This is a genomic window from Buttiauxella gaviniae ATCC 51604, from assembly GCF_001654835.1.
Taxonomy (GTDB): Bacteria; Pseudomonadota; Gammaproteobacteria; order Enterobacterales; family Enterobacteriaceae; genus Buttiauxella; species Buttiauxella gaviniae.
This window is the reverse complement of the sequence record NZ_LXEP01000032.1, coordinates 1-115,343: the sequence shown is the minus strand read 5'-3', so window position 1 is coordinate 115,343 and position 115,343 is coordinate 1. Positions and strand designations below refer to the sequence as shown.

General features: G+C 49.7%; 119 protein-coding genes, 2 tRNA genes and 1 pseudogene (1 of these 122 running past the window's edge). 55 read left to right on the top strand and 67 right to left on the bottom strand.

All coding sequences use genetic code 11. From position 1 onward, the window contains the following. A protein-coding gene (rluC, locus tag M977_RS18675) for a 23S rRNA pseudouridine(955/2504/2580) synthase RluC (protein ID WP_166671951.1) crosses the window boundary here: on the bottom strand, positions 1–110 show its start. It extends 844 nt beyond the left edge of the window; only the first 110 of its 954 coding nucleotides appear in the window; the start codon lies at positions 108–110; its stop codon lies beyond the left edge, outside the window. 573 nt (positions 111–683) lie between these two features. Between rluC and rne the strand changes: the two genes are divergently transcribed. Next, on the top strand, positions 684–3,968 hold the full coding sequence (gene rne, locus M977_RS18670; RefSeq protein WP_064517899.1) for a ribonuclease E: 3,285 nt from the start codon (positions 684–686) through the stop codon (positions 3,966–3,968). Positions 3,969–4,206: 238 nt separating this feature from the next. Here the strand turns inward: rne and flgL are convergent, their stop codons facing one another. The 11 genes from flgL to flgB all read right to left on the bottom strand — a co-directional run bounded on the left by flgL (position 4,207) and on the right by flgB (position 14,284). Beyond that, positions 4,207–5,169, bottom strand: coding sequence for a flagellar hook-associated protein FlgL (gene flgL / locus M977_RS18665; RefSeq protein WP_064517897.1), 963 nt, complete (start codon positions 5,167–5,169; stop codon positions 4,207–4,209). Between the two features lie 16 nt (positions 5,170–5,185). Further along, entirely contained in the window at positions 5,186–6,865 is a 1,680-nt protein-coding gene (gene flgK / locus M977_RS18660; RefSeq protein WP_064517895.1) for a flagellar hook-associated protein FlgK, read from the bottom strand. Positions 6,866–7,137: 272 nt separating this feature from the next. Continuing rightward, a complete protein-coding gene (gene flgJ, locus M977_RS18655; RefSeq protein WP_064517893.1) occupies positions 7,138–8,079 on the bottom strand; it encodes a flagellar assembly peptidoglycan hydrolase FlgJ in 942 nt (313 codons plus the stop codon). After that, on the bottom strand, positions 8,079–9,173 hold the full coding sequence (locus M977_RS18650; protein ID WP_064517891.1) for a flagellar basal body P-ring protein FlgI: 1,095 nt from the start codon (positions 9,171–9,173) through the stop codon (positions 8,079–8,081). Before M977_RS18650 ends, flgJ begins: the two co-directional genes overlap by 1 nt. A 12-nt stretch (positions 9,174–9,185) precedes the next feature. Beyond that, complete coding sequence (gene flgH / locus M977_RS18645; protein ID WP_134184169.1) at positions 9,186–9,881, bottom strand: flagellar basal body L-ring protein FlgH; 696 nt, start codon at positions 9,879–9,881, stop codon at positions 9,186–9,188. 64 nt (positions 9,882–9,945) lie between these two features. Continuing rightward, positions 9,946–10,728, bottom strand: a complete 783-nt coding sequence (flgG, locus tag M977_RS18640) for a flagellar basal-body rod protein FlgG (protein WP_064517889.1) — start codon at positions 10,726–10,728, stop codon at positions 9,946–9,948. 31 nt (positions 10,729–10,759) lie between these two features. Beyond that, positions 10,760–11,515, bottom strand: a complete 756-nt coding sequence (locus tag M977_RS18635; RefSeq protein ID WP_064517887.1) for a flagellar basal body rod protein FlgF — start codon at positions 11,513–11,515, stop codon at positions 10,760–10,762. Between the two features lie 19 nt (positions 11,516–11,534). Next, the gene (flgE, locus tag M977_RS18630; protein WP_064517885.1) at positions 11,535–12,743 is read right to left on the bottom strand and encodes a flagellar hook protein FlgE; all 1,209 of its coding nucleotides are present in this window, start codon (positions 12,741–12,743) and stop codon (positions 11,535–11,537) included. 27 nt (positions 12,744–12,770) lie between these two features. Next, positions 12,771–13,448: a flagellar hook assembly protein FlgD gene (gene flgD / locus M977_RS18625; protein WP_064517883.1), complete on the bottom strand. Its 678-nt coding sequence runs from the start codon at positions 13,446–13,448 to the stop codon at positions 12,771–12,773. 11 nt (positions 13,449–13,459) lie between these two features. Continuing rightward, positions 13,460–13,864, bottom strand: coding sequence for a flagellar basal body rod protein FlgC (gene flgC, locus M977_RS18620; RefSeq protein ID WP_034456187.1), 405 nt, complete (start codon positions 13,862–13,864; stop codon positions 13,460–13,462). 3 nt (positions 13,865–13,867) lie between these two features. Continuing rightward, positions 13,868–14,284 carry a flagellar basal body rod protein FlgB gene (gene flgB / locus M977_RS18615; protein ID WP_064517881.1) on the bottom strand — a complete coding sequence of 139 codons (417 nt, stop codon included), beginning with the start codon at positions 14,282–14,284 and terminating at the stop codon, positions 13,868–13,870. A 152-nt stretch (positions 14,285–14,436) separates the two neighbouring features. Between flgB and flgA the strand changes: the two genes are divergently transcribed. From flgA to flgN, 3 genes are all read left to right on the top strand, one after another. Then, positions 14,437–15,096: a flagellar basal body P-ring formation chaperone FlgA gene (gene flgA, locus M977_RS18610; RefSeq protein ID WP_064517880.1), complete on the top strand. Its 660-nt coding sequence runs from the start codon at positions 14,437–14,439 to the stop codon at positions 15,094–15,096. A gap of 119 nt (positions 15,097–15,215) precedes the next feature. After that, positions 15,216–15,536 carry a flagellar biosynthesis anti-sigma factor FlgM gene (gene flgM / locus M977_RS18605; protein WP_064517878.1) on the top strand — a complete coding sequence of 107 codons (321 nt, stop codon included), beginning with the start codon at positions 15,216–15,218 and terminating at the stop codon, positions 15,534–15,536. Positions 15,537–15,638: 102 nt separating this feature from the next. Further along, positions 15,639–16,061: a flagella biosynthesis chaperone FlgN gene (gene flgN / locus M977_RS18600; protein WP_064517876.1), complete on the top strand. Its 423-nt coding sequence runs from the start codon at positions 15,639–15,641 to the stop codon at positions 16,059–16,061. 47 nt (positions 16,062–16,108) lie between these two features. Here flgN and M977_RS18595 read toward each other — a convergent pair whose 3' ends face one another. The 5 genes from M977_RS18595 to rimJ all read right to left on the bottom strand — a co-directional run bounded on the left by M977_RS18595 (position 16,109) and on the right by rimJ (position 20,537). Then, the gene (locus M977_RS18595; RefSeq protein WP_064517874.1) at positions 16,109–16,594 is read right to left on the bottom strand and encodes a cold shock domain-containing protein; all 486 of its coding nucleotides are present in this window, start codon (positions 16,592–16,594) and stop codon (positions 16,109–16,111) included. A gap of 112 nt (positions 16,595–16,706) precedes the next feature. After that, on the bottom strand, positions 16,707–18,242 hold the full coding sequence (gene murJ / locus M977_RS18590; RefSeq protein ID WP_064517872.1) for a murein biosynthesis integral membrane protein MurJ: 1,536 nt from the start codon (positions 18,240–18,242) through the stop codon (positions 16,707–16,709). Positions 18,243–18,359: 117 nt separating this feature from the next. Beyond that, a complete protein-coding gene (locus tag M977_RS18585) occupies positions 18,360–19,283 on the bottom strand; it encodes a Gfo/Idh/MocA family protein (protein WP_064517870.1) in 924 nt (307 codons plus the stop codon). Positions 19,284–19,286: 3 nt separating this feature from the next. Next, positions 19,287–19,943: a YceH family protein gene (locus M977_RS18580; RefSeq protein ID WP_064517868.1), complete on the bottom strand. Its 657-nt coding sequence runs from the start codon at positions 19,941–19,943 to the stop codon at positions 19,287–19,289. Between the two features lie 9 nt (positions 19,944–19,952). Further along, positions 19,953–20,537 carry a ribosomal protein S5-alanine N-acetyltransferase gene (rimJ, locus tag M977_RS18575; RefSeq protein WP_034456200.1) on the bottom strand — a complete coding sequence of 195 codons (585 nt, stop codon included), beginning with the start codon at positions 20,535–20,537 and terminating at the stop codon, positions 19,953–19,955. A gap of 241 nt (positions 20,538–20,778) precedes the next feature. Between rimJ and mdtH the strand changes: the two genes are divergently transcribed. From mdtH to bssS, 6 genes are all read left to right on the top strand, one after another. Then, positions 20,779–21,987, top strand: coding sequence for a multidrug efflux MFS transporter MdtH (gene mdtH, locus M977_RS18570; protein ID WP_064517866.1), 1,209 nt, complete (start codon positions 20,779–20,781; stop codon positions 21,985–21,987). Positions 21,988–22,062: 75 nt separating this feature from the next. Continuing rightward, positions 22,063–22,710 carry a glutaredoxin 2 gene (gene grxB, locus M977_RS18565; protein WP_064517864.1) on the top strand — a complete coding sequence of 216 codons (648 nt, stop codon included), beginning with the start codon at positions 22,063–22,065 and terminating at the stop codon, positions 22,708–22,710. 170 nt (positions 22,711–22,880) lie between these two features. Continuing rightward, on the top strand, positions 22,881–23,441 hold the full coding sequence (locus M977_RS18560; protein ID WP_064517861.1) for a lipoprotein: 561 nt from the start codon (positions 22,881–22,883) through the stop codon (positions 23,439–23,441). Between the two features lie 133 nt (positions 23,442–23,574). Next, on the top strand, positions 23,575–24,621 hold the full coding sequence (gene pyrC / locus M977_RS18555; protein WP_064517860.1) for a dihydroorotase: 1,047 nt from the start codon (positions 23,575–23,577) through the stop codon (positions 24,619–24,621). A gap of 199 nt (positions 24,622–24,820) precedes the next feature. Beyond that, complete coding sequence (gene dinI / locus M977_RS18550) at positions 24,821–25,066, top strand: DNA damage-inducible protein I (RefSeq protein ID WP_064517858.1); 246 nt, start codon at positions 24,821–24,823, stop codon at positions 25,064–25,066. A 353-nt stretch (positions 25,067–25,419) separates the two neighbouring features. After that, entirely contained in the window at positions 25,420–25,674 is a 255-nt protein-coding gene (gene bssS, locus M977_RS18545; RefSeq protein ID WP_034456211.1) for a biofilm formation regulator BssS, read from the top strand. A 116-nt stretch (positions 25,675–25,790) separates the two neighbouring features. On the opposite strand, the gene M977_RS18540 is transcribed toward bssS, so the two are convergent. Together M977_RS18540 and M977_RS18535 are read right to left on the bottom strand one after the other, a co-directional pair. Beyond that, the gene (locus M977_RS18540) at positions 25,791–26,828 is read right to left on the bottom strand and encodes a phage integrase (protein ID WP_064517856.1); all 1,038 of its coding nucleotides are present in this window, start codon (positions 26,826–26,828) and stop codon (positions 25,791–25,793) included. 111 nt (positions 26,829–26,939) lie between these two features. Next, a complete protein-coding gene (locus M977_RS18535; RefSeq protein WP_064517855.1) occupies positions 26,940–27,239 on the bottom strand; it encodes a helix-turn-helix domain-containing protein in 300 nt (99 codons plus the stop codon). Between the two features lie 132 nt (positions 27,240–27,371). Between M977_RS18535 and M977_RS18530 the strand changes: the two genes are divergently transcribed. From M977_RS18530 to M977_RS18490, 9 genes are all read left to right on the top strand, one after another. After that, on the top strand, positions 27,372–27,641 hold the full coding sequence (locus tag M977_RS18530; protein ID WP_064517853.1) for a Cox family DNA-binding protein: 270 nt from the start codon (positions 27,372–27,374) through the stop codon (positions 27,639–27,641). A 53-nt stretch (positions 27,642–27,694) separates the two neighbouring features. Further along, a complete protein-coding gene (locus M977_RS18525) occupies positions 27,695–28,456 on the top strand; it encodes a hypothetical protein (protein ID WP_064517851.1) in 762 nt (253 codons plus the stop codon). A gap of 25 nt (positions 28,457–28,481) precedes the next feature. Continuing rightward, complete coding sequence (locus M977_RS18520; protein WP_064517850.1) at positions 28,482–28,754, top strand: hypothetical protein; 273 nt, start codon at positions 28,482–28,484, stop codon at positions 28,752–28,754. 184 nt (positions 28,755–28,938) lie between these two features. Beyond that, entirely contained in the window at positions 28,939–29,466 is a 528-nt protein-coding gene (locus M977_RS18515) for a host cell division inhibitor Icd-like protein (RefSeq protein WP_083962961.1), read from the top strand. Beyond that, the gene (locus M977_RS18510; protein WP_064517848.1) at positions 29,459–29,638 is read left to right on the top strand and encodes a hypothetical protein; all 180 of its coding nucleotides are present in this window, start codon (positions 29,459–29,461) and stop codon (positions 29,636–29,638) included. The genes M977_RS18515 and M977_RS18510 overlap by 8 nt, the downstream gene beginning before the upstream one ends. Continuing rightward, positions 29,635–29,901, top strand: a complete 267-nt coding sequence (locus M977_RS18505) for a derepression protein (protein WP_064517846.1) — start codon at positions 29,635–29,637, stop codon at positions 29,899–29,901. The genes M977_RS18510 and M977_RS18505 overlap by 4 nt, the downstream gene beginning before the upstream one ends. Positions 29,902–29,969: 68 nt before the next feature. Further along, complete coding sequence (locus M977_RS18500) at positions 29,970–30,170, top strand: hypothetical protein (protein WP_064517841.1); 201 nt, start codon at positions 29,970–29,972, stop codon at positions 30,168–30,170. Between the two features lie 200 nt (positions 30,171–30,370). Further along, on the top strand, positions 30,371–32,599 hold the full coding sequence (locus M977_RS18495) for a DUF5906 domain-containing protein (RefSeq protein WP_245163517.1): 2,229 nt from the start codon (positions 30,371–30,373) through the stop codon (positions 32,597–32,599). A 469-nt stretch (positions 32,600–33,068) separates the two neighbouring features. Next, entirely contained in the window at positions 33,069–33,521 is a 453-nt protein-coding gene (locus M977_RS18490) for a hypothetical protein (protein WP_157092090.1), read from the top strand. A gap of 730 nt (positions 33,522–34,251) precedes the next feature. Here M977_RS18490 and M977_RS18485 read toward each other — a convergent pair. Next, the gene (locus tag M977_RS18485) at positions 34,252–34,683 is read right to left on the bottom strand and encodes a hypothetical protein (RefSeq protein WP_064517836.1); all 432 of its coding nucleotides are present in this window, start codon (positions 34,681–34,683) and stop codon (positions 34,252–34,254) included. 114 nt (positions 34,684–34,797) lie between these two features. Between M977_RS18485 and M977_RS18480 the strand changes: the two genes are divergently transcribed. From M977_RS18480 to solA, 3 genes are all read left to right on the top strand, one after another. Beyond that, positions 34,798–35,058, top strand: a complete 261-nt coding sequence (locus M977_RS18480) for an ogr/Delta-like zinc finger family protein (RefSeq protein WP_064517834.1) — start codon at positions 34,798–34,800, stop codon at positions 35,056–35,058. 2 nt (positions 35,059–35,060) lie between these two features. Further along, the gene (locus tag M977_RS18475; RefSeq protein WP_064517829.1) at positions 35,061–35,312 is read left to right on the top strand and encodes a hypothetical protein; all 252 of its coding nucleotides are present in this window, start codon (positions 35,061–35,063) and stop codon (positions 35,310–35,312) included. Between the two features lie 180 nt (positions 35,313–35,492). After that, positions 35,493–36,611, top strand: a complete 1,119-nt coding sequence (gene solA / locus M977_RS18470) for an N-methyl-L-tryptophan oxidase (protein WP_064517827.1) — start codon at positions 35,493–35,495, stop codon at positions 36,609–36,611. Between the two features lie 91 nt (positions 36,612–36,702). Here solA and trhO read toward each other — a convergent pair whose 3' ends face one another. Next, complete coding sequence (gene trhO, locus M977_RS18465) at positions 36,703–37,752, bottom strand: oxygen-dependent tRNA uridine(34) hydroxylase TrhO (protein ID WP_064517986.1); 1,050 nt, start codon at positions 37,750–37,752, stop codon at positions 36,703–36,705. Positions 37,753–37,985: 233 nt separating this feature from the next. On the opposite strand from trhO, the gene M977_RS18460 reads away from it, so the two are divergent. The 3 genes and pseudogenes from M977_RS18460 to M977_RS18450 all read left to right on the top strand — a co-directional run bounded on the left by M977_RS18460 (position 37,986) and on the right by M977_RS18450 (position 40,787). Beyond that, positions 37,986–38,906 carry a Kdo(2)-lipid IV(A) acyltransferase gene (locus M977_RS18460; RefSeq protein ID WP_064517826.1) on the top strand — a complete coding sequence of 307 codons (921 nt, stop codon included), beginning with the start codon at positions 37,986–37,988 and terminating at the stop codon, positions 38,904–38,906. Between the two features lie 151 nt (positions 38,907–39,057). Next, positions 39,058–40,288 (top strand): annotated as a pseudogene (mdtG, locus tag M977_RS18455) (multidrug efflux MFS transporter MdtG). A gap of 124 nt (positions 40,289–40,412) precedes the next feature. Continuing rightward, a complete protein-coding gene (locus M977_RS18450) occupies positions 40,413–40,787 on the top strand; it encodes a MysB family protein (protein WP_064517824.1) in 375 nt (124 codons plus the stop codon). 5 nt (positions 40,788–40,792) lie between these two features. Here M977_RS18450 and M977_RS18445 read toward each other — a convergent pair whose 3' ends face one another. From M977_RS18445 to mdoG, 3 genes are all read right to left on the bottom strand, one after another. Continuing rightward, positions 40,793–41,011: a YceK/YidQ family lipoprotein gene (locus M977_RS18445; protein ID WP_279586333.1), complete on the bottom strand. Its 219-nt coding sequence runs from the start codon at positions 41,009–41,011 to the stop codon at positions 40,793–40,795. A gap of 111 nt (positions 41,012–41,122) precedes the next feature. Then, a complete protein-coding gene (gene mdoH, locus M977_RS18440) occupies positions 41,123–43,654 on the bottom strand; it encodes a glucans biosynthesis glucosyltransferase MdoH (protein ID WP_064517822.1) in 2,532 nt (843 codons plus the stop codon). Next, a complete protein-coding gene (mdoG, locus tag M977_RS18435; RefSeq protein WP_134184171.1) occupies positions 43,647–45,182 on the bottom strand; it encodes a glucans biosynthesis protein MdoG in 1,536 nt (511 codons plus the stop codon). Before mdoG ends, mdoH begins: the two co-directional genes overlap by 8 nt. Before the next feature lie 294 nt (positions 45,183–45,476). Here mdoG and mdoC point away from each other — a divergent pair, with 294 nt between their 5' ends. Next, complete coding sequence (gene mdoC, locus M977_RS18430) at positions 45,477–46,628, top strand: glucans biosynthesis protein MdoC (RefSeq protein WP_064517820.1); 1,152 nt, start codon at positions 45,477–45,479, stop codon at positions 46,626–46,628. Positions 46,629–46,727: 99 nt separating this feature from the next. On the opposite strand, the gene M977_RS18425 is transcribed toward mdoC, so the two are convergent. Beyond that, positions 46,728–48,215 (bottom strand): phospholipase D family protein, encoded by a 1,488-nt coding sequence (locus tag M977_RS18425; RefSeq protein ID WP_134184173.1) that lies wholly within the window; start codon positions 48,213–48,215, stop codon positions 46,728–46,730. After that, positions 48,166–48,690 (bottom strand): O-acetyl-ADP-ribose deacetylase, encoded by a 525-nt coding sequence (gene ymdB / locus M977_RS18420; protein WP_064517819.1) that lies wholly within the window; start codon positions 48,688–48,690, stop codon positions 48,166–48,168. Before ymdB ends, M977_RS18425 begins: the two co-directional genes overlap by 50 nt. Positions 48,691–48,941: 251 nt before the next feature. On the opposite strand from ymdB, the gene adiC reads away from it, so the two are divergent. Together adiC and M977_RS18410 are read left to right on the top strand one after the other, a co-directional pair. Continuing rightward, a complete protein-coding gene (gene adiC / locus M977_RS18415; protein ID WP_064517817.1) occupies positions 48,942–50,273 on the top strand; it encodes an arginine/agmatine antiporter in 1,332 nt (443 codons plus the stop codon). Between the two features lie 12 nt (positions 50,274–50,285). After that, complete coding sequence (locus M977_RS18410; RefSeq protein ID WP_064517815.1) at positions 50,286–52,589, top strand: Orn/Lys/Arg family decarboxylase; 2,304 nt, start codon at positions 50,286–50,288, stop codon at positions 52,587–52,589. Here the strand turns inward: M977_RS18410 and M977_RS18405 are convergent. The 21 genes from M977_RS18405 to csgB all read right to left on the bottom strand — a co-directional run bounded on the left by M977_RS18405 (position 52,579) and on the right by csgB (position 68,558). Beyond that, positions 52,579–53,193, bottom strand: a complete 615-nt coding sequence (locus M977_RS18405) for a 4'-phosphopantetheinyl transferase superfamily protein (protein WP_064517813.1) — start codon at positions 53,191–53,193, stop codon at positions 52,579–52,581. The two genes, M977_RS18410 and M977_RS18405, sit on opposite strands and share 11 nt — an antisense overlap. Continuing rightward, positions 53,187–54,413 (bottom strand): beta-ketoacyl-ACP synthase, encoded by a 1,227-nt coding sequence (locus tag M977_RS18400; protein ID WP_064517810.1) that lies wholly within the window; start codon positions 54,411–54,413, stop codon positions 53,187–53,189. Before M977_RS18400 ends, M977_RS18405 begins: the two co-directional genes overlap by 7 nt. Continuing rightward, positions 54,410–55,141, bottom strand: coding sequence for a 3-ketoacyl-ACP reductase FabG2 (locus tag M977_RS18395; RefSeq protein WP_064517808.1), 732 nt, complete (start codon positions 55,139–55,141; stop codon positions 54,410–54,412). The genes M977_RS18400 and M977_RS18395 overlap by 4 nt, the downstream gene beginning before the upstream one ends. A 12-nt stretch (positions 55,142–55,153) precedes the next feature. Further along, a complete protein-coding gene (locus M977_RS18390; protein ID WP_064517806.1) occupies positions 55,154–55,612 on the bottom strand; it encodes a hotdog family protein in 459 nt (152 codons plus the stop codon). Continuing rightward, a complete protein-coding gene (locus tag M977_RS18385; RefSeq protein ID WP_064517804.1) occupies positions 55,605–56,777 on the bottom strand; it encodes a beta-ketoacyl-[acyl-carrier-protein] synthase family protein in 1,173 nt (390 codons plus the stop codon). The genes M977_RS18390 and M977_RS18385 overlap by 8 nt, the downstream gene beginning before the upstream one ends. Positions 56,778–56,779: 2 nt before the next feature. Next, entirely contained in the window at positions 56,780–57,355 is a 576-nt protein-coding gene (locus tag M977_RS18380) for a DUF3261 domain-containing protein (RefSeq protein ID WP_064517802.1), read from the bottom strand. Beyond that, complete coding sequence (locus M977_RS18375) at positions 57,355–59,673, bottom strand: MMPL family transporter (RefSeq protein WP_064517801.1); 2,319 nt, start codon at positions 59,671–59,673, stop codon at positions 57,355–57,357. The genes M977_RS18380 and M977_RS18375 overlap by 1 nt, the downstream gene beginning before the upstream one ends. Further along, positions 59,645–60,250 carry an outer membrane lipoprotein carrier protein LolA gene (locus tag M977_RS18370; protein ID WP_064517799.1) on the bottom strand — a complete coding sequence of 202 codons (606 nt, stop codon included), beginning with the start codon at positions 60,248–60,250 and terminating at the stop codon, positions 59,645–59,647. The genes M977_RS18375 and M977_RS18370 overlap by 29 nt, the downstream gene beginning before the upstream one ends. Then, entirely contained in the window at positions 60,243–60,668 is a 426-nt protein-coding gene (locus M977_RS18365; RefSeq protein ID WP_064517797.1) for an acyl-CoA thioesterase, read from the bottom strand. The genes M977_RS18370 and M977_RS18365 overlap by 8 nt, the downstream gene beginning before the upstream one ends. Then, positions 60,662–62,356: a glycosyltransferase family 2 protein gene (locus M977_RS18360; RefSeq protein WP_064517795.1), complete on the bottom strand. Its 1,695-nt coding sequence runs from the start codon at positions 62,354–62,356 to the stop codon at positions 60,662–60,664. The genes M977_RS18365 and M977_RS18360 overlap by 7 nt, the downstream gene beginning before the upstream one ends. Next, on the bottom strand, positions 62,347–62,697 hold the full coding sequence (locus M977_RS18355) for an ApeI family dehydratase (protein WP_064517793.1): 351 nt from the start codon (positions 62,695–62,697) through the stop codon (positions 62,347–62,349). Before M977_RS18355 ends, M977_RS18360 begins: the two co-directional genes overlap by 10 nt. Further along, positions 62,684–64,000 carry an AMP-binding protein gene (locus M977_RS18350; RefSeq protein WP_064517791.1) on the bottom strand — a complete coding sequence of 439 codons (1,317 nt, stop codon included), beginning with the start codon at positions 63,998–64,000 and terminating at the stop codon, positions 62,684–62,686. Before M977_RS18350 ends, M977_RS18355 begins: the two co-directional genes overlap by 14 nt. Then, positions 63,993–64,562: a COG4648 family protein gene (locus tag M977_RS18345; protein ID WP_064517790.1), complete on the bottom strand. Its 570-nt coding sequence runs from the start codon at positions 64,560–64,562 to the stop codon at positions 63,993–63,995. Before M977_RS18345 ends, M977_RS18350 begins: the two co-directional genes overlap by 8 nt. 3 nt (positions 64,563–64,565) lie before the next feature. Then, complete coding sequence (locus M977_RS18340; protein ID WP_064517788.1) at positions 64,566–64,814, bottom strand: acyl carrier protein; 249 nt, start codon at positions 64,812–64,814, stop codon at positions 64,566–64,568. A gap of 19 nt (positions 64,815–64,833) precedes the next feature. Continuing rightward, on the bottom strand, positions 64,834–65,106 hold the full coding sequence (locus M977_RS18335) for a phosphopantetheine-binding protein (RefSeq protein WP_064517787.1): 273 nt from the start codon (positions 65,104–65,106) through the stop codon (positions 64,834–64,836). Between the two features lie 38 nt (positions 65,107–65,144). Then, complete coding sequence (locus M977_RS18330) at positions 65,145–65,915, bottom strand: lysophospholipid acyltransferase family protein (RefSeq protein WP_064517785.1); 771 nt, start codon at positions 65,913–65,915, stop codon at positions 65,145–65,147. Beyond that, entirely contained in the window at positions 65,915–66,637 is a 723-nt protein-coding gene (locus M977_RS18325) for a beta-ketoacyl synthase chain length factor (protein ID WP_064517784.1), read from the bottom strand. The genes M977_RS18330 and M977_RS18325 overlap by 1 nt, the downstream gene beginning before the upstream one ends. A gap of 216 nt (positions 66,638–66,853) precedes the next feature. Continuing rightward, positions 66,854–67,165, bottom strand: coding sequence for a hypothetical protein (locus tag M977_RS18320; RefSeq protein WP_064517782.1), 312 nt, complete (start codon positions 67,163–67,165; stop codon positions 66,854–66,856). 112 nt (positions 67,166–67,277) lie between these two features. Then, positions 67,278–67,607, bottom strand: a complete 330-nt coding sequence (gene csgC, locus M977_RS18315; protein WP_064517780.1) for a curli assembly chaperone CsgC — start codon at positions 67,605–67,607, stop codon at positions 67,278–67,280. Positions 67,608–67,670: 63 nt separating this feature from the next. Next, positions 67,671–68,054 (bottom strand): hypothetical protein, encoded by a 384-nt coding sequence (locus tag M977_RS18310; RefSeq protein ID WP_064517778.1) that lies wholly within the window; start codon positions 68,052–68,054, stop codon positions 67,671–67,673. A gap of 48 nt (positions 68,055–68,102) precedes the next feature. Beyond that, positions 68,103–68,558 carry a curli minor subunit CsgB gene (csgB, locus tag M977_RS18305; protein WP_064517776.1) on the bottom strand — a complete coding sequence of 152 codons (456 nt, stop codon included), beginning with the start codon at positions 68,556–68,558 and terminating at the stop codon, positions 68,103–68,105. A gap of 780 nt (positions 68,559–69,338) precedes the next feature. On the opposite strand from csgB, the gene csgD reads away from it, so the two are divergent. Genes csgD through csgG form a run of 4 tightly spaced genes read left to right on the top strand, consistent with a single transcriptional unit; the run spans position 69,339 to position 71,695 of the window. After that, positions 69,339–70,004, top strand: a complete 666-nt coding sequence (csgD, locus tag M977_RS18295) for a biofilm master transcriptional regulator CsgD (RefSeq protein ID WP_064517772.1) — start codon at positions 69,339–69,341, stop codon at positions 70,002–70,004. A 4-nt stretch (positions 70,005–70,008) separates the two neighbouring features. After that, entirely contained in the window at positions 70,009–70,398 is a 390-nt protein-coding gene (gene csgE / locus M977_RS18290; protein ID WP_064517770.1) for a curli production assembly/transport protein CsgE, read from the top strand. A gap of 9 nt (positions 70,399–70,407) precedes the next feature. After that, on the top strand, positions 70,408–70,821 hold the full coding sequence (gene csgF / locus M977_RS18285) for a curli production assembly/transport protein CsgF (protein ID WP_064517768.1): 414 nt from the start codon (positions 70,408–70,410) through the stop codon (positions 70,819–70,821). Between the two features lie 40 nt (positions 70,822–70,861). Beyond that, positions 70,862–71,695, top strand: a complete 834-nt coding sequence (gene csgG, locus M977_RS18280; RefSeq protein ID WP_064517767.1) for a curli production assembly/transport protein CsgG — start codon at positions 70,862–70,864, stop codon at positions 71,693–71,695. 45 nt (positions 71,696–71,740) lie between these two features. Here csgG and M977_RS18275 read toward each other — a convergent pair whose 3' ends face one another. The 4 genes from M977_RS18275 to ghrA all read right to left on the bottom strand — a co-directional run bounded on the left by M977_RS18275 (position 71,741) and on the right by ghrA (position 74,674). After that, positions 71,741–72,220: a DUF1097 domain-containing protein gene (locus M977_RS18275; protein WP_064517764.1), complete on the bottom strand. Its 480-nt coding sequence runs from the start codon at positions 72,218–72,220 to the stop codon at positions 71,741–71,743. A gap of 102 nt (positions 72,221–72,322) precedes the next feature. Next, the gene (locus M977_RS18270; RefSeq protein ID WP_064517763.1) at positions 72,323–72,877 is read right to left on the bottom strand and encodes a TorD/DmsD family molecular chaperone; all 555 of its coding nucleotides are present in this window, start codon (positions 72,875–72,877) and stop codon (positions 72,323–72,325) included. 36 nt (positions 72,878–72,913) lie between these two features. Then, the gene (locus tag M977_RS18265) at positions 72,914–73,651 is read right to left on the bottom strand and encodes a phosphatase (RefSeq protein WP_064517761.1); all 738 of its coding nucleotides are present in this window, start codon (positions 73,649–73,651) and stop codon (positions 72,914–72,916) included. An 81-nt stretch (positions 73,652–73,732) separates the two neighbouring features. Beyond that, positions 73,733–74,674 (bottom strand): glyoxylate/hydroxypyruvate reductase GhrA, encoded by a 942-nt coding sequence (ghrA, locus tag M977_RS18260; protein ID WP_064517759.1) that lies wholly within the window; start codon positions 74,672–74,674, stop codon positions 73,733–73,735. Between the two features lie 206 nt (positions 74,675–74,880). Here ghrA and M977_RS18255 point away from each other — a divergent pair. After that, positions 74,881–74,968: transfer RNA gene (locus tag M977_RS18255), tRNA-Ser, on the top strand. A gap of 215 nt (positions 74,969–75,183) precedes the next feature. Continuing rightward, positions 75,184–75,271: transfer RNA gene (locus M977_RS18250), tRNA-Ser, on the top strand. Between the two features lie 364 nt (positions 75,272–75,635). Here the strand turns inward: M977_RS18250 and chbG are convergent. The 11 genes from chbG to putP all read right to left on the bottom strand — a co-directional run bounded on the left by chbG (position 75,636) and on the right by putP (position 87,714). After that, on the bottom strand, positions 75,636–76,397 hold the full coding sequence (chbG, locus tag M977_RS18245) for a chitin disaccharide deacetylase (protein ID WP_064517757.1): 762 nt from the start codon (positions 76,395–76,397) through the stop codon (positions 75,636–75,638). Between the two features lie 45 nt (positions 76,398–76,442). After that, on the bottom strand, positions 76,443–77,786 hold the full coding sequence (locus tag M977_RS18240) for a 6-phospho-beta-glucosidase (RefSeq protein WP_064517755.1): 1,344 nt from the start codon (positions 77,784–77,786) through the stop codon (positions 76,443–76,445). 140 nt (positions 77,787–77,926) lie between these two features. Next, on the bottom strand, positions 77,927–78,763 hold the full coding sequence (chbR, locus tag M977_RS18235; RefSeq protein WP_064517754.1) for a transcriptional regulator ChbR: 837 nt from the start codon (positions 78,761–78,763) through the stop codon (positions 77,927–77,929). Between the two features lie 12 nt (positions 78,764–78,775). Further along, positions 78,776–79,123 carry a PTS N,N'-diacetylchitobiose transporter subunit IIA gene (gene chbA / locus M977_RS18230; protein ID WP_064517752.1) on the bottom strand — a complete coding sequence of 116 codons (348 nt, stop codon included), beginning with the start codon at positions 79,121–79,123 and terminating at the stop codon, positions 78,776–78,778. A gap of 134 nt (positions 79,124–79,257) precedes the next feature. Beyond that, positions 79,258–80,616, bottom strand: coding sequence for a PTS N,N'-diacetylchitobiose transporter subunit IIC (chbC, locus tag M977_RS18225; protein ID WP_064517750.1), 1,359 nt, complete (start codon positions 80,614–80,616; stop codon positions 79,258–79,260). 86 nt (positions 80,617–80,702) lie between these two features. Next, positions 80,703–81,023, bottom strand: coding sequence for a PTS sugar transporter subunit IIB (locus tag M977_RS18220; protein ID WP_064517748.1), 321 nt, complete (start codon positions 81,021–81,023; stop codon positions 80,703–80,705). Between the two features lie 262 nt (positions 81,024–81,285). Further along, on the bottom strand, positions 81,286–82,074 hold the full coding sequence (gene phoH / locus M977_RS18215; RefSeq protein ID WP_208326128.1) for a phosphate starvation-inducible protein PhoH: 789 nt from the start codon (positions 82,072–82,074) through the stop codon (positions 81,286–81,288). Between the two features lie 656 nt (positions 82,075–82,730). Then, entirely contained in the window at positions 82,731–84,014 is a 1,284-nt protein-coding gene (gene efeB / locus M977_RS18210) for an iron uptake transporter deferrochelatase/peroxidase subunit (RefSeq protein ID WP_064517744.1), read from the bottom strand. 5 nt (positions 84,015–84,019) lie between these two features. Further along, positions 84,020–85,144: an iron uptake system protein EfeO gene (gene efeO / locus M977_RS18205; RefSeq protein WP_064517741.1), complete on the bottom strand. Its 1,125-nt coding sequence runs from the start codon at positions 85,142–85,144 to the stop codon at positions 84,020–84,022. Between the two features lie 62 nt (positions 85,145–85,206). Further along, on the bottom strand, positions 85,207–86,040 hold the full coding sequence (efeU, locus tag M977_RS18200; protein WP_064517740.1) for an iron uptake transporter permease EfeU: 834 nt from the start codon (positions 86,038–86,040) through the stop codon (positions 85,207–85,209). 165 nt (positions 86,041–86,205) lie between these two features. Further along, positions 86,206–87,714, bottom strand: a complete 1,509-nt coding sequence (putP, locus tag M977_RS18195) for a sodium/proline symporter PutP (RefSeq protein WP_064517738.1) — start codon at positions 87,712–87,714, stop codon at positions 86,206–86,208. Positions 87,715–88,192: 478 nt separating this feature from the next. Between putP and putA the strand changes: the two genes are divergently transcribed. Together putA and M977_RS18185 are read left to right on the top strand one after the other, a co-directional pair. Continuing rightward, positions 88,193–92,152 (top strand): trifunctional transcriptional regulator/proline dehydrogenase/L-glutamate gamma-semialdehyde dehydrogenase, encoded by a 3,960-nt coding sequence (gene putA / locus M977_RS18190; RefSeq protein ID WP_245163516.1) that lies wholly within the window; start codon positions 88,193–88,195, stop codon positions 92,150–92,152. Between the two features lie 102 nt (positions 92,153–92,254). Further along, a complete protein-coding gene (locus M977_RS18185) occupies positions 92,255–92,653 on the top strand; it encodes a lysozyme inhibitor LprI family protein (RefSeq protein ID WP_064517734.1) in 399 nt (132 codons plus the stop codon). Here M977_RS18185 and rutR read toward each other — a convergent pair. Continuing rightward, positions 92,650–93,294 carry an HTH-type transcriptional regulator RutR gene (rutR, locus tag M977_RS18180; protein ID WP_064517733.1) on the bottom strand — a complete coding sequence of 215 codons (645 nt, stop codon included), beginning with the start codon at positions 93,292–93,294 and terminating at the stop codon, positions 92,650–92,652. The genes M977_RS18185 and rutR overlap by 4 nt on opposite strands. A 375-nt stretch (positions 93,295–93,669) precedes the next feature. On the opposite strand from rutR, the gene rutA reads away from it, so the two are divergent. Genes rutA through rutG form a run of 7 tightly spaced genes read left to right on the top strand, consistent with a single transcriptional unit; the run spans position 93,670 to position 99,093 of the window. Further along, positions 93,670–94,761, top strand: coding sequence for a pyrimidine utilization protein A (rutA, locus tag M977_RS18175; RefSeq protein ID WP_064517731.1), 1,092 nt, complete (start codon positions 93,670–93,672; stop codon positions 94,759–94,761). Then, positions 94,761–95,459: a pyrimidine utilization protein B gene (gene rutB / locus M977_RS18170; RefSeq protein WP_064517729.1), complete on the top strand. Its 699-nt coding sequence runs from the start codon at positions 94,761–94,763 to the stop codon at positions 95,457–95,459. Before rutA ends, rutB begins: the two co-directional genes overlap by 1 nt. Positions 95,460–95,472: 13 nt before the next feature. Continuing rightward, the gene (rutC, locus tag M977_RS18165; RefSeq protein ID WP_064517727.1) at positions 95,473–95,859 is read left to right on the top strand and encodes a pyrimidine utilization protein C; all 387 of its coding nucleotides are present in this window, start codon (positions 95,473–95,475) and stop codon (positions 95,857–95,859) included. A gap of 3 nt (positions 95,860–95,862) precedes the next feature. Beyond that, positions 95,863–96,663 carry a pyrimidine utilization protein D gene (gene rutD / locus M977_RS18160; protein WP_064517725.1) on the top strand — a complete coding sequence of 267 codons (801 nt, stop codon included), beginning with the start codon at positions 95,863–95,865 and terminating at the stop codon, positions 96,661–96,663. After that, positions 96,660–97,250, top strand: a complete 591-nt coding sequence (locus M977_RS18155) for a malonic semialdehyde reductase (protein WP_064517723.1) — start codon at positions 96,660–96,662, stop codon at positions 97,248–97,250. The genes rutD and M977_RS18155 overlap by 4 nt, the downstream gene beginning before the upstream one ends. 10 nt (positions 97,251–97,260) lie before the next feature. Beyond that, positions 97,261–97,749, top strand: coding sequence for an NADH-dependent FMN reductase RutF (gene rutF / locus M977_RS18150; protein ID WP_064517722.1), 489 nt, complete (start codon positions 97,261–97,263; stop codon positions 97,747–97,749). Positions 97,750–97,776: 27 nt separating this feature from the next. Continuing rightward, a complete protein-coding gene (gene rutG, locus M977_RS18145; protein ID WP_064517720.1) occupies positions 97,777–99,093 on the top strand; it encodes a pyrimidine utilization transport protein G in 1,317 nt (438 codons plus the stop codon). Between the two features lie 57 nt (positions 99,094–99,150). On the opposite strand, the gene M977_RS18140 is transcribed toward rutG, so the two are convergent. Then, the gene (locus M977_RS18140) at positions 99,151–100,059 is read right to left on the bottom strand and encodes a DMT family transporter (RefSeq protein WP_064517718.1); all 909 of its coding nucleotides are present in this window, start codon (positions 100,057–100,059) and stop codon (positions 99,151–99,153) included. Between the two features lie 122 nt (positions 100,060–100,181). Further along, positions 100,182–100,358 carry a con-10 family general stress protein gene (locus M977_RS18135; RefSeq protein WP_034456279.1) on the bottom strand — a complete coding sequence of 59 codons (177 nt, stop codon included), beginning with the start codon at positions 100,356–100,358 and terminating at the stop codon, positions 100,182–100,184. A 372-nt stretch (positions 100,359–100,730) separates the two neighbouring features. Here M977_RS18135 and wrbA point away from each other — a divergent pair, with 372 nt between their 5' ends. Together wrbA and M977_RS18125 are read left to right on the top strand one after the other, a co-directional pair. Beyond that, on the top strand, positions 100,731–101,327 hold the full coding sequence (gene wrbA, locus M977_RS18130) for an NAD(P)H:quinone oxidoreductase (protein WP_064517716.1): 597 nt from the start codon (positions 100,731–100,733) through the stop codon (positions 101,325–101,327). A gap of 18 nt (positions 101,328–101,345) precedes the next feature. Further along, positions 101,346–101,573, top strand: a complete 228-nt coding sequence (locus tag M977_RS18125; RefSeq protein ID WP_064517714.1) for a YccJ family protein — start codon at positions 101,346–101,348, stop codon at positions 101,571–101,573. Between the two features lie 45 nt (positions 101,574–101,618). Here M977_RS18125 and agp read toward each other — a convergent pair whose 3' ends face one another. Continuing rightward, the gene (agp, locus tag M977_RS18120) at positions 101,619–102,860 is read right to left on the bottom strand and encodes a bifunctional glucose-1-phosphatase/inositol phosphatase (protein ID WP_064517712.1); all 1,242 of its coding nucleotides are present in this window, start codon (positions 102,858–102,860) and stop codon (positions 101,619–101,621) included. 171 nt (positions 102,861–103,031) lie between these two features. On the opposite strand from agp, the gene M977_RS18115 reads away from it, so the two are divergent. The 10 genes from M977_RS18115 to M977_RS18075 all read left to right on the top strand — a co-directional run bounded on the left by M977_RS18115 (position 103,032) and on the right by M977_RS18075 (position 114,675). Then, positions 103,032–103,481 (top strand): winged helix-turn-helix transcriptional regulator, encoded by a 450-nt coding sequence (locus M977_RS18115; RefSeq protein WP_064517710.1) that lies wholly within the window; start codon positions 103,032–103,034, stop codon positions 103,479–103,481. Between the two features lie 210 nt (positions 103,482–103,691). Continuing rightward, a complete protein-coding gene (locus M977_RS18110) occupies positions 103,692–104,486 on the top strand; it encodes an SDR family NAD(P)-dependent oxidoreductase (RefSeq protein ID WP_064517708.1) in 795 nt (264 codons plus the stop codon). 126 nt (positions 104,487–104,612) lie between these two features. Continuing rightward, complete coding sequence (locus M977_RS25295) at positions 104,613–104,756, top strand: hypothetical protein (RefSeq protein WP_157092089.1); 144 nt, start codon at positions 104,613–104,615, stop codon at positions 104,754–104,756. 461 nt (positions 104,757–105,217) lie between these two features. Continuing rightward, entirely contained in the window at positions 105,218–106,168 is a 951-nt protein-coding gene (locus M977_RS18105; RefSeq protein ID WP_064517706.1) for a hypothetical protein, read from the top strand. A gap of 259 nt (positions 106,169–106,427) precedes the next feature. Continuing rightward, positions 106,428–108,059 (top strand): ATP-binding protein, encoded by a 1,632-nt coding sequence (locus M977_RS18100; protein ID WP_064517704.1) that lies wholly within the window; start codon positions 106,428–106,430, stop codon positions 108,057–108,059. Positions 108,060–108,072: 13 nt separating this feature from the next. After that, positions 108,073–108,768, top strand: coding sequence for a response regulator (locus M977_RS18095; RefSeq protein WP_064517978.1), 696 nt, complete (start codon positions 108,073–108,075; stop codon positions 108,766–108,768). 232 nt (positions 108,769–109,000) lie between these two features. Beyond that, complete coding sequence (locus M977_RS18090) at positions 109,001–110,089, top strand: ABC transporter substrate-binding protein (RefSeq protein ID WP_064517702.1); 1,089 nt, start codon at positions 109,001–109,003, stop codon at positions 110,087–110,089. A gap of 152 nt (positions 110,090–110,241) precedes the next feature. Beyond that, entirely contained in the window at positions 110,242–112,011 is a 1,770-nt protein-coding gene (locus M977_RS18085; protein WP_064517701.1) for an ABC transporter permease, read from the top strand. Beyond that, entirely contained in the window at positions 112,004–113,074 is a 1,071-nt protein-coding gene (locus M977_RS18080) for an ABC transporter ATP-binding protein (RefSeq protein ID WP_064517699.1), read from the top strand. Before M977_RS18085 ends, M977_RS18080 begins: the two co-directional genes overlap by 8 nt. A gap of 371 nt (positions 113,075–113,445) precedes the next feature. Further along, positions 113,446–114,675 carry an HD-GYP domain-containing protein gene (locus M977_RS18075; protein WP_064517698.1) on the top strand — a complete coding sequence of 410 codons (1,230 nt, stop codon included), beginning with the start codon at positions 113,446–113,448 and terminating at the stop codon, positions 114,673–114,675. 112 nt (positions 114,676–114,787) lie between these two features. Here the strand turns inward: M977_RS18075 and M977_RS18070 are convergent, their stop codons facing one another. After that, positions 114,788–115,096 (bottom strand): transporter substrate-binding domain-containing protein, encoded by a 309-nt coding sequence (locus M977_RS18070; RefSeq protein WP_064517696.1) that lies wholly within the window; start codon positions 115,094–115,096, stop codon positions 114,788–114,790. Between the last annotated feature and the right edge of the window lie 247 nt (positions 115,097–115,343).

Genomic DNA, 115,343 nt, shown 5'->3' with positions numbered 1-115,343 from the left:
ATACTTTTCGGTACGCCTTTTAAGCGCGCGAGCAAAAAGTTATCGATACGCTGCCCGGCTTCGTCGGACGAAATGGCAACGATTTGTACTGAAGGAGTCTGAGTTTTCATGGTCGGCGATTCTAAATAGCGTGCGCGCATAGCGCCACTCATTTTTATGTGCTTAACTGAGAAATTGCCTGGTTTTAAGTCGCCTGACTCTCCTTTTTCAAATTTCTGCGACGCACAGCGAAAAAGTGAGTTAAAAAACTGTAAGAAACGAGGCATCAAAGGCAAAAGTCATCTTGCTATAATAAGGTTAGCAATGGAATAATGTTGCGGTTTTCCGTGTTGATACTTGTTAGAACAAGGAATTTTGCGGAATTACCAGTTTTGCCTGAATGTTCATCCACGCAGCAATGGCGTAAGACGTATTGTACTTTCAGGCAGTTAGCGGGCTGCGGGTTGCAGCCTGACCGGTAAAATGGAATCAACTCTTAAGATATTTTCTAAGGTTATTCCCACGATAATTGCGCTGTATTTCCGTATGAAATACAGGCTACCGACACTTTGCGCCTCTCAGCAAGCGACAACCGTGAGGTTGGCGACTTAATGCGTTTAGTCACGAGGCCATCGGTTCACTCCCGGTCAGCGTCACCATGCCCGTAGCTCTGTCACCAATGTAAGAATAATGAGTAAGTTACGATGAAAAGAATGCTAATAAACGCGACTCAGCAAGAAGAGTTGCGTGTCGCCCTTGTAGATGGGCAGCGCCTGTACGATCTGGATATTGAAAGTCCTGGACACGAACAGAAAAAAGCCAACATCTATAAAGGCAAAATCACCCGTATTGAACCTAGTCTGGAAGCGGCATTTGTAGATTACGGCGCGGAACGTCATGGTTTCCTTCCCCTTAAAGAAATTGCCCGCGAATATTTCCCGTCGAATTATTCATCACATGGTCGTCCAAACATTAAAGATGTTTTGCGCGAAGGCCAGGAAGTGATTGTCCAGATTGATAAAGAAGAACGTGGTAATAAAGGCGCAGCCTTAACCACCTTTATTAGCCTGGCAGGTAGTTATTTGGTACTGATGCCTAACAACCCGCGCGCTGGTGGTATTTCACGCCGCATTGAAGGTGACGATCGTACCGAACTGAAAGAAGCACTGTCTTCTCTTGAACTGCCAGATGGCATGGGTCTGATTGTACGTACTGCTGGCGTGGGTAAATCCGCCGAAGCACTGCAGTGGGACTTAAGTTTCCGTCTGAAGCATTGGGAAGCCATTCAGAAAGCGGCAGAAAATCGCCCGGCTCCATTCCTTATCCATCAGGAAAGCAACGTTATCGTCCGTGCTTTCCGTGATTATCTGCGTCAGGATATCGGTGAAATTCTTATCGATAACCCGAAAGTGCTCGAACTGGCTCGCCAGCATATCGGTGCTTTGGGTCGTCCTGATTTCAGCAGCAAAATTAAGCTCTACACCGGTGAAATCCCGCTGTTTAGCCACTATCAAATTGAATCGCAGATTGAATCCGCTTTCCAGCGTGAAGTTCGCCTGCCTTCCGGCGGTTCGATTGTTATCGACTCCACCGAAGCATTAACCGCAATCGACATTAACTCCGCGCGCGCAACTCGTGGTGGTGATATCGAAGAAACGGCATTCAATACCAACCTTGAAGCAGCTGATGAAATCGCACGCCAACTGCGCTTGCGTGACCTCGGTGGCCTGATTGTTATCGACTTCATCGACATGACGCCTGTGCGCCACCAGCGTGCGGTAGAAAACCGTCTGCGCGAAGCGGTACGCCAGGACCGTGCTCGTATCCAGATTAGCCATATTTCACGCTTTGGCCTGCTGGAAATGTCCCGTCAGCGCCTCTCCCCTTCTCTGGGCGAGTCCAGCCACCATGTCTGCCCGCGTTGTAGCGGAACAGGTACGGTACGTGACAACGAATCCATGGCACTCTCCATTCTGCGTCTGATTGAAGAAGAAGCGCTGAAAGAGAATACCCAGGAAGTTCACGCGATTGTTCCTGTACCAATTGCCTCTTACTTGCTGAACGAAAAACGTGATGCGGTAAGCGCGATTGAAACCCGTCAGGGTGGTGTGAAAGCTATCATCGTTCCTAACGATCAGATGGAAACTCCACACTATTCCGTATTGCGCGTACGTAAAGGCGAAGAAAGCAAAACTCTGAGCTACATGCTGCCGAAGCGGTATGAAGAAGAGATGGCTGTGACGTCTGAAGAAGAGTACGCAGAGCGTAAACGCCCTGAGCAACCTGCGCTGGCAACCTTCGTGATGCCTGACGAGCCGCCAGCTCCGCCTGAGTCAGCTCCTGCAGCAACCGCGGTGCAAACTCCAGTTACTAAACCAGTAGATGCGAAAGTAGCAACAACTGAGCAGCCTGGCTTGCTTAGCCGCTTCTTCGGTGCGTTGAAAAACCTGTTCGCAGGTGAACCTACGACTGAAAGCAAAGAAGTTCAGGAAGCAAAACCTGCTGAGAGTGAAGGCCAACGTCAAAATCAGGATCGCCGTAATAACCGTCGCCAGAATAACCGTCGTGACCGTAACGATCGTGGCGATCGCAATAACCGCGATCGTGATAATCGTGGTGAAGGGCGTGGCGAAAACCGCAGCGAAAATCGTGACAACCGTGAGCCGCGTGAAAACCGCGACCGCGACGATAACCGCCGTAACCGCCGTCAGGGTCAGCAGCAAAATACTGAAGTGCGTGAAAACCGCCCGAACGTTGTTGTTGAAGAAGCTGAGAAGCCTAAAGTACGTGACGAGCAGCAGCCACGTCGTGAGCGCAACCGTCGTCGTAGCGATGACAAGCGTCAGGCACAACAAGAAGTTAAAGTTCTGCAACGTGATGAAGTGGTTGAAGTTGAAGCTGAGACCGAGCAGGAAGAACGCGTCCAGGTTATGCCTCGTCGTAAACAGCGTCAGCTGAGCCAGAAAGTTCGCTTTGAATCAGCTCAAGATTCTGCTGTTGAAGTTGTGGCAACGCCTGAAATCGCTGAAACAGTTGCAGCACCAGCTACCCACACTGAACTGGCAACTATTCCGTTACCAGCCGTTATCGAGAAGCCAGTTGTTGAGCAAGAAGACAACAACGATTCACGTAACGACTCTAATGGTATGCCGCGCCGTTCTCGCCGCTCTCCACGTCATTTACGTGTTAGTGGTCAGCGTCGTCGTCGCTATCGTGATGAGCGTTACCCTGCACAGTCGCCAATGCCGTTGACCGTAGCATGTGCATCTCCTGAACTGGCCTCTGGTAAAGCCTGGATTAGTTATCCGGTTGCCCGTTCGCAAGAAGAGTCGCAGTACGACCACGTTGAGCAAACTCCTGCGTTTGTTCCTCATGAGCAAGAGCCTGTAGCTGTGTATACCGAGCAACGTGTTGTTCAGGAAGTATTGGCAGCGCAACCAGTTGTTGAGACTGCACATGTTGAAACGACACACCCGGAAGTGATTGCTACGCCAGTCAGCGAGCAGCCACATCTGATTGCTTCTGAAGATGACGTTGTCGCTGAACAAGTGATTGACGAAGTTGCACCTGCACAAGATGAAGTAGTAAATGTAGAAACTCATCCGCAGCAGGTCGCTGAAGTTGCACAGGAAGCGCCGGTTGTTGTTGCAGAAACTGTGCCAATGGCTCCGGTTGAAGAAACAAAACCAGTCGAAGTGGTTGAAGTGCAAACTCCGGTTACTCAAGAAGCAGCTGTTCCAGAAACTGCCGCTGAAATTGTACCAGAAGTAAAAGCAGCGCCTGTACAAGTAGCCGTAGTCGCTCACGTCGTTAAGCATGCGACTGCACCGATGACTCGTGCTCCAGCACCGGAATATGCTCCAGAATCACCACGTCAAAGTGATTGGGTACGCCCAACTTATGACTTTAGTGGTCGCGGTTCTGCCGGTGGTAGCAGTGCAACTCACCAGGCAGCAGCACCAGCAACACGCCCGCAAAGCACTGACTAATCGCTAAGCGTTGCTAAAAAGCCGACCAGTTTCCTGGTCGGCTTTTTTATTTATGCGTGTGCTGTCATGTGGCAACCCTAATCCTACCTACAAAAACAATTTGTCTATTCATAGGGAAATTGCCAGCGATAACGTCCCCCTTACCCTCTATTTTCAGGCAAAAAAAAGCCCACTCTGGGGTGCAGAAGTGGGCATATAAAGCGTGCCCAGTTTCATGGCACACCCAAAATGGTAAAACTTATTTGTTTAGCTGGAACAAGGACATCCCCTGCATATCGCTGAACGCTTTATATGAAGCCTGAAGGGCTGCCTGTTGCATCACATAGGAAGAGATTGCTGAGTTCCAGTCAACATCCACCAAATCACTCATTTGCTGAGCCTGACCCAACGCGCGATCGCTACCTAACTCATCAAGCTTATCCAACTCGTTCAGTTGCGTACCGAGTTCAGCACGCACAGTCAGCACGTTATTGAGGGAGTTTCTCAACCCGCGGTTGGTTTTATCAATAGCCGCGCCCAAGTCAGCCCTCTGAGTGTCATCCAGGCCTTCTGTCGGTGTTCTCAGCGTCGCAATAGCTGAGTCAAGCATATTGAAAAGACTCTTCTCAGACGTACCGGTACCCGGTTCAGGCACCGCATTACTGGTCAGTGACTCGAAAATCTGTGAGCCCAAATGCCCTACGGTCATGGTACGCGATGCGTCTACAGACTGAGTTACCGATGTACTACCACCGGTATAAGTGATGCTGTTGGCCCCACCGCTAAACGGTGCCGAATCCGTTTTGTAACCTGCAAAAATATAGCGCCCGTTGCCATCCGTACTGTTGGCAAGGTTCAATATCTGATTGCGAATACCTTCCAGATCGGTCGCCAGTGATGCACGGTCGTCATCGCTTAACGTACCGTTACCGGCGTTAACGATTCTTTCTTGTGCTGACTGGATGGCTGTTGTCACCTGCCCTAACACGTTTTCTTCCAGCGAAATCTTTTGAGTCGCAAAGGTACGCGCCAACGCATACTGGCTGTTTTGTGCCTGAGCCTGAGACAACACTACAGCCTGCGATGCAGCAATCGGATCGTCAGAAGGTTTAGTAACACGCTTACCGGTCGACATCTGCTCGCCATAACGCAACCATTCACTTTGCGAGTTGGTTATGCCGCGCATGTTCTGTTGGTACATCATTGCGGTACTGATACGCATACGCCAGATTCCTTAATTAACGAATGGACAGTAACGCATCAAACAGAGTTGATGCCGTCTGTAGTACCTGGGCATTAGCCAGGTAATATTGTTGGAAACGCTGCAAGTTACCGTACTCTTCGTCGAGATTGACTCCCGAGATAGACTGCTGTTGGTTACTCAACTGCGTAACCACGTTATTTTGCGTTGTGCTGGTGACTTTCAGGGTGCTGGTCTTGTTACCAACATCGCTCACAAGGCTTGCATATGCATCGTTAAACGATTTGTTGCCGTTAACGAGTTTGCCGCTTTGCAAGTCTAGCATTGCCTGGGCATTACGGTTGTCGCTTGCGCCACCGCTGGTATTGCCAGTGCCACCATTAGGGTCACCCGCCAGGGCCAGCTTACTTTCGTCGGTAATCAGCACGCCCATGTTCACAACAGCGTCAGAAACAGGTTTAACTATGAAGCTGTCATTTTTGCTCGGCGCCGTACCGCTAATATCAAGTTTCAGGCCATCGAAGCTCATGCTTTTACCATCAGTGGAGAGCGTGGCTTTGAATTGCTTATTATCCGCCAGGCGTGTGACTTGCCAATCCTTACCGTCATAGGTCACTTTATAGTCGCTTGCCTGCACTTCCGAACTGTTCGTCATGCTTACTTTAAGCGAGGTATCTTTAGCGACATTGTTGGCGTTCCCCCAGGCTGTCGGCCCGCCGATTGAAAAGAAATCACCGCCAGCCTCCGGCGGGTCACCAGCATCAACCCCTTTGCCATGTTGCTGATTTATCGAATCGGCAAATGTCAGAGCCAACTGCCCCAAGCGGTTGCGAGCGCTATCCAGATCCTGAGAACGGAAGGTCAACATGCCGCCCAGCGTGCCGCTGCTCAGCTGGTTTTCCGGAATTTCCTTAGTGCCTGAAACAGGGTCAACATACGCAACTGTGGTACGTGAAGGGTCAGCGCTGGAAGCCACTGCCGCCAGTTTATTGGCTTTATCACCCTGTACCAGGGACAAACCATTCGCGATGGAGACGTTATATGTACCACCATCCTGAACACTGACTTCAACACCGACAATCTGGTTTAACTCGCTAACCAACTGGTCGCGTTGATCGAGCAGATCGTTCGGTGCTGCACCTGCCCCCACACCCGTCAGGCGCGAAATCTGGTTATTCAGATTGGCGATCTGGCTGGCGTAATTGTTGATTTGCTCCACGCTACTCTGGATTGCGGTATTCACCTGCTTATCCTGGTCGCGTAGATACTGATCGGTCACCTTAAACTGGTTAACCAAGCCGTTGGCATTTCCAAGCAATGCCTGGCGTGCCGCCGGATCTTCGGAGTTACTAACCAGAGTCTGCAAGCCGCTAAAGAAGCTCTGCATGGTTGTAGCGAGGGTATTTGTAGTGCCAGACAGAATATTGTCAATTTTAGACATCTGCTGGTACTGAGTATTCAGACCACTGCTTTGCGTTTGTGCCGCACGCAGTTGGTTAGTGATGAACGCATCATATTCACGTTGCACACCGCTGACCTGTACGCCATTACCAATCCAGCCACCTGCACCAAACGTACTTTGCGACTGCGACAACACGGTAGTCTGGCGGGTATAGCCTGTGACGTTATAGTTAGAAATGTTGTTACTGACAGTATTCAGTGCCGCCTGGGCAGCACCCAGGCCACTCATGGCACTGTTAATCAGGCTACTGGACATGAAATTTCCTTAGCGCGTTAATCACGATTCCTGTTGGTAAGTATCGGCAGCGTCTGGCAACACTTGAGGTGTTAGCTCTAAATAATTCGAGTTTCAGGAAGGCGGCAAGGGAGCAACAAATTTGTCTGGAACAAATTTGAACGCTGCTTGCAGCGTCCCCAAAGGGGTAAGGCCCATGGATGGGCCGCATAATCCCCAGGAGCTTACATAAAGTAAGTGACTGGGGTTTGTGAGTGCAGCCAACGCACCTGCGGCTCGAAGTATGATGAGCTTCAGAATAAATTGGATAAGTCATTGCTATAAGCTTTCGCCACTTTCTCACCCATCGCCTTCATCTGCTGAATCATACCCGTCAGCTTGCGGGCATAGTTCGGATCGGTTGCGTAACCGGCATTTTGCAATGCCTGTGCACCCTGTTCTGCGGTATTGGCATTAGTGACTGCAGCGTATCGCGGGTTACGCGTCAGCAAGCCTACGTAATCAGAAAGTGCTTCGAGGTAAGAGCTATACACGCGGAACTTAGCTTTTACCTTTTTGGCTTCACCATTTTCATACTCCGTAGTGGTGATTTCCGTCGTCGGGCCTTTCCAACTTCCTGACGCCTTCACGCCAAACAAGTTAAAACTTGGTTCACCTTTTTCAGTGAGGATTTGCCGCTGGCCCCATCCTGACTCCAGCGCAGCTTGCGCCAGAATCAAGTGATGAGGAATACCGCTCTGTTCACTGGCAAGCCTTGCTGGTAACGAAAGCTGAGCCAGGAAGTCTTTGCTATCCCCGGTTAGCGGCTCTTCGTTAGAAGGCGCTTTCGGTATGGCCTGGCGCACCATTTGCGTTAACGCCTGGTTCTGGAAACTGGTCACAGTTTGCAGATCAAACTTCATCGGCACTTTGCCAGCATCTTCCGATGGGTCAGCATTGCCGCCCATTTGCTCCACCATCATATCGGCCAGACCAAGCCCTTTGGAGCTTAGCTGCTGCGCAATTTGCTGGTCATAGATGCTGGTGTACATGCGTGTCTGCTCGCTGCTAAACAAGCCATCTTTTGGCAGCGCCTCACGCATGCTTTTCAGCATCATTTGCACGAACATCCCCTCCACCTGGCGGGCAACCGATTTCATGTTGCCCTTTGGATCTTGCCCGGTTTTCGCTTTTAGCTCGTTAAGAGAGTTAGCATCCCATGCAGCATTCGCCAGTGACTGGGTATCGTTAAGCATCAGATGATTTCCACTTTGGCACGCAGGCACCCTGCGGTTTGCATCGATTGCAGAATCGACATCAACTCCATTGGTGAAGCGCCCAGCGTATTCAGTGCACGAACCACATTATTTAGATTGGCGCTGGCGTTAACCCGTTGCAGCGCACCGCCGTTCTGACGCAAATCGATTTGGGTTTGCGGCGTGACCACTGTTTGACCGCCACCAAAAGGTGTATCCGGCTGGCTTACCTGCGCTGAGCGGTTAACCGTCACAGACAAGTTACCCTGCGCCACTGCACAAGTGTCCAGTGTCACTTCCTGGTTCATTACCACCGAGCCGGTACGTGAGTTGATAATCACTTTCGCGTCCTGCGCAGGCATGTTGACTTCAAGGTTCTGAATATCAGCCAACAAACGAACTTGCGAACTGTTACCGCTTGGTACACGGATCTGAATAGTGCGCGCATCTAAAGCTGAAGCACTGCCAAAACCACGTGAGCGGTTGATGGTGTCCGTTATCTGCTGCGCAAGAGTGAAATCATCGTTGTTGAGTTGCAGGCTAATCATATTCCCGGTGCCAAAAGTGCCCGGTAATTCACGTTCGATAACCGCACCGTTAGTAATACGACCGCCGTTAAGCTGGTTAACCTGAACGCTGCTACCGCCCGCCGAAGCCCCGGCGCCGCCAACCAGAATGTTACCCTGCGCGAGCGCATAAACTTGGTTATCAACACCTTTCATCGGCGTCATCAGCAAAGTGCCGCCACGCAGGCTTTTAGCGTTACCCATGGATGAAACCACTACATCAATATTCTGCCCGGAGCGTGCGAATGCCGGGTATTTTGCCGTCACCATGACCGCAGCGACGTTTTTAAGCTGCATGTTGGTCCCTGCAGGAACGGTGATCCCCAACTGCGAAAGCATGTTGTTGAGTGTCTGGGTAGTGAAAGGTGTTTGTGTGGTTTGGTCGCCTGTGCCATCGAGCCCGACCACCAGACCGTAACCAATCAGGGAGTTTTCACGCACGCCCTGAACCGTTGTCAGGTCGCGGATACGGTCAGCTTGCGCAAAGGTTGCCACCAGCATCAGTAATCCGAATAAATATTTGGTCATGAGTTTCCTCGCTTACATCGGCGATAAATTAAGGAAGAAGCGTTGTAACCAACCCATATTTTGCGCTTCGTTGATATAGCCATTACCGACATATTCGATGCGTGCATCCGCCACTTGCGTAGACGGCACGGTATTGGAGCCGCTAATAGTGCGAGGATTCACCACGCCGGAGAAACGAATAAATTCGGTGCCCTGGTTAATGGCTATCTGTTTTTCACCCACGACGTGCAGGTTGCCGTTTGCCAGCACCTGATCCACCGTCACGGTTAAGGTTCCGCTAAAGGTATTACTGGCGTTTGCCCCACCCTTACCGTTGAAACTGTTGCCGCCAGAGGCATCCACTGACGCGCGGTCGTTGCCGAATAGCCCCTCGAGATAACGAGGCGTTACGTCAAAGCCAAAGTTTGTTTTGCCATCACGGCTGGCATTAGCCGACGAGCTTTTACTGGCACTGACATTTTCCTGGAGCTGAATAGTCAAGGTATCGCCGACATTCCTTGGACGGCGGTCTTCGAACAAAGGCTGATACCCATAGTTCACCGGTTGCGCCGTCTGGAAAATTGAACCATTGACGATAGGCGCAGGGCCTGGCACTGGCTGGGCCGTTGTCGCCCCTTCCACCAGCGGTTTAGTTGGTATCAGCGCGCAGCCCGTTGAGGCGAGCACCAGACACATCACGATAGGACGGAGAACTATTGGGTTTTGCATTGCTTTCATCTTCAGGTCATTCAGATAAAGACAGCCGGTGCGAAACTGCACACCGGCAAACGCCTTACAGTTGCGTCAGTTTTTGCAGCATCTGATCGGTGGTAGAAACGGCTTTACTGTTGATTTCATAAGCGCGCTGAACCTGGATCATATTCACCAGTTCTTCAGCCACGTTCACGTTAGAGGTCTCAACGTACCCCTGGTACAAAAGCCCCGCGCCGTTAAGCCCTGGGGTGCTTTCGTTTGGCGTACCGGAGGACTGGGTTTCGGCATACAAGTTCTCGCCCAGGCTTTCCAGACCCGTGTCATTCATAAAAGTGGTCAAGTTAAGCTGGCCTACCTGCACGGGTTGCGCCTGACCCTGCTGAGTCACACTCACGATGCCGTCACGTCCAACAGTAATCGTCAGGGCGTTAGCAGGAATGGTGATAGCAGGCTGAACCTGGAAACCACCCGCCGTCACCAATTGGCCGTTTTGATCAACCTGGAATGAACCATCGCGCGTGTAGGCACTGGTACCATCCGGCAGTTGCACCTGGAAGAAACCCTGACCTTTGATAGCCACATCTTTACTATTGTTAGTCTGAGAAAGGTTACCCTGGCTATGCAGACGCTCAGTGGCGACCGGACGCACACCCGTACCAATCTGCAAACCTGACGGCAACGTGGTTTGCTCAGAAGATTGCGCACCAGGCTGGCGAATAGTCTGGTAAAGAAGATCTTCAAACACAGCACGCTGACGCTTAAAACCGTTGGTGGAGACGTTTGCCAGGTTGTTGGCAATCACATCCATGTTGGTTTGCTGGGCATCAAGACCGGTTTTGGCGATCCATAAAGAACTGATCATTTTGAATTCCTGTTAGTTTCGCGGCTGATTATCAAGTCATCGACAGCAATTGGTTGGCCCGTTGCTCGTTTTCATCCACGCTCGAAATAATCTTCATCTGCATTTCAAAACGACGGGCGTTGGAAATCATGTCAGCCATGGCTTCTACGGGTTTCACGTTGCTGCCTTCCAGCACGCCTGGCATCAAAGAGATGCTGGCGTCAGCTTGCAAGGTCGCGCCACGCGTAGCCTGTGCGGCTGGGCTCAAACGGAAAAATCCATCGTCACCACGTACCACTTCCAGGCCTGTCGCTTTCACCAGTTTCAGGCGGCCAATCGGTGCCACGGTATTAGGCTGGTCGCCCGCGTTAAGTGCAGAAATGGTGCCATCAGCCGCGATAGTTAGCTGTGCGCCTTGAGGCACGGCAATCGGGCCACCCTCACCCATCACCGGTTGCCCCCCGATGGTCAGTTGCCCGGCAGGACTCACCTGCATATTGCCGTTACGGGTATAAGCTTCTGTACCATCAGCACTTTGTACCGCCAGCCAGCCATCTTGTTGCAGGGCAACATCCAGCGGGCGTTGGGTGTAATCAAGCTGACCTTGAGACATATCAGCGCCAGGCGTTGACGCGGTCACCAGCGTACGCGTTGGCAAAGAAAGCCCTTCCACCGGAACTGCGCGCAAAGCCGTTAGCTGTGCACGAAAGCCGGGGGTTGAAGCATTCGCCAGGTTGCTGGCCGTCACCGCTTGTTGATTCAGCGTCTGACTGGCCGCGCCCATGGCGGTATAAATTGCGTGATCCATTAAGCTTTCCCGTCAGTGCTTAGCGCAGGTTAACCAGGGTGTTAAGTATCTGGTCCTGGGTTTTGATGGTCTGCGCGTTAGACTGGTAGTTGCGCTGTGCAACAATCATATTGACCAGTTCTTTACTCAGATCGACGTTTGAGGCTTCCAGCGCACCGTTAGTCAGCGTACCGAAGTTACCTGAGCCTGCCGTACCCAACAGCGCAACACCTGAAGCATTAGTCGCCGCCCAGACGTTGTTACCCTCAGAGGACAGGCCTTCCGGGTTCGCAAAGTTGGACAACACAATCTGCCCGAGCAATTGGTTTTGTTCGTTGGAGTAGTTACCGACTACGGTGCCATCTTCATTGATCTGATAGCTCACCAAATCGCCTGGCTTATAGCCATTCTGATTCGCGGCAACGATATTGTTGGAGCCGGTGTTTTGCTGCATGGAGTTGAGGAAGCTGAGATTGAATGTCGCAGGCGTTGCACCATTAATAGCCTCAGTCTTAAAATCGCTAGCGGTACCGTTGGTTAAGACACCACTACTACTGAACTCCAGAGATGTCCCTTTTTGAATCGGACTCCCCGCAACGCTGCTGTCCTGGGTATAAACATCCCAGGTATTTGCCGTAGAAGACTTCACAAAGAAGACGTTCATATCATGGGAGTTACCCTGGCTGTCATAGACAGTGATAGAGCCTTTTTTGTTGTAACTCTCTGAATCTGCTGGATCAAAAGTTGTTTTGGCAGGCACCTTATCGGTAGAGTTCAGGTTAATCTGCATTGAGGCCGTGGTGGTGATTTTCGCCGCCATCAAAGTATTAGGAATTGAAAGCCCTACCGGGTTTGCCCCTTCCTGAATCGTTGGCGGTGTGCCGGTTGCCGGATAACCCGTCAGTTGCATACCCTGCATGTTCACCAGATTGCGGTTTTGATCCAGTTTGAACTGGCCGTTACGGCTGTAATAGACCGAACCGTTAGTGTCCACCATACGGAAGAAACCATTCTGGCTAATCGCCACATCCAGGCCACGCCCGGTGTTGGTCGTAGTACCGTCGCCGAAGTCCTGCGTGATACCTGCGACTTTAACGCCCAGACCCACTTTAGAACCTGCAAACATGTCAGCGAAAGATACGCTGCCGGACTTAAAGCCATAGGTGGCTGAGTTGGCAATGTTGTTACCAATCACGTCCAGGTTGGTGGCGGCGGCATTCAGGCCGCTGACCGCTTGAGAAAAGGCCATGTCTTACTCCTGCAAAGGGTTATAGGCTTAAATAATCTGCCTGATGTCGTCGAGAGTGGAGGTGCCGTAAGTACCGAGGTCGAGCAAGGTCTTGCCATTACTGAGTGTCACACCGTTGACCATCGCAAAATTGAGCGGCTGAGCAACCAGTTGTGTCCCACCATTTGTGGCATTGATAGCGACGTTATAAGCACCGTCTGGCGCCGTCGAACCGTCCGTCATCGTGCCATCCCAGGTAAAGGTATGAACGCCTGCGCTTAGGCCACCAATATCGAGCGTGCGTACCACTTTGCCGGTGTTATCCGTGATCGTAGCGGTAACTTTATCGGCGGCTTGTTGCAGCTCCACACCAAACGGCGTGGTCGCCTCTTTGCCTGCCAGAATTTTAGAACCAGGGATCATCACGCCATGACCAATCAGGGCGCTTGCCTGAACTGACTGGTTATTGTTTAACTGGCCTGACACTGAACCGAGCGTGGTGTTGAGTTTTTCAATACCGCTCACGGTGCTGATTTGCGCAAGTTGCGTAGTCAGTTCGTTATTTTGCAGAGGGTTGGTCGGGTCCTGGTTTTTGAGCTGCGCAACCAGTAGCGTCAGGAAACTACTCTGAAGATCGGCAGCATTATTCCCGGTAATGCTGCTATTACCCGATAAAGTATTAACACCACTGGTCGTGGTGTCGTTCATATTAACGGCTATGCCCATCAGTCACTCCTTTACTGACCAAGAGTCAGGGTTTTCAACATCATGCTTTTCACAGTGTTGAGTACTTCCACATTTGCCTGGTAGCTACGGGAGGCAGACATGCTGTTGACCATCTCACCTACCACATCAACGTTTGGCATCCGCACGTAACCTTTAGCGTCAGCGAGCGGATTACCTGGCTGAAATACCAGCTTGTCTGGTGCCTGGCTCTCTTCAACGCCAGTCACTTTCACACCACCGGTTTCAGCACCAGGAGCTGCATCCACCTGGAAAATAACTTGCTTGGCACGGTACGGTTGACCATCGGGACCTGTGACGCTATCGGCGTTAGCCAGGTTACTCGCCGCCACGTTCATACGCTTGGACTGCGCGGCCATCGCTGAACCGGCAATATCAAAAATATTCAGTAAAGCCATCTATTAGCCACCCTGTTGCAGCACAGACATCATGCCCTTGATTTGGCCGCCGAGAACCGTCAGGTCTGACTGGTATTTCAGGCTGTTATCGGCAAATTGTGTACGTTCGCGGTCCATGTCGACGGTGTTGCCATCCATGGATGGCTGGTCAGGAATGCGGTAGAGGAGATCAAGCTGTGGGACAGTTTGAGTTTGTGCCGGAATATGGCGCGAAGAGGTAAGAGCAAGCGATACGCCGCTACCTTCAACACGTCCTCTGTCCATCACTTTTTTCATTTCACTGGCAAAATCTATATCGCGAGCCTGATAACCTGGGGTATCGGCATTAGCGATATTCCCTGCCAGAATTTCCTGACGCTGGGCGCGCAAATTTATCGCTTCTTGCTGAAATCGCAGCGCGGCATCCAGTTTGTCTAGCATGTTCCCTCCGCATAATTAGGATTTGTCCGACAGCTTAAAGCCCCTTACGCGTGCGTTATCGTTGGAATAGACACAAAATGCGTCGCTATTTGTCGCCTTGATCAATTCCGTGTGCGGTTAAAATCACTGCAACCTGAACAAGGAGAGACGTTATGAACGGTCTGAAAACCTGGAGCACGATTGCGCTTTTACTGGCATGCCCACCGGCATTCGCCAGTATTCTGGATGCACCTTTGAACCAGTTTTTTCAGCAGCGTCTGGCGGGCATAAGCGATGAAGTAACGGTAAAAGTGAAAACACCCGATGCACAATTACCCTCCTGCCCGCTTCCCGATTTTTCAATGCCCGGTAATGGTCGCCTGTGGGGAACCGTGAGCGTGTTAGCTCGATGTGGTGATGCCAAACGTTTTATTCAGGCAGAAGTGCAGGCTATTGGAAATTACGTCGTTGCAGCCCAGGCGCTACCACGTGGCAGTGTCATTAATGAAAGCCAGGTACAACTTAAACGCGGGAGACTGGATCAACTTCCTCCGCGTGCCATGTTGGATATTCGCCAGGCAAACGATGCTGTAACACTGCGCGACATCGCACCCAATCAGCCAATTATGCTGTCGATGGTGCGCCAGTCATGGCGAGTGAAAGCCGGGCAACGAGTCCAGGTTGTTGCTGCAGGTGAAGGTTTTAGTGTGAATAGCGAAGGCAAAGCACTCAACAATGCGGCTGTCGCGCAGAATGCGCGTGTACGAATGGATTCTGGTCAGATTGTAAGCGGGACAGTAGATGTTGATGGGAATATTCTGATTAACTTGTAATATTCAACTGGCGATTAAGAAGGGTATAAAGGTTCTGCGGCGACTGCCGATAGTGTGTTAACAGATGATAGATATTGGCAGGCTCAAATGCTGCGAGCCACCTCGATGAGGATAGAATAATGAGCATTGATCGCACGTCTCCTTTGAAACCGGTAAGTACCGTACAACCACGTGAAACATCAGAAGCTCCGATTCAAAAGAGCCGTCTGGAAAAAAGTACCACGCCAACCAGCACCAACGTGACACTCAGTGACGCGCAGGCTAAGTTAATACAGCCAGGCAGCGGTGATATTAATATGGAACGCGTTGAAGCACTCAAAACTGCGATCCGTAACGGCGAGCTTAAAATGGATACCGGCAAAATCGCCGATGCATTAATCCAGGAAGCTCTCAGCGATACCCAAAATAATTTAAGTGGCGGGAAGGCGACCAGGCCGTAAGTCCCCAGGAGCATAGATAACTATGTGACTGGGGCGCACGGGTGCAGTCAACGCACCAGCAGCTTGAAGTATGACGGGTATATATCCAGAGTAAATAATTGCATGAATCGTCTGTTAGAAGTAATGGATCAAATGACTGTGGTGCTCAACTCTCTGAAAGAGGTGATGGACGCCGAGCAGCAACAACTATCCGCAGGCCATGTGAATGGCAGTGCGTTGCAGCGCATTACTGAAGATAAAAGCTCGCTACTTGCGACGTTAGATTATCTCGAACAGCTTCGCCGTGACGCACAGAAAGCCGAAAATACCAGCAGCACGGATATTACCCAGCGTTGGCAGACGATTACGCAGAAAACGCAGCACTTACGTGATATCAACCAGCATAACGGTTGGCTATTAGAGGATCAGTTAGCGCGTAATGAACAAGCGCTGGCGGTACTCAAACCGCATCAGGAACCTAATCTTTATGGGGCTGATGGGCAGGCGACCACGGTCAGTCGTGGTGGGAAGAAAATAACGATTTAGTGCCAGAAAGAATAAGAGCGGTTTCAAAGCACCGCCCAAGTAACGCGTTAAAGACCCTTCAGAATCTTCATTGTCGCTTCTACATCAATTTCATCTTCAGAAAAGATTAACGTTGTGCCCTGGAAAGTGGTCACTGCCAGCTTTTTCAAGGTACGCATCTGCCCCTGTTTCGGGTCAACCTTCGGACGAATGCTATTCATCAATGCGCCCACAGACAGCACCGCATTCTCTTTATCAATCTTGGTTTCGGCAGGCACTTCTTCGCTGTAAACCAGGAAGGATTTAATCGAGGTGATTTTCATGCGCTCGCCTGCGATATAAATGTACTTGCTGTCTGGTTCAACCTTCACAGAAAATGCCGACAGGCCTTTGTTGTTCGTCGTTGGCTCGAAAGTGACTGAAGCATCTTTCTTAATCAGTTCAGGGTTGGCGACCTTAATCACATGAAAATAACGATTGTCACCGTTTTCATCTTTGATAAAACCGAAACCTTTATCTTCAAACCAGGTTGTGATTGTCCCGTGCATCGCTATTACCGCCTAATTAATCGTTCAATAAGTCAAATTTTGCAGCGCGCAGTTTAATGCAGAATGCGCGTGCCGACTATGCCTTTGGCACGTGTCAGCACGATAAATTGCCATCACGCTACATTGTGCGTCGGGCAAAATCCTTCACTCTGAATCCCAACACCGTAAGCGTTGCGAAATAAGCTGCGATACCGGCCACGACAACGGCCATTAAGCGCAGTATACGATACGGCATGGTGCCCAGATCCCAGGCCGGCATAATGTGCATCATGCCAACCAATACCGCTGACATCACAATGACACCAGCAAACAGGCGCCAGAGGAATGCGCTCCAGCCCGGCTGAGGTTGGAAAATATCCTGTTTACGCAGTTGCCAGTATAGCAGGCTGGCATTCAGACATGCCCCCAGACCAATCGACAGCGACAGCCCGGCGTGCTTGAGCGGGCCAATAAACGCAAGGTTCATTACCTGGGTCAAAATCAGCGTCACGATGGCGATTTTAACCGGGGTTTTGATGTCCTGGCGCGAATAAAAACCGGGTGCCAACACCTTCACTACGATCAGCCCCATCAAACCGACGGAATAAGCCACCAGCGCACGTTGCGTCATAGAGGCATCAAAAGCGGTGAACTTGCCGTACTGGAACAGTGAAACAGTGAGCGGCTTAGCCAGAATCCCCAATGCAACCGCACTTGGCAGCGCCAGCAAGAAACACAGACGTAAACCCCAGTCCATCAGGCGTGAATATTCATCGTGATTACCGCTGGCAAAACTCTTCGCCAGTGAAGGCAGCAAAATGGTACCCAGTGCCACACCCAGCACCCCAGATGGGAACTCCATCAGACGGTCAGCGTAGTACATCCAGGAAACTGAACCGGAAGCGAGGAATGAAGCAAAAATGGTGTTGATGATTAATGAGATCTGACTGACGGATACACCAAGAATCGCAGGCCCCATCTGTTTGATCACACGCATCGCACCTGCATCTTTCAGGTTCACGCGCGGTAAAACCAGCATGCCAATCTTTTTCAGATGCGGTAATTGATACGCCAACTGCAACACACCGCCAACGGTTACCGCCCAGGCCAACGCCAGAATCGGCGGGTTAAAGTGCGGTGCAGCAAAGAGTGCAAAGCCAATCATGCTGAGGTTTAAGAATGTCGGAGCAAACGCCGGAACAGAGAAGCGGTTCCAGGTATTCAGTATCGCCCCACACAGCGAGGCCAGAGAGATCAGGAAAATATACGGGAAAGTAATTCGTAGCAGGCTGGAGGTGAGCGCGAATTTATCGGCCGTATCCGCAAAGCCAGGTGCTGTGACCAGAATAACCCACGGTGCCGCAATCATCCCGATAACAGTAACAACCGCCAGTGCAAGCGTCAGCAGCCCGGAAACATACGAGACAAATACGCGAGTCGCATCTTCACCCTGCTTACTTTTGTATTCAGCAAGAATCGGGACAAACGCTTGCGAAAATGCACCTTCGGCGAAAATACGGCGCAAAAGGTTCGGTAATTTGAATGCCACAAAAAAGGCATCCGTCGCCATCCCTGCCCCAAAAACCCTTGCCACAATGGCATCACGTGCAAATCCGAGCACGCGAGAAAACATCGTCATCGAGCTGACGGCGGCCAGCGATTTTAATAGATTCATTTATTATATGGTTCCACAAACATCAACGCCTGCAAGGCAGGCGTTGTTAAGGGCATTTCGATCAGGCGCTTAGTCTACCGATACCCAGCCGAATTACTACTATCAGATGTTACCGCATTATTCGCTCATCGCATCGCGCCACAGTTTCTCTACTACCCGCTGGGCCATTAACGCCTGCTCACCGGAAGTTTCAGGAACTGTCTGATTTGCCACACAATCAAGGAAATGACGCGCACATCCAGCGAAACCGCGTTGTTCGAGTGTAGTTTGCCAGCCCGGGATTGGACGGTTCACCACGCCATTGCCGCACTCTTCACGCCATTCGCGCATATCTGTAACGTCGTACAAACCACCCTCTGTGACCGCCTGAACCCACTCATGTTGGCTACCCGCCCGGCGATGCATACTGGTGGTGATTTGAAGGTTGCCTCGGGCAAAGTGATGCTCAGCAAAAAGCATCTGCCCCTGGTCGTTGGTCACGAGAGTCCCACTTTGCAATTGCGCTTCACCGCCAGACAGCCACAGTGCGGTATCAACCACATGCAGATAATCATCAAGCAAGGTAAAACGCAGGTCATTTGGACCAACGCTGTCTGCTCGATGTTTATCCATCCGTACTGATAAACCATTCGCCAGTGTCGCTTTCAGACCCTGGTACAACGGTGAAAAACGGCGGTTAAAACCAACCATCAGCGTACGCTTTTGACGTTGCGCCATTTCCACTAAACGTTCAGCATCGGCAAGGTTTTCAGCCAGCGGCTTATCCACACAAACATGGACACCTGCCTGCAATAACTCGCTCACTACCGCATAATGACTGCTGGTCGCACTGTGAACGAACACGGCGTCACACTGTGCCGCCAGTTCAGCAATAGAAGGAATATAGGGGATACGCCAGGTGTCGCAGACTTTCTGAGCTTTCGCCTGTGTTGGGGAAAATGCGCCCTGAAGTGTCCAGTCGCTGGAGGCTCCCAGAACGGGTAACCATGCTTTTTGGGCAATACCCCCTAAACCGACAACGCCTACGCGAAGTTTAGTCATTAATTAATCTCCGAGATGAGCGAGCAGTGAATCCAGGCGTTGCTTAAGATCAGCAACTTCATTTTCGAGCTGTTCGACACGCGCTGTTAAATCACCAGCAGGGGCAATGCTGCTTTCCGGTGCTGATGATACAACCTGCGCCGCATCAACCTCACCGCTGAAAAGATGCATATAGCGGCTTTCGCGTTTGCCTGGTTCACGCGGTAAGCGCACCACAAAAGGACCGTCTTCACGATTGGCGAGATGTTCAAGAGTCGCTTCAACCTGCGCCATATCGCTGAACTCAAACATTCTTCCGGAGCGGGTACGCAATTCGCCTGGCGTTTGGGCGCCACGTAGCAGTAAGGCGGTGACCACCGCGACTTCTGCCGCAGAAAGTTTAAGGTCACCAAACTCAGAATTGCAGAAACGTTGCTCGTATTTAGTAACCCGATTGCCAAACCCACTGACGGTGCGCAAAAAGTGGCGTTTGACCAGAATATCCAACATTTCCTGAACATCATGCTCTTTCAGATCCATCACCGGTTCGCGGTTGGTCTTCTGGTTACATGCCGTGACCACACCGTTGACCGACATCGGATACTGTTCGGGAGTGGTCACCTGCTTTTCCATCAGGCTACCCACAACTCGTGCTTCAACCGCAGTTAACTGATATTTCATTTATTGTCCTTAACGGCCAGGGGTCCATTCTTTGGTGGTCAGTGCGGTCAAAACATGATCCCGCCACACGCCATCAATCAGTAGATACTCTTTGGCATAGCCTTCTTTTTCAAAACCAAGGCGAGCGAGAAGGTCACCGCTGCGCTGGTTATGCGGCATGTAGTTCGCCATGATGCGATGGATATGCTGGCTACGCTGCATGTAGCGAATAGCCGTGGTCAGTGCTTCAAACATCATTCCCTGCCCCTGCCATTTCTCACCAAGTGAGTAGCCGAGATAGCAGGCATGAAATGAGCCCCGCACTACGTTTGAGAAGTTGGCAACGCCAAGGATCTCTTTCTCTTCCGGGTCGAGCAGCGCAAAGTAATAAGCACTACCGGTTTTATGCATTTCGCTAATCATGCCAAGCCGCGCCTGCCAGCCGGAAGGATAGCAATGGCTGTCATCACGAATGGGTTCCCAGGGTTTCAGGAACTGACGGTTTTCGGCGTAATAATCTGCCAGACGCCAGGCATCTCGCTCGTACACCAGACGCACCACCATGCGGTCCGTTGTTAAGCGTACTTTCGGCACGTTACTGCGGTAGCCAAACATGTTCACCCTACTCCTCACATCCCACGTATTTTTGAGCCAACGTAATTACTATACCTGCCCCTTGCGATGGAAGGAAAACAACAACATGCAGATTTCTCATTCGGCCATACTTTTTTCGATTAACGAGTTAAATCAAAGCGCCGGATTGATAAAAAAATATTGTCGCCGTACGCCCTGTCAAAAACCCTGAGAGCAGTGGAGAATAGAGGTTTGTCACACTTTTAAGTTCCCTGGAGGGGAGATGTCACGGGTCGCGCAGGCCAGGAGCCAGGGTAAATACTTCTTATTGCTCGATAATATGTTAGTTGTATTAGGCTTCTTCGTGGTTTTCCCTCTTATTTCCATTCGCTTTGTAGACCAAATGGGTTGGGCGGCATTAATGGTCGGCATTGCGCTGGGCCTACGTCAGCTTACTCAGCAAGGGCTAGGTATTTTCGGTGGCGCCATCGCCGACCGGCTAGGTGCCAAACCGATGATTGTCACCGGAATGCTGTTGCGCGCCGTCGGTTTTGCGCTGATGGGCATCGCTCATGAACCCTGGGTTTTGTGGTTATCATGTTTTATTTCTGCTATCGGGGGCACACTATTCGACCCACCTCGCGCAGCCCTTGTCGTCAAACTGGTGCGTCCACATCAACGCGGCCGTTTCTTCTCGATATTAATGATGCAAGACAGCGCTGGTGCCGTCATTGGGGCGCTGCTCGGCAGTTGGTTGCTACAATACGATTTTCGTCTGGTGTGCGGTGCGGGCGCGGTGATGTTTGTGATTTGCGCCATCGTCAATGCCTGGCTGCTTCCTGCGTATAAACTCTCTACCATTCGCACGCCAATGCTCGAAGGCATGGGACGCGTGCTGCGCGACAAACGTTTCATCACTTATGTGTTAACGCTGGCCGGATATTACATGCTGGCGGTGCAGGTGATGTTAATGCTGCCGATTATGGTGAACGAAATTGCCGGTACGCCTGCCGCAGTAAAGTGGATGTATGCCATTGAAGCGGCACTATCCTTAACGCTGCTCTACCCTATTGCACGCTGGAGCGAAAAACGTTTCCGTCTCGAGCAGCGGCTGATGGCAGGTTTGTTCCTTATGTCCCTGGCCATGTTGCCGATTGGCCTTGCCAATAACCTTCAGCAACTGTTCACGCTAATTTGCGTGTTTTATATCGGTTCAATCATTGCCGAACCTGCCCGCGAAACGCTGGGGGCATCACTTGCTGATTCCCGTGCGCGTGGAAGTTATATGGGCTTTAGCCGACTGGGTCTGGCGATTGGCGGCGCATTTGGTTACGCCGGTGGGGGTTGGTTATTCGATGCTGGGAAAAGTATCAACCAACCGGAACTTCCGTGGGTGATGTTAGGGATTATAGGCTTCATCACGCTCATCGCCTTGTGGTGGCAATTTAGCCCGAAACCGATAGACCCCTCTATGCTTGAACCCGGCAACTAGTTTGCAGCCCCTGGTATTCTCCTCCATACTCAAAAATTGACGGATTTTTCCTGACGATTGATATGGAGGAGTAACGTGAAGCTTTATATTTACGATCACTGCCCTTTCTGCCTTAAAGCACGAATGATTTTTGGCTTAAAGAATATCCCCGTTGAGCTGGTCGTCTTGCTAAACGACGATGAAGCAACCCCGACGAAAATGATTGGCAAGAAAATGGCGCCAATCCTGCAAAAAGATGACAGTCGCTACCTGCCTGAAAGCATGGATATCGTGCACTACGTCGACAAAATTGATGGTGAACCACTTTTGACCGGCGCTGCTAATTCAGCTATCAGCGACTGGTTACGCCACGTCAATAGCTATGTCCAACACCTGTTATTGCCGCGTATTGCGAAAGCGCCTTTTGATGAGTTTGCCACACCTGCAGCCCGGGCTTACTTCGCACAGAAGAAAGAGGCAATGATCGGTTCTTTTACTGACCATCTGACGCATTCATCGGGTCTGACCAAAAAAATCAGCGATGATTTACGTAAGCTCGATAAACTTATCGTGCAGCCCAATGCCGTCAACGGTGAGTTGTCTGATGACGATATCCACCTCTTCCCACTGCTGCGTAACCTGACGCTGGTTGCCGGAATTGAGTGGCCGAGTCGTGTCGCGGCATACCGGGATAATATGGCCAAACAGACGCAAATTAACCTGCTGTCATCCCACGCCATTTAAAGATTGTTAATGGTTCTACGGCGGGTAAGTTAACCCGCCTTTATCTCATGGTTCAAAAACTTATTCTGTCGAATAAAAAATTAAGCCTTTTCCTGTAGCACGCCCGGTACTAGTACATCATGATGCTTTATGTCAGGATCTGTGACCGATGCAGCATGTTAAGGATATCCATGAAAAAAATAGTATTAGCCGCAGCCTTGATGCTCAGCGGATTAGTGGTGGGTTGTAACCAGCTAACGCAATACACCGTCAGCGAACAGGAAATCAACCAGGCGCTGCACAAACGGAATAATTTCTCTAAAGATATTGGCCTGCCAGGCGTTGCCGATGCCCATATTGTCTTAACTAATTTAGCCAGTGCGATTGGCCGCGAAGAACCGAACAAAATCACCCTGACTGGCGATGCCAAACTGGATATGACATCTTTGTTCGGCAATCAAAAAGCTAATATCAAACTTAAACTCAAAGCCTTGCCGACCTTTAATAAAGAGCAAGGTGCTATCTATTTGCAAGAAATGGAAGTGGTAGAGGCAACCGTCGAGCCTGAGAAAATGCAGACGATTGTCCAGACCCTGATTCCATATCTCAATCAGTCGCTACGCAATTACTTCAACCAACAGCCCGCTTACGTGTTGAGTGAAGATAATAGTGCAGGCGAAAAACTGGCGAAGAAATATGCCAAAGGGATTGAGATCAAACCAGGCGAAATCATTATCCCGTTCACCGAGTAAGCTCTGAAACACTGGGGAGGCACATCCTCCCCAAGAAAATCTCAACGAAAATGGTGCAAAGCTAAACGTTTGCGCTTATCCTTTGTGCCCGGCATAAATCATCGTTATTTCCTTCCTACGCCGGAGCACTTTCATGACCGTATTACCTCAGGTATTAAAAATTCGCCGCCCAGATGACTGGCATGTTCACCTTCGTGATGGTGAGATGCTTAAAACGGTTGTGCCTTATACCAGCGAAATTTATGGTCGCGCGATTGTGATGCCAAACCTGGCGCCGCCAGTGACAACGGTTGAAGCTGCCATCGCTTATCGCCAGCGTATTCTCGACGCCGTACCGCAAGGGCATAGTTTTGAGCCTTTAATGACCTGCTACCTGACTGATTCTCTGGACCCGAACGAAGTTGAACGCGGGTTTAATGAAGGTGTGTTTACTGCGGCAAAACTCTACCCGGCAAATGCGACAACTAACTCAAGCCATGGCGTGACCAGCACCGCCGCAATCCTACCTGTGCTTGAGCGTATGCAAAAAATCGGTATGCCGCTGCTGATTCACGGTGAAGTAACTCACGCTGACATTGATATTTTTGACCGTGAAGCACGCTTTATCGAAACTGTCATGGAACCGCTGCGTAAGCAACTGCCGGAACTGAAAGTGGTGTTTGAACACATCACCACCAAAGATGCCGCACAGTATGTGAAGGAAGGCAATTCCCTGTTAGGTGCAACTATTACCCCGCAACACCTGATGTTTAACCGCAACCACATGCTGGTTGGCGGCGTGCGCCCTCACCTGTACTGCCTGCCTATTTTAAAACGCAGTGTGCATCAGGAAGCGTTACGCGAACTGGTTGCAAGCGGATGCGACCGTGTGTTCCTGGGGACTGACTCCGCACCACACGCACGCCATCGCAAAGAAGCAAGCTGTGGTTGTGCTGGCTGCTTTAACGCCCCTTCTGCTTTGGGTGCTTACGCGACGGTATTTGAAGAGATGAATGCAATGCAGCACTTCGAAGCGTTCACATCCCTCAATGGCCCGCGTTTCTACGGTTTACCTGTTAACCAAGAGACTATCGAACTGGTTCGCACTCCGGTTGAAATGCCAGAAACCATCGAAACATCCGATGACAGCATCGTGCCATTCCTGGCCGGTGAGAAAGTAGCCTGGTCAGTTAAAGCATAATTTTTACCGCCCCCTGTTGCATCACTGGCGATATGACTGTATAAATATCCAGTATATTATTAACCCTAAATAATTCCAGTTGCATCGCGGCGGCAAGAGAACGAATCCCGATGAGCTTACATAGGTAAGTGATTCGGGTGAGTGAACGCAGCCAACAAAGGGGCAACTTGAAGTATGACGGGTTCTACAGGGGGCTGTTATGCGTATTGAAGTCACTATTGCCAAAACTACATCTCTGCCACCAGGCGCTATTGATGCGCTTGCCAATGAACTTTCACGCCGTATTACTCAACACTATCCTGAAAACGTTAACCACGTTCAGGTGCGTTATGCCGCTGCAAATAACCTGTCAGTTTTAGGGGCTACCAAAGAAGACCGCGATCGCATTAGCGAAATATTGCAAGAGACCTGGGAAAGCGCTGACGACTGGTTTGCTGCGGATTAAAAAACATAATGGGAATGGGCTGGCTTTAGATCATTTTGCCGCTCATTTCAGGTAAAAATTCCCTCGTTGTTATCTTTATACCGGGTGTCGCCATCCGGTTTTTTTTAATTGTATGAAATTCGCTCATTTAAATAATTTCCCTTCTTGTACATTACCCAGAATCATCTGATTCAATAAAGAATATCATGGCGGTTTATTGTGCAATTAAGCGCTTTATTGTAAAAAAAGTGTTGCAGGGTATTTATTTCTCCGTCGAAATAGCTTAATCATTGATATACTTAACTGGCTTCACATTAAACAAGCATTAAACCTCACGAACCGTTGTCTCAAACACACGTATAAAAGGGGTTATGATGGAAAAAAATAGTGATGTTATCCAGACCCATCCCCTTATCGGATGGGACATCAGCACCGTTGATAGCTACGATGCCCTGATGCTTCGCCTGCACTACCTGACCTCGAATACGCAAAAGCACGACGAAACTGAAATCGGTCAAACTTTATGGCTGACCACGGATGTTGCCCGGCAATTTATTTCTATTTTAGAAGCCGGGATTGCTAAGATTGAATCTAGTGATTACCAGGTAAACGATTATCGTAAGCATTGATTGTCGATGCTACTCAAATAACGCAAGGCACCTAAAGGTGCCTTGTCAAAGGTATAAAATACAGTGTTCATGCGGGTTCACTGCATGAGCACTGGCTCTTAAAGCATCTAAAAGCCTTAATCAGACGCTGGAGTGTGGACATTATGTGGACACTCCCCTTTTTCTGGTGGTGAGAGCTTCCCACGAAGTGGGTTGAACGCTATAGCATCCTGCAAATACTCCGGCGCAAAATGTGCGTAAGCCATCGTCTGCTCAATCCTTGCATGCCCCAGTATGCGTTGCAGAGTAATAATGTTTCCTCCGTTAATCATAAAGTGTGTGGCGAAAGTATGCCGCAGAACGTGACTTGCCTGACCACGCGGTAAATCTGGTTTGGCTGTTTTGAGTATTGACCGAAACAGGTTGTAATTTGCGGAGGGGAACAACAGGCCAGAGGGCAAATCCCCATGCACAATACTCGTAACAGCATCCGCCGAAACAGGAACCACACGCGCCTGACCCGTTTTTGTTTTCAGGAAATGCACTCGGTTATGGATAATATGCTCACGTCTCAGGCTTCGGGCTTCCCCCCACCTTGCCCCGGTACTCAGGCAAAGGGTAGCAAGGCGGTAATTATCGCCTTCCAGCATCCCCAGTAGTCGGGTTATTTCACCCGTACTGAGAAAGCTCATTCCGGTATTTTCAGTTTTCAGTCGCTTATATCCCCTGAATGGATTTTCATCGCTGAATATTCCGGACTCTTTGAGACAGGTAAACATTCCACAAAGCGTATATAACTCCCGATTAACAGTGCTTGCCTTAATACCACTGGCAATCCGCTCTACACGGTATCTGGTGATGACTTCACTGTTAATCTGGAAAGCGCATAAATCCCCCATAAGCAGAATGAACCTGTTTATTTTGCCCTGATAACTCAGGCCATGTTCTGTCACCCGGCCACGTATGCGCCACCATTCATCACGCAGAGTGGACATTGACCGATTATCAACAGGCCGGGGTAGCCATTCTTTTTCGTGCTGACTTGTCAGAATGTATTTTTCATAGGCCAGCGCTTCACTTCTTTTAATAAATTTCCTGCGAACACGTTTTCCCTTGCGTCCGGCAGGTCTTACGTCCACTTCATAACGACCATCATCAAGCTTCTTAACAGACAAGTTGAAGCCCTCCGAAATCGTTTAGATTTTGTTTACATTTGGTAAAGAACTGCTCTCGTGTGTCACATTTTGTTACATGGCATGACGAGCACCCGCAACAGTGGTTAATTGTTAGCCAGTCTTTTGGTCGTAATGCTGCGACGTTGTTTCGCCAGGCCCAGAGTGTGCGAGAGCCGGTGCAATTTGTCCGGATTCAGGTGCAGTTGTTTCGGTCATAAACCACAGCGTGTACTTGGTGAAGCGCGGGTGTTGTAGCAGCTTCATTAACACCCCTCCCTGCGGCTCTGTTCGCCCTGATTCGTAATAACTCAGGGTTGAATAAGGTATCCCCACAAGATCAGAAAGTTGCCTGCGATTCATTCGTTCTGATTCGCGCATGAGTTTCAGTTTTTCGGAAATGTCGATTGACACAGTATCAATACCTCGATAATCATATGCTGTTTTCGATAATTAATGCGCTAAATACTAATCATTGCCAGCCTTTAACAACCTCTGATGGCAACTACAAGCATTTATCAGCATCCCAACAAATGAGGGTAACAGATGGATAACACACTTGTCAGCGTCAGTGACGTACTTCCGTACAAGGAATTCGCCAGGGTTATCGGTAAAAGTCAAAAAGCAGTAAAAAGCATGATCGAGAAAGGCAAGCTTCCGGTCATCGAAATGACTGATCCGGCGTCGGTGACAGGCAGAGCCGGGGAATACTGGGTTTATCTTCCCGCATGGAACGCAGGCATGAAAATGGCCTATGACAGCAGACCGAAAGAAATTCGTGACGGCTGGTTACAGTGGCTGGGGATGGCCGGATAACTATCCCGGTATTGAATAAAACGAAAATCAGGTCTGTTAAATAAGGAATAAAAATGAATTTCGAATCAAAGCAGTTATTTTCACGATTTATTGATGTAAGAGCACAGGATGTACCCGCTTATATTCAGAAACTGGATGTAGCTGAAAAGAATGCGCACCAGAAAGCCAGTGAAGCAACAATACAATATGAACCTTGCTTCAATAAATTTAAAGAGCTGCATTCCAGCCTCGTGCAAATTAATAATCTGATTAAAGATGAAGAAGAAAGCATTAATCAACTGGAAATGCTGGCCGTAAACTCACATGCTGATGTCAGCGCCATTATCGAAGCGATGGACAGAAAAGAGAAGCACGAAAGCAAACTTAAAACACTGAGCATTGCCCGTGATAATCTTGAAGATGAAATTGTGATATTTAAAGCCGCTTCTTATCGCACTTACTCAGAATATGTAAATGCCATTCGTCATTACAAAACGGCCAGAACTGAAAATACCACAGGTAAATTTATTTTTGCCATTCGTGAAGTGATTGACCGTTCAATTATTGAATGTGAGAACTCACAAGATGGCATTACAGAGGTTGTCCATCTCTCTGCGTTTGACTATATCAAAAACATAACACCATCAAATGGCATATATAACCCGATTGCGATGAATCTGGCGGCATGCTACGGCTATAAAAATCAGACAGAAAAAACCTTGAATTATGAATTTAATGATTACCTCGGGAAATATTACACTGATTTCCCAGGCTCTGAATATGAAAGCAGCATTTTAATCAGTGCCGAAAGAGTCATTAATAAACGCAAAGGCTAAACCACAGTAAACAAGGATGTAAAGAATGAAAAAAATCACTCTCACCATTGACGGTAAAACCGTTGAAGTGACGGAGAAAAATATTTTTAACGTGATGGATATGATTATGGTCGCAGGTCAGGCCATGAGTGAAAACAAAAATTTCAGCCAGGCAAGAGGCGGGGTGGCTATGACGTTCTCAGCTTCAAGTGCCGGGAATAATACCCCACTTGCGAACACGCTTAACAGACTGGATGAGCTTGAAGAAAGAATTGAGCGGTACAGCCAGGGTGGGAACAGCAAAGAAATCTGGATCTAAACGGGGCTGAAACGAAAAAACCCGGAGCAAATGCTCCGGGTTCTGGGTCGCGCCCTTTCTTCTTATCCCTGGATGTTGTCACAGCCCTGTCGCGTTCCATCCACTGAAGAAAGCCTTGTCATACGCGCTTCGCTCTCTGCTAACAGGACGAAACATGCACCATAACCCAACAATAGGCAAGCAAATGAATTTTGATAACTTTCGCTTGAACAGCTTAGCAAAGCAGGGGTATAGTTTATGGGTTGTCACCACAGTGACAACCGGGCGTTGCAACCCGGAACAGTACAAGGCGACAGTAGACGCCGATTGCGTCTTTTTTATTGTCGTTAAGTCAGTACCCCCATATTCAGCGGCCTATGCCCGCACAGAATCAATGGTGGCGCTGGCAGGGCAGCTTTCGGGCTGGCCGGTCTCCTTGTACGCCGGTATTGCAACCCCTGTCAGTGTCACCACCAATCACGAGCGTTGCAACTCTGGTGGTGACTCCTTTGTTAAGTACAAGGAGATCATCATCATGATGACTACCCCGGTTTCCTCGCATCTGCAATATACCTGGCTGTTTCTGGCCGTTCGTCGTTCTGATTTGTCTGACCTCCCACACCGTGAAGAAGTCATCGCCAGTGACTACCCTACAGCCCGTCGCCTGATTGCCCGTGATCATATCGCCGCTTTTGCGGGTCGCCTGCCTGTTCAGGAGGTGCACCATGCGTAAAACCTTCCAGACCTCCGGCTTTGCCGTTAACAAACGTGGAAACACGGTTGGGATTCATTACACGCTCACCGCCAGATGCCGTGACTCAGCGCGAGCGGAAGCCATCCGACAGGCAATTGAAAATGGATACCAGCATGCCCGTATTACTCTCATCCGGGAGATACGCGCATGAAAAATAAAAGCAGCCGTGTCACACAGCTACACGCCACAAATAAAAAGAACTCATTAAGCCCAAAATGCATCAGCAAACTTAACCGTGTGATGGGTGTTTCGGAATTTATGCATTCTGACTTGCATGGCGCTTCGGAAGTGAAATTACATTCGACACTGGTAGCCGATATTTTCAGTTACATCAGTGAAGACATGATTTTTATTTGTGAAGAAATGGACGAACGGGGATTACTTGAGCGCCCTGCGGATTCACAGGACAGTTAAATAACATTACAGAAAGCCAGTTTCGCTTGTCTGCGGGCTGGCTCTATTCACATAAAGAGGGATGAAATATGTTCAATGATGAACAGTTAAGAGATTTTAAAATTGTGATGGAATCCGTAAGTCGCAAAGGAAATCCAGTGTGTTCCGTTTATTACATTGCAGCGCGTCATATTCTGACGGCGCGGGATATCGCGTTAAAAACGGCGGCAAAACGGGGTTTCAGAAAGATAAGAGTTTCACTGGTGACAGACCTTTCAGAGCGTGATTAAAAAAATGCCCCGTCGCACACGGGGCAAGATATACACGGAGTTGAACTGTCTGGAATGGTTTTTGTGGCGCTAAATCAGCGAATGCATATAACACGATTAAAACGCTAAATAGCGAGAGCATTATGACACAGAGAATTTCGGAAGTATCTACCCTATCACGGGGTCGGTGGCCGTTTTTATTATCTTCTTTGGGTATTCATGTGCCTGAAAATAAACAACACGGTGCCTGTCCGGCATGTGGTGGCACTGACCGTTTCCGTTTCGATAATAAAGATGAACGGGGAACGTGGTTCTGTAACCAGTGTGGACACGGTGACGGGCTGGACCTGGTGAAACAGGTGCTGAAAGTCGATATTGGTGTAGCCGCGTCGCGTGTGGGTGACGTGCTGAACGGTGCTGCTTTTACGCAGGCTGTCAGCCCGTTGCCTGCCAGAAAAGAAGCCTCAGACAGTGCAGGCAGTGAAAATGTGGCCGCGCGGGTGTCCGGTGTGCTGAAAAGCACCCTTCCGGGGTCGTCACCTTATCTGGCGCGTAAAGGTCTGGGTCATGTCGTGATTCCGGTTCTGCCTGATGGTCGCTTGTGTCTCGCCCTGACGGATATCAGAGGCGCGGTGTGCGGCGCTCAGTTCATTGCCCCGGATGGCAGTAAAAAAATCATGGCCGGAAGCACGAAAAAGGGCGCTGTCTGGACGCCTGCCCCCCTGCCGGAGAAGCCTGCCTGTATTCTGATTGGTACAGGCGTTGCGACTACATTAAGCGCCGGAATGCTGCATGAGGGCGTCATAATTGCCGCGCTCGATGACGGTAATCTCAGAGCCGTTGCGCTGGCCGTTCGTGAACGCTGGCCACTGGCCAGAATTATTATCGTTGCCGATAATGACTGGCATTTTCCCGGCGAACTGGACGAACGGGGAAAGCCCAAAATCAACAGCGGGAAGCTGAACGGGGAAAAGGCCGCGCTGGCCGTTAACGGCTGGATTGCACTGCCTCCGGGTGAAATGAAGATGGACTGGGACGATTATCGCCAGCATCACGGTATCGAGGCCGCTAAAATGGCGTTTACCGTCAGCCTGCGTGAAATGAACGCCACGAAACTGCATGAGGCGCGGCGCTCGCTGGGTGACAGTGTGGTGTTATCTGATGAGGAGGTGACAGAGCTGGAGCGCCTGAATCAGAAATACACACACGTGACTATCGGCGGCAAACATCGGGTGGTCAGTATGAAGCCCTGCATGGTCAACGGAAAAACGCACGTTTTTGAAGAGCTGTCACAGTTTCGCAATTATTTTCTGCATGAAAAGCAGATAGCGAAGCGTAGCCAGGGCGCGGCATGGCTGCAATGGCCGGGTAAAGCCTACAAACCGGACGGTGTGGGATTCTATCCACGCCCGGAGAAGTGCCCGCCGCAGGTCTACAACCTGTTTACGGGCTGGGGCGTCACGCCCCGTGAGGGCGATGTGTCACCCTATCTGGAGCATCTGGAAAAAGTTATTTGCGCAGGCAATCACCAGGCATTTTTATATCTGGTGGGCTGGCTGGCGCATCTTGTACAGCGCCCCGATGAAAAACCGTCTGTGGCTATCGTGCTGAAAGCCATTCCCGGAACGGGGAAAGGCACCACGGTTAAACCCATTCTGCAAATGATGGGGCAGTACGGCGTACAGGTGAACGGAGCCGGACAGATTGCCGGGAAATTTAACGCCACAATGGCTAACAAGCTGATGGTGTTTGCTGATGAAGTGACCGTGAACAGCAGCCGCGAAGCCGACAGGCTGAAAGGGATCATCAGTGAGGATACGATTAACCTTGAGCGTAAGGGCATAGACCCGGAGCCAATGCCGAACTTTTCCCGGCTAATATTCGCCAGTAACAGCGAGCAGGTGTTACGCGCCAGTATCCGGGAGCGCCGTTATCTGGTGCTGGAGCCGACACCGGAACATGCGCAGGAGAAGAATTATTTTGACCGCCTGCATAACTGGATCAACAACGATGGCGCATCGCACCTGATGGCGTACCTGCTGAATACTGACCTTTCCACATTTGACCCGCGCCGCGCCCCGGTCACTGCCGGGCTGGTCCGGGAAATTCTCAGCAACCTGCCACCTGCTGAAAACTATGTGTACCGTGAACTGTGCAGCCCGTCCCCGTTCCGTGGGCTGGCGAGGCTGTCAGCCAGTGAGGAAGTTACCCGTTTTATGGCGCAGTTTCAGGAGGAAGGATTTGCCATGAATGCGCCAGCGGCTCGCAGGATGATGGGACGCATTTTTGCCGCCATTGGGCTTGAGCGAGTGGGACGCGCAGACCGGGGCGGGATTTTCTACGAGCTTCCGGCGAAGGAAGATTTTGAGGGCTGGGACGCAATACGCAGTAGCTTTGCGGGTATGCTGAACAGCGCCCCTGAACAGGTATTTGGTGAGTCTTTCTGGTAAACCTTTCCGCATTGCTACACATCACACGCCCCGCATCTGACGGGGCTTTTTTTTGCCAACATATCCCCGCCAGAAAAGAAGCCCTGAACGGCGAGATTCTTCAATTCGTCACGCTACACCCACAAAACAATATAACCACTTATTTTTAACAAGTCCTTTTGGTTAGAGTTTTTTCAACAGAGCCTGACTTATATCTGTACCAACTGTACCACCTCATACAAATCACATGAATTACATAGAGTTATACTGGTACAGTTATTTATTTTATCTATACCATAACTAAACCAACTATACCAAAGCGACGATAATGGGACAGTTTGGGGTAAATGGTACAGATATGAAAAAAGGTATCTGTACCAGCTACAGGCCGCGCCATATCTGGCTTTATGGCTGTCTGGTACAGATGGGACAGTAAAAACCGGGTTTTATCGCCAGAGAATTTTACGCACAGTTTTTAATGGTTGCGATTGTGTTAGAAATGAACACAAAATTAACAACCGTCCCGAACACTTCTTTTCTGGCAGGCGTTCTTTTTCTGTTATCAAAATCCACGATAGTTATCGACATCTCGATAATCAACGATATGATAATCGCACTGTCGAAAAGGGTTAATGGGGGAATAAATATGCGGGTCAAGTGTCCTGATTGTGGAGTTAGAGCGCCAGTATTTGCTATAGAACATAAAGATAATAAAGATGTTGATCTTTCATGCCGATGTATAAATACGGAATGCTTATCGCAGTTCGTCATGACAGTGGCTTTTATGCATCATACAAATAAGCATAAAAAAGTGAATGCTAGAAAAAAATCCCCCAGGTCTGTTATCAGTATTGTCAATAATCTTAATACCGACCAGCAGCGTGATTTGGTTGGAATACTTACCGAAATGATAAAAAAAGATGAATCAGGCGTTCATCAGTAAATAAAAAGGCATTCAACCTTATTGCCAGAAACCAGAAATAATAGCCAGAAAGTCATGCTGGCTTTTATTCTGACACTGTTGTAGTCATCACTTACCGCGAATCATTGCCAGACCCGCCAAAAGTCACGAAATTCATGGTGCCGGGCATGGCCTGACTGGTGCGTTTTGTATGCGGCCAGACTTATGGCGGTTATACAAAACATACCCTGTCCCCCAGTTTGCTGTGCAAACGATTTCAGTTACCCCATAAACCACCAGGCCGCGCCCGGCAAGGCTTTCGCCTGTTACGTGGTATTTTTGCGGCGCATTCCGTGGGACATAAATTCTCACGTAAAACGGCGCTAAGCCGCATCACATCTGGGTTTCTGTGTTTTCTTCTCCGGCGCTAACAGGCTTCACAACTGAAATCTACTGAAATTCATTTCATTTTGTGCAATTGGCATTTCACGCGAAATCACCAGTGCTGGCGCGGTCTGCGGGTATCAATTGCATAAATCCACAACTGAAAAAACTTTATGACGCAAAGAGCGCAGGCGGGTGCGGTGTAGCGCGGTTTCCGTGACGTCTTTCGTTTCGTCACGATGCGTGGGCGACGCTGTGCGCGTTCGTCTGTATGAGATAAACCAAGAGTGGTCGGAAAGAAATGAATGGATTACAGCGCGTTCTGTGGCGTCAGACGGCCACAAAAAAGCCCGCACAAAGGCGGGCAGAATCTGACAGGCTGTTTTAGTTAACGTGTAATCTCATTCATCACAGCGGTTTTAATTGCGATTACCGTTATGCTATAGCGATTACTACCTTCATCAGCTAATACAACCGTTTCTTGATCACCATTGATAATCACTTCAATGTCTCCGCCCTTTATTTCCCGTAAAGCAATCTGAATAGAAATATTTGAATCTTCGGGATTTAATGGATCAAGTAAAGTTGAAAGAATAAAACACAATGCGTTGTGTTCATTCATCTCAATATTTTCCACTGGCGTCTTGATGAAAGATGTGTAAGTTAAATACCCCACACTAATATACTCTTCATTTACATCAAGCGACTGGCGATAGTTACATATAAGCTCACAAGCAGCTTTGCGCAGCCGCGCCTGAATTTCATTTCTCTTATTATATTGCTTCTCGTAAAGCTCCTGTAAGTCCTGAATTGTAATCATCACCACATCTCCATTAATTAAAATAACACTCATTGATTGCATTATAAACAACATAACGATATTATCAATACCTCGATAATACTTTGTTTATTTTGATAATTAGTGGTGACAACAATGAAGCAAAGCACAATTATTAAATGCCCTGATTGTGGTGAGAGAGCATTTATTAAAACAACAATAAATGTCAGTGATGGCTTTTCTAATTTGTATTGCATTTGCAGTAATGTTGAATGCAATGCGTCACTGGTATTTTCACTTTATCTTTCATATCACATTACACCGCCACGCTCTGCAATGAGTGATGACGCAAGAAAATCACTGGCCGTCCTGCCTCGCAGTGAACGCCGTCAAATTGCTTACATGCTGGAGAAATAACGATGCTGTTACTTATTGCGGGTCATGTAAATCTCAGAGAACGGATAACACTTTTCGGTACTCTGTTTCGTGCAGCTTTGACTGTCCTGATGACAGACCGCTATGTGATGCAGGTGAAATACAAAAATGACAATGAGCGTGACATGATGCGGCGTAATGTAAGGGTACTAACCGAAATTATAAGCGATGGAATTACGTCTCCCGGGTTCAGGATTTTAATGAAAAAAAAGCCCCGCGATGCAGGGCTTTCATAGTGTGATGTGGTCGCGATGTGGACGCGAAGAAAATAAATCCCTTATTTTCCAGTGTGTTACCATTCAAATTCAAGCACCTAAAGGTGCCTTTTTTATTATTCAGGTTTCGCTCAATTGCCAGTCGGCCGAGAATTAATTAACCTGCTATATACTTTTTGCCAGAGAGAAGAGAAAAGCATCATGCATTATGACCTTATCATCGTCGGTAGTGGTTCCGTTGGCGCAGCCGCCGGATGCTATGCCACTCACTCCGGCTTAAACGTGCTTATGGTCGACAGCAACCACCCTCCCCACCAGCAAGGTAGCCATCATGGTGATACTCGCCTGATGCGCCATGCCTATGGCGAAGGGGAAAAATATGTCCCACTGGTGTTACGCGCCCAGACATTATGGGATGCGTTGCAGGAAATTAGTGGTGAGAAAGTCTTTCATCGCACAGGTGTGATTAACCTCGGCCCTGCGGATTCAGCATTTATCTCAACGGTGCAAAGCAGTGCGCAAAGCTGGTCACTACCGCTTGAAACACTGACGGCTGAACAAGTGATGACACGCTGGCCACAAATTACCGTTCCAGAGAACTATCTTGGCTTATTTGAGCCAGATTCTGGTGTGCTGCGCAGCGAGTTGGCGGTGGAAACTTATATCCGTCTGGCAAACCAGGGTGGGTGCGCGCAGTTATTTAATTGCCCGGTGACGGACATCCGCCATACCGCAGACGGTGTGGTAGTCGATACCCCAGAAGGCGAGTTTACCGCCGATAAACTTTTGGTGAGCGCAGGAACCTGGGTCACTAAATTATTACCCGAACTGCCGGTTACGCCTGTGCGCAAAATCTTTAGCTGGCATCAGGCTGACGGACGTTACAGCGAAAAGAACAATTTCCCTGCATTCACGGCCGAGTTACCCGATGGTACCCAGTACTATGGTTTCCCTGCCGGAGAAGATAACGAGCTGAAACTCGGGAAACATAATGGCGGACAAGTCATCAGTGAACCGCAGCATCGCAAACCATTTGGCGCTATCGCAACCGATGGCAGTGAAGTATTCAGTTTCTTACGCCAGGTCATGCCGGGCGTGGGTGTCTGCATGCACGGCGCAGCCTGCACTTACGATATGTCGCCAGATGAAGATTTTATTATTGATACCCTACCAGGCCATGACAATACACTGGTGATCACCGGGCTGAGTGGGCATGGGTTTAAATTTGCATCGGTATTGGGGGAGATTGCCTGCAAGTTCGCTCTGGGCAAAGAACCTGGCTTCGACCTGACACCATTCTCGCTTTCGCGCTTTAAATAAAACCACGTAACGTCGGATGTCGCTTATGCTAATCCGACCTACGAAGCGCTTTTGGCAGGTGGATTCACGTAAGCAACATCCACCAGAAAAGTTACTCGGGATCAGGGATCCCCAACGTGGTATTGAGCGCACCACGCGATTTATTGAAGATCTTATTACCGTTTTCACGACCAGCGCGGCGACGGCGCTGCTCTTCTGGTGACAGCACTAGCTCCTCGCAGCAAATGTCGCTGCAACAGCCTGCAAACTTCTCTGCACAGGATGGACACTGAATAAATAGCAGATGACAGCCATCATTTTTGCAGTTGGTGTGGCTATCACAAGAAACCCCACACTGATGGCAATGGGCAATCACATCATCGGAAATACGCTCGCCCATACGCTCATCGAAGACAAAGTTTTTGCCGACAAAACGCACCGGGATACCTTGCTCACGCGCGCGGCGCGCATATTCGATAATCCCACCTTCGATGTGATAAACATTTTTGAAGCCGTTATGCAGCATCCAGGCGCTGGCTTTTTCACAACGAATCCCGCCGGTGCAATACATGACGATTTTTTTGTCTTTGTCGTCTTGTAACATATCGACCGCTTTCGGTAACTGTTCACGAAACGTGTCCGCAGGAATTTCCATCGCATCCTGGAAGTGGCCGACTTCATATTCGTAATGGTTACGCATGTCGATAAACACGGCATCCGGGTCATCGAGCATGGCGTTGACATCTGCCGCTTTAAGGTAAGAACCGACATTGCTGGCATCAAACGACGGGTCATCAATCCCATCGGCAACAATACGGTCACGCACTTTCATGCGCAGCACCCAAAACGACTTGCCGTCATCTTCAAGTGCGATATTCAGACGCACGCCATTGAGCGCCGGATGGAAGGCATAAAGCGCTTCACGGAATACCTCAACACGGCTTTGCGGTACGCTGATTTGCGCGTTAATCCCTTCATGGGCGAGATAGACACGGCCAAAAACATTTAGCGCGGTAAAAGCCTGATACAGAGCATCACGCGTGGTTTTAGGATCTTCGATATGGAAATATTTATAGAATGAGATTGTGGTGCGTGGCTCGGTTTCAGCCAACATACGCACGCGCAGTTCATCATTCGATATACGGTTGTGTAACACTGGCATGGTGTTCGCTCGGCTATCGTTGATAAGAAAAAAACTGGGCAGCATCATAAAGCAATTATCGTTAATTTACATCCACGCATTTTGCGCTACATTTTCTTCATCTAGCCGCACCGCAATCAACAATTGATTGATTATCAGTCACTCCGCACCCGTTGATTTTGGCTGACTCTCAAAAAGTGTCACAATAGTCTTACTCAAGAAGATCCGGCATTTGCCGTCACAATAGGTTTTACATGACGAACTTACCGCAATTCTCGCGCGCATTGCTTCATCCCCGATATTGGGGAATTTGGTTTGGGATTGGCTTACTCTACTTAATTACTCTCCTCCCTTACCCTGTGATTTATCGACTTGGCCGTGGCCTTGGCCAACTCGCCAGACGCTTTATGAAACGTCGCGTCAGAATTACACGCCGCAATCTTGAGCTCGCCTTCCCGAACAAAACCGTCGAGGAGCGAGAACACTATCTGGAAAAAAACTTTGAGTCCGTAGGCCTTGGCTTGATGGAGACTGGTATCGCCTGGTTCTGGCCAACATGGCGTATCCAGCGCTGGTGCGACGTTAGCGGCGTCGACCAGATTCATGCGGTACAAGAAGCCAACCGCGGCGTACTCCTGATTGGTATTCACTTCCTGACGCTTGAATTAGGCGCGCGCATGTTCGGCATGAATACGCCGGGCATTGGCGTTTACCGCCCGAATGACAATCCCCTGCTGGACTGGCTGCAAACCTGGGGCCGCATGCGTTCAAACAAAAGTATGATCGACCGTAAAGATCTCAAAGGCATGATCCGGGCGCTAAAACAGGGCGAGATTATCTGGTACGCACCTGACCATGACTACGGCCCACGCGGTAGCGTTTTTGTACCATTCTTTGGCGTTGATCAAGCGGCTACAACCAGCGGTACCTATACTCTGGCTCGTATGTCGGGTGCAGCAATTGTCCCGATGGTGCCGCGCCGCAAACCTGACGGAAAAGGCTACGAGCTGATTATTCTGCCTGCGGAGTTTTCACCACCGCTGGAAACCCCGGAAGGCACAGCGCTGTGGATGAACAAAATCATCGAAGAATGCATCATGATGGCGCCTGAGCAATATATGTGGCTACACCGCCGTTTTAAAACGCGCCCCGAAGGCGTTCCTTCACGCTACTAGCTATCCTTCATTAAAGTCATAAGGCGGCTTCTGGTCGCCTTTATTCGTTCTAAAATTGTGTTTCAGAAACGTTGCCACTCCAACGCCAACAGGCGCATAATTAGCAAGGTAATAATTCCCCGCATATCTTTTCTGCCCAATTTGGAGCGTTATGACTCTCCCCGAGAGCACCACCATCAACTGGAAACGAAATCTTACCGTCGCATGGCTTGGATGTTTTCTGACTGGTGTTGCATTTAGTCTGGTAATGCCATTCCTACCCTTGTATGTCGAACACCTTGGCGTAACAGGCCACAGCGCATTAAACATGTGGTCCGGTATCGTTTTCAGCATCACCTTTTTGTTTTCAGCGATTGCATCACCTTTCTGGGGCGGGCTTGCCGACCGTAAAGGCCGCAAAATCATGCTGCTGCGTTCAGCGTTGGGTATGTCCATCGTGATGGTGCTGATGGGCTTTGCGAGCAATATCTGGCAGTTTCTGGCGCTTCGCGCACTGCTAGGCTTGTTGGGCGGGTTTGTGCCTAACGCCAATGCGCTGATTGCCACACAGGTCCCACGCCATAAAAGTGGCTGGGCTCTGGGCACATTATCAACGGGAGGCGTGAGTGGTGCGCTTCTCGGGCCGATGATCGGTGGTTTTCTGGCGGATACTTACGGCTTACGACCGGTATTTTTCATTACCGCAGCCGTGTTGTTTACCTGCTTTGTCTTTACGCTCTTCTGTATTCGCGAACAATTCACCCCCGTGAACAAAAAAGACATGCTGCACGCGCGCCAGGTATTCACTTCACTTAAAAACCCAAAACTGGTGCTGAGCCTGTTTGTCACCACCATGATTATTCAGGTCGCGACCGGTTCGATTGCCCCGATTCTAACGCTCTACGTGCGCGAGCTGGCGGGTAATGTCAGCAACCTGGCGTTTATCAGCGGTATGATAGCATCTGTTCCTGGTGTAGCGGCGTTGATAAGTGCACCGCGCTTAGGGAAACTGGGGGATAGAATCGGGCCGGAGCGGATTTTAATCTGCGCACTGGTTATCTCAGTGCTTCTGCTCATTCCAATGTCGATGGTACAAACGCCATGGCAATTGGGCGTGTTGCGTTTCCTGCTCGGTGCCGCCGACGGCGCGCTATTGCCTGCGGTACAAACTCTGCTTATCTATAACTCCAGCAACCAGATTGCCGGGCGTATCTTTAGTTACAATCAATCTTTCCGTGATATTGGCAACGTTACCGGCCCGTTAGTTGGGGGCGGCAGTCTCAGCCAGTTACGGCTTCCGCACGGTGTTTTTAGTCACCGCAGGTGTCGTACTCTTCAACGCGCTTTACTCATGGATTACCCTACGCCGCCCAACCGCTCGTACCCGTATTTTGGAAGAGTGACCCTCTAATCCTCGAAGTACGACGAGGATTAAATCTCATACTTGCAACTTTGCAAACAGCGTCAACAATTAACTTGAAATTGCGCTGTAGCGCGCTCCCTGACCTGTAACAAAAGGAGATGAATATGAGTCTGTACGCGACGCTGGAAGAGGCCATTGATGCCGCACGCGAGCTTTTCCTTGTAGATAATCCGGAACTTGAAGAAGAGAGTGCCAGTGTTCAGCAATTGAACATCCAAAAGTACATTCTTCAGGATGGCGACATTATGTGGCAAGCTGAGTTCTTCGCAGATGACAGCGAAGATGGCGATTGTTTACCGATGCTCAGTGGTGAGGCAGCCCAAAGTGTGTTCGACGGTGACTACGATGAAATCGAGTTACGCCAGGAGTGGATTGAGGAAAACACGCTGCATGAGTGGGACGAAGGTGAATTTCAACTTGAGCCGCCGCTGGATACCGAGGAAGGGCAAACTGCGGCTGATGAATGGGATGAACGATAAAACGTTTATTCGTATGGCCCATGGCTGGCATCAATGGGCAACAACAGTGTATCGAAGACCAGCGAAAATGGTAAGTCGAGCACTGTAATATAGCGCCATGCACTGTCACGCACGTCCCACTGCACTCCGGGGTAATACTGATTACCATGTCCCTGCCCCGGAACTGCACGGCTGATAATACTGCCACAACCACTCAGCAAACACGCCATCATTACGACCACAATCGCTCTAAACAAATCTTCTCTCCTGATTTTTCCGGCTGAGTATAACTGCCCATCGCTTGAGCGCAAAAAAATGCCGACCCGAAGGTCGGCATTGATAACGCGTATTACCCGTTATTTAGTCGGCAATGCCTCAGGATTCAGACTAACCGTTTTGTAGTTATCAACCCATGAGGAATAACGCTGCGGGTTAGACCACACACGGTAATGCAGACGAGACATTGTTACCGGGTCGCTTAACAGCACCAAGCGACGGTCGCGGTTAAGTTTCTCAGGCGTTTCGTTAAGAGCTTGCTCAACGTGACGATCACGGGCGATTTCCAGCACCTGGCTGGCACGGTGACGCGCCGTTGCCATTGCGGTTGCCAGGGCATTAAACGACGGGTTAAACACCGCGTGCATAAAGCCATCATCCAGCGTACGGCTACGGTTCAGCTTCAGGTAGTTGTCGGTATCCACCAGCACCTGTGGAGGAGAATACTCTTCCGGGATCAGGAACAACTTCCAGCGTTTGGTACGCAAACCGATGGTCGCACGGCTCGAAATCACCGATACAAACGGCGACAGAATCAGTGAGAACACGATTGGTGCAAGCCAGAACAGGAAACGTAAATCCAGCCACGCCATGCCCACTGCCCACACCAGACCCAGCAGCAGCTGAGAACCGTGGCGCATAAACGCTTCGCCCCAAGGGGTTGAATCGTCATCACGCTGTGGAGAGTTCCATACCACTTCCCAACCGAGGAACGCGCTCACCACAAACACGGTGTGGAACAGCATACGCACCGGTGCCAGCAGCACGGAGAACAGCACTTCAAGCAACAAAGAAGCCGTTACGCGGAAGAAGCCACCGAACTCTTTCGAGCCTTTGCACCAAATCAGAATGATGCTCAGAAGCTTCGGCAGGAACAGCAACACCATGGTGGACGCGAACAACGCAATCGCAAGCTCCGGACGCCACTGCGGCCACACCGGGAACAACTGGCGCGGTTGCAGGAAGTATTGCGGTTCTGTCAGCGCATGCACCACCTGCAAGGCAGTTGATAATGCGAGGAACATAAACCACAACGGCGCAGACAGGTAAGACATAACGCCCGTCAGGAACACCGCACGGTGTACCGGGTGCATACCTTTTACCAGGAACAGACGGAAGTTCATCAAGTTACCGTGGCACCAACGGCGGTCACGCTTGAGTTCATCCAGTAAGTTCGGCGGCAGCTCTTCATAAGAACCCGGCAGATCATAGGCAATCCACACCCCCCAACCCGCACGACGCATCAGCGCTGCTTCTACGAAGTCATGAGAGAGGATGGAACCGGCGAATGAACCTTCACCTGGCAGCGGTGCTAACGCACAGTGCTCAATGAATGGCTTAACGCGGATAATCGCATTGTGGCCCCAGTAGTGGGATTCACCCAATTGCCAGAAGTGCAGACCCGCTGTAAACAGCGGCCCGTATACACGTGTCGCAAACTGCTGGCAACGCGCATACAGAGTGTCCATGCCTGACGCTTTTGGTGAAGACTGAATGATGCCCGCATTCGGGTTAGCATTCATCAGACGCACAAGGTTAGTCAGACAGTCACCGCTCATTACTGAGTCGGCATCCAGAACCACCATGTAGCTGTACTGATTACCCCAACGACGACAGAAGTCATCGATGTTGCCACTTTTACGCTTCACACGACGACGACGACGACGGTAGAAAATCTGCCCTTCGCCCTGCACTTCGTTGATGAGTTCCATCCACGCTTTCTGCTCGGCAACACAGATATCCGGGTTGTAGCTGTCGCTTAAGATGTAAACGTCGAAGTGCTGCTGTTGGCCGGTTGCTTTTACCGATTCCCACGTCGCGCGCAGGCCCGCAAATACGCGGTCTACGTCTTCGTTACAGATTGGCATAATCAACGCGGTGCGATGCGCCGGGTCGATTGGTTCATCACCCACTGTTGAGGCAGAGATACTGTATTTATCTTTGCCCATCAGTAGCTGGAGGAAGCCCATCAGCGCAGTCCAGAAACCGGCTGAAACCCAACAGAACAGAATCGCAAAAAGGATCAAAATGCCGGTTTGCAGCACATACGGCAAAAGCTGCATAAAGGACACCCAAAGATCCTGGCCGATCATGTCGGATGGATTGATCAGCGCCCAGCCCTGGTAAGGCAGAATTGTCTTCATATACCAGGTTGCAACCACCGTCTGAGAAATGGTCAGCAGCAGCAGAATGTAACGGCGGATTGTTCCGACGGTACGCCATTTCTGCTCAGCTTCAGCCTCTTCTTTCGACATGTAGCGAGGATTTACTTCCCGCCCGCGTAAACGATCCCAGAAACGACCAATCGGGTTGGTGCGCCACGGATCGGGGAACATAGAAGAACGCGTAGCTTTAGGCATTGCCTGCAGCTGGGTGCGCCCCTCTTCGTCCTCAATCAGTTGATCACCGCCCAACGATCCAGGCCAGCTTGCTTCAAGCCGGGCCTTTACCGAGGCTAAAGGGGAATCATCGGCTCTGTCATAGTGGTGCCCTTGCGCATCAAGCGCTTCATGCACCGCTTGCAGATCTGATGCAGGAAGAGCCGCCTTCTGCTCAGCAGAAAGCGGGAGTGCATCAATATAATCAGACGCGGTATCAGTAAACTTATTCATTGGCAGGTAGCTGGTAGCTCCAGGTTTCACTCAACGTTTGATCACCATTGACCAGCGCTGCACGCATTTCAGTCGGTTTCTTCTCATCTTTGACTTTCACACGTACAGTCAAACGCCAGCCTTTAGTGACCGGGTTGTAACGTACCTGGCTGTCAACGATTTCACCGTTGTCACCAATGCTGGTTTGCGCGGTAACCGGCGTATCTTGCGGCAGTTTTTTCATGTCCGCGCCGACGTAATCCACGACAAACGCAATAGTGCCGTCTGGCTGGCGAATCAGATTCGACTGCTTCACATCACCGGTTGAGCGGCGAGTCTGCGCAACGTATGCGTTATCAGGCGCATGCATTTTGTCTTCATCACGGCTGAAGGTAATAGTGTATTTGAAGTTCATCTCTTTGCCTGGTTCCGGGAGCTGATCCGGAGTCCAGTAAGCAACGATGTTGTCGTTAGTTTCGTCATTGGTTGGAATTTCAACCAGTTCAACGCGACCTTTACCCCAATCACCTTGCGGCGCAACCCATGCACTTGGTCGCTGATCGTAACGATCGTCAATATCTTCAAAACGAGAGAACTGACGGCCACGTTGCAGCAAACCAAAGCCAACTGGATTCTCGGTTGCAAACGAGCTCACCGCCAGATGTTTCGGGTTATTCAGCGGACGCCAAATCCATTCACCGTTACCGGCATGGATAGACAGACCGTTGGAGTCATGCAATTCCGGACGGAAGTTGGTGCTTGGTGACGGCTGATTTGGCCCAAACAGGAACATACTGGTCAGTGGTGCCACGCCCAGTTTGCCAACTTTATCGCGCAGATAAACTTTTGACTGTACGTTCACCACTGTGTCGCGCCCTGGGGTAATCACAAAGCGATACGCACCGGTTGCACGTGGGGAATCGAGCAACGCGTAGAGGGTCAGCGTTTTGTCGCCAGCTTTCGGGCGTTCAATCCAATACTCACGGAAACGTGGGAACTCTTCGCCAGATGGCAAAGCAGTGTCAATAGCCAAACCACGAGCAGACAGGCCATAAACCTGACCTGAGCCAATCACACGGAAGTAACTCGCCCCGAGCATGCTGACAATTTCGTCGTTCTTATCTTTGCTGTTGATCGGATAGAGCACTTTGAACCCGGCAAAGCCGAGATCTTTCACGGTGTCTTTATCGTGTTTCACATCACCGAAATTAAAGTAATCCGGGTTGTACTTGATCTTATGAACCGCAGTTGCCGTCACTTCATTGATAGCAACAGGGGTGTCGAAGTACATACCCTGATGATAAAACTCAAGCTTAAATGGGGTCTTTAACTTGCTCCAGTAGGCTTTGTCGTGATTGAACTGGATCTGCTGATAATCCGCATATTTCATGTCGCGGAAGAGCGAAGGCAGATTGCTTTTCGGTGCTTCGTAGCTTTTGCCCGCTAATGTTTTCGCTTGTTTTGCGACATCATCGATATTGAAGGCCCAAACTGAGGTGGTATAAAGTGACAGCATTACTGCAGCACCGAGCCCACACACTTTCATCATTTTTAGTTTATGTTTCATATTAACCAGCACATCCCCCTTTGTGTGCTTAAATCAATCCAATCCATTTTAATGGAAACTTCTGCTTTCCGACAACCAAATACCCGCATTGTTCAGCGCGCCGGCTCAGCCTTTAAGCAAAAAAAGACAACTGCTTACGCTTTCAGCATCCATCCTGGAGACAGGATGTCATGGTTAGTGTAGGGTTGCCACGGAATTGATACCGTTCGGGACTTTAAGCCTATTGGGATATGTTCTTAAGGATAAGGCGATTCGTCCGATAATGTTTGGAGTATTATGAGTAAAGCACCACAACAACGCGAGTTTTTCCTGGATTCTATCCGGGCCTGGTTAATGCTCTTAGGCATCCCGTTCCATATCTCGCTCATCTATTCAAGCCATCACTGGCACGTCAATAGCACCGAAGCATCGTGGGGTTTAACCCTGTTTAATGATTTTATTCACGCATTTCGTATGCAGGTGTTTTTTGTCATTTCGGGATATTTCTCTTACATGCTTTTTTTGCGCTACCCGCTTAAACGCTGGTGGAAAGTGCGTGTAGAGCGGGTCGGCATCCCGATGCTCACCGCGATACCATTGCTCACACTGCCGCAATTTTTAATGCTGCAACACGTTAATGACAAAGCAAAAAATTGGCCCGGCCTGACTCCCTATGAAAAATACAACACCCTGGTTTGGGAGCTGGTTTCTCATTTGTGGTTCTTGTTAGTGATGGTGGTACTTACAACCGTATGTTTATTTTTGTTTCAACAGATGAAAGCACGCATTGCTGAAAAATCAGAAAATATTCCATCTTCTATTACTTTAGGAAAGCTCTCAGTCGCCTTCCTGGGGTTCGGTATTCTATACGGCGTTATTCGCCGGACTATTTTTATTATTTACTCACCGATATTAAGTGATGGATTATTTAACTTCGTAGTGATGCAAACGCTGTTTTATCTACCATTCTTCATGCTTGGGGCTCTGGTGTTTGTACGCCCACAGTTAAAAGCGCTATTTACCACACCGTCGCCATGGTGTGCGGTAGGAGCGGCACTGGCATTTTTCGCCTATCTGCTTAACCAACGTTACGGTAGCGGTGACGCCTGGATGTATGAAACTGAGAGCGTGATTACCATGGTGCTGGGTTTGTGGATGGTCAACGTAGTGTTCTCCCTTGGCCATAAGCTATTGAATTTCCATTCAAAGCGTGTCACCTATTTCGTGAATGCCTCACTGTTTATTTACCTGGTGCACCATCCGTTGACGCTGTTCTTTGGCGCGTACATCACACCGCATATTGCTTCAAATGCGCTGGGCTTTATCACCGGGTTAATTTTCGTGATTGGTGTCGCGGTGATTCTGTATGAAATCCACCTGCGCATTGCGTTGCTGCGCTTCCTGTTCTCCGGCAAGCCGCAGAATGTGGCGGTTAAGGTGACGAGTTAGCGCTGAGGGTTCACTTCAAAATGGTGGATGTCGCTACGCTAATCCACCCTACAAAACCGAAACTGTAGGTCGGATTAGCGTAGCGACATCCGACACTTCTCATAAAAGCCATTCAATCGGTAGTCGATAAACCAACCTCACCAACACCCGCTGCCAAAAGCGGGTGTGCGGTTCTTTCTTCCAGACAATCTCTTTGCCTTCACTGTGCTCCACCCAATTCACTCGCCCCCACTTATCCAGACGCAGCGCCCAGGCATTCTCTTTCTGACTTTGGGTGAAACGCTGGTGAATATCCTGTGCCAGCGCCTCACTTTCAATCACAAAACCCATCTCGGTATTGAGCATTGCGGAACGTGGGTCAAAATTAAAGGAGCCGATAAACACTTTTTGTTTATCCACACTAAACGTTTTGGCATGCAGGCTGGAACCTGAATTCCCTGTTAAGCCACGGTCATGTGGTCTGCGCAGGACATCTTGTTCGGGCTTTAACTCATAAAGCTCGACCCCGTGGCGCATCAGTTTTTTGCGCCAACGCGCATAACCAGCATGAACTACCGCCACATCATTGGCGGCCAGTGAGTTAGTCAGGATTGCTATTTTTACCCCTTTACGCACAAGCCCCAAGATTTGCGCAATGCCAGCGCGAGTGGGCACAAAATAGGCTGAAATAATGTCTATCTCACGCTCAGGCATACCAATCACATTCATCAGGCGTTGCGGCAGTAACGTGTGGTTGCGGGCTCTGCCCTGCCCCTTACGCGGGTCATCGCTGAGTAAGCGTGTTTTCGCCCAATACATTTCCAGCGTGCGGGCGACCAGATTGGTGGCAAACTGGCTGGTTGTCAGTCGATCAAGATAACGACGCGCCGTCGGGTCATCACGCCAGTCGTCAGGAAGTTGTACCCGCTGCTGTAAGGCATCGTTATCAACATCGAGCACCTTTTCCAATGTTGAGACACACTGGCTGTTCCAGTAGCGCTCAAAATCCTGGCTGACATCCTCGACAACCGGACCCACGGCCAGCACATCTAAGTCTGAAAACAGCGGTTGTTTGCCCACACCAAAGTACGCATCCCCCACATTTCGCCCGCCAATAATCGTGGTTTCACCATCAACAGTGAATGATTTGTTGTGCATACGACGGTTAAGCCTGGCAAAGTCGGTCAAATAGCCAATGGCGCGAAACAGGCGAAATGAAAAGGGATTAAAAAGACGAACTTCTATCTGAGGATGGGCGTTCAGAAGCGCTAACGTATCATCAAGGCCGTTGGTGTTGTTATCGTCAAGCAACAGTCTAACTTTCACTCCGCGATCTGCCGCCGCCAATAATGCACTAAACATCAGCCGCCCGGACATATCGTCCTGCCAGATGTAGTACTGCACATCGAGGGTTTTCTCCGCCATCCCGCACAGCAGATAGCGCGCGGCAAACGCATCAAGGCTATCCGCAAGCGGATGAATCCCGCTAAGGCCTGGATGCCCAGCTGTAGCCGGGGCAATCGCTCGACCCAGACGAGTGGTGTGAGGATTATTCACTTTAGAGTTGGGCAAGTAGTTGCTCGTAAATATGGGTGTTTTCATCGTCAAAGCAGACAAAAACTACCTGTTCGGGTAACGGGCGCAGGCCGATATAACGGTAGACGGTATCAACGGCTATTTTCGCTGCCAGCTCTTTAGGATAACCATACGCACCGGTGCTAATCGCCGGGAACGCAATAGTGCGATAGCTATTAGCTGCCGCTAAGTCGAGGCTATTGCGGTAGGTCTGTTCAAGTAATTCAGCTTCATGTTTTTCACCGCCCTGCCATACCGGGCCAACTGCATGAATCACGGCCTTAACCGGAATATTTCCCGCCTCGGTAATGACAGCATGTCCTGGCGCGCAGTCACCCTGCTGGCGACGAATAACTTCACAAGCTGCCAACAAAGAAGGCCCTGCGGCATGATGAATAGCCCCATCAACACCACCGCCTCCCATCAAGGATGGGTTTGCGGCATTTACTATCACGTCAACTTCAACGCAGGTGATATCACCTTGTATCACCGACATTCTTTCACTCATTGGGAATTCTCCAGTTAGTCTTTGATAGTAGTCTAAACTTACCGAACAGCAGACGTATATCACTTCCTGAGGATTTCACGACATCACCTAACCTCTGATTTTTTCTCGTTATCTACTAAAAAGATCCATTAGACCTGACACACTTTTTATCTGCAGCCGCATCTGTAGAAGGCGTTTTCGCTGCGAAAAATGGGATCTGAAATGTGCGTTTTATGCATTTCAGTAGTTACTTTCGTTTCAGGAGAGGTTCTATGGCTAGTGAAGCGCAAAAAGTCGGGTTGGTCCCGGTGATGTTAATGGTGGCAGGCAATATCATGGGTTCCGGGGTTTTCCTGCTTCCGGCAAACCTTGCAGCAACAGGCGGGATTGCCATTTTTGGCTGGATGGTGACAATTATCGGCGCACTGTCTTTGTCGATGGTGTACGCCAAAATGTCATCACTTGATGACAGCCCCGGTGGTTCTTACGCTTATGCCCGCCGCGCATTTGGCCCCTTCCTCGGCTATCAAACCAATCTGCTTTACTGGCTTGCTTGTTGGATAGGTAACGTCGCGATGGTGGTGATTGGCGTCGGTTATCTCAGCTATTTCTTCCCGATGCTCAACCAGCCCTGGCCGCTTACCGTGACCTGTATTGCCATTTTGTGGCTGTTTGTCGGACTCAATATTGTTGGCCCGAAAATGATCACCCGCGTGCAGGCAGTCGCCACTATTCTGGCACTGATCCCGATCGTTGCCGTCGCTGTGCTCGGCTGGTTCTGGTTTAAAAGCGACACCTATATGGAAGCCTGGAATGTCAGCGGCAAAGGCACTTTTGGCGCGATTCAGAGTACTTTAAGCGTTACGCTGTGGTCATTTATCGGTGTTGAGAGCGCCTCAGTTGCCGCAGCGGTAGTGAAAAATCCCAAACGCAACGTACCCATAGCCACCATTGGTGGGGTATTGATAGCCGCTGTTTGTTACGTGCTTTCCAGTACTGCCATTATGGGCATGATCCCTAACGCCGAGCTGAGACTTTCTGCGTCGCCATTTGGCGATGCCGCACGCATGGCGATGGGACCAACTGCCGGGGCTATTGTTTCGTTCTGTGCCGCAGCGGGTTGTTTAGGCAGCCTCGGCGGCTGGACGCTACTCGCCGGGCAAACGGCCAAAGCCGCCGCCGACGATGGTCTGTTCCCACCTATTTTTGCCAAAGTGAATAAAGATCAGACTCCGGTCGCAGGTTTGCTGATTGTTGGCGTGCTGATGACCATCTTCCAACTTGCCAGTATTTCACCTGATGCCACATCGCAATTTGCCGTCGTTTCGTCAGTTTCAGTGATATTCACTCTGGTGCCTTACATCTACACCTGCGCGGCTTTAATGCTGGTCGGTCAGGGGCATTTGGGCAACCAACGTTTGCCGTTCCTGTTCATCACGCTGATTGCTTTCATTTACTGTATTTGGGCCGTCGTTGGCACTGGTGCGACCGAAGTGATGTGGTCGTTTGTCGCCATCATGGTGATTACTGCGATGTACACCGTTAACTACAACCGTCGTCATAAAAACCCCTACCCGCTGGATAAACCTGTGGTTAACGACTAACTGGAGAGCGCTATGCTTGATTTAGGCACGCATCAAAAACGTAAAATTCTGGTGGTCGATAGCAGTATTCAGGACGTTAACACCGCCAACGGGCGCGCAGTGGCAGAGCTAATTGAGGCTCTGGAAGAGAACAACTTTGCCGTGATTTCAGCGGCAACATTTGAAGATGGTATCGCAACGGTCACCTCCGATGCCTCACTGTGCTGCATCTTTGTGGACTGGACTTCAGGCGGCAATGACGACGAATCCCACAGCCAGGCATTCTCGTTGTTGCAAACTATTCGCCGCCGCAATAAGAGTGTGCCGGTGCTGTTAATGGCCGAGCACTCTTGCGTCGATACATTAACGCTCGATTCCATGCGGCTGGTGAATGAATTCGTCTGGATGCACGAAGATACTGCCGAATTTATTGCCGCCCGTGCACGTTCGTTGATCCAGCGTTATTACGAGCAACTGCTCCCACCTTTCACCCGCGCACTGTTTAATTACACATTGGAAAACCCGGAATACTCGTGGGCGGCGCCGGGGCATCAGGGTGGCGTTGCTTTTACTAAATCGGCGGTTGGACGAGAGTTTCTCGATTTCTTCGGTGAGAACTTGTTCCGCACAGATACCGGTATTGAACGCGCAGCCATGGGTTCGTTGCTTGACCACAGCGGACCAATTAAAGCCTCAGAAACTTACGCAGCCGAGGTGTTTGGTGCACATCAAAGCTATTCGGTGTTGAATGGCACCTCCGGTTCTAACCGCGCCATTATGCAGGCCGTAGTTGGCGAACTGGAGATTGCGCTATGCGATCGCAACTGCCATAAGTCCATCGAGCAAGGGTTAGTGATGACGGGAGCGCTGCCGGTCTATTTCGTGCCGACGCGTAACCGTTTTGGCATTATCGGGCCGATTCCTAAGCGCCAGTTCACGCCAGAAAGCATTCGTGCAACCATTGATGCCAACCCACTCAAGCATGAAGTAGTGAGCGATAAACCCGTTTACGCCGTGGTGACTAATTGTACTTATGACGGTATGTGTTATCACGCCGAAGCGGCGCAGGAGTTGCTGGCGCAAAGCGTTGACCAGATTCACTTCGACGAAGCATGGTATGCCTATGCCCGCTTCAATCCGATGTACAAAGGTCGCTTTGCCATGCGTGGAGATCCGAAAGATTTTGACCGCAATGGGCCAACGGTTTTTGCTACTCACTCAACACACAAACTATTGGCAGCACTGTCGCAAGCCTCATACATCCATATTCGCAACGGCAAAAAGCCCGTCGAGCATTCGCGGTTTAACGAGTCATATATGCTGCAAGCCACTACTTCCCCGCTGTATGCGATTATCGCCTCCAACGAAATTGGTGCTGCGATGATGGATGGCGGCCAGGGTGAAGCGCTGACCCAGGAAGTGATCGTTGAAGCTGTGGATTTCCGTCTTGCGCTGGCGAAAGTGCATGCTGCGTTTGCCAAAAAAGGCGAGTGGTTTTTCACCCCGTGGAATGCACCAACCATTACCGATGCGTCCGGTGCTGAAGTACCGTTTGTTCAAGCCTCACGTGAGCAACTCACCACCGATCCCGCCTGTTGGACACTGAAGCCTGGCGATAAATGGCACGGCTTTGAGCAACTGGAAGATGAATGGTGTTTACTTGATCCGATCAAAGCCGGGATCCTTGCTCCCGGGATGGGAGATGATGGCAACTTACTTGAGTCAGGTATTCCTGCCGCGATGGTGACCGCCTACCTTGGCGAGCGTGGGATCGTCCCCTCGCGTACCACCGATTTTATGGTGCTGTGCCTGTTCTCAATCGGCGTAACAAAAGGCAAATGGGGCACGCTGATTAACGTGTTGCTGGAGTTTAAAGATGACTACGACAACAACACGCAACTCAAACGCTGCTTGCCCGACCTTATCAGTGCCGACGCCGCGCGCTATGCGGGTATGGGGCTAAAAGATCTGTGCGATGAGATGTTTAACTACATGAAAACCAGCCAGATGGACAAACTGCAGGCAGAGGCATTTGGCAATATTCCCGTTCCGGCAAAACGCCCGCGCATTGCCTTCCAACAACATATGGCAGGCAAAGCAGACCATTTACCTATCGACCAATTACCGAACCGTATTTCTGCCGTCGGGGTGATTCCTTACCCTCCGGGCATTCCGATTGTGATGCCTGGTGAAAGCTTCGGCGCAGCGGACGGTCCGTGGCTGAAATACATTCGCAGTATTGCCCAGTGGGGAGAGAAATTCCCAGGTTTTGAGAAAGAACTAGAGGGCGCAGAATTGATTGATGGGGTTTATCACATCTGGGCGCTTAGACAATAATCATTACGGGTGCAAAACTATCGGGAAACGGCTGCTCGCCGCAACACGCGATCAGCCGGTTTTCGACGCAAGCATGATGAAGATATCGGTCTGGCGGGCAAAGTGACTCCAGCGGTAAATTGAGCTGATTCATTTGCCAGACCGTTCCTCCACGCTGCTTGAGCACCGCCTCGTGCGCCGTCCACAAGCGCCAGAACGACACCATTTTTTCATCTTCAGGCAACGATTCTAGCCAATCACAAAGTGGCGCACCAAAACTATGCCGGGCAATCGCCATGAAACGCGCACGCGGGCGAATGAACTCAATATCGCAACCCACATCTCCTTCACCCACCAGCACCGCAACAGATGAACCCGTGTTACTGATATTAAAAGCAGGCAGTGCCGGATGAAACGGTTTGCCGTGAGCGCCCCGATCTAATTTCGGTAACGGGCCGTCATTGAGCAGCATCGCCAGCAAAATTCTGGCAGCCAGCCATTCTGCGCGGCGCAACCCCACGGGTGCCTCTTCCAGCAATTCAGGTGACATCCAGCGTGTAGCGAGTACATCACCCGCTAAACACGCCGCATCGGCAAATGCCAGGTGATAGCCGTTGACTACCAACGGCGCATCACCAGTGACGTGTTAATTCCACCAAAGGCGAAATTATTGCTCTGCACAAACTCAGTGTCGATTTTGCGCGCTCCACCCATGATGTAATCGAGCTCGCCGCACGCCTCATCAGGTTCAGTCAAGTTGAGTGTTTCGGCAAACCAACCTTCACGCATCATCTCGATACTCATCCACGCTTCCAGCGCACCACATGCACCGAGCGTATGGCCCAAATAACTTTTCAGTGAAGATATAGGCGTATTGGCACCAAAAATTGCCGCCGTAGCGTGACTTTCCGCAATGTCACCACGATCGGTTGCGGTGCCATGGGCGTTAATGTATCCAATGTCGCGAGCCTCAAGCCCAGCGGAAACCAAGCCGCGCTCGATACAGATTTGCATGGTTTCTTTCTGCGGCTGCGTGATATGTGCTGCATCACAATTGGTATGAAAGCCGACAATTTCAGCATAGATTGTCGCGCCACGTGCCAGGGCATGATCGAGATCTTCAAGGATCAATGTCCCCGCACCTTCACCAATTACTAGCCCATCTCGTTGTTTATCAAACGGGGACGGTGTGCTCTTTGGCCGATCGTTACGCTGGCTGGTGGCAAAAAGCGTATCAAATACCGCCGCTTCCGAAGGACATAACTCTTCTGCTCCCCCCGCAACCATCACTGTCTGGTAACCATGGCGAATCGCTTCCCAGGCATAACCAATCGCCTGACTACCTGACGTGCAAGCACTGGAGGTTGGGATCACCCGTCCACGCAAGCCAAAAAACAATCCGGTATTGACCGCCGCGGTATGTGGCATCATCTGCACATAAGTGGTGCCGGTAATATTACGGGTGTGTTTTTCAGTGAGCATGGTAGCGAACTCGCTCACCGGCCCGGTGCTTCCGGTCGAAGAACCGTAGGCAATACCAGTTTCGCCACTGGTAAGAATAGGGTCGTCGAGCAAACCCGCCTGAATTAGCGCAAGTTCCGTGGCCCTGGTCGCCAGCAGCGAAACGCGCCCCATCGCCCGTATACGCTTTCGCGTGTAGTGCTCCGGTAAAGTAAAATTATCGACCGGCGCACCGAGCATGGTGTTCAGCCCATCGTAAACCTGCCACTCTGGCATATGACGGACCGCGTTTTTACCAGACTTCAAGCCCGCTGCTACATCCTGCCAGTTAGTGCCAAATGCCGTCACGCCACCCATTCCGGTTACTACTACACGCTTAATCACAGCATACCTCCATTGATGGAGATAACCTGGCGCGTAACGTAGCCCGCAATAGGTGACATCAGGTAACGCGCAAGCCCCGCCACTTCTTCGGGTTGGCCCATACGTTGCAATGGAATCATACGCATTGCTTCAGTAAGCGCCGCCTCTTCCATCTCAATCATGCCGGTATCAATCAAACCCGGAGCAATACAGTTTACGGTGATTTTGCGCTTTGCCAGTTCTATCGCCAGCGCTTTAGTTGCGCCGATAATGCCCGCTTTTGCCGCGCTATAGTTCACCTGACCACGGTTGCCCATCAGGCCAGAAACCGAAGAAAGTGTAATAATGCGCCCACCTTTGCGCAGGCCAATCATCGGCATGACGCACGGCTGTATCACATTGTAAAAGCTGTCGAGATTGGTACGAATAACACCATCCCAATCATCATCACTGAGTGCAGGAAATGCGCCATCGCGAGTCATACCCGCATTATTGACCACCCCCCAATATGCACCGTGGGTTTCGATATCAGCCTCAAGGACACTGCGGCATTGGCTACGGTCTGAGCTATCAAACTGCATCACGCGCCCTTTTCCGCCCTGAGCCGTAATTTGCTCAAGCGTATCCAGTGCGCCCGCTTCGTCACGATGGTAATGCACCACCACCGCAAATCCATCGGCGGCAAGCCCCAGAGCAATCGCCTTGCCAATCCCCTTGCTAGCGCCGGTTACTAATACCGTCTGTGTCATCTTGCTATCCCATCAAAATAATTGTTTTAATTCATTATTATCAGGCTGATATGTATTAACTCGCCCGCTCGCCAGTACGTTGCCGTCCGCGAGAATTTGTCCTTCAAAACTACCAATCTTCTCATCACGCATCAGCAGCGTGACGTGGCATTCCAGTAGCGTACCTTGTGGGAAAATGCCTGCCGGGCAGCGTATTCCCCGCCCACCCAGCAGCATTCCAACCAGGCTTTCTTCTTCACCGTTTTTTTTCGCATGCCAGCCTGACCACACGCCGACCGTCTGGGCAATCAATTCAATAGCAAACCAGCCCGGTAAATTGCCTTCGGCATCTAGAAAAGGTGCAAGCACACCAGGGTTTCTCACCGTGACCCGACAATGCGCACTTTCTTGTTCCACCGCCACTACCGATTCAAGCAAGCACATGGGTGCTTCGTGCGGCAGGTAGTGTTGTGGGGCAAGAAAATCAGTCATGAGAAACTCCAAAAATCAGGCAAGCATTATTGCCGCCAAAAGCAAATGAGTTCGATAGCATTATCGGTTTGAGGAATGGTTTTGGCGCGGTGAGTAGACCACAGGCCGCAAGGCTCATGTCTTGATGCGCGTCAGTGAAATCTTGTGCAGGCAGCAGTAAGTCGCGTGCTAGCAGCATATAACAGAGCACCGCTTCACAAGCACCCGCAGCGCCTAGCGTATGCCCGGTAAGGTGCTTAGTGGAACTGGCAGGCACGCTTTCGCCAAAAAGTTGATTTACCACTTTCGCCTCGATTTCGTCATTCAGACGCGTGGCAGTACCGTGCATATTAATATAGCCAATATCATGCGCGCCGATTCTGGCCTCACGCAGCGCCATTTCAATTGCGCGAATAGCCCCAAGACCTTCCGGATGTGGGGCTGACATATGCCAGGCATCAGACGACTCACCCACTCCCAGTAAACAGACTTTACCCGGCTCTTTGGTCAGTAATATCAATGCACCGGCTTCACCAATGGTAATGCCGTTGCGCTCGGCGCTAAACGGCTTGCAGCGCACGTTACTTAATGACTCCAGGCTATTGAAACCGTTGATAGGCATGCGGCTGAGGGTATCTGCGCCACCCACAATCGCAGCATCCACCATTCCCGACTCAATTAGCCTTTTACCGGTAATCATTGCTCGCGCGCTGGAAGAACAGGCGGTTGAAATCGTCAACGCCGGACCAAACAGTTGCAAATAGTCGCTCAGAAAACGTGAGGGATCGCCAAGCTCTTGCTGGCCGTAATAATAAGAAGCGGGTGGAGAACCTTCGTGGCTGCCGCTGACCATACGGTCACCTTCATCAAGCCCTGAAGTACTGGTCCCCAACACGACTGCCACGCGCTCGTTTCCGTATCGTGCAATGGCGTCATCCACCTGCGGGCGAATTTGCGCCAGAGCAGCCAATAACAGACGGTTATTTCGGCTGTTGTACTGCGCCATTTCTGGCGCTATTTCTGGTAATTCTCCACAAACACGCCCGACCCAACATTCGCCCTGCTGCAACCAGTCATCGGTATCTGGCCCCATACCAGGTGCCGTGTTGGCCTGCAAATTTGCTGCGATTTCGTCAAGGTTGTTACCTAACGCGTTGACCATTCCGGCAGCAGATAGAGTAATCATAATTAGCTGTCCAGATGATGAATGCTGATGACATAACCGAAACGATGGTGGTGCACACTCACCGGCTGACGACTGCCGTTACGCATCAGATAATGGATTGTCTCAATCAACTCCCCCTGGTCATCTCGCAGTTCGCGGCGGGAATCGATATCCTTTAATGTCCAGCCTTTAGGTAACTGCGGCTGCCAGGCGCTTATCGGCCAGTAGCTCAACATAATATCGGCAAGAACCTGACTTGCTGGAGGCAATTCTGGCAGCGTCAATGACTGCTCGGTTTTCACGCCCTGACTGTCATAAGTCAGCCGGAATAAACGAATCCCTAACGGCGACAAACCAGCCAGCATGATTTTCTGCTGGTCGGCATTGAGCAACACCATCAATGATTGGGTTTTGCCTTTGACTTGCGCAGTCAGTAATTGTTGTTGGGTAATTGACGGCGAAATCCCAGGCGGGGGCAACGTCACTAAAGTGCCGGCTTTTAACCAGGCCTGCGGCCTTGAGCTATCTGGTTTTGTTGTGCTGCACGCACTCAATAATAAGGAGCCAAGCAACAATGCCAGTGTAGGTAGTATTTTCATTATTCTCTCTTTCCCTGAGTAGGTAGGGCTAAGGGGGCTGTCAGGAATGCACAGAAGATGCCGCAACTGAGCACAATGCCAAAGCTTGCGATGGCTTGTGTCTGGCTAAAGACCAACATGCCTAATGTGAAGAGTGTGGTCAGCAATGCCACACTTATTGCCAGAAGCGACGTCAACGGGGTGCCGCGTGGGTTACTAAAGAACAGCGTGTAATTGATGCCAATCCCGAGGACTAACACCAGCGCCAATAGTGAGAACAGGTTTAATGTATGTCCACTGAAGGCAAGTGCTGCAAGCCCACAACCCAGCGATAACAGCGAAGGTACAACACTTAATAACCCGCGTTTTACACCGAGTCGCAGCACATAGCTGATGGCAATCGCCACGACTGCCGCAGCCAGTAAAATAGTCAACAAACTACGGAAGTGGCTGAATAATTCATTAAACATCACTTTTCTGTCGACCCAACTTACGCCAGGCAACTTTGCTGCAATGTTGGCAAGTAATTCACTATTGTGAACGCCATTTACCGGCACTAGCGCGCCGCTTTTACCGTCAGGCAGCGATACCCACAACAAGCGCCAGCCGCTACTAATCACGCTTTTTTGCCAAAGATCCGGAGTCACTGCCATCTGCTGTAAATTAGGTGCAGTCACCGGAATGCCGCTTTCGGCAAGACGTTTTTGCAATATAGGGGCGGCTTCGCGCAGCAGAAGCAAATCCGCCTGTTGCTGCTCAAGAGAGGCTAAAGGAATCAGGCGATAGCTCTCGATAGCTTTTTGCTTTTTAGCCTCTGCAAGTTCAGGAGCCAGTTTTTCCAGGCGTTGCAGCGTTTGCTCGGCGGTATCGCCATAAACCACGAACCATTTCTGGTCCATACCCTGCCCGGTTAAAGCGGTAATGGCCTGCTCTTCACGTACCAGATCCTGCGGCAATGCCTGGAAACTGGCGATATCGTCATTGATTTTTAAGGAGGCAATTCCTGTGAGGCTAACCACCAACAAGGCGAGCGGCACGCCAACGCGCACTGCTTTTTTGTTCTGCCATGCATCAAGCCAGGCAGTAAGTAACCGGCTACAAGGCACAGCCTTAACCGGCAAGCCGCGCACCGCAAACGGGTACCAGCACACGACCGTCAGGCAGGAGGCAATTAAACCACTGGCGGCAAAGACGGCGAGTTGGCGAATGCCGGGGAACGGCGCGAGGATCATAATCAGGTAAGCAATAGCGGTTGTCGCCAGCGCCAGCAGTAAAGCAGGAAGCACTTTGCGTAAACTCGTGATGGGCGAGTTTTCTCGGCCATGCACCATGCGTTCAGTGAGATAATAGAGCGTGTAATCGGCCGAAACACCAACGATGCTCATGCTCATAACAAGCGTCATCAGGTGCAGTTCACCAAAGCAAAGTAGTGTGATAGCGGTGCCAGCCAGTGCTCCGATAGCAACCGATGTGGCACACAACAGTAGAGGCCGTACCGAGCGAAACACCGCAAGCACCAGTAGCAACACGCCAATCACCGTTGCCAGGCCAAGCGTTGAAACATCATGCTTTGCCTGCTGACTTGCGTAATCACTGTAGAAAAGTGTGCCACGCGACATCACTTCAGCCTGCGGGAAGTGCTGTTTCAGGTTTTGCTTCAAGGCTTGCAGTTGCTCAACCGCTTCGCGCCCCTGCTGCATATCAAACGATGAACCTTTTAGTTCACCGTGTAGCAAATACCAGTAACGCCCTTGTTTATCACGTGCCACCAGCCAGCCGTTCATCAATCGCATCTGACTGGCCGTTTGTTGCAGCGCCAGTTGTGACCCACGCACCAGCATCAACGGATCGTTTGTCAGCTCTTTACCACTGACGCCAGAAAACGCCGAGTAAAGTTGCGACAACACCCACTGAGCCTGGGCTTCGCCACCATTTTGTAAACGATCGCGAGTTTGGCTATCAACCAGGCCGTTGCGATGCTCGAAGTAGAATTTCCCCCACTCCTGCTGACCCTTTGCATCCATCGGCCCCTGCACACCCGCAAGGAATGGCTGCTGTTGCAGTTGCGTTTGCCACCATTGCGCGGCAGCTGGATCGGGTTGATTGCCGGGGCTGACCATCCACATCATTTGTCTATCGAGACGTTGCAAAAAACCGTTCTCGATTTGTGGCGGAACTTTACCGAGGCTGCTGGCAGGCAGCAGCGACAGCACACTGCTGTCGAGCCGAGCCTTTGGCAACAACATTGCGAGCAACACCACCAGCACAGTGACTATCGCAAGCCAACCCCATGCCAGACGACGATGCATATTAGAAAGCGAAGCGCTGCTGCTCTTCATGAGTCAATTTTCGTGGATTTAGTCGGTGGTCGCTAAAGGTGATTTCCGTAAAGTCGCCCTGCAAATCATTCAGCGCAATGCGATTAAGGTATTTATCGCCTTCCAGGGTAATCGTACTAAACAGCTTATCGAGCGGCGTCGTAGTCGGCGTTAAGACCAGTTGCCATTTGCCATTGCCCTGGTCGGTAAAAGCGCTGGAGAAGTTTTCATCAAGCACTTTACGGTCGGCCTGGAATAGAGCGCGTAGCAAATGATTGAACTGGAACATTTGCGGGTTGCTGTCTGCGGTAATGATTTGCGGGGCCTGACTGCCCATGACCTGCACCATGTGGCTATCATCAAGGACCAGCGTCATCGGGAATGGATGTTGTTGCTGCCACCACAAACCTTTGCTTTTAGCGATCAACACTTCACCGCTGGAATGCAGCGGTTGCGCCATCCCACTAATTTGACGGTCTTGCTGGAATTTAGCCCGCACCACCGGCTGCGATGCAAAGCTACGTTGCACGTCATCGAGGGTAATTGCGTTCGCCATAAAGCTGATACACAGCAAGGCCATTAAAATAATCTTATTCATGACTCAAGCCCATGCGTTCAAAAAGTATCTGAGGGGAGACGAAACAAAGTTCTCCGCTTGTTGCCTCAACGGCAACCTGGATGGTGTAACCCGAAGTAGCGCGTTTGCCAGTTTGGGCATCAACAATTTCATAGCCGATTTTTAGGCGGTTTTCATACTCGAGTACCGTTGCGCGCACCAGAATCTGTTGTTCAAATTTCACCGTATCACGGTATTTAACTCGAGTGTCGACAACCGGCCAGACAAAGCCAGACTCACTCATGGCACGATAGCCATAATCAAATTGGTTGAGCAATGCTTCGCGCGCCACCTCAAAGTAGCGGAAATAGTTGCCATGCCACACAACTCCCATCGCATCGACATCATGGAATGGGACTTTGATGCTGACCTCCACAGTAAAACGTGGGTCATTTAACATCCGGACTCCTTTTCTGGAGGTAATTGCCAGAAATCATAAAAATTAAACCAATCGAGCGGCGAACGCAGTGCATAACACTCCAGACGGCGCGCGTAATTATCAATATGTTCTTGTAGTGCTTGTTGCCGAGTTGCACGTGGCAACACCAAAGGATCGGCAAAGTTCTCAGCATGAATGCGCAGTTTGCCCTGTTCACGCAAAACCATCATCAAAATGACCGGGCATCGTAATGCGGCGGCAAGAATAAACGGCCCTTGCGGGAAAGGGGCCAGGTTGCCCATAAACTGGCTCCAGCATACGCGCCGTTCGCCGCCACGTTGCGTATTAACAGCAACCCGATCACCGACGATCGCCACCCACTCTCCGGCATCGAGTTTTTCTTGTAGAAGCATGGCAGTTTCCGGGCCAATATGGCTAACCGGCAGCAGATTCACACCGGCCTGTGGAGCAATTTCTTCAATAATCTGACGAAAGCGTTGAGCGTTATCGGTGAAGACGAGCGCATTAATCACAAGCCCGGCCTCAACCTGAGCCAGTGCGCGGCTGGCTTCGATATCACCCAGATGTGCGGCGAGGATTAACTTCCCCTGCCCGGCCCGCGGTTGTAAAACTTCACGGCTGCCGGGGGCAAACTCGATATCACGCCCCCAGAGAATATCGCCGCGCCAGGCAGCAATTTTGTTTAGCATTGCATCGCCAAAGCGTAAGAAGTGGCGATAGCTGTTTAACCCGGCTGGCAGTGTAACGCCCAGGCATTGTGCCTGTTGACGAACCTGAGCTAGCCACTGCTGTGATGCCTTTCGCTGCGTGCCGCCGGTTAACCACATCCACGCCACCACCGGATAGAGCAATGCGTTAAATGCACGCCGCCCCAGACGTTGGTAGATATTCAGCATTAAGCGCATTCCCGCCAGCCCCTTACGTTCTGGCACTTGCGCCCAATGAGTGCTCTTTCGACGACGCGAGAGTAATGCCGGAATGCGCGGTAACATGCCGAAGAAGAGTCGCGTATGCATCCACGAGATGCGCAGATTGTCGCGAAGTGCGTCAAAGTGCGACAGGCCATCTACTGGATAAATCACTCGCGTGCGCAAAAAATGGCTGTTGGTCCCAGCCCAATATAAACGCACCATAATTTCGGTATCGAAATCCATGCGTTTACCTGGGGAATGTTTCGCAATAACCGCAAGCGTTGCCGCCAACGGATAAACACGGAAACCACACATGCTGTCTTTTAAAGACAGTGACAGAGTTTCAATCCACACCCAAACGTGCGTGACATAGCGCCCGTAAAGACGCGATTTTGGAACAGAATCATCGTATTCCGGCATTCCAGAAATCAGGCAATCAGGATGCTTGCGCGCTTCATCTAAAAAACGAGGGACATCTTCAATGCAGTGCTGCCCGTCAGCATCAAGTTGAATAGCATGGCTAAACCCTGCCTGTGACGCCGCTTTAAGGCCGGTAATGACTGCCTCCCCTTTTCCCCGATTGTTTTCCAAATGGATAAGGGTGACGCCAGTTAACTGCGCCAGTTCCTGCTTGGTTGCAGCATCACTACCGTCATCAACAATAATCACCGGCAGTGCAAAAGGTTGCAGACGTTTCAGCACCACCGCCATTGTCGCGCCGTGGTTATAACATGGGATCACCACACAAGGGTGAAAAGCCGAGGCTGTTATGGACATAGATTAATTTTCCCGCTGCTGGCAGCAACACCACCCTCTTCGCTTAACAGGGTATAAGTGAAACTCAACACACAGCGCGTAGCATCCCATTGCAGATTCAGCTCAAGTTCGCTTCCCGGCACAATCGGGCGTTGGAATTTAACGCTATCAATTGAACAGAAGCGCATTCCCGGCGCAAGTGTGACTCCATAAGCCATGACCCAATCGAGCTGCGCCACGCCAGGTAATAATGGTTGAGTGGGAAAATGGCCTGCGAACCAGCCTACCGTCGCCGGAACAGCTAAACGTAGGCACAGTTTTCCTGCTTCGGGCTGCGAGCGCTGTAACTCAACGGGTTTCATCAAATAACTCCTGTAATTGCACCCACGAACGCTTGCCTTGGCTATTGTGTGGAATAAGCTCGACGATGCGCCAATAACGCGGAATGGCTATTGGCTCAAGCCAGGCGCGGAGTGCTTCACGCCAGAGTTGTTTATTAGCCGTTTGTTCACAAGCAACCACGACCGCGCCCAGCGCAATTCGGTTACCACGCGTAATGGGAATGACAGCGGCATCCTCAATACCAGGGAGCGCCAGTAATCGGCGCTCAATTTCACTCAGTGAAATGCGCTTTTCTTCGATTTTTACAATGCGATCGCGGCGACCTAATAAGCGAAAACTCCCCTGCGGGCCAAATTCGAGAATATCGTCTAACTGCACGCATCGGTGATGAATCAATGCTGACTCAACCTGCCAGCCATCACCGTGCGGGGTAAAACGCACTTCCGGGAAGGGCTGCCATTCGGGCGAGATTTGCGAATGTTGCCGCCACGCCAGCACACCCGTTTCGGTGGTGCCATAAATTTCTGATACCGGTGTTTTAAGCCACGCTCGTGCATTTTTCGCGGTATCGTCATCGAGTTTCCCGGCGGCAGAAATCACGCTTTTAAAAGTCGGAGCCGTGAGGTTCGCATCGAGGCGTTTTAAAAATGCCGGACTGCTGATAAACAATAAAGGATGGGTCGAATGCGCCACCAGTTGCTCAGGGAAGTGAATCATTGCAGCATCACCGGCAAGACCAAGCGCCATTGGCAGCATCACACGGAAAGTAAAACCATAGAGATGCTGGTGTGACACCGAGCCCACCACGCGACAATCGCGGATCTGTTCGCCCCACAATGCCGCAAGCCAGGCGATCTCTTCATCCAACGCTTGTAGCGTTTTAAAAATCTGCGCAGGCTCACCAGTAGACCCCGAGGTAAATAGCACCACACCAGCATCGACAGGAACCGGTTCAAAGGGTTGGACTGCCGTATACGCCAGGGTTTGCGGGTTTATCACCGGACAGCTGAGGTTGAGTGGCACATCGCTAATGACGCCGCAAAAATGCATTTGCTGTTCGCGAAGCTGTGCTTCCCGGCAATGTCCAGGGATCACAGGTGTTTTACCCGCATGCAGTGTCGCCAAAAGCGCGGTAATAAAGGCGTAGCTGTTATCAAGGCAAAGCGCCCAGCGATCGCCAGGCTGCGTTTTTAGCCAGCCATAGATACGCTGAACATCATTGATTAAATCGGCCTGCGTCCGAAGCTGCGGCCCTTCAAACGCCACAATATGTTGCGGATGGCGACCGCTTAGCCACAGCTTCAGAGGTAAAGGATTATTCATAGCGACGTTTCACCCGCTGCCTCACCAACCATTCACCGGCAAATAACGCCCCCATCAGCAGGTAACTCGCCATTCCATTCCACAATGTCCACCAGTGAATGTTACCCGCAAGGCAGGTGAATAGTGCCATGCTGCCATTCAGGATAAAGAAAATGCACCACACTTGCGTCACGCGACGGGTATATCGCACACCTGCAGCCGGTAGATCCCCTTCACGCCAACGAGCCAGGCGTTCAATCAAAGACTGGCTACTCCACAGTGAGGCACCAAATAGTGCCAGCATCACCACATTGACCACCACCGGATACCACAACAACAGCTGTGCTTCACGCATCCAAATACTGGCAATAGATAACACCGCCCCCGCAATGGCCAGCCCTTTGAACGCACGACTCAAAGCACCCGTTTTGCCACGCAATGCGCACAAGCGCAGTACAAAGCACAACGCCAGAATAGGCAGCAAAATATGTAATTTTGGATACGAAAGGGCTAACCAGACGGCAAAGGGCCAACCTATTACGGCTAGCCCTCCGACAATACTTAGCGCACGTTTTGCCAGCACGCTTTAAGACCCGCTATGCAGACGCTCAACTGCGTCTACGACATCCTGTACGGTACGAACCGTTTTGAAATCTTCCGGTTTGATTTTTTTACCGGTGCGTTTTTGCAGATGCACAACCATATCTACCGCATCGATACTATCGAGATCCAAATCTTCGTAAAGACGAGATTGCGGGGTGATTTGCTCAGGAGAGAGTTCAAATAACTTAACCAGTAACCCGGTGACTTCCTGATAAATATCTTCTTTATTCATAGCGTACTCGTGGTTTCAATCAGGCGCTGTGCGCAGGGTTTTGACTATTAATAAATGCGGCCAGATTCGCGACCGAGTAAAAATGTTCACGCATCGTTTCGTTTTCTGCGGATAACACCACACCATAACGTTTTTTAACCGCCAGACCCAATTCCAGAGCATCGATGGAATCAAGGCCAAGGCCGTCGTTACCAAATAACGCAGCCTCACTTTCAATCTCATCGACACTTATCTCTTCGAGATTCAGGGTGTCGATAATGAGTTGTTTAATATCGGTCTCTAGAGATTGCATATCACCATCCGAGTCTTAGAGTCTATCTGAGTAGACTTTTAAAAAGGGTCAGGAACCAATTCCTGACTTAAATATTGGCTAAGACGGCGCGCCGCAATCGTGGGGGCATCGTCTTGATTTGCCATAAAGCTTTGGCTGTCGATCCGCTGTTTGGCACTCACAGTAATCATCGGCTTGCGCTGAGGTATCTGGTACCAGCGGCTGTGTTTGTCCAGATAACGCTGGTCACAGTGAATATGCACCAAACGCAATTCACATCTACAACGCACAGCAATATTCGCAGCACCTCGCTGGATAACCAGCGGTTCACCCGGACGGGTACGCGTCCCTTCCGGGAAAATCAGAATCGCCTCCCCTGCCGCTATGCGTTTCTGGCTTTCAGGAAGTAATGTTTCGCCCTGACTATTAACCAGATAGTCCGCGGCTTTAATCACGCCGCGAAAACAGGGATTGTTCACCAGGCTTGCTTTCACCAGGCAACCAATATGCGGTGCCTGAGAAGCAATAAACACATAATCGAGCAGAGTCGGGTGGTTAGCGACTATCAAGCATCCATGGTCGTTTGCTAATTGCGCGCAATTTTCGAAGCGATAATCAAACACGCCCAGCCCGCGTCCGATGCGTAAAAATAGCCGGAAACTGGCGGAGATGCTACGGCGAGCAATCTGACGGCGTTTGCCATTATCGCGAACAAACAGTAACAACAAGTTAAACCATACCAGTGACAATACCAGGCCACCGCTACCAAATAGAATGAACAACCAACCGGTCATCAGCACGCGCCAGCACCACTCTATGCGCCCCCACATTAATGACGACTCCAACGCCAGCACAGCCGTTCACCAAGAAGAGTGAATGTCTGCTCGCCACTGAGCCAGCCGTGCAAAAATGCCAGCCCCTGCGGTAAACCTTGCGCACCAGGGGTTTGGCTCGGTGTTGTTTCACACTGGATCTGCGATCCAGCTTCCAGCAACAGTGCCACCGCAAATGGCATGCTGACCGTCTCACCTGGAAGATGAGAGTGATAAAAATCAGGAATCAGCCCATCGAAATCCACCAACATCACGCGTTGATACCCACAGTGATGCAGCGATGCCACTTCGATTAATGCCTGCGCAAAACTGTCAAAGCCTGCGGAAACAGAGGACGAAACCAGTGCTTGTTGGGCCGCAATCGTGGTATTCCCTACCGCTGAATTGTGTACTGACATCGCAAAATCAGTTGGTGAGAGACTCTCTTCGCACGCTAATGCAGTTAAAATCCGAAAATTTCGCTCCAGCTCACCATGGCGGCTGGAAAAGACCAGCGCATCAACATTTTGTCGGGACAAAATAGCAAGGGCACAGTCAACAGCAAGACGGCTACCTGATGCCAGACGGCGCGCGGTCATCATAGGTAGATGGCGACTTTTGGCAAGCGGGGATGAAACATCAATAATAGCTGCGGTTTTTCCCCATGCCTGCCAGTCATCATGTTCAGATAAACCTGGTGCACTGGCCTGCCAGTCGACAACGTTAAACGCTAACTTCATGCTCTGTACCATCAATCATCTGCGACGTCCCGTCAGATATATATCTTCGAATTTATGCCGACTATAAAATAAGTCTTAATTTTACGGGATTTTTCTTAAGCCGCTTATATTTTGCGCGCAATGAATTCATCAACGGCGGGGAATAGTATCAAAATGACTGGGAAATAAATATTCATACATCGATTCCAACGGCCTGCTAATCACAGGCCGCGGATTCTAACGGTATGTGATTTCCAGAACTGCCAGTTGATGTTGCGCGTCAATGTAGCGCATTTTGGTAGAAAACGGAGCATCGCCACCAGCCGTATAATTATTCAGCTTATTAAGTGCGATGGTCTGAACAACTGGCTCCCCGTTTTGGGTACAGGAAAATTTAACAGAATGTTCCTGATTCGATAAACGACAACCTTCTTCTACTATTGCCCCCTGAAAATGAATCACACCACCACTGGCATGAGCATTAAGTAAAGGGAAAGCAAGAACAAAAACAGGCAAAAGAAATGAACGTCTCAAGCTTACTGTTTTCACGCTACGGACTCCTCAACTGAAGTGGTATGAGGGTTATCGGCACAAAACGGTGAACACTACAGTTAAAACCTGGTATATATAAGAAATAAAATCCACATAACCGCTACATTTATTAAACATTGCCCGGCGGAGCCCACTCTTTTTCCAGATGAATATCTTTTCCATCCGACACGGTCACCATAATGGTCACATTATCTCCAGGAGAAATATTCATACTCATCCGTGTAAGCCGGGCAGGTTCATTCGCTTTTATAAAAATGTTCCCGCTTTGGCTGCTGTTGCTTTGCCCTCCTGAGCCGGAACGTAGCGCGGTAAATTTGTAGGAACACTGGCAGTCTTGAGTGAGCGTAGCGACAGGCACGATGGTGTAAATATCTCCCTGCTGCTGAGTATCGAAAGCAAGCTGATTACTGAGCGCGACTAATAAAACTAATGTGTGCATGGTTTCCCCCAATAAAAAGAACAGGGCATCAAGGCCCTGTTCTTTTTTTGTCTAGTTTAGCAATTAGTGCTGATAGACATTGGCCTGATTACCCCAGCCAGACTGAGTTACAGCTGCCGAAGCGCCAGTTGTAGCTTGTGTCACATTGGCACCGTTAAAGTTGCCGAATTGTTTAACATCCAGGTCGGCACGAGTACTTGCCTGAACAAGATTAGCCTGGTTATTATTACCGCTTTGCAGTAGATCAAGGCTGCTGGATTTTGAACTTTGGTTAACGTTAGCGCCGTTAAAATTACCAAGTTGAGTAACAGTTAGACCTTGATTGGTATCGCCATAATTACCATAGCCACCACTACTACCATGTCCGCCCTGATAGATTTGACCAGCCAGTGCACTTCCCGAAACCACCAATGCTGCTGCGATTGCTGCTACTTTAATAAAGTTCATGGTGAAACTCCCATCGGATTGATAATTTAAGCCCAAATAGCTAGTGTATTATCTTTGGACAACACGGACTGCCATTTGTGACCTTACTTGCACTACAACTGCGGTATAACCAGTACCCGTTTGGATAATATTTGCTTTATTACCAGAGCCTATCTGTTTAATTAAAGCAGTATTACCCGAAGTTGTTTGCTCAATATTCGCATCGTTGGCACTGCCAACTTGTGAGATATAAGCAAGATTATAACTCCCTGATTGTTCAACATTAGCTCTGTTAGAAGAACCTGTCTGAGAGACCAGTGCTAATTGCTTGCTTCCATGCTGGTCAACGTTGACATTATTGTAGTTGCCAGCCTGACCAATAATTGCTGCCTGATTTAGCGATGTTCGACTTAATTCGTTCATCGCAAAGTTATATTCTGATCTGGCAAGATCGGGATTATTTGCAAGAACATAACCAGGCGCTCCCAACAATGCTAACATCACAAGTAACGATCTGTTCTTCATGTTGTCACCCTGGGTCTAAATACTTCTACTAATAAAACTCACTCATCACACTTGCCGTTAACGTTGAGAAGAAATGTTATCTCTGCGTTACGGAAATGAGTATGTCCGTCGAAACATTTAAAATATCTCACCCGCATGTTGTATTTTTATATTTCCACTCATTACAAAGTATTAGTGGAATAAAAAAACCCAAATACAACAAAGGGTTCAAAAACGATTATTTTAATTGGCGTATGTTTTTTAAATTCATCACATTTATCAAGCATGGATTTGTCGTCTGGTTGGTTTGAAAGACTGCTATTTGGCAATTTTTAGCGTACCCATGTCACGGTGATGAGTTTTCTTAAGACTGCTAACAACTGCGAATGTAATGCCAACAATTTACATATGTTAAGTTGCAAAACGCATAAAGAAAAAAATAAATAATCCATATAAATCAACTAAATAAAGTTATTTGTATGATTTTTAAAACTATGCAATTTATAAGTTATGTACAACTTTAGTGCTAAAACTAAATAGAAAAAATATCAAGCAGAAACATTTAAATATCTACAGTTACATTTTGTAACAGCTTTAACACTTGCTTTAAGATTAGTAACCGCTAGATTGAAATCAGCAGTAACATTTTGTTTAACACATTAAGTCAGATCGTAACTTAACGATATTTGACAGTGTTATATTAATTTCAAACACAGCACTGCAGCACCTATCAGTACCTCTGGTGAATTAACTTTCTGTTAATTCAGCTGATTGATGCGCAAACTCGGACGGAGTTTCATCATGTTTAATGAAGTCCATACAATAAATAGTCAGGCGTTAAGTGCTCAAAGTTTATTGTTGATCACAAAACCCTCGCTACAAGCTACTGCGTTATTACAGCATTTAAAATCCTCACTATCTATAAATGGGAAACTTCATAATATTCAACGCTCTCTTGAAGATGTCGCTGGAAATGTTGTGGTCCTTTTCGATATGGTAGAGGCTGATAAAAAGCTGATTAACTATTGGCAAGATAACTTAAGTCGTAAACATAACAGCATTAAGTTGTTGTTATTAAACACTCCTGAAGAGTATCAATTCCGAGACATAGAAAACTGGCCACATATTAATGGCGTATTTTATATGTCAGAGGAAGAACCGCGCGTGGTAGAAGGTATCCGTGGTGTAATGGATGGGGAATGCTACTTCTCGCAAAAGTTAGCCAGCTATCTTATTAATCACTCAGGGAATTATCGCTTCAATAATGTTGAGTCCTCCCTTCTGACTCACCGTGAAAAGGAAATACTTAATAAATTGCGTATTGGTGCCTCGAATATCGAAATCGCTCAGTCGCTATTTATAAGTGAAAATACGGTCAAAACACATCTCTATAACCTTTTCAAAAAGATATCCGTAAAAAATCGCACTCAGGCGGTTTCCTGGGCAAACGATAATCTCAGGCGATAAGGCGATGAAATTACAAGCTGCTTTACTGCTGGCGTCAGTATTAGTCTGCGCCTCCGGGGGTGCTCGCGCCGTAGAAGTGGAAGTTCCTGGATTGTTGACGGATCACACCGTTTCATCTGTAGGGCATGAGTTTTATCGTGCCTTTAGTGACAAGTGGGAAAGCAGTTTTACCGGAAACTTAACGATAAATGAGCGGCCCAGTGCCCGTTGGGGAAGCTGGATAACCATTACTGTTGATCAGGATGTCATCTACCAGGCTTTTTTATTCCCCTCAAAACGTGATTTTGACCGAAATGTCACTATTGCATTAATCCAGACTGATGAAGCAATTAAACGCCGGCAAATTGATAAAGCATTATTGAGTACCGGTGATTTAACCAGCGACGAATTTTAGGAGGCTGTCATGCGTATCACTCATGCAGTTTTATCTTTACTGCTGATATCCCCTTTGTCCTGGGGAGGAAATATGACTTTTCAGTTTATAAACCCTAATTTTGGTGGTAACCCCAATAATGGGTCCTTTTTACTTAATGAGGCACAGGCTCAGAATTCCTATAAAGACCCTAGCTCAAGTGATTTTGGTTATACCGCGCCTTCCGCACTGGATAGTTTTACTTCCGCTATTCAGTCGCAACTGCTCGGTGGGCTATTGACCAATATAAATACCGGGAAACCGGGCAGGATGGTCACAAACGACTTTATCGTAGATATTGCTAACGTTGATGGGCAGTTACGACTTAACGTCACTGACCGTAAAACTGGCCAGGTTTCAACAATTGATGTTTCAGGATTACAAAACAACGCTACTAATTTTTAGTGGGCATTAAACGACAAAAAAGTATTTAAGGATAAACATTATGCAGCGCTTACTTCTCATCGTAGCAGTGTGTTTATTAAGTGGTTGTTTAACCGCACCACCTAAAGAAGCTGCGAAACCTACACTTTTGCCTCGGGCACAAAGTTACCGTGACTTAACCCACTTACCACCGACAAAAGGTAAGCTGTTTGTCTCGGTTTATAATATTCAGGATGAAACAGGGCAATTTAAACCCTATCCTGCAAGTAACTTCTCAACCGCGGTACCACAGAGCGCAACCTCTATGTTGGTTACTGCTTTAAAAGATTCACGCTGGTTTGTTCCATTGGAACGTCAGGGCCTGCAAAACCTGTTAAACGAACGTAAGATCATTCGTGCAGCACAGGAAAATGGCACCGTTGCAGAGAACAACCGTAGACCACTAGATTCTCTAATAGCGGCAAACGTGATGGTTGAAGGTTCAATTATCGGTTATGAAAGCAACGTGAAATCGGGCGGTGTTGGTGCACGCTACTTTGGTATCGGTGGCGAGACACAATATCAGCTTGATCAAATAGCAGTGAACTTACGAGTAGTAAATGTTAGTACCGGTGAAGTATTGTCATCGGTCAATACCAGCAAAACAATTTTGTCTTATGAAGTTCAGGCCGGGGTATTCCGTTTCGTTGATTATCAACGATTACTGGAAGGTGAAATCGGCTACACCACCAATGAACCTGTAATGATGTGTCTGATGTCAGCAATAGAAACAGGGGTTATTTATCTGGTTAATGATGGTATTAATCGCGGCTTGTGGGATTTAGAAAATCCAAAAGATATTAACAATCCGATACTGGCTAAATACAGAGAGATGTCCGTCCCTCCTGAATCTTGATGATCAACAGATAATAAAAAACCAGCCTCGGCTGGTTTTTTTTATTTATTCGGCTATCACTTGAGATTCAGACTTCGTTTTCCGTGCTGCAAGCCACAGTCCGCTATTTTTCATCGCAAAACCAAACACCAGACCGAGCAATAAAGAAGGCACGACAATCCGCCATTCACCCTGGTTTGCAAAGGTCGCGCAAGCACCAATAAATGTGCCCGGCACAAACGAGAGCAATATATGCCTGGCCTGAATACACATCAGGAATGCCACAACACCCGTAACCATGTAGCCCAAAATCTCCAGGTGAGGCGCTACCGCGCTACCGTGAATGATGACCTGAGCCCATAATACGCCGCTACATAATGTGCATGCAGAAATGAAAAGACCTTTGATACCGCCTTGCGGACACGCAAAATATGCGGTGCAACCAAGGAAGCCTGCCCAACTGATTAAACCAAGACTCACCGCAACCCAACCCCAGAGGCCAGAGAGAATACCGGTGGTCAATGCAAGAGAGATAAGTATGTTCATAGCGGCACATCATAGCAGAGCCTTATAGTTCGACCACGATCTGCCGCACATTTTTTGTAAACTAAAAATCCAAGTTGCACTTTATATGTGATTTAAATCACATTACTCATCGTCGGATTCTTCAAGTTCATCGCGCATTGCCTGAATGGCTTCACGGCTAATTAACGCCAGTGTGCGGTAAAACGGCGTTGTAGAATGCGCTTCGACTTTGCCAAGGAAAGTGCCAGCCCACGGCATCAGATAGTCATCAAACAAGCGAACTTGCGCTTCAAACTCATCTTCCTGTGACTGGTCTTCAAGCCAGGAGGCTGCCAGCAACAAAGTACCAAAATGATCGGCAGGTGTTTCGGCAAGCGGCATGCCGCGCTGTTTTAGAAACTCGCGCACATCACCCTCATTACTGCCAGCTTCCCATACTGAGCGATAAGGCGGCACACTACACTCTTCACCAACAAACAGCGCATTGTAATCAGCAGCCAGCTGTTGAGGATCGCAGCTCTGTTGCAGACGAGTCAGTAACTCATCTTGCTCCAGCGGCCAGTGCTCTGCTAGTTTGCCTTCGCGGATCATCGTCAACAACGGAACCAGAAGCGGATCCTGAGGCTGACGATAATAAAGTGATCCTAAAATGCGGCAAATAATTGAAAACTCATTCATGCTAACGATCCATTTAGTAGAGATTAAAAACAGAAATTAAAGTGTGGCGAACTCTTCGATTGGCGCCATACCGCGAGCTTCGAGGAAGCCAAGCATACGGGCGACTGAAACATTCAGAATACGATCTTCCGGGAACTCAACTTCGTCCAGAATTTTGCGACACTCATCAAAATCCCCAAGGGTAAAGGCAGTGTGGGAATCTGAACCCAACGATAACCAACCACCGGCATCACGCACTGCGGCAGCAATCGCACGGCAGTTCGGGCCGCTGCCCTTACGTGAATGAGTAAATGAGGAGTTATTGAGCTCCAGCGCGACATTATATTTTGCTGCCGCCTGCGCTATAGCAGGAATATCGACCGGGAATTTCGGGTTGCCGGGGTGGCTAATGATGTGGACATTGCCACTCGCCATTGCAGCAATCATCGCTTCGGTGTGAGTAGCACTATCCTGAGGCGGGAAAACAGGCTCATGGAAACCAGCAATAATCAGATCCAGTGAGTCTAACATCGGCCCGGTGCAGTCAATTTCACCAGCGGTATTTTTTATATTAGATTCGATACCACGCAAAATACCGACACCATCGACCACTCGCGGCCAAATGCGCATATTCACAAAGTGCCAGTAGTGAGGCGCGTCAGCCATATCCGGGCCGTGATCGGTGATAGCAAACAACTTGATACCTTTGCTTTTAGCAATCGCAATGTAGTCATGAAGGGTGCTATAGGCGTGGGTGCTGGCGACGGTGTGCATATGCAGGTCAACGGGATACATGGCTCTCTCCTTATATGTCTTTCTCGCAAGGATAGCAGTTATCACCGTGGTTTTTTAGCCCGGCTCAAGCCGGGCTGTGCATTAATAACCGTGATGCAATGAAACCTGACCACTCGGCGACTCACCGTTTTCAATCTGGCGAATCGTTTTGGCAATATATTCCATTGCCTCCTGAGGACGGGTAACGGCTGCCAGATGAGGTGTTATGGCAATTCGCGGGTGTTTCCATAGCGGGCTTTCCGCAGGAAGTGGCTCTTTGGCGAAGACATCGAGCATGGCCCCTTTCACTTTTCCACTCTCAAGAGCGGCGAGCAGATCACTTTCAACCAGATGCACACCACGCGCAAGGTTCATAACGAAAGCCTCATCCGCTAGTTGATTGAGCAACTGGCTGTTGATAATGCCCACAGTTTGCGGAGTATTCGGCAGCAGGTTAATCAACACACGAGTGCCTTTAAGGAAGTCACCCAATTGTTCAGCGCCCGCGAAGCTGGTTACGCCCGGATACTCTTTTTTGCTGCGGCTCCAGCAACGCACCGGGAACCCCCAGGCCGCCAGGCTTTCTGCTACTTTCCCACCCAGTACACCCGCACCAAGCAGGCCGATAGTGAAGTCTTCACGGCGATAATCATCCAGCGGCTGCCATTTTGACTGCAGCTTTAATGCCTGATAATCATCGAACCTACGGAACCAGTGCAATACCTGACTCACCGCGTATTCCTGCATCTGCAGCGCCATACCGGTATCTTCCAGACGAAATAGCGGAACACCTGCTGGCAGCATATCCGGATGAGCCTGAAGCTTACTCAGAATGGAGTCTACACCTGCTCCCAATGCAAATACCCCTTTCAGCGTCTCGCGCCCACTGAGCATTTCCACCGGGGGATGCCACACCAGGGCGTAATCCGCAGGCTGGTTATCACCAGGATGCCATTGGCGAACCGTGGCTCCAGGAAGTTGCTGCTGCATACCTTCCAGCCAAAATTGCGTATTAAATGTTGGGTGATGAAAAATAATGTCCATGCTTTCTCCATTTATTCTTAGGCTTACGCGCAGCCCTAAACAATACATGAGATGAATGTAATAAAAAATCAGCGTGTAATGCTGTTTTAAGAAGCAAGTTGCTTGAAGTTTGGCTGAACGCACCAGATTTACTCAAAAGTGAATTGACGCAGACCGTTCTTTTCCCTACATTAGCGCCCGTTCCAGATGTCAGGGAACAACAAAACGGTGAGGTGTCCGAGTGGCTGAAGGAGCACGCCTGGAAAGTGTGTATACGGCAACGTATCGAGGGTTCGAACCCCTCTCTCACCGCCATATTTAAAGAAGAGCTCGCATGCAAATGCGGGCTTTTTTTTCGCCCGTAATTCGGCACTGCTAATATCGCGAATGAATGACGCTAACTTAAAGTCCAGGTATCGTTCACGCCTTGACCAAACGGTATAGAAACAGAAGATTAAACTTGACCGAATGCGGTCTACTCCCTATAGTAGCGCCCCGTTGCCCCATGATATTGGCAACAGATTCAAAACGGTGAGGTGTCCGAGTGGCTGAAGGAGCACGCCTGGAAAGTGTGTATACGGCAACGTATCGAGGGTTCGAACCCCTCTCTCACCGCCATATTTAAAGAAGAGCTCGCATGCAAATGCGGGCTTTTTTTTCGCCCGAAACCCGTGGAGAGATGGGCGAGAACCCTCGACCCGAGGTTCGACAAATGCGCCAGCATTTGGACGTCAGGGATGCTTGCAGCCATGACGCCCGTAGGGCAAGCGCAGCGCAGTCAACCCCTCTCTCACCGCCATATTTAAAGAGAAAGTCTGAACTCACGTTCAGACTTTTTTTTCGTCCATAATTTGTCATCCGATACCGCTTTGTCCATAAAAAAACCCGAACCTAAGTTCGGGCTAAGATCAACTGTCTACATCTTTCGCTGTACGAGTAAGCGCAGCACGCCACCCGCCAGATTAAAGTGAACTCATGCGGATTATAAATCCGCAAACGAACCCAACCGATAACCACGTTCCGCAATCGCATATTTTAACGACGCAGAAGTCAAAACATCCAGTTCAGCAAGACGCGGATAGCAATATTTGCTGTTAAGAATGGTGTTATCAATAAAGGAAGGGTGACTCATTATTTCTAACGATTGCTCACCACGCGCCATGGAGCGGTCGAGTGTATCGAGGAATAATGTTTCCGATATCGCCTCACCATAAAAACCACTGTCAAAACCTTCCGCCGTTTTTACTCCCCGGCACTCAAGCCCGCCAGCTATGGCAGCATCGTAATCAAAACGGATTGCCACGCCCTGCTCTTTCGCAAAGGCTTCAACTATCGGATAGATCTGCGGGATCATATGTACATGGTGATGGCTGTCGAGATGCGTAGGTTTGCGGCCAAATAATTCGATGAATCTCGCGAACTGGCACGCCAATTCTTGCTCAATTTCCGCAAATGGCAGAGTGTCTTCTTCCGCTCGCTGCCAAATCCATTTACCCAATTTGCCCTTTTCATCAACCAGGCCTGGCATTGCAGATAATGGTCGACCCAACGTCAGTACAAAATGCATCCCAATAGCCAGACCTGCATGTTTTGCACTGAGTGCAACAGCATGTTCAATACCTGCGGCGTTAACCATCGCGGTGGTAGACGTCACTACACCGTTGGTGAATGCGTCGATAATTCCGTAGTTTTGCGCCTTACACAGCCCAAAATCATCCGCGTTAACAATTAATAACTTATCCATTGTCGCCTCGGTAAGCTGCCTTCCCTTTGCAGGGAAGGCCTCCAGTTATTTAAGTGCAGCGATAGCTTCTGCAAAGTTTGGCAGATTAGCTTCGTGAGCTAACAGCATATCGCGGGCAATTTTCTCGGCATCTTTATCAGAATGAATCAGCGGGCTTAGATTTAACGCCAGCAGAACATCATTAAAGTTTCCGCTAAGCGCGGCTTCACTGGCTGCCACTTCGAACCCTTTGATGGTGTAAATCAGGCCCAGCACTTTTTCATCAAAATGAGTGATGCGCGAGCTTGGGGTAGCACCCTCACGGCCGATGGTACAGGTCATTTCAACCGCCCAGTCAGCAGGAATATTATCAACATGCCCGTGGTGTGGCACGTTAACGTAATGCTCGCTTTGCTTGTCGTTATAGATATCGCTGATAACTTCACAAGCCGCATCAGAGTAGTAAGCTCCGCCACGCAGTTCCAACTCTTTTGGTTTCACATTCAGGGCCGGATCTTTATAAAGCTCGAACAGTTGCTTTTCGACTTTCTGAACAACCGTGGCACGTGCACCACCTTTGTAGAACTCGCCCATTTCGATGGCCAACATCTCTTTTTGCTTGAAGTAATAAAGCAAGTAAGAGCACGGCAACAGTCGAAGTGAACGAATCAGACCTTCACTGAATGGCAGATCAAAGATGTTTTTCACCGAACCTGCGGTTAGCGTACCGGACGCCACGCCATCAAGCAGTTCATCAAAACGGGAAGTCCCGTTAACAATGACATCTTTGATGAAGACCATGTGGTTCAGGCCGAACAGGTCAATGTTCAGTTCGTCCGTTGGTGCGAGTTTCAACACATCCTTAATGAACATTTTCATGCCCACTGGAATGTTGCAAACACCGATGAATTTTTTGAAGTCAGTGTGGCGATAAACTGCTTCGGTGACCATGCCAGCCGGGTTAGTGAAGTTGATAACCCATGCGTCTGGGCAGATCTCTTTCACATCATTAATGATGTCGAAAATCACCGGAATAGTACGCAGACCTTTAAACAAACCACCCGCACCGTTAGTTTCCTGGCCCAAATAGCCGTAGCTTAGCGGGATACGCTCATCAAGTTCACGGGCTTTAAGCTGCCCGACACGCAATTGCGTGGTAACAAAATCGGCATCTACCAGCGCTTCGCGGCGATCGAGGGTTTTATACAGTGCAATTGGCACTGCCGCGCGTTCAATCATACGCAAGCAGAGATCGAAAATAATATCTTGTTTCTCTTTTCCGGCTTCAACATCAACCAGCCATAATTCAGTTATCGGCAATTCTTCGTAACGTTTAATAAAACCTTCGAGTAATTCAGGGGTATAGCTGCTACCACCACCGATTGTGACGACTTTCAATTTTTTACTCATGAGGACTCCGGTACAAGTTTATTGCACTGTAAATTAAGACAGCGATATAGATGTATTATTGAAGGTTATATGCCGCACTAATAATATGGGGTATATTGACCAACCTTCACTAATACATTCACAATGGATATGAATAATGACTATTTAATGCTGTATAACTGCTTCCGATAATGCTGCGGTGTAAATGACGTTAACTTCTTAAAGTTTTTAATAAACATACTGGCACTACTATAACCTGACTCGAAAGCAATGTCGGTGACAGAATAGTTGGTAATTTCCAGTTGCTTCTTAGCAAAATCAATTCTTATCTCATTAATAATTTGCATCGGTGTTTTGCCATAGTGGCGCTGTGTAGCACGGGTTAAGTACTCCTGTGACTTACCGGACAACTCCACCATATTCACTAATGCTTTATCGCCAAACATCAACTTGCCATGCATCTGCTCAACAGCATTTTTCAGCCAGCCAGGAATATCACCGCCGGACTCAGATTCTTTATGATGGCGCAGACGGTTCACAATATAAAACGTCACCATTTCGAGAAACTCATTAAACTCACCCTGACGGAAGTTTAATGAAGCAGTCACAGATTCAATATAAGTCAAAAATTCATTCTTAATTTGATAAACCTGTGACGCAATAAAATATGCTGGGAATAACGGTAAATAATGTTGTTCAAAAAAAGCCTTGCTAATACCAACATTCAAAATTCGGGTCGCACCAAAATCATAAAAACTTTGATGATAAGAGCCGAGTGGAATGAAAACAAAACTCCCTCTTTCCAGCAGCACACGTTTACCGTTGATTTCCTGATAATAACGCCCTGTCAGCACTACCGTAAATTCGTAATAATCATGCTGGTGCAGCCCGGAGACACTTTCGACTTTGTTGTGGATGAACATGTGGAAATGTTGACCATCAAAAAGCTGGCTCTCGCGTGCCGTGTTGATTTCCATACTGATTACCGGTGGCTGCATAGGGACTCCAACTTATTTTATTTTTTCGTGAAGCTCAATAAGTTCTGTAACCAACTCACGCGCCAGCATAGAAGTCATCAGGTGATCCTGTGCATGAACCAGCACCAGGCTAACTTTAGTTTTGCCTTCGCCCTGGTCACCTTCAATCAATTTGGTTTGCACCAGGTGCGCTGCATTCAGTGCTTCACGAGACTGCGCCATCAACTCCCTGGCTTTTTCAAAATCACCTGTTTTCGCGATTTTCAGTGCGCCGTATGCAAGGCTGCGAGCCTGACCTGAGTTAATGATTAAACCCATCACCACTTCTTCAAGATCGTCGGTATCCACTTCGTTATCGACTGCGCTATCCAAATCAAACATTTCAATCTCCCGGTATATTTAAAGTGGTTGGGGATAGGGGGCCATCCCCAACCAAAACTACTACCCTTCAGAGTTCAAGCCGCATGTGCGTTGGCTTCCTGCCGCTCGAATTATTTTGGGTACAAAACTTAAGATTAGAATTTCAGTGCGTTAGCAATATCTTCTTCGCTTTCTTCTTCTTCGATTACAGCCTGTGCTTTGTTAGACAGGATAACGAACGGTATGTAGACACATGTCGCGACACCTAAGTTGAACAGCGCAACTAACAATGCTGCGATACTACCGTTACTGTTGAAGAAGGCGCCCAGACCGGTAGGCATCGTCCATGGAGCAAGGTTGGTAACCGGTGGAATAATTCCCAGAGAGTAAGCCGCAAGTGTGATAGCTGCCAGAATCGGCTGAACCAGCACAAACGGGATGAACATAACTGGGTTCATGATGATTGGCAGACCGAACAGGATTGGTTCATTAATCTGGAAGATGCCTGACGGCAGTGCCAGTTTCGCAACCTGACGGTGGTCGGCGCGACGTGAAACCATGAAGATTGCGATAATTAAGCCCAGTGTCGCACCAGAACCACCCAACAGGATGTAGGAGTCGAGCATTGGTTTCGCCCAGAAGTGGAACTGTTTACCTGCATCAATCGCAGCCTGAACTGAACCATACTGGTTGTAGAGAGCGATGTTTTCCAACGCCCATGGGGTCATGATGCCGTTGTCCAGCGCGGTAAGCGCCAGCGAACCATGCACACCGAAGAACCACAGCAGGGAGTTGAAGATAACATACGCCCAGCCCACTACCGCACCCATCGAAGCCAGCGGCGTAGAGATGGAATCCATAATGATCTGGTGGAAGTTGCTACCATGATTCGCCAGCACCCAGGAAATAATCCCGAAAATAGACAGAATCAGGAAACCTGGAATTAACGCAGAGAATGAACGTGATACCGAAGTTGGCACACTATCTGGCAAAGTAATTACCCAGTTTCGGCGGATAACAAAAGTAAATAGCTCCGCGACAACCAGACCAATAACAATACCGGAAATAATATTCTGACCACCTAACCAGTTAGCGCCCACTGCATAAGCTTCACCTACGCTATAGGGTGTAACGGTCATAAATGCGGCAACGGATAATAAACCGGCCGCAAGAGGGTCAACTTTACGTTCCTCAGCAAGCGCCATACCAATGAAAAAAGGAGCCATTAGCGACATAATACCTAACGTACCGTTATATACGTTGCCGCCAATGGCTTTTAACCCATTAAGGGTTTCAATGGTTGAGGGATCTAAGCGAATACCTAAAGAATAAAAAAATGAACCAGCGCCAAAACTCAGAAATACGTTATTGATTAATACAAACATGGCCCCGGCAAGGGTCAATGGCATTAATTTGATGAAACCATTTTTAATTGCGTTGACGTGCGGTTGCTTCCCAATTTTCACTGCGAAAGGAAGCAATATCTTTTCAAGTGAATCAATGACTTTACTCATTTGGAATTTCCTTTATTGCCGCAAGATTCTTGCGGCCAGGTTGTGTAAGGTCGTTCTTTGACGGAAAAATAAAACAAAATAAAAAATTAGTTGCTTGCTGCTTTCTTGATCGATGCGACTGCTGCTTTCAGCACGCCTAACCCATCAATTTTGCCGTACATTGCTGAATCAATAACTTCTACCGGTTTACCGGGTAATACTTTCTGAATTTCTGGCAGCATATAAGCGATTTGTGGTCCAAGTAATACCAGATCTGCATCCTTGCCTTTTTCAGCAGCCAGAGTTTCAGGCCAGGCTTCGATAATTACAGGCACTTCATACTTCTCTGCCTGCGCCTTCATTTTTGATACCAGCAATGAGGTGGACATCCCGGCAGAACAAAATAGGTAGATACGTCTTTTAGTCATAATAAATTCCTCACGTTGCAATAGCCTGCATGTCTGAAATCAGCACAACCCACGCCTGCAAAAGGGACTGATTGGAAAGTTCTGATTGTTTCTTGTTGAGAGAAGTATACGGCAACACGTCGGCGGGGAATAATATTGCGGAGCCCAAAATTGTCTCTCCTTGACTATCCGTTTTGATACCCTTCACATTTTGGGTAAATAATTCGCGCAAAGAAAAAAGCCCAAACAGAGTTTGGGCTTTACAATTCTTTCACACCGGAAATCAGTCGTAGGCATTCAATGCGCGCTGGCAAAGGGCCGAGCGCACACAATCTTGTTTGCCAAAGCGGACCACACCTACCATTTCATCTTCTTCAAAACGTTCCAGAGCATCACTCAGGCCGGACTTAACACCCCGTGGCAAATCGCATTGCGTGATATCGCCATTGACGATGACCGTCACGTTTTCCCCAAGGCGCGTTAAGAACATTTTCATTTGCGCTGCGGTGACATTCTGCGCCTCATCAAGAATAACCACCGCATTTTCGAAGGTACGTCCACGCATATAGGCGAACGGCGCAATCTCTACTTTGCCAATTTCGGGACGCAGGCAGTACTGCATAAAAGACGACCCTAAACGTCGCACCAGGATGTCATACACCGGGCGGAAATAAGGAGCGAATTTTTCCGAAATATCCCCGGGTAAGAAACCGAGATCTTCATCAGCTTGCAGGACCGGGCGGGTGACAATTATCCTGTCGACATCCTTATGTATCAGGGCCTCAGCGGCTTTCGCCGCACTGATATACGTTTTGCCGCACCCGGCTTCACCGGTGGCGAATATCAGCTGCTTTTTCTCGATGGCGTTAAGATAGTGCTCCTGAGCCTCATTTCGCGCCGCAATCGGTGAGTTATCACGGCAATCTCTTGCCATACCGATAGATTCAACGCCGCTCATCTGCACAAGCGTTGTGACCGATTCCTCTTCGCGTTGTTTATGGCTACGCGAATCCCGTCTCAGCACACGTTTTGCTTCGCGACGAGCTTTGATCACTGCTTTCTGTCTTCCCATGGATGGCACCTTACAGTTGGTTTCATTTCCCGCGCCACAACACAGTGCGCGATTATGTTCACTAACGGATGAGGTTTGGCTTCCTTTTAAGCCATGAACTGCCGGTTGAGAGGATGCACCAGTTAGACGAATTACGCCGCTTAGCGCATCGTTAATACATTGATTGGTTGTGGATTCAGGGTTTTTAGCGGTGAAGATAGCGAAGCCGGAGGAGATGCCTCCGCGCTGATTTGTGCGGGTAAGATGTTTGTTCAATCGGCCAGTACAGGACCCTACCATTCGCGATCTCCATTGTGATTAAGATTCACAGCCGGGAACTACCGCTCGTGCTTTAATTACATCAAAAATTATCTAAATTGCAACTTTTATTTTACTTTAAATCAACATTCGCGTTTCGTCATGCGCTTATCAAATTTATGACATAAAAATATTACACTTTTATATCAATGGGGTAGTCATATAGAAATTGAATGAATACCTGGCAGGCAAATAGTTAGCAAATGAAAAATTAGCAGGGGAAGAATTGTAGGAAAAAACGTGCTTCAAGTAAGCGTACAACGCCCCCTCTCTCAGATAGTCAGAAGAGAAAGTTAAGCATCTCCTTCTCATGTAGAAGAAGGAGATGCTTAGGATGAAATGATTTCGAGATTACAGAATTAAGCTTCCAGAAGCCCTTGCCCTAAATAGTGCTGCTTATCCACAACACCCGGCAATACAAAGAAGTACCCACCGCCAATTGGCTTCACGTACTCCTCCAGCGCTTCGCCGTTAAGACGTTGCTGCACAGCCAAAAAGCCCTTCTCAAGGTCATGCTGGAAGCAGACAAATAACAATCCCATATCCAGTTGCCCAGACTTTGATACACCCAGTGAATAGCTGTAACCACGGCGCATCATCAGGTTGGACTGCGTCTCTTTAGTGCGCGGGTTCGCCAGACGAATATGAGCATCCAGCGCAATCACATTACCGTCAGGGTCGGCTGCGTAATCGGGCTCGTCGTGCTCATTCTTCATGCCAAGCGGGGCACCACTGTGTTTATCGCGGCCAAAAATAGTCTGCTGCTCTTTTAGCGGCGTTCGATCCCAGGACTCAACATGGAACTGAATAATACGCACGGCCTTATAGCTGCCACCTACCGCCCATGCTGGTTCTTGCTGATCTGCCGTCACCCACACCACATCATTCATCAGCGGTTTATCTTCGCTGTTAGGGTTCGCCGTACCGTCTTTAAACCCTAACAAATTGATAGGCGTCTCTTTGCCGCGTGAACGCGCTGCATGGTTGGAGATAAACCCTTCGCGCTTCCAACGCACGCTTAGCAAATCCGGCGTGTGTTTGATGATATCTCGTAAGGCATGGATAACCGTATCCGCAGTATTCGCGCAAATCTGGAGAAGCAAATCACCATGACACAAGCTGGCATCCAACGAATCATTAGCGAAGCGCTCCATCTTTTGCAGCTTTTTCGGCATCTGCCCTTTCAGCCCAAAGCGCTCATCAAACAACGATGTTCCCGCAGAGAGGGTAAAAGTCAGGTTATCCGGGTAAATCTGCGCACCAAGAATCCCTGAGTCCATCGGTGGCATCCGTGGATTAGGGGTATCCGGAGCAGGGCCACCTATAGTGAGGAAATCGAAACGCGCAGACAGCAACTTGAATAAACGCTCAAGGTCAGCTTTATCACTGGCCAACACATCAAATGCAACCAACATCATGGCCGCTTGCTGTGGCGTCAGTACACCTGCCTGATGTTCACCGTAAAACGGCTGTTTTTCCATGCGCGCATCTGGTGGTAACGTGCCAGGAGAAGTCTCTTGTTTCGCCGCATGTGCCACTGGGCATCCGCCCACAACGGCAAGGGCGCCACCGAGCGCGCCCAAACCTTTCAGTAAGCGGCGGCGAGCCGGAATATGCCCGCCGTTTTTATTTTTATCTTCCATAAAAACTAGTCCAGACCTAGTACGCCACGCAGTTGTGACAAGTCTTCTGCCAGCGCCGTTACCGGCCCTTTCAGCGCATTGCGGTCTGCATCGGTCAGTTTGTCGTAAGTCTCGAAGCCGTCTTTAGTTCGGTATTTAGCAAGAATAGTGTCCACTTTCTTGAAGTTGGCATCCACTTTTGCCAGCAATGGCGCATTGTCTTTAGTCAGCAACGGGCGCAGCAAGTTAACAATTTTCTGTGCGCCATCAACGTTTGCCTGGAAGTCCCACAGGTCAGTGTGGCTGTAGCGATCTTCTTCACCACTGATTTTACTGGCCGCGACTTCTTCAATCAGGCCCGCAGCACCGCCGACAACTTTGCTTGGCGGGAATGCCAGCTCAGAAATACGTGTTTGCAGATCCAGCACGTCGCTGTTGAGCTGATCGGCATATTTTTCCATGCCTTTAGTGGAGTTGTCACCAAACAGCGCTTTTTCCAGACGGTGGAAACCAGTGAATTTTGGATCATTGGCTTTCTGCTCGTAATCATCTTCGCGGGCATCAATGCTGCCGTCGAGATCAGAGAACAGTTCAGCAATAGGTTCGATACGCTCGTAATGCTGGCGAGTTGGCGCATACAGAGATTTGGCTTTTTCGATATCGCCGGCTTTCACTGCGTCAGTAAAGGCTTTTGTACCTTTAACCAACTCTGCAACTTCCGCAGTCACATAAGCTTTGTATTCGGTGATTGGTCCGGCCAATGCCATCAGGTCGTTTTTCGGTGCAGTCTGATCGCCCGCCGCTTTAACGATAAGCTTGCCCTTAGGGTTGCTTAGCAAGCCACAGGTCATGTCGTATTCACCCGCTTGCAGGTTAGCCGTCATTTTCTGTGAGAAACCAGGTGCAATGTTCTCACGCTCTTCAACTACCATCACCCCTTTCAGGATTTCCCACTCCAGCGCTTTTTGACTGTTATTTTGAATGATGAACTGGGTTTTACCGGCGTTAACCGTAATGTTCATCGGTTCGCACTGTTTATCAGTCACAGTAACTTTTACCTGAGGAACATCAGCCGCCTGAACGGCAAAGGCAGAAGAAGCAAACGCAAACAGCGCAGCATGCAAGGCTTTACGGCGAAAATGTGTAGTCATGACCAATCCCTATAAAACAAGAGTATGTTGTAACTAAGTGGCGATAATCTGCCGCAAGATATTTAACGAACGTTATTTGTCGCCTGAGCGCTCAAACGCGGTGGCATTAAGAACAGCACCAGCGCGGGGATCAGGTAAATAAAGTACATTCCTACTTCGCTTACGGTCGGTGTTTCCTGATATCCAAAAATACCTTCGAGCAGCGTACCGGTAAGAGAATGAGTGGTAAGAACATTACTGAGGTCAAAAGCGATATCCTGGAAGTGATTCCAAAGTCCCGCTTCGTGGAAAGCACGTACTGCACCCGCTGCAAGCCCTGCGGCCACCAGCAGAATAAACAGGCTGGTCCATTTGAAGAACACGGCCAGGTTCAGGCGGATACCGCCCCAGTAAAGTAAGAAGCCGAGCACAATCGCGGTACCCAGGCCAAGCATCGCGCCGAGTGGCGGCATAATGCCCACATCCTGCTTGAATGCTGCCAACAGAAAGAATACTGACTCCAGACCTTCACGGGCGACCGCGAAGAACACCATTAAAATTAGCGCCCAACCGTGGTTGCCTTTGCTGTGCAGCGCTTCGTCCACTTTCTGCTCGAGCTGCCCTTTCACATTGCGCGATACTTTGCGCATCCAGAACACCATCCACGTCAGGATGAAGACCGCGATGACTGCCACGATGCCTTCAAATAACTCCTGCTCTTTTTGCGGGAATTCACCGGTGGTTTCGTTGATGAAGATGCCCAGCGCAAGGCATAGCGCAGCTGCCGCCACAACACCAACCCACATGACGCCAATCCATTGGCCGCGTTGAGTACGCTTCAGATAGCTAGCAATCAGGCTAACAATCAGCGCGGCTTCCAGGCCTTCGCGTAACATAATGAGAAACGGGACAAACATTACTGACACCCCAACTGTGAACTCAGGTCAAATGGCGTAAAGAAAAGTAAACCAGAACGATTGTGATTATCATTACCGCAAAAATAAACACAAGCAGAGAATTTGGATATTTGTGTACAGCTGTAAAAAAGGCCGCGATAAGCGGCCTTCAATGGATGTTGTGAATTACTCAGGTTGTAATTTGCTTGGTGGCGCGGAGTGGTAAATTTCGTCCGCTTGTTCGAAGCGTTTTTGCATAGTCGCACTTGGCGCTTTGCCAAGCAGGCTGACCGCGACAATACCGATGCTGCCGAAGATGAAACCTGGGATGATTTCATACAGCCCCAACCAGCCGAACTGTTTCCAGACGATAACAGTCAGCGCCCCAATGATCATTCCTGCCAACGCACCATTACGCGTCATGCGTGACCACATTACCGAGAACAGCACAACCGGGCCAAACGCGGCACCGAAGCCTGCCCATGCGTAACTGACCAGGCCAAGCACACGGTTTTCAGGGTTAGCCGCCAGCGCGATGGCAATCAGAGCGACTAACAGCACCATAAAGCGCCCGACCCAAACCAGCTCTTTTTGCCCCGCATCTTTACGGAAGAATGCTTTGTACAAATCTTCGGTAATTGCGCTGGAGCACACCAGTAACTGGCAGCTTAACGTTGACATAACTGCCGCTAAAATTGCTGACAACAAGATGCCTGCAATCCATGGGTTAAACAGAAGTTGCGCCAGCTCGATAAATACGCGCTCGCCGTTTTGGTTTACCGCACCCGCAAGCGCCGGGTTGTTGTTGAAATACGCGATACCAAAGAAGCCTACAGCACACGCGCCCGCCAGGCACAAAATCATCCACGTCATACTAATGCGACGCGCTTTAACGATTGTGTGGTGTGAATCTGCCGCCATGAAGCGCGCAAGAATATGTGGCTGACCAAAGTAGCCCAGACCCCAACCCATCAAAGAGATAATCGCGACGAAGTTCAGCCCTTTGAGCATATCGATATTTTCAATGCTCTTTTGCTTGATAACCGCCATCGAATCGTCAAAGCCACCAACCGCAATCACCACCATGATAGGTGTCAGGATCAGAGCAAAGATCATCAAACTCGCCTGAACGGTGTCCGTCCAACTTACTGCCAGGAACCCACCGACAAAGGTATAAATGATGGTTGCCGCAGCACCCGCCCAAAGTGCGGTTTCGTAGCTCATGCCAAAGGTGCTTTCGAACAGACGCGCACCGGCCACGATGCCAGATGCACAATAGATGGTGAAGAACAGCAGAATCACTAACGCGGAGATAATGCGCAGAACACGGCTTTTATCTTCAAAACGCCCGGAGAAATAATCTGGCAGCGTCAGCGCGTTGTTGTTCACTTCGGTGTGAACACGCAGGCGTCCGGCGACCAGTTTCCAGTTGATATATGCGCCAACCGTAAGACCGATGGCAATCCAGCTTTCCGAAATACCGGAAAGGAAGATGGCACCCGGCAACCCCATCAGTAGCCAGCCGCTCATGTCGGATGCGCCCGCTGATAATGCAGTAACCACACTACCCAGGCTGCGACCGCCCAGAATGTAGTCATCAAAGTTTTTCGTTGAACGCCAGGCGATAAACCCAATCAATATCATGCCAAAGATATAGATAAAGAAGGTCACCAGCATTGGTGTACTCATGTTCATGCAAGTTCTCCAGATTATTTCCCCCGTCATCCTTCAAGCCGCAGATGCATTGGCTGCACCCGCGCGCTCCAGTCACATAGTTAACTATGATCCTGGAGACTTACGGCCTGGCCGCCTTCCTGCAACTTGAATTATTTAGGGGGGTTAGTATTTTTTATTCACAAGCGTTTTAACACACTATTCACAATAAATTCACCGTACAAAAAATAGCTTTTTTCACCAGGTTGCACTCGCTCACGCTTTTCACGGTTGCACCCTTAGAAAGTGTTAACTCTGTCAGTTAATTCACCCTGTCTGCGAATAATTAGCCCGCTTGTTTTCTAATTCCAAATTTAACAATTCAACCTATTTCCCAGCTTGCTATCTGGCTCACATTTAACAAGGTTGCACAAAGTTGCAACATGATAGATATTGCCCGATAACTTTTATCAACCCTTCAATATTTACCCGAGTGATAACGGGTATGGGAGTTACTGACATGGCCACCACCATGGGCGTAAAACTGGACGACGCTACCCGCGAGCGTATTAAAGACGCCGCTTCACGTATTGACCGCACACCACACTGGCTAATTAAACAGGCGATATTTAATTATCTCGAACGCCTGGAAAATAACGATGAACTGCCAGAACTTCCGGCCATGCTAGCTGGTGCCGCGAATGAAAGCGAAGAGGCTGCCCCGCACATTGAAGAAACACACCAGCCGTTCCTTGATTTTGCAGAACAAATTCTTCCTCAGTCCGTAACTCGCGCAGCTATTACCGCAGCCTGGCGCCGCCCGGAAACCGATGCGGTGCCGATGATTCTGGAACAGGCGCGTTTGCCTCTGAATATTGCGGAACAAACTCACAAACTGGCGTACCAACTCGCTGAAAAGCTTCGTAATCAGAAGAGCGCATCAGGCCGGGCGGGCATGGTACAAGGTTTGCTGCAAGAATTCTCACTTTCATCGCAAGAAGGTGTGGCGTTGATGTGTCTGGCCGAAGCATTACTGCGCATCCCGGACAAAGCGACGCGCGATGCGTTAATCCGCGACAAAATCAGCAACGGCAACTGGCACTCGCATATTGGCCGTAGCCCATCACTGTTTGTGAACGCTGCCACCTGGGGTCTGCTGTTTACCGGCAAACTGGTGTCCACCCACAATGAAGCGAGTCTGTCGACATCCCTGAACCGCATCATCGGGAAAAGCGGTGAGCCGTTAATCCGCAAAGGTGTGGATATGGCGATGCGCCTGATGGGCGAGCAGTTTGTGACCGGCGAAACCATTTCCGAAGCATTAGCTAACGCACGTAAACTCGAAGAGAAGGGTTTCCGCTACTCCTACGATATGTTGGGTGAAGCAGCACTTACTGAAGCCGATGCACAGGCTTATATGGTTTCTTATCAGCAAGCGATTCACGCGATTGGTAAAGCCTCTAACGGGCGTGGCATTTACGAAGGCCCTGGCATTTCCATCAAGCTTTCCGCACTGCACCCGCGCTACAGCCGTGCGCAGTACGATCGCGTCATGGAAGAGTTGTACCCACGCCTGAAATTCCTGACGCTGCTGGCACGCCAGTATGATGTCGGCATTAATATCGACGCAGAAGAGGCCGATCGTCTGGAGATCTCACTCGATCTGCTGGAAAAACTCTGCTTCGAACCTGAGTTGGCCGGCTGGAACGGTATCGGTTTTGTGATTCAGGCGTACCAAAAACGCTGTCCGTTTGTGATTGATTACCTGGTGGATCTCGCTACCCGCAGCCGTCGCCGCCTGATGATTCGCCTGGTGAAAGGTGCGTACTGGGACAGCGAAATCAAACGCGCCCAGATGGACGGCCTGGAAGGCTACCCGGTTTATACCCGTAAGGTTTACACCGACATCTCATATCTCGCCTGCGCGAAAAAACTGTTGGCAGTACCAAACTTGATTTACCCGCAGTTTGCGACACACAACGCCCATACGCTGGCAGCAATCTACAATCTGGCCGGGCAGAACTACTATCCAGGCCAGTATGAATTCCAGTGCCTGCACGGCATGGGTGAACCACTTTACGATCAAGTGGTGGGTAAAATTGCCGATGGTAAACTGAACCGCCCTTGCCGTATTTATGCACCTGTTGGCACCCACGAGACGCTACTGGCGTACCTGGTGCGCCGCCTGTTGGAAAATGGCGCGAACACCTCGTTTGTTAACCGTATTGCCGACAACACCTTGCCACTAGATGAATTGGTTGCCGACCCGGTTACCGCCATTGAAGCTATCGCGGTTAAAGAAGGCCAACTCGGTCTGCCACATCCAAAAATCGTTGTACCGAAAGAGCTATACGGCGCGAACCGCACCAACTCCAGCGGCCTGGATCTGGCGAACGAGCATCGCCTCGCCTCCCTCTCCTCTGCCCTGCTTAACAGTGCGGCACAAAAATGGCAGGCACTGCCGATTCTGGAGAATGCCGTCACACCAGGCGATATGGTGGCAGTGAAAAACCCAGCGGAACCGACAGATGTCGTTGGTTATACGCGTGAAGCCACGCACGAAGAGGTTTCACAAGCACTCGTGAGTGCCGTTAACAATGCACCAATCTGGTTCGCCACCCCGCCACAAGAACGCGCCGCGATTCTTGAGCGAGCGGCCGTGATGATGGAAGGCCAGATGCAGAAGCTGATTGGCGTTCTGGTGCGTGAAGCCGGTAAAACTTTTAGCAATGCCATTGCCGAAGTGCGTGAAGCCGTAGACTTCCTGCACTACTACGCAGGCCAGGTACGCGATGATTTCGATAACGAAACTCACCGCCCACTGGGCCCAGTCGTTTGCATCAGCCCGTGGAACTTCCCTCTGGCAATCTTTACCGGGCAAATTGCTGCGGCCCTCGCCGCCGGTAACAGTGTGCTGGCAAAACCAGCTGAGCAAACCCCGCTAATTGCCGCCCTCGGTATCAATATTCTGCTGGAAGCCGGTGTGCCTGCAGGCGTGCTGCAACTTCTGCCAGGCCGTGGTGAAACCGTTGGCGCACAGTTAACAGGCGATGCCCGCGTACGTGGCGTGATGTTTACCGGCTCCACGGAAGTGGCGACGCTTCTACAACGCAATATTGCTGACCGCCTTGATCTACAAGGTCGCCCGACGCCTCTGATTGCAGAAACCGGCGGTCTGAACGCGATGATCGTCGATTCTTCAGCGCTTACCGAACAAGTGGTGGTTGATGTGCTGGCCTCGGCCTTTGATAGCGCAGGCCAACGTTGTTCCGCACTGCGCGTGTTGTGTATCCAGGAAGATGTCGCCGAGCACACGCTGCAAATGCTGCGCGGTGCCATGGCGGAATGCCGCATGGGCAACCCAGGCCGCTTAACCACGGACATCGGCCCGGTTATCGATGCCGAAGCAAAAGAGAATATCGAGAAGCATATTCAAACGCTGCGCAGTAAAGGCCGCAAAGTATTCCAGGCGGCTCGTGAAAACAGCGTGGATGCGAAAGAGTGGCAGAGCGGTACTTTCGTCGCGCCTACATTAATTGAGCTAGAAAGCTTTGATGAGATGCAAAAAGAGGTGTTTGGCCCGGTATTGCACGTGGTGCGTTACAACCGCAGCAACCTGGAAACGCTGATTAACCAAATCAATGCGGCGGGATATGGCCTGACGCTGGGTGTACATACGCGTATTGACGAGACCATTGGCCAAGTTACCGGTTCTGCGCATGTCGGCAATATGTACGTCAACCGCAATATGGTCGGTGCAGTCGTCGGTGTGCAGCCATTTGGTGGCGAAGGTTTATCGGGCACCGGTCCGAAAGCCGGTGGCCCATTGTATCTGTATCGCCTGCTGGCAAACCGCCCGGACAACGCGCTGCAAACTACCTTTAACCGCCAGGATGCTGAGCTACCGGTGGATTCCACGCTTAAAGCCAGCCTTCAGGAAGCTCATCAAGCGTTCGCACAATGGGCGGTAAAAAAAGGCGAATTGCCTGCTATCTGCGCACGCTTCGCGCAACTGGCACAAAGCGGCACGTTACGCCAGTTACCGGGGCCAACGGGTGAACGTAACACTTACGCATTAATGCCGCGTGAACGCGTGTTGTGTATCGCAGATAATGAGCAGGATGTACTGGTGCAACTGGCAGCGGTCACAAGTGTGGGCAGCCGTGCGCTATGGGCTGATGACAAACTGCATCGCGAACTGGCGAAAGCGCTACCGGATTTGGTACAGAAGCATATCAACTTCGCGAAAGAAGATACGTTGCTGAACCAGCCGTTTGATGCGGTGATTTACCACGGTGATTCCGACCAGTTACGCGCATTGTGTGAAAAGGTAGCGGCGCGGGATGGGGCCATTGTTTCGGTGCAAGGCTTCGCACGCGGCGAAACTAACCTGTTGCTGGAGCGTTTATACGTTGAACGCTCACTGAGCGTGAACACGGCAGCAGCAGGCGGTAACGCCAGTTTGATGACAATCGGCTAAGGTTTCACTAAGCTTTCGGGAACAATTTGCAAGGTCTTGTAGGGGTGGATAAGCGAAAGCGTCATCCACCCCTACAAAGGCCCTTTTCTTCGAGGATTGATGATGAAACGCTTTTGTTTACTGATGATGGGCCTGTTGCTAAGCGCAAACGTTCTGGCCGATAGTTGCGACTCGGCAACTTCACAAGCTGGGCTCAACGAATGCGCCAGTAACGAATATAAAAAGCAGGATGATTTACTTAATCAGGCTTACAAAGAGGCGATGAAACTCGCCACGGACACCCAGAAAACCCAGCTCAAAGCGGCGCAAAATGCGTGGATAGCGTTTCGCGACGCCGACTGTGCATTCTTAACCTCTGGTGCTGACGGCGCATCAGTCGCACCGATGGTTCACGCGCAATGTATGACGGATAAAACCCGCGAACGCACTGAACTGCTGAAAAGCACGCTCCAGTGCGAAGAAGGCGATGTGAGCTGTGTCTTCCATTCAAGCGCGAATTAACGCACTCGAATACCTTCAATAATCATCCGCTGCACGTTTTCCACCGTGCGGCGGAAAAATACTTCATTGTTTAAATTGCTACCTGCCACTGCTTCAACCTGGCTTGCGAAATCAGCATAGTGTTGTGTGGTGGCCCACAGCATAAAGATCAGATGATGCGGATCGACCGCCGCCAACTTCCCGTTCTCAACCCAACCGGCAATAATTGCCGATTTCTCATCAACCAGCGCTTTCAAATCGCCAGTCAATTCCTCTTTCAGCAATGGTGCACCTTGCAGCATCTCAAGGCAGAACAGACGCGAGGCTTGCGGGTAATCTCGAGAAACTTCCAGTTTTAACCGGATGTATTCGCCTATCGCCACCAGCGGCTGCAAATCCTCGCGAAACGCACGCAAAGGAGCAAGCCAGATATCAAGGATCTGCTTAAGCACTGCAATATAGAGTGCTTCTTTGGAAGGGTAATAATAGAGAAGGTTTGTTTTTGACACTTCCGCACGCTCAGCTACCTGTTCGATGCTGGTGCCGTGAATGCCAAATTGGGAAAAGAACTCCAGTCCTGCCGCCAGAATAGCCTGCTTTTTCGCCGCTACCGCTTTTGAACGCCGTCCGGTTTCTTTCGTTGCTGCCGCACCTTGTGCCATGCGCCCTCTCATCGTTCTGTTTTGCCCGACAGCATAGCAAAGACCACGCCAGAAGTGCGCGTTGTATGCACCCTGAACGCGCACGAACGCCTGTTTTTTGTGCACCAGTTTTGACCAAACAGTCTGGTTTTCACCACCTAAAAACAGTAACCAATAAATAACGCAATGATAACAAATGACTTTCTTAACCTGGCATCAGGTTTGCAAAGACTGAAATGACAAATCAATACCCATTAGCATTCGAGTTGCAGCAAGGCGGCAAGGACGATTGTCCCCAGGAGCTTACTTGAGTAAGTGACTGGGACGAGCGTTTGCAGCCAACGCAGCTGCGGCTTGAAGGATGATGGGTATATCACCTGTGATGAGAGGTCTGCGATGAAAATTGGCGTATTCATTCCTATCGGTAACAACGGCTGGTTAATTTCTACCACCGCGCCGCAATACATGCCCACTTTTGAGCTCAATAAAGCGATTGTGCAAAAAGCGGAATACTACGATTTCGACTTTGCCCTTTCGATGATCAAACTGCGCGGCTTTGGCGGCAAAACGGAGTTCTGGGATCACAACCTCGAGTCGTTCAGCCTGATGGCAGGCCTTGCAGCGGTGACCTCCAAAATTCAAATCTACGCCACGGCCGCCACGCTAACCTTACCACCCGCCATTGTGGCGCGCATGGCCTCGACCATTGACTCCATCGCCCCTGGCCGTTTTGGCGTCAATCTGGTCACCGGCTGGCAAAAACCTGAATACGAGCAAATGGGGATCTGGCCGGGGGACGAATACTTCGCACGCCGCTACGACTACCTCGCCGAATACGCCACCGTGCTGCGCGATTTGTGGGGAACCGGGCAAAGTGATTTAAAAGGTGAATTTTTCACCATGAACGACTGCCGTTTAAGCCCGCGCCCTGCTCAACCGGTAAAAATGATTTGCGCCGGGCAAAGCGACGCGGGGATGGCGTTCTCCGCCGAATACGCCGACTACAACTTCTGCTTTGGCAAAGGCGTTAACACGCCAACTGCTTTTGCCCCTACCGCCGCGCGCATGATGGAAGCGGCGGAGAAAACCGGGCGCGATGTCGGCTCCTACATACTATTTATGATCATCGCCGATGAAACCGACGAAGCCGCTCGCGCGAAATGGGAGCACTACAAAGCGGGTGCCGACGAAGAAGCGCTGGCGTGGCTCACTGAACAAAGCCAGAAAGACACCCGTTCAGGCACTAATACTAACGTGCGGCAAATGGCTGACCCGACTTCAGCGGTGAATATCAATATGGGCACCCTGGTTGGCTCTTATGCCACGGTCGCCCGCCTGTTGGATGAAGTGGCGACCGTGCCGGGCGCTGAAGGGGTACTGCTAACCTTTGATGATTTCCTGAGTGGTATTGAAGCCTTTGGCGAAAAAATCCAGCCGCTGATGCAGTCGCGCGCCCATCTTTCCCCTTCCGCTCGCGAGGTGGCGTAATGAAAAACATCACCCTTGATGCACGCCCGGAAGCCATTACATTCGCACCTGAACAGACGGCACTGATTGTCGTGGATATGCAAAACGCTTATGCAAGCAAAGGTGGCTATCTGGATCTTGCCGGGTTCGATGTTTCGGCAACGAAACCGGTTATCGAAAACATCAAAACTGCTGTTGCCGCCGCTCGTGAAGCGGGGATGTTGATTGTCTGGTTCCAGAACGGTTGGGATAGCAATTACGTCGAAGCGGGTGGCCCAGGCTCGCCAAACTTCCATAAATCCAATGCATTGAAAACCATGCGCAAGCAGCCGGAATTACAGGGAATGCTGCTGGCAAAAGGCGGCTGGGACTACCAGCTGGTGGACGAACTGGTACCACAGGCAGGTGACATCGTTCTGCCCAAGCCTCGTTACAGCGGTTTCTTTAACACGCAGCTCGACAGCATCTTGCGTTCGCGCAGCATTCGCCACCTGGTATTCACCGGTATCGCCACAAACGTCTGCGTGGAGTCGACGCTGCGCGACGGGTTTTTCCTTGAATATTTTGGCGTGGTGCTTGCCGATGCCACCCATCAGGCCGGGCCTACTTTTGTGCAGCAGGCCGCATTATTCAATATCGAAACCTTCTTTGGTTGGGTAAGCGACGTCGGCACATTTTGCCAGGCCTTGCAGCCACAATCCTTCGCCCGCATTGCCTGATAAGGAATAACCCATGCCGAAATCCGTAATCATTCCGCCAGGAACCACAACGCCTATCGCACCGTTTGTGCCAGGCACCCTCGCCGATGGCGTGGTGTATGTCTCCGGTACGCTGCCGTTCGATAAACAAAATAATGTGGTGTATGTCGGCGACGCTAAAGCCCAGACGCGCCATGTGCTGGAAACCATTAAGTCGGTGATTGAAACCGCAGGCGGCACCATGGACGACGTGACGTTTAACTCCATTTTTATTACCGACTGGACGAACTACGCCGCCATCAACGAAGTGTATGCCGAGTTTTTCCCAGGTGATAAGCCTGCACGGTTCTGCATTCAGTGTGGTCTCGTGAAACCGGATGCGTTGGTCGAAATCGCAAGCATCGCGCACATCGGGAAATAGCTTATGCAGATTGAGCTGACTCAAGCGCCCTTCCCCAACGCCCCGGTCTTGCTGCTAATAGCCGGGCTCGGTGGCATGGGCAGTTACTGGCTGCCACAACGTGCGGCACTGGCTGAACACTACCAACTGGTGGTTTATGACCAGCGCGGCACTGGTGTGAATAAAGAGCCGTTGTCCAATGATTATTGCCTCGCGGATATGGCACATGAAATCCACACCGCCATGCTGCAACAGGGCATCGTGCATTACAACGTGCTTGGACATGCGCTGGGTGGTCTGGTCGCGATGCAGCTGGCGCTGGATTACCCCGCAGCCATCGACAAGCTGGCGATAATCAACGGCTGGTTGCAGCTCAATGCCCATACCCGGCGCTGCTTTGCGGTTCGCGAAACGCTGCTGCACGATAGCGGACCAGGGGCTTATTTGCAGGCTCAACCGCTGTTTCTTTACCCGGCAGACTGGATGGCCGCCAACCAGCCACGGCTGGAAGCCGAAGAAGCGATGCATAACGCGCACTTTCAAGGGCAAGAAAATCTTACTCGCCGCCTGAATGCGCTGAAGGCCGCTGACTTTCATGCCACAGCGGCACATATCCACCAGCCGGTGCTGCTGATTTGTTCCCGTGACGATCTGCTGGTGCCGTGGAATTGTTCTGAAGAATTGCACCACGCGCTACCGGACAGCCTGCTGGAAATCATGCCGTGGGGTGGTCACGCCTGTAACGTCACCGTGGCCAGTGATTTTAACCAGCGACTACTGAGTTTGCTGGCAACCGAACCTGCTTATCACAAGGAAATTGTATGAGTCATGCTATTACGTCCGAGGCACTGGAAACCTTGTTCACTGGCGCACATACCCACAGCGCGTGGCTGGATACCCCTGTGAGTGATGAACAAATTGCTGAGATTTATAACCTGCTGCGCCTTGGCCCAACATCAGCCAACTGTTCGCCTGCCCGCTTTGTGTTTGTGCGCAGTACTGAAGCGAAAGCGCGCCTGAAACCCACTCTTTCTGCGGGCAACATCGAAAAAACCATGACAGCCCCCGTCACTGCGATTGTGGCTTGGGACCCGGCATTCTTTGAGCAACTGCCGAAACTATTCCCTTACGCCGATGCCCGCGCGTGGTTTACCTCAAGCCCGGAACTGGCGCAGGAAACCGCGTTTCGCAATAGCTCGATGCAGGCGGCGTATCTGATTTCTGCCTGCCGGGCACTCGGTTTAGATACCGGGCCAATGTCTGGTTTTGACCGTGAAAAAGTGGATGCCGAGTTTTTTGCCACAAGCGGCTGGAAAAGCAATTTGCTGATTAATATTGGCTACGGTGACCCGGCGAAAACCCATTCACGCTTGCCACGTTTAGCATTTGAAGAAGCATGTGTTCTCGCCTGAGGAGTTAAAGATGATCGAAAAACAAGCCTTTCGCGATGCGATGTCGTGCCTTGGCGCGGCGGTGAATATCGTCACCACCGATGGTCCTGCCGGACGCGCCGGGTTTACCGCCTCGGCGGTATGTAGCGTAACGGATGAGCCACCAACATTGCTGGTTTGCCTGAATCGTAGCGCTTCCGTATGGCCGATTTTTAGCCGCAATCAGGCGCTGTGTGTGAACACGCTGGCGGCAGGGCATGAAGATCTTTCGAATTTATTTGGTGGAAAGACAGCGATGACCGAACGTTTTTCCGCAGCTCGCTGGCGGCACGGTGTAACCGGCTGCCCGCAACTGGAAGGCGCACTCGTGTCGTTCGACTGCCGCATTAGCCAGGTCGTCAGTGTTGGTACGCATGACATTTTATTTTGTGAATTAGTTGCCCTTGAACGTAACGACGATACCCATGGCCTGGTGTGGTTTGACCGTGGCTACCATCAACTGATGCGGCCTGCCTGTTAGCCGACACGATATCTGCTGGAGATAAATATGGCGAATACCTGGTTTCCACAATGGCATAAAAAAACTGCGGTAGAAGGTGGTGTGGTAGCTCCGGACGAAACACTCCCCCTCGGCCAGACGCTGGTGATGGGTGTGCAACATGCGGTAGCGATGTTTGGTGCCACGGTGCTAATGCCGCTACTGATGGGGCTTGACCCGAATCTGTCGATACTGATGTCGGGTATTGGGACATTGTTGTTCTTTGTGGTGACTGGCGGACGGGTGCCGAGTTATTTAGGCTCAAGTGCTGCGTTTGTTGGTGTAGTGATAGCCGTTACAGGGTTTAACGGGCAAGGGCTGAACCCACATTTGAGCGTTGCGCTCGGCGGTATTATCGCCTGCGGCCTGGTATATACGCTGATTGGTTTTGTGGTGATGAAGGCCGGAACAGCCTGGATTGAGCGCTTAATGCCACCGGTTGTTACCGGTGCGGTGGTGATGGCAATCGGCCTTAACCTTGCGCCAATCGCGGTGCGCGGCGTTTCAGCCAGCAGTTTTGATAGTTGGATGGCAGTCATGACGGTGTTGTGTATCGGGTTGGTCGCAGTGTTTACCCGTGGCATGATTCAACGCTTGCTGATTCTCATTGGCCTGATCCTCGCCTGCGCCATTTATGCGGTTCTGGCGAATGGGTTTGGCTTTGGCAAACCGGTCGATTTCGCCCTGTTAAGTTCGGCCGCCTGGTTTGGCATTCCGCAAATCACCTCCCCGACATTTAACGCACAGGCGATGATGTTGATTGCTCCCGTTGCAGTGATTCTGGTGGCCGAAAACCTTGGGCACCTGAAAGCCGTCGCCGGGATGACGGGAAAAAATATGGACCCATATATCGGCAAAGCCTTTGTTGGCGATGGCCTTGCAACGATGCTTTCGGGTTCCGTTGGCGGCAGCGGCGTAACAACCTACGCCGAAAATATCGGCGTGATGGCGGTAACCAAAGTCTACTCAACACTGGTGTTTGTCGCCGCGTCCGGCATCGCCATGTTATTGGGCTTTTCACCAAAATTTGGCGCACTGATTCACACCATTCCAGGCCCGGTGATTGGCGGTGCGTCTATCGTGGTGTTTGGCTTGATTGCCGTTGCAGGCGCACGCATTTGGGTGCAGCACAATGTTGATTTAAGCCAGAACGGCAACCTGATTATGGTGGCGGTAACACTGGTTTTGGGCGCCGGAGATTTCGCCTTAACACTGGGCGGCTTCACGCTTGGCGGGATTGGCACGGCCACGTTCGGCGCGATTATATTGAACGCTATTCTGAGCCGCCGCTCGGTGGTTATCGGCCAAAGTACAGTCATTCCGTAGGCCGGATAAGCGAAGCGTCATCCGACATAACTGCCGTAGTGGGTGGATGGCGCAACCCTACAAAACTGATAACGATACCTCTTTCTTCTTACGTTTAAGCTTCAACTCACTCACCAGCACGCCCAACACAATCAATGCGCCGCCAAGCAGAGCTAAAACGGGTAAGCGCTCCCCTGCTATACGCCCGAAAATCCCCGCCCATACCGGTTCGCCGGTGTAAATCACCGTCGCGCGGGTGGGTGAAACACTGCGTTGCGCCCAGTTCATAGTCACCTGAATAATGGCGCTGAAAATGCCTAGCCCTAATGCAATCACCAGCAAACCGGGGGTAAACGATGGCACGCTTTCCCCAGCGGGGATCATAGTGGCAAACGCCACAATCGAGGCAGTAGCGAGCTGGACAATGGTGACACGCTTAATATCCACTTTGCCCGCCCAGGCGCTGATGAGGATAATTTCTGCGGCAATCGCAAGAGCGCTTATCAGCGTGATAATTTCGCCCGCACCGAGCGTGAGTGAGGTATTTTCCGGCCCGGCCAGGAAGACCAAGCCAATAAATGCCAGCACCACACCCACCCAGGACATCACCCCAGGCATTTTGCCGAGACAAATCCATTGCAGCACAGGGACCAGCGGGACATACATCGCCGTGATAAACGCTGATTTACTGCTGGGAATAGTCTGCAAACCCCAGGTTTGCATGCTGTAACCGATGGCAATAGAAACGCCGATAAATACACCTGCCTTCACTTCAAGCCAGGTCAGGCCACGCAGCGATTTTATTGACAGCAACCCAACAGCTAACGCGGCCGTCGCAAAACGTACACCAACAAAAAAGAATGGCCCGCTCATTGTCATTGCATATTGCACGGCGAGGAAAGTTCCTCCCCAGAACATGGTGATGAGGATCAGAATCGCTTCTTGAGGTTTAACGGATAGTTGGTAACGACGAAGTAAGGCGGACATGACATGACCTGGACGATATAAGCAAGCCGAATAGTGTGCGATGAGGTGCTGAGCCATGCAATGGGATAGTCAAAATAAAACCGCCGGTGAAAACCGGCGGTTGGGGTTAGTCTGGCGAGTGACTACTTACTGCTGCCTTTGCCGTGACTATTTTTGCCCCCTTTTTGGCCTGCTTCTGAGGCGCGTTGCGGGTCATTCTTGAAATTCCCGCCACTATGCTGGCCACCTTTACGACCTGCTTCTGATGCTCTTTCACGGTCTTCAGCGAAATTACCTGAACCACCACGATGGTTTGCCATTTCTAACCTCCGGATTGGTGAAATAGTTAAGTCATCATATTGCATTCAGTCAAAGAAGATTCTTTCACCGCGCAGCTTAAGTACCGCTACGTGGAACTAAGCTTAGTGCAGTCAGGGCAATTGACCAGTTAACCGTAATATTTTGCAACATGTAATCGCCAAAATGGGTGATTTTTTTGCCGCTTAATCCATAAGACTTTCTTATTTTTAATGAAATAGTCACCTAATGAAAATGTGACGTAATTTTACGAAAATAGGCCCCCCTCTTGTGCAGAATCAAGGAAACAGGTCTCTGAGTTGCACTCTGGGCCACAGCACATATCTTTAGAGGAGTGCAGCAAATCGCTGCGTCATAGGTAGGAGTGAAGCGAAATGGCTAAAGTTCTGGTGCTTTATTACTCAATGTACGGACACATCGAAACCATGGCACGTGCTGTGGCAGAGGGTGCACAGAAAGTAGATGGCGTGGAAGTAACGGTGAAGCGAGTCCCGGAAACCATGTCAGGTGAAGCTTTCTTAAAAGCCGGGGGTAAGACGCAAAATACCCCGCAAGCCACACCGCAAGAGCTTGCCGATTATGACGCTATTATTTTTGGCACTCCCACTCGCTTTGGCAATATGGCCGGCCAGATGCGCACATTCCTCGACCAAACTGGTGGTTTATGGGCATCAGGCGCTTTGCACGGCAAGCTTGCCAGCGTGTTTAGTTCGACAGGCACCGGCGGCGGCCAGGAACACACTATCTCATCAACCTGGACAACTCTTGCTCACCACGGGATGGTCATTGTTCCCATCGGCTATGCCGCGCAAGAATTGTTTGATGTCTCTCAGGTTCGTGGCGGGACGCCGTATGGTGCAACAACCATTGCCGGGGCTGATGGTTCGCGTCAGCCAAGCCAGGAAGAGCTTTCCATTGCTCGCTATCAAGGTGAACACGTAGCGGGCCTTGCCGTTAAACTAAATGGTTAAATAATTCTGGAGGAGTACATGCAGAATCAACAATCAAAAGTTCATCACGTAGGTGAATGGGCGAGTTTACGTAACACCTCTCCTGAAATCGCTGAGGCTATTTTTGAAGTGGCTAAATACGACGAAAAAATGGCGGAGAAAATTTGGGAAGATGGCAACGACGAGGTACTGGCGTTGGCATTTGAAAAAACAGATAAAGATTCGCTATTTTGGGGCGAACAGACGATAGAACGCAGAAACGTTTAGTCTGCACTACCTCCCCCGCAGCACGCGGGGGAGACAGTAACTTCCCTACTTCACGCTCTGCGCCAATACTTGCGTAAATTTATCCCACGGACAAAAACCATTCGCATCAGTTGGACAACCATTAAGCTGGAGCGTAACACGCTGCGGAGGCTGCTGCAGACTTAGCACATCAGCTTTACGTAGTTGTTCCGCGCTTTGATACACATATTCGACTTTCATCAATTCACGATTGTTATTCGTATCATGCCAGCGCTGGAACATAATTTTCCCGCCAATTGGCGTGCGTTCATACTGTTCAGGCAACTGATAAGGTTTGAAATCCAATGCCGTCAAAAGCGATGCAATATTGGAGTCATGCCCCACCAGCAAAGTGATTTTTGGCCCTTTATTATTACTTCCCGCCAACGCTTTCTGAATATATTTAATCAGCGGTGCCGCCACATTCTGAGCAACCTGCGGTGAGGTGAATAACGTGTCCTGATAGCTATTTTTCAACTGCGATAACACTTTCCACTGCTGATCCGTTTTGATTTGCCCCCAGGCAACCTGATCCAGTGGGAACCCTTCGTAATATTGCAATGTGAACGCATCTACCAGCGAGTTCCCCACTTTTAGTGGGCCACTGACTCCTGGCTCCTCAGTGGCATTAGCAGTGAATTTATCTTTTTCAGCCGTGAGATCGCATTGCTGCTTTTCTTTACAGCTCGGCGAGTCTTTAAAAGCAACTATTTGCTCAAGCAGCTGATAGCTGTCACCCAGTTTGTACTGCTCACGCTGGGTTTCCATCGCCTTCACAGCTGCTTGTTGAAACTCTGGTGAACCATTGGTGATGACCGGATTAAACGTTGGGTCCATCGTGCCCATTTTCTCCTGGTGATGGACAGGCACATCGCAACCAGGGAACGCACCAGTGATAAAGAACTGTGCTGTCGCAACGGTGCGTTGCAAACTGTTCGCGTAGGCATAAATGCTTTGTGGCGTTGGGCATTCACCGCTGGTCACCAACCCCTGCTCCGCAAACCATTCACGCAAATAATGGCCCATATACACTTCCAACACGCCACCTTTGGTGGTGAGTTGACCGCCTGGCACGTCCCACTCGGGCCATGATTGCGCAGTCGACTGTTCCAGTACGCTGCCATTATTGGCAAGCGGCGCACGCAGATTGTGACGACTCATCAGTAAAACCTGTTGAAGCTGGTAACCCTGTGGTGCTGTTTCGGCTTGAGCCAACGCAGGAGCGAAGTAAGCCATTGCCAGTAATGCCGTAATCGTTTTTTTATTCATCTCTTCATCCTCAAGATGCTATTGCACAAAAGTGCCGCATTCAGTTTGGCAGAAAAAACTGACACCGCCTTCCGGGCCGCTCGCAAAACAGTAAGTTGAAGGAAAACTACTCAATCCCGGCAGGAGGTTTTATAATAAAACTAATAAAGGCCCTAAGCCTGTGGAGGATTAATGAAACGCAAAAGTATGGAGGGTAGCGTCTGCCCGGTTGCCCGTTCACTGGATATCATCGGTGACTGGTGGTCATTGCTTATCGTGCGCGATGCTTTAAACGGCCTGACACGTTTTGGTGAGTTCCAGAAAAACCTCGGCATCGCCAAAAACATGCTGACTCAGCGACTCAAACAACTGGTGGAACAAGGTATTTTGACCGTGCGTCCTGCCACTGACGGCAGCGCCTGGAATGAATATGTGTTGACCGAAAAAGGACGAGCATTGCAAACCGTGCTGGTTGCCCTCGCCCAATGGGGAGGTGATTACTTGTTTGATAGCCATGAAAAGTGCAGCGTGCTTGTTGATGATGTACACCAACAGCCGTTGCGTAAACTCCAGCTACAAGCGCAGGATGGCCGCACGCTTGCGCCTGATGAGGTGATAGCACAGCGCCCTGAGTTAGTTTAAGAACGAGGTTTCCTGGGCGACTAGTGCAACGGCATCCACTATTCGCCGATTCCCTTTTATTATTAATCCCATAATCCACCAGCAAGCGTTCATCTCAATGCAGAAATAAAAAAATGCACGCAATGTGGTTGCATTATAGAACCAATAAGCCTAACTTTAATTTAGTTTCATTATGAAACCAAAAATCAACTTTCACGACGAGGCTTTACCATGACCACTTCCCCTTCTGTTGCAGTCATCACGGGCGCATCTTCAGGTATTGGTGCGATATACGCAGAGCGGTTTGCCGCGCGCGGTTACGACCTGTTATTAGTCGCACGCCGTGAAGAACGTTTGCGCGAACTGGCGAGTAAGCTTGAAGCTCTGCATGGCATCACCGTCCAGATACTGCCGGCCGATCTGGCGGCAGAAAGCGGTATTCAGGTGGTTGAAAAAGCGCTGCGCAGTAACGAGCGAATCAGTGTGCTGGTCAATAATGCCGGAACCGCGCACCTTGCTCCTTTCACCGCAGGCAGCGCTGAATTACACCAGACAGACATAATGCTCAATATCACCGCGCTCACTCGTCTAAGCCTCGCCGTCCTCGGCCGTTTCCAGGCACAAAATAGAGGCACCATTATCAACATTGCCTCAGTCGTCTCACTCCACGCCATCGCGGGGAGCGCCGTGTATAGCGGCACCAAAGGATATGTGCTGAATTTCACGCGTGGTTTGCAGCAAGAGATTGCGGGCAGCAATGTGCGCATTCAGGCGGTATTGCCTGCGGTCACCGCAACGGAAATCTGGGAAGTCTCAGGTGTATCAATGGATCATTTGGCCCCGGATTCTATTATGACCGCTGAAAATATGGTTGATGCCGCACTGGTGGGATTGGATCAAGGCGAGGAGGTGACGGTGCCACCACTGCACGATCTGGCTTTATGGGAAGCCTACGAATCTGCACGACTGGCGATTTTCGCTGCTTCCCGGACAGGAATTCCTGCTCCGCGATATCAGAAACAATAAGTGTAAAGCGCGGGATTCGTCCCGCTTTTCTGCATAATTTTGTAAAAGATGAGTTGTTTAATTGAGGTTGTAGTCAGATTGCTATAATTAGTATCAGTAATCCCTTATTACCAATAATGTAATGAAATGTTCAATTATTCTGCGATGGGCGCACTTGCCCTGGTTATCCTGCTATGGCTTGCAATACTTTTTGATACGGGCAATATTCTCCATCATATTTCTGAAAGCCTGCATTTGATTGAAAAGATGGTTAAAACCGAAGTTGATTAATTTTTACGCGATTAAGATAAATCTTTTCTGTTTATATTTTCCTGCACTCTAAATACCCAAAAAATCACCAGGGCCAGACCTCAATAATCCCTCCAGACATTGGCGAAAGCGCAACCTACCTGCTACAAATTGTAGTGTCAAAATAGAATTGGCTATAACAAATATTGTTCACAACACATACGATCCAGTAATGGCACATCATGTAAGTAGTTACGATAAAATACATCATCTCTAATGACTGTTGATTAATGTTGTTTATCAATCCGCTGGCTTGAAGTTCTAGCGCTATTACACTCACCTGAGATCCTCGCGAGGAGTTATGTCCACCTTATCTCTGGTTTACTAGTGTCAATTACAGTTATCAGTTCTAAACTTTAAAGCTAGGTCTGTTAGCAGGACTTTTATGTTTGCTTACTTCTGCCTGTCATGTCGTCAAGACCATCGGAGGCTACAAGTCACTTATGACTGTTCCGTTACCTGGCGCTCACATCCTGCTGGCGGCACTGCTGTTCAGCCCGGTTTGTTTTGCATTAGACGGCAATCGTCTTAAGCAGCGCGCAGATGCGGTTCTCACTCTAATGAGCTACACCGTTGTGCCCGACATCACCGCCAGCGATCTTAATATTGGCAGCGGTAACAACGAGAGCCATGAACTTTCCATCACCCAATTTGGGGGCGGAGCAACACTCAGTGAATCCTTTCCCCTTTATCTTGAAGGGGCGATGAGCTACAGCCGTTATGACCCGCAATTTATCCTGACCAACGGTGAAGAAAGCCGCAAGATCCCAACAAAATGGAACAGTGTTACCGCAAGTGGAGGTATTGGCTGGGATTTTCATCTTTATACCGATAAACGCGGGGGAAATCTGGTACTGCGCCCTATTGCCAATGTCATGCTGGGCACCATGGTGAGTGATTTACGGGTTGGCACTTACGTGCTTGAGCAGCGTAGAGATAATGATTTTGATTTTCTTGATGGTGGGCGCCTCAATGCGTATGGTCTGGGAGGCTCTTTGATGCTCGACTACGAGCTATTTTCCAGGCCTCAGGACATCGATATTGAATTGCGCTATTCCGGAATGAGCCTGCAAACCTTCGGTAATACCTCAAGTGCCGTCAAAGGGCACGCCAGCACGGAAAATCTGGGGCTTTATCTGCGTCGTCGGGCACCTTTATTTGACTGGACGTTACTTCAAAGCCCGGTTCGCTATGTGCTCGAAGGGGCACATACTGAATATCTTGGCGATCAACGCGGCCAACTCGGTTTTAATAGTCTTTCGTCTGTGGGGCTGGGCTTTGAACTTGATAGCAGTAAGTATAATGTTTTTATTACCCGAACTCGCGTGGTGGCTCGCTATATGTTCGGTAATAACACAACGGGTTATGGTATCGGCCTGGCTATGAGTTTCTGACTACCAGTAATTGTAAAATCCCCCGAATAGCCTCTCGCAATTAATATCGCAAACTAAGGTTTTAATAAGGTTAATCCTGTCTGATTAATAAAAATTAAAAGACGGGAGTTCATATGGCCATTAACCCTGATTTATATGTGAGAATTAATGATTGTTTCTCTGGTGACTTCACAACTCACCTCTTGCCAGAGTACAACAGTGTTTTTTGCATGATACGCTTCCCAAGTCTGTTTTCGTTATTTCCATTACGGCAGGTTATATGAAGCGTAGACTACCTTTTCAGGTAAAACTCTTTTTATCTCTGGTGCTCTTTTCGTGCCTGCTATTAGCTTTGCTGGGCGTGATGTTGTTCCACTTTATGGACCGGCAAATACAACATGACCTGGGTCAACGCGCACGTGTTCAGGCCAGTGAAATCGCACTGATACCGGGGCTGGCGGAAATGGTAGCAACCCGTGACATGGCTGCAATTGCCCGTTTAATCCAGCCATTACGTAAACAAAGTGACGCCAGTTACATTGTGATAGGCGATGCACGCGAACAGCATCTTTACCACTCTGAATCCCCGGAACGCATTAACCTGCCAATGATTGGTGGAGATAACGCCGAAGTTTTGCAAGGCAAAACGATTATTTCTATGCGTAAAGGTGGCATCGGTGTTTCATTACGCAGCAAGGCACCAATCTTTAATGCTAAAAACCAAGTGATTGGTATTGTCTCTGTTGGTTATCTCACTTCATATATTGCCAATATTAATGCCAACCGGCTCTGGCAAGCGGGTTTATATGGTCTGCTGCTATTGATTCTGCTGTTTATTTTTTCATGGATATTCACCCGCAATGTCAAAAAACAAATGTTCTGGCTGGAGCCAAAGGATATTGCTCTGCTAGTGCTCCAACAAAAAGCGTTGCTCGAAGCGATGTATGAAGGTGTATTTGCCGTTAACGCGCAGAGGCAGCTGATATTAATTAACCGTGCCGCGCGCGAGTTGCTGGATATTCGCCAGCCTGAAAATGAACTACTCGGCAAACCACTCGAAGAGATATTACAAACGCCACCGACATTTTTTAATCAACATGGCGTGACAGAAAATAACAGCCATCACGATCAAATAACCGTGCTGAATCAACGGCAGGTGATTGTTAACCGTGTACCGATTGAACTCGAACCAGGGGCTGAAAGCGGCTGGGTTTTTAGCTTCCGCGACAAAAACGATATGAACACTCTCAGCAGCCAATTAAGCCAGGTGAAGCGCTACGCAGACAACCTGCGCATCATGCGCCATGAACAGTTGAACTGGACTGCAACACTCGCCGGTTTGTTGCAGATGCAGCGCTATGACGATGCGATACGCTATATCCAGGCGCAATCCGAGGGTGCACAGAATGTGCTGGATTTTGTCTCATCGCATTTCACCTCCCCTGCCCTTTGTGGCCTGTTATTAGGGAAATACGTCAGCGCGCGCGAAAAAGGTATTGAGCTTAAATTTGACCCGGCCTGCCAGTTAACCCGGATTCCCGCGACAATGGGTGAAACTGAACTCATGTCGGTAATCGGCAATTTACTCGATAACGCCGTGGACGCCACGTTGAAAGCCCCAACACATTCAGCGCCTGTGGAGCTCTATATTTCAGACAGGAATCAGGAACTGGTGATTGAAGTAGCCGACCAGGGCTGCGGTGTGAATGACGAACTAAAACCCCACCTTTTTGAGCAAGGCGTCACCACTAAACCGTCAAGCATTCATGAGATGGCAGGCTCAGAACATGGCATCGGTCTATATCTGGTTGCCAGTTACGTCCATCAAGCTCACGGCAGTATCGAAATCACAGACAATACGCCGCAAGGTACAATATTTTCTGTTTTTATCCCCTTTCCGGTAAATGTTTGAGCAGGGTAAAACCATGAATAACAGCAACTCATTTGATGTCGTCATTGTGGAAGATGAACCCCACCTTGCTGGTTTGCATCGCGATTTCATTGAGCAAAATTTTCACCTGCGCGTCGTGGGAATTGCCGCGACACTTGAGCAGGCGCGATCCCTGCTTGAGTTACATCAGCCACGACTGATATTGCTCGACAACTTTTTGCCGGATGGCCAGGGGGTAAATTTGATAGACAGCCCGCTGCTTAAGAGCTTCGACTGTTCGGTGATTTTCATTACTGCTGCCAGCGATATGCAAACTTGCAGCCAGGCGATGCGCAGCGGCGCGTTTGACTACATCATTAAGCCCGTCTCATTTCACCGCCTGCGCAGTTCGCTGGAGCGCTTTATGCAACTGGTCAAAACGTTGCGTCATGTGAAGACGGTTGATCAGAATGCGCTGGACCGATTGTATAACCTACCCGCCATCAATGCGGCCTCAGCCCCTTCCACGAAGGGAATTGAGCCGAACACGCTGGAGAAAGTTCAGCGCATTTTTACGAGCAGACCTGATATCAGTTGGTCGGTAGAACAAGTGGTAGAAGAAGTAGGGATTAGTAAAACCACCGGGCGCCGTTATCTCGAGTATTGCGTGGAGATGGGTATTATCGGCGTCGAGATGCAATACGGAAATATCGGTCATCCGCGACGTCTATACCGCAAAATTGGTGGATAACGCCTACGGCCTATCCCACCGCCAACGGTGGGTAAATGCATATTTTTGTAGCGTGAATCAGCGTAGCGTCATCCGATATAGCCGCACGCATTCGCGGTTTTAATGGTGTTAATTGCCTAAAAAAAGCCCCGAATCACAATTCGGAAAGTTAAAAAACTCCCCCCATTGTCTGTCAAACCCCATGCGCTATGTTGACCATTAGTTACCCAAACGCAGCTAAAGGTTAATAACAATGTTAAATAAAATACATCTCTCTGTAATCACTACCGCTGTACTGATGTCCTGCTCCGCAATGTCTGCACTTCCTGAAGGCTACCCGGCTGACTACCAAAAAGTCGTTGATGCGGCGACTAAAGAAGGCAAAGTGGTCATCTATTCAACCACCGATACCAAAGCCGCGGGCCCGCTGATTCAGGGGTTTGAGGCTACATACCCAGGTATTAAAGTTGAATATAACGATATGAACAGTACCGAACTGTATAACCGTTATATCAGCGAACAGGCAGCGGGCGGCACCAGCGGCGATGTGGTCTGGAGTTCTTCGATGGACACCGCGCTGAAACTAGCAGTCGACTATGCACAGAAATATAAATCCCCTGAGCAAGATCAATTGCCGAAATGGGCTGTGTGGAAAGACAAAGCCTACGGAACAACTTACGAGCCGGTAGTGTTTATCTATAACAAACGTTTGATTCCGGCGAATGAAGTGCCAGATTCCCACACCGCTCTGGCAAAACTTATCGCCAGCCAGCCTGATAAATTCAGCAAAAAAGTCACCACTTACGACATTGAGAAATCCGGTCTCGGCTTCATGCTTTCTGTACAGGATTTCAGAGCCGACCCGAATTATTTCAAAACTCTGGCTGATATCGCTAAAGGCGGCCTGTCTGTGCAGTCGTCCACCGGTACCATGATGGAGAGGGTCTCATCAGGCGAAAACCTGATCGGCTTTAACATTCTGGGTTCCTACGCTGAAGCCCGCGCCAAAACCGACCCGTCTCTGGGAATTTCCTATCCGAAGGATTACACCCTGGTGCTGTCGCGCGTGTCGTTCATCAGTCAGCAAGCGCAAAACAGTAATGCCGCGAAACTGTGGCTGGACTACGTTCTGTCTGAAAAAGGGCAAAGCATCCTGGCCAATCAGGCAGACATCCCGTCCATCCGCAACGATATCGAAGGCAAAAATGATATCGACGGCATGACGAAAATGTTAGGCAGTGCACTAAAACCAATCCCTGTGGATGAAACGCTGTTGGAATATCTGCAACAGAAAAAACGTCTGGATTACATCAAACAGTGGCGCACTGCCGCAGCTAAGTAAATTTCCCCTACGCTTTTCACGCTACAGGTGAGTTGTCTGCACTCGCTCACCCGAATCACTTACTCGAGTAAGTGATTCGGGATTTGCTCGATTGCCGCCTGCCTGTAGCGCGAATGACTGGGGTAAATCAGTCGTTGAAAAAAGGAAGTCGTATGAGTGCATTGCTAAGAAAGTGGCACAGCCTGCCACGCGGCATTGTGGTGTTAATAACAGCGCTGGTTATCTACATACCGCTGTCGTTCATCGTGATACAAAGTTTCCTCTCTGCACCGTTCTTTTCGCCGTCAAAAGAGTGGAGCCTGGAATCTTTTGGCTTCATCTTTACCGATCCTGATTTCTACAGGGCACTGAAAAGCGGATTTATTCTGGCCATCGGCCTTGTGGTTATTGCCATCCCGTTGGGTGGAATTCTGGCGTTCTTGATGGTGCGCACCGATTTGCCAGGCAGACGTTTGATTGAACCGCTGATCCTAGTGCCTATTTTTGTCTCGCCGATGGTTCTGGGGTTTGGGTATGTGGTTGCCGCCGGGCCGGTAGGGTTCTTCTCGCTGTGGGCCCAATCCATTCTTGGTTTCGTGCCGTGGAATATCTACGACATGTCGAGCATCGTGGTAATCGCCGGGCTAACGCATGTCCCACACGCATATCTCTATATTTCCTCAGCACTGCGCAGCGTGGGGTCTGATGTCGAAGAAGCTGCTCGTATAGCCGGTGCCTCGCCGTTACAGGTAATGACCGCCGTGAGTCTGCCGATGGTGCGCCCTTCTATTTTGTACGCCACCGTGTTGCTGTTCTTCCTTGGACTGGAAGTGTTCGGCCTGATGCTGGTGCTGGGCGACCCGGAAGGCAATATGGTTCTGGCCACTTACCTCTATCAGTTGACCAATAAACTCGGCACGCCTTCCTATCACCTGATGGCCGCGGTTGCCGTGGTGCTGATTTGTATCACCATTCCCTTGGTGATGTTGCAGCGTCGCCTGATGCGTACCGCTAACCGCTTCGTAACGGTTAAAGGCAAAGCATCACAGGCACGCGCATTGCCACTGGGGAAATGGCGCTGGGTAGCCGGTGCGGTAGTGGCATTCTGGCTAACAGTGACTATCGGTGTACCGTTAATTGGCGTAATGCTGCGCGCGTTTATTTCTAACTGGGGCGTAGGCGTATCCATCTGGGATGAACTGTCGCTTCAAACTTTCCGCACTATCTGGGAGCAGCCAAACCTGCTGCGCGCCATTGTTAACTCGATGGCGATTGGTGTTATTGGCGGCGCACTGGCTGTTGCCTGTTATCTGTTTATCGGCATCGCTATGCACCGCAAACCAGACAACATCACGCGTTTCCTCGACTACAGCGTGCTGGTGCCACGCGCGGTTCCAGGGCTACTGGCGGGTCTGGCATTCCTGTGGGTTTTCCTGTTTTTGCCGATGTGGCTCGACAATGCACTCAAATCCGGCTGGCTTTCCGGAATGCCGTGGTCGCAGTGGTTGCGTGATAACCTGGTGATGTGGCTGCGTTCGTTGCGCAGTACCATTTTCAGCGTCTGGCTGGCTTATACCGTCGTATGGATGGCGTACGGTCTGCGGTTGATTTCCTCAACGTTGCTGCAAGTCGGGCCAGAACTGGAAGAAGCTGCGCGCAGCACCGGTGCGACACGCGGGCAAATCACTCGCCACGTCACTATTCCGTTATCGCGCTACGGCCTAATTGGATCCTGGTTGCTGATGTTCCTGATTTTTGAGCGCGAATATTCAACCGGCGTGTACCTACTTGCGCCAGGCACAGAAACCATCGGCTCAATGCTGGTTTCCCTGTGGGCCGCCGGAGCCATTGATATTGTTGCCGCTCTCTCGTTTATTAACATCCTGCTGGTGGTGGTAGGTCTGGGGATTGCCCTTCGTTTTGGAGTCAAATTGCATGATTGAATTAACGGTCGAGAACCTGCACTTAACCTACGGTGATAACCCGGTACTAAAGGGTGTTTCCATGAATCTGAAACGTGGCGAAGTGGTCTCTTTGCTCGGGCCATCAGGCAGCGGCAAAACCACATTATTACGCGCCGTTGCCGGGCTGGAAAAACCCACCCAGGGCACGATTACCATTGGGCAAAACAAAGTTTACGACGGCACACCGCATAGCGAGATCCCTGCTGAAGAGCGCAACCTTGGGCTGGTATTTCAGTCTTACGCACTGTGGCCGCACAAAACCGTATTCGAAAACGTGGCCTATCCGCTGAAGCTGCGCAAAGTCGCTGCCGCTGAAATCACTCAACGCGTACAAGACGTGCTGAACCAACTTGGTCTTGGGCATCTGGGTAAACGCCATCCGCATCAACTCTCTGGTGGTCAGCAACAGCGCGTAGCGATTGGCCGAGCGCTGGTCTACAACCCGCCGGTGATTCTGCTTGATGAACCACTATCAAACCTTGATGCCAAATTGCGTGAAGAAGCTCGTGTATTCCTGCGCGAGTTGATTATCAAATTGGGCTTGTCAGCCCTCATGGTCACGCACGATCAGAATGAGGCGATGGCGATATCTGACCGAATTTTGTTGCTTAATAACGGCAAAATTGAACAGCAAGGTACTCCACAGGAAATGTACGGCTCACCAAAGACCCTCTTTACCGCGGAATTCATGGGCAGTAACAACCGTCTGCACGGCAAAGTCACCGAGGTGCGTGATGGAAAAGCGCGTATCGAAGGCAAAGGCTGGATGTTGTGGGGACAAGCTGGTGAAGGTGTGCTAAATGGTCAGGAAGCGACGGCTGTTATCCGCGTGGAACGCGTAATGCTGGTTGACGACCCTGGCGAAAACCAACTTGAACTCCCGTTGCTGACCAGCATGTATCTTGGCGATCGCTGGGAGTATTTGTTCCGTACTTCGGGCGATGATTTTGTCATTCGCGCCTATGGCACCAGCCTTCGCGATCCCCAGCACTGCCATCTGGCATTACCTGAGGAACATGTCTGGATTTTCCCTAAATCCTGATGCTTGCCGGGAGCAGTGATTAGCTGCTCCCGGCACTAATTAATTCTGTAGTCATAAGCTGCGCAAATTACTGCTGTATTAGAACGTCTCTATCAAGCTCATGTATCATCAGCAACTTACGCATTGCTTTTCATTTCGTTATTGGTTTAAATCACCGCGCAACAATCTAAAGCCGCGGCTAATTTATATTTTCCATGATGAAAACAAAATATTTTGTCAACAAAATGTGAACACGATTAACAATAAAATGCTTTAGATAAACACATCATTACTTAATGAAACTTGTCTATATAAAATAAAACATCGTTAATGGCAGGATGTTTATTTTATATATCAACAAGTATTTCTTTTTGTGTGCAACAGGAATAAATGTGGAAATAAATCTCTTTCAGGTTTTATCAACGATCGCATTAGCGATTGAAACCAGTGCACCTGAATTGAACGGTCATCATAAACGGACGGCGTTCATCGCTAATGAACTGGCGGCTGAGCTCAAGCTAGTGCCTAAATACCGCGAAGATGTTTTTATTTCTGCATTGCTGCATGATATTGGTGGTCTGGTAAAGAAAGATTATTTAATCGCCATCGATGATCAAGAACCTTATAGCCACGCTCATGCAACCTATGGTGCTTCCATTTTTAAGATGGTTCCTTTATTGGCGGATAAAGCATCAATCATCCTCCATCACCATAGGAAATGGGGTTATGGGCAGGGTGAGTATCAGGATGATGAGCGCATTCCGTTCGCCAGCCATATCATTTACCTGGCTGACCGCATCGATATTCAATATCTTAAATTAAGAAATAGTGGGCATGAGTCGCCAGTTGAACGCTGCGTTGAATTGATAAAAGATGAAGTTGAAACACGTTTTCATCCGTTAGTCGTTGATGCATTTCTTCGCCTGGCAAATAAAACCTATTTTTGGCTGGCATTAACCAGACCATTGCCATTACATCTCTTGAGAATGTACTCACCGATAGCTGATAAAACAATCAGCCTCGATGAGCTAATGGATTTTGGCTTATTGCTGAATACCATTATTGATATGCATTGTAATTTCACTTGTCGCCACTCACTGCACGTGGGAATTGTTGCCAGATTTCTTGCTGAGAAATGCCATTATTCTGAAGTTGAGTGTAAGAAAATTGAATTGGCAGGCTATCTGCATGATATCGGGAAACTGGCCATTCCGATGAGTTTATTACACAAAGAAGGCAAACTTGATGATGCAGATATCGCGATATTAAAAAGCCACAGTTATCATACCTTTGAGCTGCTTTCATCCATCGGCGCTATCACTGATATAGCGCGTTGGGCAGCACTACATCATGAGAAACCCAACGGTTATGGTTATCCATTTAGTCTGGCTGGTGATGAGATTGGGCAAGAGTGTCGGATTATTTCGGTAGCCGATGTGTTTGTGGCACTCACTGAAAACCGCCCATATCGCACTGCAATGCCTGCGAAGAGAGTGAGCGAAATCCTTCACCAGGAAGCCGAAAATAATTCTCTTGATAGCGAACTGGTTAATATTTTACTAGAACACCGACAAGAAGTGATGACTCTTACTGATAATATGGATTTGGAACATTCGTATTGATAGAGTAAATAGCGCCCATACTGTTAACTGCCATATATCCAGCTAGCTAAAATATGGGTGCAAGCAATATTACGCCTGCAATTATAGCCTGACTATAAATTGCATATATATCTTAGCGATTCAATATTTCTTGCGGAATTGGTTCGCCATGATACTTTTCGTATATAGCATTTAACTTTCCATTTTTAATATTGGTTTCAATCCACGCATTAAGTTTTTCTTTTAACTCAGGCTGGTTTTTTTGCAGCCCAATCGCCAAATCAAATACGGTCAGCGTCATCTTTGGTTCAAAATTCAGTTTTGGATTCTGTTTTTTTATCTGATTGACGAGAGTCGCTGAAGTTGCAACGGCGTATGCTTGCCCGCTGACGGCTGCGGTGACCAACGTTGCATCGTCATCATAGCGCTGAACGGTTAGCATCTTTGCTTAGCATGGAGTCCTGCGTCGCGCCGCGATGACTGAACGCAAACCAGCATACGCCCTGGTGCAATCAATGACTTCTGCTCGCTATGGCGTGACTAAAAGCGTCGATGTAACAATATCCGCTTTACCCGTTTGTAGAGGATTTAAAAAGTGCTGGTTGCAGGACTGGTGGGTGGAGCGTTGATGATGAAAGGGTAAGTCTGGAGTGATAAGCGACAGAAATGAAAAAGCCCCAGCTTAGAAA

Excerpts from the sequence above, each read along its gene's own strand:
- chbR (WP_064517754.1), bottom strand. The coding sequence starts at position 78,763 with ATGCAGCCACCGGTAATCAGTATGGAAATCAACACGGCACGCGAGAGC.
- M977_RS18395 (WP_064517808.1), bottom strand. The coding sequence starts at position 55,141 with ATGACACAGACGGTATTAGTAACCGGCGCTAGCAAGGGGATTGGCAAG.
- flgC (WP_034456187.1), bottom strand. The coding sequence starts at position 13,864 with ATGGCTTTACTGAATATTTTTGATATTGCCGGTTCAGCGATGGCCGCG.
- rutC (WP_064517727.1), top strand. The coding sequence starts at position 95,473 with ATGCCGAAATCCGTAATCATTCCGCCAGGAACCACAACGCCTATCGCA.
- M977_RS18185 (WP_064517734.1), top strand. The coding sequence starts at position 92,255 with ATGAAACGCTTTTGTTTACTGATGATGGGCCTGTTGCTAAGCGCAAAC.
- csgD (WP_064517772.1), top strand. The coding sequence starts at position 69,339 with ATGTTTAATGAAGTCCATACAATAAATAGTCAGGCGTTAAGTGCTCAA.
- putA (WP_245163516.1), top strand. The coding sequence starts at position 88,193 with ATGGCCACCACCATGGGCGTAAAACTGGACGACGCTACCCGCGAGCGT.
- rutG (WP_064517720.1), top strand. The coding sequence starts at position 97,777 with ATGGCGAATACCTGGTTTCCACAATGGCATAAAAAAACTGCGGTAGAA.
- pyrC (WP_064517860.1), top strand. The coding sequence starts at position 23,575 with ATGACCGTATTACCTCAGGTATTAAAAATTCGCCGCCCAGATGACTGG.
- flgE (WP_064517885.1), bottom strand. The coding sequence starts at position 12,743 with ATGGCCTTTTCTCAAGCGGTCAGCGGCCTGAATGCCGCCGCCACCAAC.
- M977_RS18115 (WP_064517710.1), top strand. The coding sequence starts at position 103,032 with ATGAAACGCAAAAGTATGGAGGGTAGCGTCTGCCCGGTTGCCCGTTCA.
- M977_RS18520 (WP_064517850.1), top strand. The coding sequence starts at position 28,482 with ATGAAAAAAATCACTCTCACCATTGACGGTAAAACCGTTGAAGTGACG.
- murJ (WP_064517872.1), bottom strand. The coding sequence starts at position 18,242 with ATGAATCTATTAAAATCGCTGGCCGCCGTCAGCTCGATGACGATGTTT.
- rutR (WP_064517733.1), bottom strand. The coding sequence starts at position 93,294 with ATGGCACAAGGTGCGGCAGCAACGAAAGAAACCGGACGGCGTTCAAAA.
- M977_RS18390 (WP_064517806.1), bottom strand. The coding sequence starts at position 55,612 with ATGACTGATTTTCTTGCCCCACAACACTACCTGCCGCACGAAGCACCC.
- agp (WP_064517712.1), bottom strand. The coding sequence starts at position 102,860 with ATGAATAAAAAAACGATTACGGCATTACTGGCAATGGCTTACTTCGCT.
- M977_RS18500 (WP_064517841.1), top strand. The coding sequence starts at position 29,970 with ATGTTCAATGATGAACAGTTAAGAGATTTTAAAATTGTGATGGAATCC.
- M977_RS18325 (WP_064517784.1), bottom strand. The coding sequence starts at position 66,637 with ATGAAGTTAGCGTTTAACGTTGTCGACTGGCAGGCCAGTGCACCAGGT.
- mdoG (WP_134184171.1), bottom strand. The coding sequence starts at position 45,182 with ATGATGAAAGTGTGTGGGCTCGGTGCTGCAGTAATGCTGTCACTTTAT.
- M977_RS18080 (WP_064517699.1), top strand. The coding sequence starts at position 112,004 with ATGATTGAATTAACGGTCGAGAACCTGCACTTAACCTACGGTGATAAC.
- M977_RS18085 (WP_064517701.1), top strand. The coding sequence starts at position 110,242 with ATGAGTGCATTGCTAAGAAAGTGGCACAGCCTGCCACGCGGCATTGTG.
- M977_RS18585 (WP_064517870.1), bottom strand. The coding sequence starts at position 19,283 with ATGACTAAACTTCGCGTAGGCGTTGTCGGTTTAGGGGGTATTGCCCAA.
- M977_RS18140 (WP_064517718.1), bottom strand. The coding sequence starts at position 100,059 with ATGTCCGCCTTACTTCGTCGTTACCAACTATCCGTTAAACCTCAAGAA.
- rutD (WP_064517725.1), top strand. The coding sequence starts at position 95,863 with ATGCAGATTGAGCTGACTCAAGCGCCCTTCCCCAACGCCCCGGTCTTG.
- M977_RS18070 (WP_064517696.1), bottom strand. The coding sequence starts at position 115,096 with ATGCTAACCGTTCAGCGCTATGATGACGATGCAACGTTGGTCACCGCA.
- M977_RS18240 (WP_064517755.1), bottom strand. The coding sequence starts at position 77,786 with ATGAGTAAAAAATTGAAAGTCGTCACAATCGGTGGTGGTAGCAGCTAT.
- chbA (WP_064517752.1), bottom strand. The coding sequence starts at position 79,123 with ATGTTTGATTTGGATAGCGCAGTCGATAACGAAGTGGATACCGACGAT.
- M977_RS18100 (WP_064517704.1), top strand. The coding sequence starts at position 106,428 with ATGAAGCGTAGACTACCTTTTCAGGTAAAACTCTTTTTATCTCTGGTG.
- rimJ (WP_034456200.1), bottom strand. The coding sequence starts at position 20,537 with ATGTTTGGCTACCGCAGTAACGTGCCGAAAGTACGCTTAACAACGGAC.
- M977_RS18265 (WP_064517761.1), bottom strand. The coding sequence starts at position 73,651 with ATGTATCCCGTTGACCTGCATATGCACACCGTCGCCAGCACCCACGCC.
- M977_RS18380 (WP_064517802.1), bottom strand. The coding sequence starts at position 57,355 with ATGAAAATACTACCTACACTGGCATTGTTGCTTGGCTCCTTATTATTG.
- M977_RS18340 (WP_064517788.1), bottom strand. The coding sequence starts at position 64,814 with ATGAATAAAGAAGATATTTATCAGGAAGTCACCGGGTTACTGGTTAAG.
- M977_RS18330 (WP_064517785.1), bottom strand. The coding sequence starts at position 65,915 with ATGTGGGGGCGCATAGAGTGGTGCTGGCGCGTGCTGATGACCGGTTGG.
- M977_RS18155 (WP_064517723.1), top strand. The coding sequence starts at position 96,660 with ATGAGTCATGCTATTACGTCCGAGGCACTGGAAACCTTGTTCACTGGC.
- trhO (WP_064517986.1), bottom strand. The coding sequence starts at position 37,752 with ATGCCAGTGTTACACAACCGTATATCGAATGATGAACTGCGCGTGCGT.
- M977_RS18635 (WP_064517887.1), bottom strand. The coding sequence starts at position 11,515 with ATGGATCACGCAATTTATACCGCCATGGGCGCGGCCAGTCAGACGCTG.
- chbC (WP_064517750.1), bottom strand. The coding sequence starts at position 80,616 with ATGAGTAAAGTCATTGATTCACTTGAAAAGATATTGCTTCCTTTCGCA.
- M977_RS18335 (WP_064517787.1), bottom strand. The coding sequence starts at position 65,106 with ATGCAATCTCTAGAGACCGATATTAAACAACTCATTATCGACACCCTG.
- rutA (WP_064517731.1), top strand. The coding sequence starts at position 93,670 with ATGAAAATTGGCGTATTCATTCCTATCGGTAACAACGGCTGGTTAATT.
- bssS (WP_034456211.1), top strand. The coding sequence starts at position 25,420 with ATGGAAAAAAATAGTGATGTTATCCAGACCCATCCCCTTATCGGATGG.
- M977_RS18135 (WP_034456279.1), bottom strand. The coding sequence starts at position 100,358 with ATGGCAAACCATCGTGGTGGTTCAGGTAATTTCGCTGAAGACCGTGAA.
- ghrA (WP_064517759.1), bottom strand. The coding sequence starts at position 74,674 with ATGGACATTATTTTTCATCACCCAACATTTAATACGCAATTTTGGCTG.
- flgG (WP_064517889.1), bottom strand. The coding sequence starts at position 10,728 with ATGATCAGTTCTTTATGGATCGCCAAAACCGGTCTTGATGCCCAGCAA.
- M977_RS18485 (WP_064517836.1), bottom strand. The coding sequence starts at position 34,683 with ATGATTACAATTCAGGACTTACAGGAGCTTTACGAGAAGCAATATAAT.
- M977_RS18095 (WP_064517978.1), top strand. The coding sequence starts at position 108,073 with ATGAATAACAGCAACTCATTTGATGTCGTCATTGTGGAAGATGAACCC.
- M977_RS18360 (WP_064517795.1), bottom strand. The coding sequence starts at position 62,356 with ATGTCCATAACAGCCTCGGCTTTTCACCCTTGTGTGGTGATCCCATGT.
- M977_RS18275 (WP_064517764.1), bottom strand. The coding sequence starts at position 72,220 with ATGAACATACTTATCTCTCTTGCATTGACCACCGGTATTCTCTCTGGC.
- M977_RS18310 (WP_064517778.1), bottom strand. The coding sequence starts at position 68,054 with ATGAACTTTATTAAAGTAGCAGCAATCGCAGCAGCATTGGTGGTTTCG.
- M977_RS18480 (WP_064517834.1), top strand. The coding sequence starts at position 34,798 with ATGAAGCAAAGCACAATTATTAAATGCCCTGATTGTGGTGAGAGAGCA.
- rutF (WP_064517722.1), top strand. The coding sequence starts at position 97,261 with ATGATCGAAAAACAAGCCTTTCGCGATGCGATGTCGTGCCTTGGCGCG.
- efeB (WP_064517744.1), bottom strand. The coding sequence starts at position 84,014 with ATGGAAGATAAAAATAAAAACGGCGGGCATATTCCGGCTCGCCGCCGC.
- mdoH (WP_064517822.1), bottom strand. The coding sequence starts at position 43,654 with ATGAATAAGTTTACTGATACCGCGTCTGATTATATTGATGCACTCCCG.
- M977_RS18530 (WP_064517853.1), top strand. The coding sequence starts at position 27,372 with ATGGATAACACACTTGTCAGCGTCAGTGACGTACTTCCGTACAAGGAA.
- csgB (WP_064517776.1), bottom strand. The coding sequence starts at position 68,558 with ATGAAGAACAGATCGTTACTTGTGATGTTAGCATTGTTGGGAGCGCCT.
- M977_RS18090 (WP_064517702.1), top strand. The coding sequence starts at position 109,001 with ATGTTAAATAAAATACATCTCTCTGTAATCACTACCGCTGTACTGATG.
- flgM (WP_064517878.1), top strand. The coding sequence starts at position 15,216 with ATGAGCATTGATCGCACGTCTCCTTTGAAACCGGTAAGTACCGTACAA.
- M977_RS18560 (WP_064517861.1), top strand. The coding sequence starts at position 22,881 with ATGAAAAAAATAGTATTAGCCGCAGCCTTGATGCTCAGCGGATTAGTG.
- flgB (WP_064517881.1), bottom strand. The coding sequence starts at position 14,284 with ATGCTAGACAAACTGGATGCCGCGCTGCGATTTCAGCAAGAAGCGATA.
- mdtH (WP_064517866.1), top strand. The coding sequence starts at position 20,779 with ATGTCACGGGTCGCGCAGGCCAGGAGCCAGGGTAAATACTTCTTATTG.
- flgJ (WP_064517893.1), bottom strand. The coding sequence starts at position 8,079 with ATGCTTAACGATACCCAGTCACTGGCGAATGCTGCATGGGATGCTAAC.
- putP (WP_064517738.1), bottom strand. The coding sequence starts at position 87,714 with ATGAACATGAGTACACCAATGCTGGTGACCTTCTTTATCTATATCTTT.
- csgG (WP_064517767.1), top strand. The coding sequence starts at position 70,862 with ATGCAGCGCTTACTTCTCATCGTAGCAGTGTGTTTATTAAGTGGTTGT.
- rne (WP_064517899.1), top strand. The coding sequence starts at position 684 with ATGAAAAGAATGCTAATAAACGCGACTCAGCAAGAAGAGTTGCGTGTC.
- dinI (WP_064517858.1), top strand. The coding sequence starts at position 24,821 with ATGCGTATTGAAGTCACTATTGCCAAAACTACATCTCTGCCACCAGGC.
- chbG (WP_064517757.1), bottom strand. The coding sequence starts at position 76,397 with ATGGATAAGTTATTAATTGTTAACGCGGATGATTTTGGGCTGTGTAAG.
- M977_RS18505 (WP_064517846.1), top strand. The coding sequence starts at position 29,635 with ATGAAAAATAAAAGCAGCCGTGTCACACAGCTACACGCCACAAATAAA.
- csgC (WP_064517780.1), bottom strand. The coding sequence starts at position 67,607 with ATGCACACATTAGTTTTATTAGTCGCGCTCAGTAATCAGCTTGCTTTC.
- M977_RS18410 (WP_064517815.1), top strand. The coding sequence starts at position 50,286 with ATGCTTGATTTAGGCACGCATCAAAAACGTAAAATTCTGGTGGTCGAT.
- M977_RS18350 (WP_064517791.1), bottom strand. The coding sequence starts at position 64,000 with ATGAATAATCCTTTACCTCTGAAGCTGTGGCTAAGCGGTCGCCATCCG.
- M977_RS18460 (WP_064517826.1), top strand. The coding sequence starts at position 37,986 with ATGACGAACTTACCGCAATTCTCGCGCGCATTGCTTCATCCCCGATAT.
- M977_RS18375 (WP_064517801.1), bottom strand. The coding sequence starts at position 59,673 with ATGAAGAGCAGCAGCGCTTCGCTTTCTAATATGCATCGTCGTCTGGCA.
- M977_RS18510 (WP_064517848.1), top strand. The coding sequence starts at position 29,459 with ATGCGTAAAACCTTCCAGACCTCCGGCTTTGCCGTTAACAAACGTGGA.
- M977_RS18105 (WP_064517706.1), top strand. The coding sequence starts at position 105,218 with ATGACTGTTCCGTTACCTGGCGCTCACATCCTGCTGGCGGCACTGCTG.
- phoH (WP_208326128.1), bottom strand. The coding sequence starts at position 82,074 with ATGGGAAGACAGAAAGCAGTGATCAAAGCTCGTCGCGAAGCAAAACGT.
- flgN (WP_064517876.1), top strand. The coding sequence starts at position 15,639 with ATGAATCGTCTGTTAGAAGTAATGGATCAAATGACTGTGGTGCTCAAC.
- M977_RS18515 (WP_083962961.1), top strand. The coding sequence starts at position 28,939 with ATGAATTTTGATAACTTTCGCTTGAACAGCTTAGCAAAGCAGGGGTAT.
- M977_RS18355 (WP_064517793.1), bottom strand. The coding sequence starts at position 62,697 with ATGAAACCCGTTGAGTTACAGCGCTCGCAGCCCGAAGCAGGAAAACTG.
- rutB (WP_064517729.1), top strand. The coding sequence starts at position 94,761 with ATGAAAAACATCACCCTTGATGCACGCCCGGAAGCCATTACATTCGCA.
- M977_RS18450 (WP_064517824.1), top strand. The coding sequence starts at position 40,413 with ATGAGTCTGTACGCGACGCTGGAAGAGGCCATTGATGCCGCACGCGAG.
- M977_RS18370 (WP_064517799.1), bottom strand. The coding sequence starts at position 60,250 with ATGAATAAGATTATTTTAATGGCCTTGCTGTGTATCAGCTTTATGGCG.
- efeU (WP_064517740.1), bottom strand. The coding sequence starts at position 86,040 with ATGTTTGTCCCGTTTCTCATTATGTTACGCGAAGGCCTGGAAGCCGCG.
- flgK (WP_064517895.1), bottom strand. The coding sequence starts at position 6,865 with ATGTCCAGTAGCCTGATTAACAGTGCCATGAGTGGCCTGGGTGCTGCC.
- M977_RS18650 (WP_064517891.1), bottom strand. The coding sequence starts at position 9,173 with ATGACCAAATATTTATTCGGATTACTGATGCTGGTGGCAACCTTTGCG.
- flgH (WP_134184169.1), bottom strand. The coding sequence starts at position 9,881 with ATGCAAAACCCAATAGTTCTCCGTCCTATCGTGATGTGTCTGGTGCTC.
- M977_RS18125 (WP_064517714.1), top strand. The coding sequence starts at position 101,346 with ATGCAGAATCAACAATCAAAAGTTCATCACGTAGGTGAATGGGCGAGT.
- solA (WP_064517827.1), top strand. The coding sequence starts at position 35,493 with ATGCATTATGACCTTATCATCGTCGGTAGTGGTTCCGTTGGCGCAGCC.
- adiC (WP_064517817.1), top strand. The coding sequence starts at position 48,942 with ATGGCTAGTGAAGCGCAAAAAGTCGGGTTGGTCCCGGTGATGTTAATG.
- M977_RS18110 (WP_064517708.1), top strand. The coding sequence starts at position 103,692 with ATGACCACTTCCCCTTCTGTTGCAGTCATCACGGGCGCATCTTCAGGT.
- M977_RS18270 (WP_064517763.1), bottom strand. The coding sequence starts at position 72,877 with ATGAATGAGTTTTCAATTATTTGCCGCATTTTAGGATCACTTTATTAT.
- M977_RS18365 (WP_064517797.1), bottom strand. The coding sequence starts at position 60,668 with ATGTTAAATGACCCACGTTTTACTGTGGAGGTCAGCATCAAAGTCCCA.
- flgL (WP_064517897.1), bottom strand. The coding sequence starts at position 5,169 with ATGCGTATCAGTACCGCAATGATGTACCAACAGAACATGCGCGGCATA.
- wrbA (WP_064517716.1), top strand. The coding sequence starts at position 100,731 with ATGGCTAAAGTTCTGGTGCTTTATTACTCAATGTACGGACACATCGAA.
- csgF (WP_064517768.1), top strand. The coding sequence starts at position 70,408 with ATGCGTATCACTCATGCAGTTTTATCTTTACTGCTGATATCCCCTTTG.
- flgA (WP_064517880.1), top strand. The coding sequence starts at position 14,437 with ATGAACGGTCTGAAAACCTGGAGCACGATTGCGCTTTTACTGGCATGC.
- csgE (WP_064517770.1), top strand. The coding sequence starts at position 70,009 with ATGAAATTACAAGCTGCTTTACTGCTGGCGTCAGTATTAGTCTGCGCC.
- flgD (WP_064517883.1), bottom strand. The coding sequence starts at position 13,448 with ATGGGCATAGCCGTTAATATGAACGACACCACGACCAGTGGTGTTAAT.
- ymdB (WP_064517819.1), bottom strand. The coding sequence starts at position 48,690 with ATGAGTGAAAGAATGTCGGTGATACAAGGTGATATCACCTGCGTTGAA.
- M977_RS18525 (WP_064517851.1), top strand. The coding sequence starts at position 27,695 with ATGAATTTCGAATCAAAGCAGTTATTTTCACGATTTATTGATGTAAGA.
- M977_RS25295 (WP_157092089.1), top strand. The coding sequence starts at position 104,613 with ATGTTCAATTATTCTGCGATGGGCGCACTTGCCCTGGTTATCCTGCTA.
- M977_RS18580 (WP_064517868.1), bottom strand. The coding sequence starts at position 19,943 with ATGAAATATCAGTTAACTGCGGTTGAAGCACGAGTTGTGGGTAGCCTG.
- M977_RS18220 (WP_064517748.1), bottom strand. The coding sequence starts at position 81,023 with ATGACTAAAAGACGTATCTACCTATTTTGTTCTGCCGGGATGTCCACC.
- M977_RS18385 (WP_064517804.1), bottom strand. The coding sequence starts at position 56,777 with ATGATTACTCTATCTGCTGCCGGAATGGTCAACGCGTTAGGTAACAAC.
- mdoC (WP_064517820.1), top strand. The coding sequence starts at position 45,477 with ATGAGTAAAGCACCACAACAACGCGAGTTTTTCCTGGATTCTATCCGG.
- efeO (WP_064517741.1), bottom strand. The coding sequence starts at position 85,144 with ATGACTACACATTTTCGCCGTAAAGCCTTGCATGCTGCGCTGTTTGCG.
- M977_RS18475 (WP_064517829.1), top strand. The coding sequence starts at position 35,061 with ATGCTGTTACTTATTGCGGGTCATGTAAATCTCAGAGAACGGATAACA.